111 protein-coding genes, 4 tRNA genes and 1 pseudogene (2 of these 116 cut by a window edge) are annotated in these 113532 nt (G+C 60.0%); 28 read left to right on the forward strand and 88 right to left on the reverse strand.

Features of this window, described 5'->3' with window-relative positions:
• The 6 genes from DJ564_RS23695 to DJ564_RS23720 form a co-directional block, all read right to left on the reverse strand.
• Positions 1 to 75, reverse strand: partial view of a PLP-dependent aminotransferase family protein gene (locus DJ564_RS23695; protein ID WP_109633782.1) — the 5' portion only. The gene continues 1365 nt to the left of window position 1, outside the view; only the first 75 of its 1440 coding nucleotides appear in the window; the start codon lies at positions 73 to 75; its stop codon lies beyond the left edge, outside the window.
• A gap of 201 nt (positions 76 to 276) precedes the next feature.
• A complete protein-coding gene (locus DJ564_RS23700; protein WP_109633784.1) occupies positions 277 to 1089 on the reverse strand; it encodes an OmpA family protein in 813 nt (270 codons plus the stop codon).
• Positions 1086 to 1442 (reverse strand): DUF4398 domain-containing protein, encoded by a 357-nt coding sequence (locus DJ564_RS23705; protein WP_109633786.1) that lies wholly within the window; start codon positions 1440 to 1442, stop codon positions 1086 to 1088. The genes DJ564_RS23700 and DJ564_RS23705 overlap by 4 nt, the downstream gene beginning before the upstream one ends.
• 9 nt (positions 1443 to 1451) lie before the next feature.
• The gene (locus DJ564_RS23710; RefSeq protein ID WP_109633788.1) at positions 1452 to 2291 is read right to left on the reverse strand and encodes an ABC transporter substrate-binding protein; all 840 of its coding nucleotides are present in this window, start codon (positions 2289 to 2291) and stop codon (positions 1452 to 1454) included.
• A gap of 80 nt (positions 2292 to 2371) precedes the next feature.
• Entirely contained in the window at positions 2372 to 3301 is a 930-nt protein-coding gene (locus tag DJ564_RS23715) for an electron transfer flavoprotein subunit alpha/FixB family protein (RefSeq protein WP_109633789.1), read from the reverse strand.
• A complete protein-coding gene (locus DJ564_RS23720) occupies positions 3302 to 4051 on the reverse strand; it encodes an electron transfer flavoprotein subunit beta/FixA family protein (RefSeq protein ID WP_007942046.1) in 750 nt (249 codons plus the stop codon).
• 548 nt (positions 4052 to 4599) lie between these two features.
• Between DJ564_RS23720 and DJ564_RS23725 the strand changes: the two genes are divergently transcribed.
• Positions 4600 to 6264 (forward strand): electron transfer flavoprotein-ubiquinone oxidoreductase, encoded by a 1665-nt coding sequence (locus DJ564_RS23725; RefSeq protein WP_109633791.1) that lies wholly within the window; start codon positions 4600 to 4602, stop codon positions 6262 to 6264.
• 96 nt (positions 6265 to 6360) lie between these two features.
• Here the strand turns inward: DJ564_RS23725 and DJ564_RS23730 are convergent, their stop codons facing one another.
• Complete coding sequence (locus DJ564_RS23730; RefSeq protein WP_109633793.1) at positions 6361 to 7251, reverse strand: AraC family transcriptional regulator; 891 nt, start codon at positions 7249 to 7251, stop codon at positions 6361 to 6363.
• Between the two features lie 190 nt (positions 7252 to 7441).
• Between DJ564_RS23730 and DJ564_RS23735 the strand changes: the two genes are divergently transcribed.
• Positions 7442 to 8494 carry an NAD(P)-dependent alcohol dehydrogenase gene (locus DJ564_RS23735; protein ID WP_109633794.1) on the forward strand — a complete coding sequence of 351 codons (1053 nt, stop codon included), beginning with the start codon at positions 7442 to 7444 and terminating at the stop codon, positions 8492 to 8494.
• Here DJ564_RS23735 and DJ564_RS23740 read toward each other — a convergent pair whose 3' ends face one another.
• From DJ564_RS23740 to DJ564_RS23760, 5 genes are all read right to left on the reverse strand, one after another.
• On the reverse strand, positions 8495 to 9298 hold the full coding sequence (locus DJ564_RS23740; RefSeq protein ID WP_109633796.1) for an IclR family transcriptional regulator: 804 nt from the start codon (positions 9296 to 9298) through the stop codon (positions 8495 to 8497).
• Between the two features lie 60 nt (positions 9299 to 9358).
• Positions 9359 to 10669, reverse strand: a complete 1311-nt coding sequence (locus DJ564_RS23745) for an MFS transporter (protein ID WP_010461785.1) — start codon at positions 10667 to 10669, stop codon at positions 9359 to 9361.
• Between the two features lie 196 nt (positions 10670 to 10865).
• Complete coding sequence (dgoD, locus tag DJ564_RS23750; protein ID WP_008152275.1) at positions 10866 to 12014, reverse strand: galactonate dehydratase; 1149 nt, start codon at positions 12012 to 12014, stop codon at positions 10866 to 10868.
• A 60-nt stretch (positions 12015 to 12074) separates the two neighbouring features.
• Positions 12075 to 12695 (reverse strand): 2-dehydro-3-deoxy-6-phosphogalactonate aldolase, encoded by a 621-nt coding sequence (locus DJ564_RS23755; protein ID WP_109633798.1) that lies wholly within the window; start codon positions 12693 to 12695, stop codon positions 12075 to 12077.
• Between the two features lie 19 nt (positions 12696 to 12714).
• Positions 12715 to 13707 (reverse strand): 2-dehydro-3-deoxygalactonokinase, encoded by a 993-nt coding sequence (locus DJ564_RS23760; RefSeq protein WP_109633799.1) that lies wholly within the window; start codon positions 13705 to 13707, stop codon positions 12715 to 12717.
• A 181-nt stretch (positions 13708 to 13888) separates the two neighbouring features.
• Here DJ564_RS23760 and DJ564_RS23765 point away from each other — a divergent pair, with 181 nt between their 5' ends.
• Positions 13889 to 14332 carry a hypothetical protein gene (locus DJ564_RS23765; protein WP_109633801.1) on the forward strand — a complete coding sequence of 148 codons (444 nt, stop codon included), beginning with the start codon at positions 13889 to 13891 and terminating at the stop codon, positions 14330 to 14332.
• Positions 14333 to 14383: 51 nt separating this feature from the next.
• Here the strand turns inward: DJ564_RS23765 and DJ564_RS23770 are convergent, their stop codons facing one another.
• From DJ564_RS23770 to DJ564_RS23785, 4 genes are all read right to left on the reverse strand, one after another.
• Complete coding sequence (locus DJ564_RS23770; RefSeq protein WP_109633802.1) at positions 14384 to 14881, reverse strand: hypothetical protein; 498 nt, start codon at positions 14879 to 14881, stop codon at positions 14384 to 14386.
• 6 nt (positions 14882 to 14887) lie between these two features.
• Positions 14888 to 15619: an alpha/beta hydrolase gene (locus DJ564_RS23775; protein WP_109633804.1), complete on the reverse strand. Its 732-nt coding sequence runs from the start codon at positions 15617 to 15619 to the stop codon at positions 14888 to 14890.
• 5 nt (positions 15620 to 15624) lie between these two features.
• Complete coding sequence (locus DJ564_RS23780) at positions 15625 to 16119, reverse strand: PAAR domain-containing protein (protein WP_109633806.1); 495 nt, start codon at positions 16117 to 16119, stop codon at positions 15625 to 15627.
• A gap of 230 nt (positions 16120 to 16349) precedes the next feature.
• Positions 16350 to 16832, reverse strand: coding sequence for a GNAT family N-acetyltransferase (locus DJ564_RS23785; protein ID WP_010461803.1), 483 nt, complete (start codon positions 16830 to 16832; stop codon positions 16350 to 16352).
• Positions 16833 to 17087: 255 nt separating this feature from the next.
• Between DJ564_RS23785 and DJ564_RS23790 the strand changes: the two genes are divergently transcribed.
• The 4 genes from DJ564_RS23790 to DJ564_RS23805 all read left to right on the forward strand — a co-directional run bounded on the left by DJ564_RS23790 (position 17088) and on the right by DJ564_RS23805 (position 19780).
• On the forward strand, positions 17088 to 17741 hold the full coding sequence (locus DJ564_RS23790; protein ID WP_109633808.1) for an HD domain-containing protein: 654 nt from the start codon (positions 17088 to 17090) through the stop codon (positions 17739 to 17741).
• Positions 17742 to 17853: 112 nt separating this feature from the next.
• Positions 17854 to 19059: an MFS transporter gene (locus DJ564_RS23795; protein ID WP_109633810.1), complete on the forward strand. Its 1206-nt coding sequence runs from the start codon at positions 17854 to 17856 to the stop codon at positions 19057 to 19059.
• Positions 19060 to 19143: 84 nt separating this feature from the next.
• A complete protein-coding gene (locus DJ564_RS23800) occupies positions 19144 to 19479 on the forward strand; it encodes a hypothetical protein (RefSeq protein WP_109633812.1) in 336 nt (111 codons plus the stop codon).
• Positions 19480 to 19525: 46 nt separating this feature from the next.
• Positions 19526 to 19780 (forward strand): hypothetical protein, encoded by a 255-nt coding sequence (locus DJ564_RS23805; RefSeq protein ID WP_109633813.1) that lies wholly within the window; start codon positions 19526 to 19528, stop codon positions 19778 to 19780.
• A 173-nt stretch (positions 19781 to 19953) separates the two neighbouring features.
• Here the strand turns inward: DJ564_RS23805 and DJ564_RS23810 are convergent, their stop codons facing one another.
• From DJ564_RS23810 to DJ564_RS23940, 27 genes are all read right to left on the reverse strand, one after another.
• On the reverse strand, positions 19954 to 20883 hold the full coding sequence (locus DJ564_RS23810; protein WP_109633815.1) for a PfkB family carbohydrate kinase: 930 nt from the start codon (positions 20881 to 20883) through the stop codon (positions 19954 to 19956).
• Entirely contained in the window at positions 20876 to 22342 is a 1467-nt protein-coding gene (locus DJ564_RS23815) for a cytosine permease (protein ID WP_109633816.1), read from the reverse strand. Before DJ564_RS23815 ends, DJ564_RS23810 begins: the two co-directional genes overlap by 8 nt.
• Positions 22343 to 22556: 214 nt before the next feature.
• Positions 22557 to 23555 (reverse strand): ADP-ribosylglycohydrolase family protein, encoded by a 999-nt coding sequence (locus DJ564_RS23820; protein ID WP_109633818.1) that lies wholly within the window; start codon positions 23553 to 23555, stop codon positions 22557 to 22559.
• Entirely contained in the window at positions 23552 to 24265 is a 714-nt protein-coding gene (locus DJ564_RS23825; RefSeq protein ID WP_109633820.1) for a GntR family transcriptional regulator, read from the reverse strand. Before DJ564_RS23825 ends, DJ564_RS23820 begins: the two co-directional genes overlap by 4 nt.
• A gap of 195 nt (positions 24266 to 24460) precedes the next feature.
• Positions 24461 to 25429 (reverse strand): L-arabinose ABC transporter permease AraH, encoded by a 969-nt coding sequence (araH, locus tag DJ564_RS23830; RefSeq protein WP_109633821.1) that lies wholly within the window; start codon positions 25427 to 25429, stop codon positions 24461 to 24463.
• Between the two features lie 9 nt (positions 25430 to 25438).
• Positions 25439 to 26983: an L-arabinose ABC transporter ATP-binding protein AraG gene (gene araG, locus DJ564_RS23835; RefSeq protein WP_109633823.1), complete on the reverse strand. Its 1545-nt coding sequence runs from the start codon at positions 26981 to 26983 to the stop codon at positions 25439 to 25441.
• A 66-nt stretch (positions 26984 to 27049) separates the two neighbouring features.
• Complete coding sequence (locus tag DJ564_RS23840) at positions 27050 to 28054, reverse strand: substrate-binding domain-containing protein (protein ID WP_109633825.1); 1005 nt, start codon at positions 28052 to 28054, stop codon at positions 27050 to 27052.
• Positions 28055 to 28167: 113 nt separating this feature from the next.
• Positions 28168 to 28986, reverse strand: coding sequence for an SDR family oxidoreductase (locus tag DJ564_RS23845; RefSeq protein WP_109633826.1), 819 nt, complete (start codon positions 28984 to 28986; stop codon positions 28168 to 28170).
• Between the two features lie 195 nt (positions 28987 to 29181).
• Positions 29182 to 30057, reverse strand: coding sequence for an SMP-30/gluconolactonase/LRE family protein (locus tag DJ564_RS23850; RefSeq protein WP_109633828.1), 876 nt, complete (start codon positions 30055 to 30057; stop codon positions 29182 to 29184).
• A 125-nt stretch (positions 30058 to 30182) separates the two neighbouring features.
• Complete coding sequence (locus tag DJ564_RS23855; RefSeq protein WP_109633830.1) at positions 30183 to 30899, reverse strand: FadR/GntR family transcriptional regulator; 717 nt, start codon at positions 30897 to 30899, stop codon at positions 30183 to 30185.
• Between the two features lie 116 nt (positions 30900 to 31015).
• The gene (locus tag DJ564_RS23860; protein WP_109633832.1) at positions 31016 to 31576 is read right to left on the reverse strand and encodes a DUF1285 domain-containing protein; all 561 of its coding nucleotides are present in this window, start codon (positions 31574 to 31576) and stop codon (positions 31016 to 31018) included.
• Between the two features lie 15 nt (positions 31577 to 31591).
• Positions 31592 to 32197 carry a DUF4823 domain-containing protein gene (locus DJ564_RS23865; RefSeq protein ID WP_109633834.1) on the reverse strand — a complete coding sequence of 202 codons (606 nt, stop codon included), beginning with the start codon at positions 32195 to 32197 and terminating at the stop codon, positions 31592 to 31594.
• A 229-nt stretch (positions 32198 to 32426) separates the two neighbouring features.
• The gene (locus DJ564_RS23870; protein ID WP_109633835.1) at positions 32427 to 33395 is read right to left on the reverse strand and encodes a GTP 3',8-cyclase MoaA; all 969 of its coding nucleotides are present in this window, start codon (positions 33393 to 33395) and stop codon (positions 32427 to 32429) included.
• A 138-nt stretch (positions 33396 to 33533) separates the two neighbouring features.
• On the reverse strand, positions 33534 to 34172 hold the full coding sequence (locus DJ564_RS23875; protein ID WP_008152317.1) for a TetR/AcrR family transcriptional regulator: 639 nt from the start codon (positions 34170 to 34172) through the stop codon (positions 33534 to 33536).
• Between the two features lie 342 nt (positions 34173 to 34514).
• Positions 34515 to 35300 (reverse strand): TatD family hydrolase, encoded by a 786-nt coding sequence (locus DJ564_RS23880; RefSeq protein ID WP_109633837.1) that lies wholly within the window; start codon positions 35298 to 35300, stop codon positions 34515 to 34517.
• Positions 35301 to 35314: 14 nt separating this feature from the next.
• A complete protein-coding gene (locus tag DJ564_RS23885; protein WP_109633839.1) occupies positions 35315 to 35671 on the reverse strand; it encodes a PilZ domain-containing protein in 357 nt (118 codons plus the stop codon).
• A gap of 42 nt (positions 35672 to 35713) precedes the next feature.
• A complete protein-coding gene (locus tag DJ564_RS23890; RefSeq protein ID WP_109633841.1) occupies positions 35714 to 36700 on the reverse strand; it encodes a DNA polymerase III subunit delta' in 987 nt (328 codons plus the stop codon).
• Positions 36693 to 37325: a dTMP kinase gene (gene tmk / locus DJ564_RS23895; RefSeq protein ID WP_008152325.1), complete on the reverse strand. Its 633-nt coding sequence runs from the start codon at positions 37323 to 37325 to the stop codon at positions 36693 to 36695. Before tmk ends, DJ564_RS23890 begins: the two co-directional genes overlap by 8 nt.
• Positions 37326 to 37344: 19 nt before the next feature.
• Entirely contained in the window at positions 37345 to 38568 is a 1224-nt protein-coding gene (gene mltG, locus DJ564_RS23900; protein WP_109633842.1) for an endolytic transglycosylase MltG, read from the reverse strand.
• A gap of 3 nt (positions 38569 to 38571) precedes the next feature.
• Positions 38572 to 39387: an aminodeoxychorismate lyase gene (gene pabC / locus DJ564_RS23905; protein ID WP_109633844.1), complete on the reverse strand. Its 816-nt coding sequence runs from the start codon at positions 39385 to 39387 to the stop codon at positions 38572 to 38574.
• Entirely contained in the window at positions 39387 to 40631 is a 1245-nt protein-coding gene (gene fabF / locus DJ564_RS23910; protein WP_109633845.1) for a beta-ketoacyl-ACP synthase II, read from the reverse strand. Before fabF ends, pabC begins: the two co-directional genes overlap by 1 nt.
• A 108-nt stretch (positions 40632 to 40739) precedes the next feature.
• Positions 40740 to 40976 carry an acyl carrier protein gene (gene acpP, locus DJ564_RS23915; RefSeq protein ID WP_003175607.1) on the reverse strand — a complete coding sequence of 79 codons (237 nt, stop codon included), beginning with the start codon at positions 40974 to 40976 and terminating at the stop codon, positions 40740 to 40742.
• A 191-nt stretch (positions 40977 to 41167) separates the two neighbouring features.
• Positions 41168 to 41911, reverse strand: coding sequence for a 3-oxoacyl-ACP reductase FabG (gene fabG, locus DJ564_RS23920; protein WP_109633847.1), 744 nt, complete (start codon positions 41909 to 41911; stop codon positions 41168 to 41170).
• 16 nt (positions 41912 to 41927) lie between these two features.
• On the reverse strand, positions 41928 to 42866 hold the full coding sequence (gene fabD, locus DJ564_RS23925; protein WP_109633849.1) for an ACP S-malonyltransferase: 939 nt from the start codon (positions 42864 to 42866) through the stop codon (positions 41928 to 41930).
• Between the two features lie 126 nt (positions 42867 to 42992).
• On the reverse strand, positions 42993 to 44003 hold the full coding sequence (plsX, locus tag DJ564_RS23930) for a phosphate acyltransferase PlsX (RefSeq protein ID WP_109633850.1): 1011 nt from the start codon (positions 44001 to 44003) through the stop codon (positions 42993 to 42995).
• Positions 44004 to 44006: 3 nt separating this feature from the next.
• Positions 44007 to 44189, reverse strand: a complete 183-nt coding sequence (gene rpmF / locus DJ564_RS23935; RefSeq protein ID WP_003179396.1) for a 50S ribosomal protein L32 — start codon at positions 44187 to 44189, stop codon at positions 44007 to 44009.
• A 13-nt stretch (positions 44190 to 44202) separates the two neighbouring features.
• Positions 44203 to 44730, reverse strand: a complete 528-nt coding sequence (locus tag DJ564_RS23940) for a YceD family protein (protein ID WP_004371317.1) — start codon at positions 44728 to 44730, stop codon at positions 44203 to 44205.
• 105 nt (positions 44731 to 44835) lie between these two features.
• On the opposite strand from DJ564_RS23940, the gene DJ564_RS23945 reads away from it, so the two are divergent.
• A complete protein-coding gene (locus tag DJ564_RS23945; RefSeq protein WP_109633852.1) occupies positions 44836 to 45414 on the forward strand; it encodes a nucleoside triphosphate pyrophosphatase in 579 nt (192 codons plus the stop codon).
• A 47-nt stretch (positions 45415 to 45461) separates the two neighbouring features.
• On the opposite strand, the gene DJ564_RS23950 is transcribed toward DJ564_RS23945, so the two are convergent.
• The 3 genes from DJ564_RS23950 to rluC are packed head-to-tail and all read right to left on the reverse strand — an operon-like array spanning position 45462 to position 48087.
• Entirely contained in the window at positions 45462 to 46451 is a 990-nt protein-coding gene (locus DJ564_RS23950; RefSeq protein WP_109633854.1) for a S49 family peptidase, read from the reverse strand.
• Positions 46452 to 46475: 24 nt separating this feature from the next.
• Entirely contained in the window at positions 46476 to 47138 is a 663-nt protein-coding gene (locus DJ564_RS23955) for an HAD-IA family hydrolase (protein WP_109633855.1), read from the reverse strand.
• A complete protein-coding gene (rluC, locus tag DJ564_RS23960; RefSeq protein WP_109633857.1) occupies positions 47125 to 48087 on the reverse strand; it encodes a 23S rRNA pseudouridine(955/2504/2580) synthase RluC in 963 nt (320 codons plus the stop codon). Before rluC ends, DJ564_RS23955 begins: the two co-directional genes overlap by 14 nt.
• Positions 48088 to 48787: 700 nt before the next feature.
• On the opposite strand from rluC, the gene rne reads away from it, so the two are divergent.
• Positions 48788 to 51988: a ribonuclease E gene (gene rne, locus DJ564_RS23965; RefSeq protein WP_109633859.1), complete on the forward strand. Its 3201-nt coding sequence runs from the start codon at positions 48788 to 48790 to the stop codon at positions 51986 to 51988.
• A gap of 112 nt (positions 51989 to 52100) precedes the next feature.
• Positions 52101 to 53326 (forward strand): IS3 family transposase gene (locus DJ564_RS23970; RefSeq protein WP_371921989.1). Its coding sequence is split into 2 segments (ribosomal slippage): positions 52101 to 52452 and positions 52452 to 53326, totalling 1227 coding nucleotides; the frame shifts between segments, so codons are not numbered across the junction.
• A gap of 155 nt (positions 53327 to 53481) precedes the next feature.
• Here the strand turns inward: DJ564_RS23970 and DJ564_RS23975 are convergent.
• The 12 genes from DJ564_RS23975 to DJ564_RS24030 all read right to left on the reverse strand — a co-directional run bounded on the left by DJ564_RS23975 (position 53482) and on the right by DJ564_RS24030 (position 64945).
• Positions 53482 to 54072 (reverse strand): NTP transferase domain-containing protein, encoded by a 591-nt coding sequence (locus tag DJ564_RS23975; RefSeq protein WP_109633860.1) that lies wholly within the window; start codon positions 54070 to 54072, stop codon positions 53482 to 53484.
• The gene (locus DJ564_RS23980) at positions 54069 to 55052 is read right to left on the reverse strand and encodes an XdhC family protein (RefSeq protein ID WP_109633862.1); all 984 of its coding nucleotides are present in this window, start codon (positions 55050 to 55052) and stop codon (positions 54069 to 54071) included. Before DJ564_RS23980 ends, DJ564_RS23975 begins: the two co-directional genes overlap by 4 nt.
• Positions 55052 to 57373 carry a xanthine dehydrogenase family protein molybdopterin-binding subunit gene (locus DJ564_RS23985; RefSeq protein WP_109633864.1) on the reverse strand — a complete coding sequence of 774 codons (2322 nt, stop codon included), beginning with the start codon at positions 57371 to 57373 and terminating at the stop codon, positions 55052 to 55054. The genes DJ564_RS23980 and DJ564_RS23985 overlap by 1 nt, the downstream gene beginning before the upstream one ends.
• Positions 57370 to 57840, reverse strand: coding sequence for a (2Fe-2S)-binding protein (locus tag DJ564_RS23990; protein WP_109633866.1), 471 nt, complete (start codon positions 57838 to 57840; stop codon positions 57370 to 57372). Before DJ564_RS23990 ends, DJ564_RS23985 begins: the two co-directional genes overlap by 4 nt.
• A gap of 246 nt (positions 57841 to 58086) precedes the next feature.
• A complete protein-coding gene (murB, locus tag DJ564_RS23995) occupies positions 58087 to 59106 on the reverse strand; it encodes a UDP-N-acetylmuramate dehydrogenase (protein ID WP_109633867.1) in 1020 nt (339 codons plus the stop codon).
• Entirely contained in the window at positions 59103 to 59567 is a 465-nt protein-coding gene (locus DJ564_RS24000) for a low molecular weight protein-tyrosine-phosphatase (protein ID WP_109633869.1), read from the reverse strand. The genes murB and DJ564_RS24000 overlap by 4 nt, the downstream gene beginning before the upstream one ends.
• A complete protein-coding gene (gene kdsB / locus DJ564_RS24005) occupies positions 59567 to 60331 on the reverse strand; it encodes a 3-deoxy-manno-octulosonate cytidylyltransferase (protein ID WP_109633870.1) in 765 nt (254 codons plus the stop codon). Before kdsB ends, DJ564_RS24000 begins: the two co-directional genes overlap by 1 nt.
• Positions 60328 to 60513, reverse strand: a complete 186-nt coding sequence (locus DJ564_RS24010) for a Trm112 family protein (RefSeq protein ID WP_010461887.1) — start codon at positions 60511 to 60513, stop codon at positions 60328 to 60330. Before DJ564_RS24010 ends, kdsB begins: the two co-directional genes overlap by 4 nt.
• 25 nt (positions 60514 to 60538) lie before the next feature.
• Positions 60539 to 61549: a tetraacyldisaccharide 4'-kinase gene (gene lpxK, locus DJ564_RS24015; RefSeq protein WP_109633872.1), complete on the reverse strand. Its 1011-nt coding sequence runs from the start codon at positions 61547 to 61549 to the stop codon at positions 60539 to 60541.
• A complete protein-coding gene (locus tag DJ564_RS24020; RefSeq protein ID WP_109633873.1) occupies positions 61549 to 61980 on the reverse strand; it encodes a biopolymer transporter ExbD in 432 nt (143 codons plus the stop codon). Before DJ564_RS24020 ends, lpxK begins: the two co-directional genes overlap by 1 nt.
• Positions 61977 to 62612, reverse strand: a complete 636-nt coding sequence (locus tag DJ564_RS24025) for a MotA/TolQ/ExbB proton channel family protein (protein WP_162556235.1) — start codon at positions 62610 to 62612, stop codon at positions 61977 to 61979. The genes DJ564_RS24020 and DJ564_RS24025 overlap by 4 nt, the downstream gene beginning before the upstream one ends.
• Before the next feature lie 98 nt (positions 62613 to 62710).
• A complete protein-coding gene (locus tag DJ564_RS24030; RefSeq protein ID WP_109633875.1) occupies positions 62711 to 64945 on the reverse strand; it encodes a DNA internalization-related competence protein ComEC/Rec2 in 2235 nt (744 codons plus the stop codon).
• A gap of 135 nt (positions 64946 to 65080) precedes the next feature.
• Between DJ564_RS24030 and DJ564_RS24035 the strand changes: the two genes are divergently transcribed.
• Positions 65081 to 65599: a DUF2062 domain-containing protein gene (locus tag DJ564_RS24035; RefSeq protein ID WP_109633877.1), complete on the forward strand. Its 519-nt coding sequence runs from the start codon at positions 65081 to 65083 to the stop codon at positions 65597 to 65599.
• Between the two features lie 71 nt (positions 65600 to 65670).
• On the opposite strand, the gene DJ564_RS24040 is transcribed toward DJ564_RS24035, so the two are convergent.
• The 4 genes from DJ564_RS24040 to DJ564_RS24055 all read right to left on the reverse strand — a co-directional run bounded on the left by DJ564_RS24040 (position 65671) and on the right by DJ564_RS24055 (position 68839).
• On the reverse strand, positions 65671 to 66450 hold the full coding sequence (locus DJ564_RS24040) for an ABC transporter permease (RefSeq protein ID WP_010461900.1): 780 nt from the start codon (positions 66448 to 66450) through the stop codon (positions 65671 to 65673).
• Positions 66447 to 67379 (reverse strand): ABC transporter ATP-binding protein, encoded by a 933-nt coding sequence (locus DJ564_RS24045; protein WP_109633878.1) that lies wholly within the window; start codon positions 67377 to 67379, stop codon positions 66447 to 66449. Before DJ564_RS24045 ends, DJ564_RS24040 begins: the two co-directional genes overlap by 4 nt.
• A gap of 133 nt (positions 67380 to 67512) precedes the next feature.
• A complete protein-coding gene (locus tag DJ564_RS24050) occupies positions 67513 to 68136 on the reverse strand; it encodes a glutathione S-transferase family protein (RefSeq protein WP_109633880.1) in 624 nt (207 codons plus the stop codon).
• 43 nt (positions 68137 to 68179) lie between these two features.
• The gene (locus tag DJ564_RS24055) at positions 68180 to 68839 is read right to left on the reverse strand and encodes a transglutaminase family protein (protein ID WP_109633882.1); all 660 of its coding nucleotides are present in this window, start codon (positions 68837 to 68839) and stop codon (positions 68180 to 68182) included.
• Between the two features lie 248 nt (positions 68840 to 69087).
• Here DJ564_RS24055 and DJ564_RS24060 point away from each other — a divergent pair, with 248 nt between their 5' ends.
• Both DJ564_RS24060 and DJ564_RS24065 read left to right on the forward strand, forming a co-directional pair.
• On the forward strand, positions 69088 to 71535 hold the full coding sequence (locus tag DJ564_RS24060) for an acyl-CoA dehydrogenase (RefSeq protein ID WP_109633884.1): 2448 nt from the start codon (positions 69088 to 69090) through the stop codon (positions 71533 to 71535).
• Between the two features lie 65 nt (positions 71536 to 71600).
• Positions 71601 to 72008, forward strand: coding sequence for a PA2817 family protein (locus DJ564_RS24065; protein ID WP_010461909.1), 408 nt, complete (start codon positions 71601 to 71603; stop codon positions 72006 to 72008).
• A 190-nt stretch (positions 72009 to 72198) separates the two neighbouring features.
• On the opposite strand, the gene DJ564_RS24070 is transcribed toward DJ564_RS24065, so the two are convergent.
• The gene (locus DJ564_RS24070) at positions 72199 to 73188 is read right to left on the reverse strand and encodes a LysR family transcriptional regulator (RefSeq protein WP_094471193.1); all 990 of its coding nucleotides are present in this window, start codon (positions 73186 to 73188) and stop codon (positions 72199 to 72201) included.
• A gap of 90 nt (positions 73189 to 73278) precedes the next feature.
• Between DJ564_RS24070 and DJ564_RS24075 the strand changes: the two genes are divergently transcribed.
• From DJ564_RS24075 to DJ564_RS24090, 4 genes are all read left to right on the forward strand, one after another.
• Positions 73279 to 73905: a hypothetical protein gene (locus DJ564_RS24075; RefSeq protein ID WP_109633886.1), complete on the forward strand. Its 627-nt coding sequence runs from the start codon at positions 73279 to 73281 to the stop codon at positions 73903 to 73905.
• Positions 73906 to 73997: 92 nt separating this feature from the next.
• Entirely contained in the window at positions 73998 to 74768 is a 771-nt protein-coding gene (locus tag DJ564_RS24080) for a 2OG-Fe(II) oxygenase (protein ID WP_109633888.1), read from the forward strand.
• 1 nt (position 74769) lies between these two features.
• Positions 74770 to 75408: a LysE family translocator gene (locus DJ564_RS24085; protein ID WP_109633890.1), complete on the forward strand. Its 639-nt coding sequence runs from the start codon at positions 74770 to 74772 to the stop codon at positions 75406 to 75408.
• 196 nt (positions 75409 to 75604) lie between these two features.
• Positions 75605 to 77344, forward strand: a complete 1740-nt coding sequence (locus DJ564_RS24090) for a dipeptidase (protein ID WP_109633892.1) — start codon at positions 75605 to 75607, stop codon at positions 77342 to 77344.
• A gap of 147 nt (positions 77345 to 77491) precedes the next feature.
• Here the strand turns inward: DJ564_RS24090 and DJ564_RS24095 are convergent.
• The 4 genes from DJ564_RS24095 to DJ564_RS24110 form a co-directional block, all read right to left on the reverse strand.
• A tRNA-Gly gene (locus DJ564_RS24095) sits at positions 77492 to 77567 on the reverse strand.
• A 3-nt stretch (positions 77568 to 77570) separates the two neighbouring features.
• A tRNA-Glu gene (locus tag DJ564_RS24100) sits at positions 77571 to 77646 on the reverse strand.
• A 105-nt stretch (positions 77647 to 77751) separates the two neighbouring features.
• A tRNA-Gly gene (locus tag DJ564_RS24105) sits at positions 77752 to 77827 on the reverse strand.
• A gap of 2 nt (positions 77828 to 77829) precedes the next feature.
• Positions 77830 to 77905 (reverse strand) — tRNA-Glu (locus tag DJ564_RS24110).
• A 378-nt stretch (positions 77906 to 78283) separates the two neighbouring features.
• Between DJ564_RS24110 and DJ564_RS24115 the strand changes: the two genes are divergently transcribed.
• Positions 78284 to 79054, forward strand: a complete 771-nt coding sequence (locus DJ564_RS24115) for a hypothetical protein (RefSeq protein ID WP_109633894.1) — start codon at positions 78284 to 78286, stop codon at positions 79052 to 79054.
• A gap of 632 nt (positions 79055 to 79686) precedes the next feature.
• Here the strand turns inward: DJ564_RS24115 and DJ564_RS32925 are convergent.
• The 4 genes and pseudogenes from DJ564_RS32925 to DJ564_RS24135 all read right to left on the reverse strand — a co-directional run bounded on the left by DJ564_RS32925 (position 79687) and on the right by DJ564_RS24135 (position 84096).
• Complete coding sequence (locus DJ564_RS32925) at positions 79687 to 80568, reverse strand: methyl-accepting chemotaxis protein (protein WP_371922089.1); 882 nt, start codon at positions 80566 to 80568, stop codon at positions 79687 to 79689.
• Positions 80548 to 81651: pseudogene (locus DJ564_RS32930) on the reverse strand (HAMP domain-containing protein); the annotation flags it as partial. The pseudogene DJ564_RS32930 and the gene DJ564_RS32925, both read right to left, overlap by 21 nt.
• 108 nt (positions 81652 to 81759) lie before the next feature.
• Positions 81760 to 83151, reverse strand: a complete 1392-nt coding sequence (locus DJ564_RS24130; RefSeq protein ID WP_109633897.1) for a PLP-dependent aminotransferase family protein — start codon at positions 83149 to 83151, stop codon at positions 81760 to 81762.
• A 183-nt stretch (positions 83152 to 83334) separates the two neighbouring features.
• Positions 83335 to 84096, reverse strand: a complete 762-nt coding sequence (locus DJ564_RS24135; RefSeq protein WP_109633899.1) for an SDR family oxidoreductase — start codon at positions 84094 to 84096, stop codon at positions 83335 to 83337.
• Positions 84097 to 84331: 235 nt separating this feature from the next.
• Here DJ564_RS24135 and DJ564_RS24140 point away from each other — a divergent pair, with 235 nt between their 5' ends.
• Positions 84332 to 85336 (forward strand): NADP-dependent oxidoreductase, encoded by a 1005-nt coding sequence (locus DJ564_RS24140; protein ID WP_109633901.1) that lies wholly within the window; start codon positions 84332 to 84334, stop codon positions 85334 to 85336.
• Positions 85337 to 85472: 136 nt separating this feature from the next.
• Here the strand turns inward: DJ564_RS24140 and pyrF are convergent, their stop codons facing one another.
• Positions 85473 to 86171, reverse strand: coding sequence for an orotidine-5'-phosphate decarboxylase (gene pyrF, locus DJ564_RS24145; RefSeq protein ID WP_027924005.1), 699 nt, complete (start codon positions 86169 to 86171; stop codon positions 85473 to 85475).
• A 293-nt stretch (positions 86172 to 86464) separates the two neighbouring features.
• Here pyrF and DJ564_RS24150 point away from each other — a divergent pair, with 293 nt between their 5' ends.
• The 3 genes from DJ564_RS24150 (at position 86465) to xopAW (ending at position 89142) form a co-directional block, all read left to right on the forward strand.
• Entirely contained in the window at positions 86465 to 87223 is a 759-nt protein-coding gene (locus DJ564_RS24150) for a response regulator (RefSeq protein ID WP_077749216.1), read from the forward strand.
• Positions 87223 to 88272 (forward strand): HAMP domain-containing sensor histidine kinase, encoded by a 1050-nt coding sequence (locus DJ564_RS24155; RefSeq protein WP_109633903.1) that lies wholly within the window; start codon positions 87223 to 87225, stop codon positions 88270 to 88272. Before DJ564_RS24150 ends, DJ564_RS24155 begins: the two co-directional genes overlap by 1 nt.
• Positions 88273 to 88512: 240 nt before the next feature.
• Complete coding sequence (gene xopAW / locus DJ564_RS24165; RefSeq protein WP_109633905.1) at positions 88513 to 89142, forward strand: EF-hand domain-containing protein; 630 nt, start codon at positions 88513 to 88515, stop codon at positions 89140 to 89142.
• A gap of 125 nt (positions 89143 to 89267) precedes the next feature.
• Here xopAW and DJ564_RS24170 read toward each other — a convergent pair whose 3' ends face one another.
• From DJ564_RS24170 to DJ564_RS24220, 10 genes are all read right to left on the reverse strand, one after another.
• Positions 89268 to 90323 carry an AI-2E family transporter gene (locus tag DJ564_RS24170; protein WP_109633906.1) on the reverse strand — a complete coding sequence of 352 codons (1056 nt, stop codon included), beginning with the start codon at positions 90321 to 90323 and terminating at the stop codon, positions 89268 to 89270.
• 68 nt (positions 90324 to 90391) lie between these two features.
• Positions 90392 to 91198: a DUF4892 domain-containing protein gene (locus DJ564_RS24175; RefSeq protein ID WP_109633908.1), complete on the reverse strand. Its 807-nt coding sequence runs from the start codon at positions 91196 to 91198 to the stop codon at positions 90392 to 90394.
• An 8-nt stretch (positions 91199 to 91206) separates the two neighbouring features.
• Positions 91207 to 91866, reverse strand: a complete 660-nt coding sequence (locus DJ564_RS24180) for a glutathione S-transferase family protein (protein ID WP_109633910.1) — start codon at positions 91864 to 91866, stop codon at positions 91207 to 91209.
• Between the two features lie 50 nt (positions 91867 to 91916).
• Positions 91917 to 92771 carry an alpha/beta hydrolase gene (locus DJ564_RS24185; RefSeq protein ID WP_010457064.1) on the reverse strand — a complete coding sequence of 285 codons (855 nt, stop codon included), beginning with the start codon at positions 92769 to 92771 and terminating at the stop codon, positions 91917 to 91919.
• Positions 92768 to 93574, reverse strand: coding sequence for an alpha/beta fold hydrolase (locus DJ564_RS24190; protein WP_162556236.1), 807 nt, complete (start codon positions 93572 to 93574; stop codon positions 92768 to 92770). Before DJ564_RS24190 ends, DJ564_RS24185 begins: the two co-directional genes overlap by 4 nt.
• Positions 93575 to 93881: 307 nt before the next feature.
• The gene (locus DJ564_RS24195) at positions 93882 to 94325 is read right to left on the reverse strand and encodes a hotdog fold thioesterase (protein WP_109633914.1); all 444 of its coding nucleotides are present in this window, start codon (positions 94323 to 94325) and stop codon (positions 93882 to 93884) included.
• 32 nt (positions 94326 to 94357) lie between these two features.
• The gene (locus DJ564_RS24200; RefSeq protein ID WP_109633916.1) at positions 94358 to 96025 is read right to left on the reverse strand and encodes an AMP-binding protein; all 1668 of its coding nucleotides are present in this window, start codon (positions 96023 to 96025) and stop codon (positions 94358 to 94360) included.
• Positions 96026 to 96274: 249 nt separating this feature from the next.
• Complete coding sequence (gene sixA / locus DJ564_RS24210; protein WP_109633918.1) at positions 96275 to 96727, reverse strand: phosphohistidine phosphatase SixA; 453 nt, start codon at positions 96725 to 96727, stop codon at positions 96275 to 96277.
• The gene (locus DJ564_RS24215) at positions 96724 to 97068 is read right to left on the reverse strand and encodes a DUF4389 domain-containing protein (RefSeq protein WP_109633920.1); all 345 of its coding nucleotides are present in this window, start codon (positions 97066 to 97068) and stop codon (positions 96724 to 96726) included. Before DJ564_RS24215 ends, sixA begins: the two co-directional genes overlap by 4 nt.
• A 23-nt stretch (positions 97069 to 97091) precedes the next feature.
• A complete protein-coding gene (locus tag DJ564_RS24220) occupies positions 97092 to 98117 on the reverse strand; it encodes an NAD(P)H-dependent glycerol-3-phosphate dehydrogenase (RefSeq protein WP_109633922.1) in 1026 nt (341 codons plus the stop codon).
• A 196-nt stretch (positions 98118 to 98313) separates the two neighbouring features.
• On the opposite strand from DJ564_RS24220, the gene DJ564_RS24225 reads away from it, so the two are divergent.
• The 6 genes from DJ564_RS24225 (at position 98314) to DJ564_RS24250 (ending at position 105854) form a co-directional block, all read left to right on the forward strand.
• Complete coding sequence (locus DJ564_RS24225) at positions 98314 to 100437, forward strand: TonB-dependent siderophore receptor (protein WP_109633924.1); 2124 nt, start codon at positions 98314 to 98316, stop codon at positions 100435 to 100437.
• Positions 100438 to 101370, forward strand: a complete 933-nt coding sequence (locus tag DJ564_RS24230; RefSeq protein WP_109633926.1) for an ABC transporter substrate-binding protein — start codon at positions 100438 to 100440, stop codon at positions 101368 to 101370.
• Positions 101367 to 103268 carry an ATP-binding protein gene (locus DJ564_RS24235; protein ID WP_109633927.1) on the forward strand — a complete coding sequence of 634 codons (1902 nt, stop codon included), beginning with the start codon at positions 101367 to 101369 and terminating at the stop codon, positions 103266 to 103268. The genes DJ564_RS24230 and DJ564_RS24235 overlap by 4 nt, the downstream gene beginning before the upstream one ends.
• Before the next feature lie 248 nt (positions 103269 to 103516).
• Positions 103517 to 104032: a 3-hydroxyacyl-[acyl-carrier-protein] dehydratase FabA gene (gene fabA, locus DJ564_RS24240; RefSeq protein WP_008148022.1), complete on the forward strand. Its 516-nt coding sequence runs from the start codon at positions 103517 to 103519 to the stop codon at positions 104030 to 104032.
• Positions 104033 to 104043: 11 nt separating this feature from the next.
• Positions 104044 to 105264, forward strand: coding sequence for a beta-ketoacyl-ACP synthase I (gene fabB, locus DJ564_RS24245; protein WP_109633929.1), 1221 nt, complete (start codon positions 104044 to 104046; stop codon positions 105262 to 105264).
• 401 nt (positions 105265 to 105665) lie between these two features.
• Positions 105666 to 105854 (forward strand): hypothetical protein, encoded by a 189-nt coding sequence (locus tag DJ564_RS24250; protein WP_010457086.1) that lies wholly within the window; start codon positions 105666 to 105668, stop codon positions 105852 to 105854.
• 70 nt (positions 105855 to 105924) lie between these two features.
• On the opposite strand, the gene DJ564_RS24255 is transcribed toward DJ564_RS24250, so the two are convergent.
• The 6 genes from DJ564_RS24255 to DJ564_RS24280 form a co-directional block, all read right to left on the reverse strand.
• The gene (locus DJ564_RS24255; RefSeq protein ID WP_109633931.1) at positions 105925 to 106467 is read right to left on the reverse strand and encodes a DUF2058 domain-containing protein; all 543 of its coding nucleotides are present in this window, start codon (positions 106465 to 106467) and stop codon (positions 105925 to 105927) included.
• A gap of 28 nt (positions 106468 to 106495) precedes the next feature.
• Positions 106496 to 107329, reverse strand: a complete 834-nt coding sequence (gene mazG, locus DJ564_RS24260) for a nucleoside triphosphate pyrophosphohydrolase (protein ID WP_109636177.1) — start codon at positions 107327 to 107329, stop codon at positions 106496 to 106498.
• A 121-nt stretch (positions 107330 to 107450) separates the two neighbouring features.
• On the reverse strand, positions 107451 to 109694 hold the full coding sequence (relA, locus tag DJ564_RS24265; RefSeq protein WP_109633933.1) for a GTP diphosphokinase: 2244 nt from the start codon (positions 109692 to 109694) through the stop codon (positions 107451 to 107453).
• Between the two features lie 121 nt (positions 109695 to 109815).
• The gene (rlmD, locus tag DJ564_RS24270; protein ID WP_109633934.1) at positions 109816 to 111168 is read right to left on the reverse strand and encodes a 23S rRNA (uracil(1939)-C(5))-methyltransferase RlmD; all 1353 of its coding nucleotides are present in this window, start codon (positions 111166 to 111168) and stop codon (positions 109816 to 109818) included.
• On the reverse strand, positions 111168 to 112070 hold the full coding sequence (cysM, locus tag DJ564_RS24275; RefSeq protein WP_109633936.1) for a cysteine synthase CysM: 903 nt from the start codon (positions 112068 to 112070) through the stop codon (positions 111168 to 111170). Before cysM ends, rlmD begins: the two co-directional genes overlap by 1 nt.
• A 218-nt stretch (positions 112071 to 112288) precedes the next feature.
• A protein-coding gene (locus DJ564_RS24280) for a sensor histidine kinase (RefSeq protein ID WP_109633938.1) crosses the window boundary here: on the reverse strand, positions 112289 to 113532 show its 3' portion. The gene runs 196 nt beyond the window's last position; only the last 1244 of its 1440 coding nucleotides appear in the window; its start codon lies off the right edge, out of view; its stop codon occupies positions 112289 to 112291.

Consider the following 113532-nt stretch of genomic DNA (forward strand, 5'->3'; position numbering starts at 1 on the left):
CGGTTGATAGACACCACGGCGGATGTCTTCGGCCAGTTGCTGAGCAATACGTTGGTAGAGCAAAAGATTGGTCATGACGCAGCACTCGATTTCACGGGCATTTTATTCTTGTGTGAAACAATACCGGAACAGTTTAGAAGTGTACTGGGACAGTTGCCACAATAGTCGACCGTACAGTGCAGTGTCAGCAAAAACTGTACTGTTTTGAGAGGCATTTGGCAGGCGCAAAAAAACCCGGCGCTGTCGGGCAGGCCGGGTTTTCCAGAAACGCAGCCCTTAGCGGGCGGCGCCGAGCTGGCCTTTTTCGTCGGAGAACACAATTTCCACCCGACGGTTCTGCGCGCGACCACGCTCGGAAGCGTTCACGTCCACCGGGTACTCATCGCCGTAGCCTTCGACCTTGATGCGTTTATCGTCGATACCCAGGTCCATCAGCACGTCCGCCACCGATTGCGCACGGTCACGGGACAGCTTGAGGTTGTCCTGTTTGCCGCCGGTGCTGTCGGTGTAGCCCTCGATGCGGACCACACGCTTGGGATTGAGCTGCAAGAATTGCACGATCTTCAGCACCACTCGGTTCGCCGAATTCTTCAGCTCCGCCTCGCCGGTGTCGAACAGCACATCGCCCAGGGTCATCACCAGACCACGGTCGGTCTGCGTGGTGGCCAGGGCAACGATCTGTTCTTCGAGCCATTTGCCCTGCTGCTGCACACTGAGCAACTTGGACTCTCGCAGGGCCAGTTGCAGGCGCTGACGTTCCAGTTCGAGCTTCGCCGCGCGCTCTTCGTTGAGCACCTGATTGGTGTGCTCACGGGCGATTTCGCTGTAGCGCTGGCTCAGGTAGGCGTAATGCACCACGTCCGAGCCGCTCCCCCAATAGCTGGAAAGACGATCGGCGCGGGCCAGGGATTCACCGGCACGGATCACGTCCTTGGGCGCGATTCGCAGCACGTTGGAGTCTTCCTTGACCTTCTGGAAGTCACTTCCGGCCTGCTGCAATGCGCTCTCGCTGTGTTGGCCGGCGCAACCGTAAAGGCTCGCGCAAACGGCCAGGATCAAACCGCCGAGTGCTTTGGACTTGAGGCTCATTGGGCATCTCCCAGTTGCTTGCGCAGGCGAGTGATGCGGGTATTGAGCACGTTCAGTTGCTCCTCGCTCTTGAGAGTCAGCACCTTGGCTTCGGCCAGGCGCGCGTCCAGTTCGGCCTGTTCGGCCCGCATGCGCGCATGCCTGTAGGACTGATCTGTCATGTCGCCTTGGGCACGGGAAAACTTGTCTTCGGCCAGTTTGAGCTCTGGCACGTCGTCGACAGTGGCCCCCACGGCTTTGGCTTGTACGAGCGCCTGTTCGGTCAGGCGTATTTGTTCATTCGGCGCCGGATCGGCTGCACAACCCGCCAGAGCCAGAACGGCCAGGGCAGCGAAAAGAGGTCGAATACTCACTAAAAATCCCTACTGTTTTGGGGTACTGACGGGTTGTTGCGGTGGTTGCTGTTGCTGCTGCGCTTTCCAGCGTTCGATATTGCGTTGCAGCACGGCCTCCGTCAGTCCGGACGCGGGCAATTCTGTCATCTTTTTGGCCAGCTGTCCGCGCAACCACGGATCGTTGCAGGCGGAGTTATGGGAAACCGCGAGGAACAGGCCGGGTTTGTCGATCGGGTTCGGGCGAGCGACCAGGTCGTTGGCCATGCTCAGGGTTTGCGCGGCGGCCATGCCCGAGTAGCGTCCGGCGAGAACAAATTCCACCTCGCCCAACAGCAATTTCTGAAAGGCCTGGGTCAGGTTCGGAGTACGCACGAGGGTCAATTGCTGCTCGGCGAAAGTGTCGAATGCCTGGGTCATTCGGGACTTTTCCGACACGGCACCTGGATGACCGTGAAGATCTTGCGCCTGGTCGTAGACCAATGCCGAGTCTTTGCGGGTCCAGACCAGGTAATCGTTTTCCAGAAGCGGCGGGTGGATGAAATCCAGGCTTTCCAACTCGCCGACCGTCAACGGCGCGTCGGCCAGCATGTCCATGCGCCCGCTGCGCACTTCGTCCAGCGCCTGGGCACGTTTGCCGGCGTAAAGCAGTTCGACCTTGATACCCAGCTCCCCCGCCACGTGCTGCAATAAATCAGCACCGGCGCCGATCAAGTGCTTGGGGTTTTGTGGGTCTTGCCACAGGTACGGTGGCGCGTCCGGGCTGCCGGTCACCACCAGGCGCTCGCACTTGCCTGCGGCCACGGCCAGCGCCGGTAACAGCGCCACCCCCAGCAGTAATGACCAGCCACATACGCGACGCAGATCCATGGCAACACTCTCCCACTCAAATCCGGAACAAAAAAAAGCCCGACCAAAAGGCCGGGCTCTTTATAAGTCAAGCGACTGGATTAGACCAGCTTCTCGAACTCGGGGATGGCTTCGAACAGGTCTGCCACCAGGCCGTAATCGGCCACCTGGAAGATCGGCGCTTCTTCGTCCTTGTTGATCGCAACGATCACTTTGGAGTCTTTCATGCCGGCCAGGTGCTGGATCGCGCCGGAGATACCGACGGCGATGTACAGCTGTGGAGCAACGATCTTGCCGGTCTGACCGACCTGCATGTCGTTGGGTACAAAACCTGCGTCGACCGCGGCGCGGGAAGCACCAACGGCAGCGCCCAGCTTGTCGGCCAAGGCGTACAGGTGTTTGAAGTTGTCACCGTTCTGCATGCCGCGGCCGCCGGAAACGACGATCTTGGCAGCGGTCAGTTCCGGACGATCGGACTTGGCCAGTTCTTCACCAACAAAGCTCGAAGTGCCAGCGTCGTGAGCAGCAGCCACCGCTTCAACAGCAGCGGAACCACCTTCAGCGGCAACCGGGTCGAAACCGGTAGCACGTACGGTGATCACTTTGACCGCAGCGTTCGATTGAACGGTTGCGATCGCGTTACCGGCGTAGATCGGGCGCTTGAAGGTGTCAGCGCTTTCGACCGAGATGATCTCGGAGATCTGGTCAACGTCCAGCGACGCGGCAACGCGCGGCAGGATGTTTTTGCCGTTGGAAGTGGCGGCAGCCAGGATGTGGCTGTAACCCTTGCCCAACTCTGCAACCAGCGGTGCAACGTTTTCCGGCAACTGATGCGCGTAAGCGGCATTGTCAGCGATCAGGACTTTGCTCACGCCAGCGATTTTCGCAGCAGCTTCAGCCACGGCACCAACGCCCTGGCCAGCTACCAGAACGTGGATGTCACCGCCGATTTTGGCAGCAGCAGCCACGGTGTTCAGTGTGGCCGGGGCCACTACTTTGTTGTCGTGTTCAGCAATAACCAAGATAGTCATTTAGATTACCTTCGCTTCGTTTTTCAGTTTCTCGACCAGTTCAGCCACCGACTTGACCTTGATACCCGCGCTGCGTGCAGCAGGCGCTTCGACTTTCACGGTCTTGTTGGTGGAGGCGGTGGAAACGCCCAAAGCGTCCGGAGTCAGCACTTCGAGAGGCTTCTTCTTGGCTTTCATGATGTTCGGCAGGGACGCGTAGCGCGGCTCGTTCAAACGCAGGTCGGTGGTGACGATGGCCGGCAGTTTCAGGGAAACCGTCTGCGCGCCGCCGTCGATTTCGCGGGTCACGGCAACGCTGTCGCCGGACACTTCGACTTTCGAAGCGAACGTGCCCTGACCGTAGCCGCTCAATGCAGCGAGCATCTGGCCAGTCTGGTTGTTGTCGCTGTCGATGGCTTGTTTGCCGAGGATCACCAGCTGAGGCTGTTCCTTGTCGACAACGGCTTTCAACAGCTTGGCAACGGCCAGGGAAGTCAGATCTTCGGCGGATTCGACGAGGATAGCGCGGTCAGCACCCAGAGCCAGCGCGGTGCGCAGTTGCTCTTGAGCGGTGGACGGGCCGATGGAGACGACGACGATTTCAGTCGCAACACCTTTCTCTTTCAGGCGTACGGCTTCTTCCACTGCGATTTCGCAGAACGGGTTCATCGACATCTTGACGTTGGCGAGGTCGACGCCGGAATTGTCCGCCTTGACGCGAACCTTGACGTTGTAATCCACAACGCGTTTGACAGCTACAAGAACCTTCATGGATTCCTCGTTACTCTCCGGTGAAAAGAAAGTCGCCTAGGCGAACCTGGCGGTTTGATGCTCATCGGCGCAAGGGCACCTCTAAAAACGCTGGCAGGTGTATCGGGTGAACCTTGCTCACGAGGCGGATGACCGTTCGTCAGTGGTGACCGACGAGTCATTCATTATCGCGGCGTGTAAACTGCGCGCCAAACCTGCGCAGCCAATCACCTTGTACTGCCATCGCCCTGTCTTTAGAGGTGCTCTTGATACCAACAGTCAGCCTACGGCGAGCGCAAAACCGACCGTATCTTGACCGGAACGCCTATTCCGGTCAATACGGCAAAATAGCCGTTCATAAGCCGCGTGACTTTGATTTCTCTGGCTTTGAGCCAATTCAAACAAACGTTTGTATTGGACGCTAGGAGTGGTGTAGATATAATGCGCCACCCAGAGAGAAAGGTGGTCAATCGATTGTCCTGTTCCGCGCGTTGCGCAGGAATTCATGGATGCGACACCAAACCTCCAATTAGAAAAAAAACTGTTGAGCCTTGAGTAGGAGATAGCCTGTGGAACGCGAATACATGGAATTCGACGTGGTCATCGTCGGTGCCGGCCCCGCGGGTCTTTCCGCCGCCTGCCGCTTGAAGCAGAAGGCTGCTGAAGCCGGCAAGGAAATCAGCGTCTGCGTGGTCGAAAAAGGCTCCGAGGTCGGTGCACATATCCTGTCCGGTGCGATCTTTGAACCCCGCGCCCTGAACGAATTGTTCCCGGACTGGAAAGAACTCGGCGCGCCGCTGAATACGCCAGTGACCCGCGACGACATCTTCGTTTTGAAAAACGCCGACAGCGCGCAAAAAATCCCTGACTTCTTTGTGCCCAAGACCATGCACAACGATGGCAACTACATCATCTCCCTGGGCAACCTGTGCCGCTGGCTGGCTCAGCAGGCCGAAAACCTCGGCGTAGAAATCTACCCGGGCTTCGCCGCTCAGGAGGCGCTGTTCGACGAGAACGGCGTGGTTCGCGGGATCATCACTGGCGACCTGGGTGTTGACCGCGAAGGCAATCCGAAAGAAGGCCTGTACACCCCGGGCATGGAACTGCGCGGCAAGTACACGCTGTTCGCCGAAGGTTGCCGCGGCCACATCGGCAAGCAGTTGATCAAGCGCTTCAACCTCGACAGCGAAGCCGACGCCCAGCACTACGGCATCGGTCTGAAAGAAATCTGGGAAGTCGATCCGGCCAAGCACCAGCCAGGCCTGGTGGTCCACACCGCCGGTTGGCCGATGGACATCATGGGCACCGAGAACACCGGTGGCTCGTTCCTCTATCACCTGGAAAACAATCAGGTGGTCGTCGGTCTGATCGTCGATCTTTCCTACAGCAACACCTACCTGTCGCCGTTCGACGAGTTCCAGCGCCTCAAGCATCACCCGGTGCTCAAGCAGTACCTAGAAGGCGGCAAGCGCATCAGCTACGGCGCACGTGCGATCTGCAAAGGCGGCCTGAACTCGCTGCCGAAAATGGTGTTCAAGGGCGGCGCGCTGATCGGTTGCGACCTCGGCACCCTGAACTTCGCCAAGATCAAGGGCAGCCACACCGCGATGAAGTCCGGCATGCTTGCCGCTGAATCCGTGGCCGAGGCGCTGTTCGCCGAGAAGGACGGCACCGAAGAGCTGACCACTTACGTAGAAGCGTTCAAGAAGAGCTGGCTCTACGACGAACTGTTCGCCAGCCGTAACTTCGGCCCGGCGATCCACAAGTTCGGCGCCATCGTCGGCGGTGGTTTCAACTGGCTCGACCAGAACATCTTCGGCGGCAAACTGCCGTTCACCTTGCACGACAACAAGCCGGACTACGCCTGCCTCAAGCTCGCGGCCGACTGCAAGAAGATCGACTACCCGAAACCGGACGGCAAGATCAGCTTCGACAAACTCAGCTCGGTGTTTATCTCCGGTACCAACCACGAAGAAGAACAGCCGTGCCACCTGAAGCTGACCGACCCGAGCATTCCGATCGCCAAGAACTTGCCGCTGTACGATGAACCTGCCCAGCGTTACTGCCCGGCCGGCGTCTACGAAGTGGTGACCAAGGAAGACGGCGAGAAGCGCTTCCAGATCAACGCCCAGAACTGCGTTCACTGCAAGACCTGCGACATCAAGGACCCTGCACAGAACATCACGTGGGTGGCACCGGAAGGTGCCGGCGGCCCGACTTACCCGAATATGTAAGCCGTACGCCTGAACATCAAGGCTCCCGGAATGGGGGCCTTTTTGTTGCCCGCAATTCAAGCCCCAACCCAAAACCAATGTGGGATTGTCGGTGAATCAGGCCGCGCGCTCGTCTCCTGGATTTCGCTCAAAGTAGCGCTTGTACTCACGACTGAACTGCGACGTGCTCTGATACCCGACCCGATGCGCCACCTGCGCCACACCCAACCCCTCGGCGAGCAACAACTGCTGCGCCTTGAGCAAGCGCAAACGCTTCAAATACTGCACCGGCGACAACAACGTGCTGCGCTTGAAATGCTCATGGAACGTTGACGCACTCATGTTTGCGCAACTGGCCAGGGTTTCCACATTCAACGGCTCGGTGAAATGCCCGTGCAGATGGTTGAGCGAAGCGGCAATCCGCGCGAATTGCCCCTGCTGCTCCACCAGCGCCCGCAACACATCGGCTTGAGGACCGCGCAACGCGACGAACAACAATTCCCGCAATCGCGCCTGCCCCATGATCTGGCATTCCAGCGGATCGTGCAGGCAACGCAACAGTCGCTCCACGCAACCACGCATCGCATCGTCAAGCACCGCCGAAGTCATGGATTCCAGTGTTTGCGCAGGCACCGTTCGCCCCGGCACCAATCCCATGGCCAACACCAACTCACCGAGCAACACCCGGTCAATGGCAATGGAAACCCCGAGCATCGGCCCGTCCGGCGCTGAAAACGTTTCGCACTCAAACGGCACCGGCAATGCCTGAATCAGATAATGCCCGGCGCCGTACTCCAGCGTACGCGGGCCCAGATACGCCAGTTTGCTGCCTTGGGCGATGATCACCAGGCTCGGCTCATAGATCTGCGGACCACGAGCCACATCACAACTGGCACGCAAAACCTGCACACCCGGCAACGCCGTAGCGGCGAAACCATCGCGAGTGGTCAGAGGCTCAATCAGCGAAACCAGCGTGGCATTGGCGTCGAGATGACGGGTTAACAACATGGGCGCTCTTCACAAAAAAGTCGGGAAAAAAGGGATGAAAGCATCATCGCAGGTCTGATCGCCCATTTGATCAAACGAACGCTGATGCCGGAGGAATAGGCATGACACCCGGAGGAATCGCCATGGCCGGTGGCAGGCACGGCGCCCAAAATGCGCCTCCTCACCTGTCACTGCTATTGCGAGGTTCATCATGTACACCGCCATCGGATACGCCGCCCAGTCGGCCACCACTCCCCTCGCCCCCGTGAAATTCGAACGCCGCAACCCAAGGGCCGACGACGTGGCGATCGATATTCTCTACTGCGGCGTCTGCCATTCCGACATCCACCAGGCACGCAACGAGTGGGGCATTGCCGTTTACCCGCTGATGCCCGGCCACGAGATCGTAGGCAAAGTGACCGCCGTCGGTGCGAATGTCACCCAGCACAAAATCGGCGATCTGGTTGGCGTCGGTTGCATGGTCGACTCCTGCCGCAGCTGTGAAGCCTGCCAGTCCAACCTCGAGCAGTATTGCCTCGAAGGTCCGACCATGACCTACGCTACTCCGGACCGGGTCGATGGCAGCAACACCATGGGCGGCTACTCCGACAGCATCGTGGTCAGCGAGCACTTCGTTGTGCGCATCCCGGAAAAACTCGACCCGGCCAGCGCTGCGCCAATACTTTGCGCGGGCATCACCACCTACTCGCCGCTCAAGCACTACGGCGTGAAGGCCGGCGACAAGGTCGGGATTCTGGGCATGGGCGGCCTCGGCCACATGGGCATCAAGTTCGCCAAGGCGATGGGCGCGGAAGTGACGCTGTTCACCCGCTCGGCGAGCAAGGCTGAAGAAGGACGTCGTCAAGGCGCGGACCACGTGATCGTGTCCACCGATGCCGAACAGATGAAGGCCGCGGCGGGTCATTTCGACTTCCTGCTGGACACCATTCCGGTGCAGCACGACCTCAATCCCTACCTCGATACCTTGCGTTTCGACGGTGTGCACATTCTGGTAGGGCTGATCGAACCGGTCGACCCACCGATCCACGCCGGCAAACTGGTGATGAGCCGTCGCGTACTGGCCGGCTCGCTGATTGGCGGCATTGCCGAAACCCAGGAAGTCCTGGATTTCTGTGCCGAACACAACATCACCTGCGACATCGAAATGCTCGACATCCGCCAGATCAACGAGGCTTACGCTCGCATGATCGCTGGTGACGTGAAGTACCGTTTTGTCATCGACATGGCGACGCTGAAGGTCTAATCAGACCTTCGCGCCAAGCTCCGCAGACAGCCGGGCTGTGACCCCTTTGATCAGGGGAATCAGCTCGGCCATTTTTTCCAGCGGCATGTACGGCACGGTGCTGGCGATGCTGATGCCGGCGACGATGCGCTTGCTGGCATCGCGGATCGGCGCCGCGACACAGCGGATCGACGGTTCGTTATCTTCCAGATCGAAGGCGTAACCGCCGGCCACGTACTCGATCATGCGCTGCTGAAATTGCTCCCAGGACTGCTCCGGGTGCAGCGGCCAGAACTGATTTTTCCCACCTGCCGGCAGGCTGACTTCGTACAGCCTCTGCCATTCTTCCTGTGTGTCATCGAGCATCAGCGCCTTGCCGATCCCGGTGCGCGCCAACGGCATGCGATGGCCGACCCGCGAACGCATTTCCGGGCCATTGCGCCCCGGATTCTTGTGCAGGTACAGCACTTCGTCGCCCTCACGAATTGCCAGGTGAATGGTGTCGCCGGTCAGCGCCGACAACTCATCCAGATAGGGTCCGGCCAGGGTCACCAACGGCAACTCTTCACGCGCCTGAAAACCCAGCTCGATCAGCTTCGGCCCCAGCAGATAACCGACTTGCGGAACGACGCGCAGGTAACGCTCGTCCACCAGGCAACTGGCCAGACGATGGGTGGTGCTGCGCGTCGTGCCGATCAGCCGGGCGATTTCCTTGAGATCGCGGGCGCCACTGGCCACGGCCTGAACCACACCCAGGCCACGAAGCAGTGTCTGGGTGCCGGTTGGCGCGGCGTCCTTGGCGATTTTTGGGGCATCTTCCTGCATATCCAGCCTTTACCGTTGAGCGAGTGAACGGGCGGCATTATGGTCGCCCGATGGCTGCGACTACAACTTGATACGCTCGACCTTGCCGACCAGCAAGATGTAGGAAAGCGCGCCAATCAATGCCAGAACCGAAATGTAGGTGATCGCGGGGGCAAACGAATCACCAGTCGCCAGGAAACCGATGACGATCGGCGTGGTAATCGCCGACAGGTTGCCAATGAAGTTGAACACCCCGCCGGTCAACCCGAGCAACCGCGCCGGAGCCAGCGTCGACACCAGCGACCAGGTGATCGAAGCCAGCCCGTTACCGAAGAACGCCAACGCGAGGAAGGCAATCACCAACGGCGTCGATTCAACAAAGTTGGCGCCGATGATCGAGGTGGAAATCAGCAAGCCACCAATGATCGGCAATTTGCGCGCGAAGCCCACGGTGTAGCCGCGACGGATCAGGAAATCGGAGAAGAACCCGGAACACAGCACGCCGATGAAGGCCGCAAGAAATGGCAGCGACGCCAACAGGCCGGACTTGATGAAGTCCATGCCGCGGTATTTCACCAGGTAGGTCGGGAACCATGTCAGGAAAAACCACAGCGTCGAGTTGAGGCAGAACTGCCCGAGGTAGATGCCCCACAATTTGCGTTTGGTCAGCACGATGCCGAGGTCGGTCCAGCTGAATTTGGCCTTGACCTTGGCTTGCTCGGCCTGGATATCCACCAGCCCGCCGCCTTCGCGAATGAGCTCGATTTCGGCGTCGTTGGCGCCTTTGAAATCCCGAGGCTCGCGATACACCGCATACCAGATCACCGCCCAGAGAATGCCCACCGCACCGGTGCTGACAAACACCATGTGCCAGCCAAACTCATGCTGCAGCCAGGCGAGTACCGGCGTCAGGAATGCCAGCCCCACGAACTGCCCGGAAGTGTAGAAACCGATCGCTGTGGCGCGTTCGCGTTCCGGGAACCAGGTGGTGACCACCCGGCTGTTGATCGGATACGCCGGCGCTTCCAGGGCACCGACCGCCATGCGCAAGACGAACAGCGCGATGAAGCTGGCCGCGAAACCGAGCATCACCGTGGCGATCGACCACAGCAGCAAGGCGACGCTGTAGAGGATGCGTGGCGGCACGCGATCGACCAGCCAGCCGCCGGGGATTTGCATCGCGGCGTAGGTCCAGCCGAACGCCGAGAAAATCAGCCCGACGTGGATCGGGTCGATACCCAGTTCGCTGGTCAGCGCGGGGGCGGCGATGGACAGGTTGCTGCGGTCGAGGTAGTTGATAACCACCGTGATGAACAGCAGCACCATGATGAAAAAACGCTTGCGGCTGGGCGCCACCAACGACGCCTGCCCGGTAAGGGTTTGCGGTTGCATGGGGAATGCCTCTTCTTATGTTTATTGAGGTCGATGTGAAACTGGATTGATGCAGATCTCCCTGTCCATGGAGATCAAACTGTGGGAGCCAGCCTGCTGGCGATAGCGGTGTGTCCGTCACCCTAAATGCCGGGTGTGCCGGCCAAATCGCCAGCAGGCTGGCTCCCACAGGGATTAGCGGTGGGTCAGGGAAAACTCACCACTCGGCAAAACTGCCATCGGCATGGCGCCAGATCGGGTTACGCCAGCGGTGGCCGACGGCGGCGCGTTCGATCACGTATTCCTCGTTAATCTCAATGCCCAGGCCCGGGCCATTCGGGATTTTCACGAAGCCTTTGTCGTAGTCGAACACTCGCGGATCTTTCACGTAATCGAGCAGGTCGTTGCTCTCGTTGTAGTGGATGCCCAGGCTCTGCTCCTGAATGAACGCGTTGTAACAAACCGCGTCCAGTTGCAGGCACGCCGCCAGTGCAATCGGGCCCAACGGGCAATGCAGCGCCAGCGCCACGTCGTAGGCTTCGGCCATGTTGGCAATCTTGCGGGTTTCGGTGATGCCGCCGGCGTGGGACGCGTCCGGCTGGATGATGTCGACGTAACCTTCGCTGAGCACGCGCTTGAAATCCCAGCGCGAGAACAAGCGCTCGCCGAGGGCAATCGGGGTGCTGGTCAGCGGCGCCAGTTCCTTCAATGCTTCATAGTTTTCGCTGAGCACTGGCTCTTCGATGAACATCAGTTTGTACGGATCAAGTTCCTTCATCAGCACCTTGGCCATCGGCTTGTGCACCCGGCCATGGAAGTCCACACCGATGCCGACGTTCGGGCCTACCGCATCACGTACGGCGGCAACGTTGGCCAGGGCCAGGTCGACTTTCTCGAAGGAATCGAGGAACTGCAGCTCTTCGGTGCCGTTCATTTTCACCGCGGTGAAACCACGCTCGACCGCTTCTTTCGCCGCGCGAGCGGTGTCCGCCGGGCGGTCGCCACCGATCCACGAGTAGACGCGAATCTTGTCGCGCACCTGGCCGCCCAGCAGGTCGCTGACCGACACGCCCAGGGCCTTGCCCTTGATGTCCCACAACGCCTGGTCGATACCGGCCAGCGCACTCATGTGGATCGCGCCGCCCCGGTAGAAGCCGCCACGGTAAAGCACCGTCCAGATGTCTTCAATGTTGCGTGGGTCTTTACCGATCAGGTAATCGGACAGTTCTTCAACGGCTGCGGCGACCGTGTGCGCGCGGCCTTCGACCACGGGCTCGCCCCAACCGGTGACGCCCTCGTCGGTTTCGACCTTGAGGAAGCACCAGCGCGGCGGAACGATGAAGGTGGTGAGTTTGGTGATTTTCATCTCTGCTCTCTTTTGTAAATGCAGCTCTTATAGATGCAGCGCGCTCGGCGCCAGAAAGTCTTAACGCAGAGCGTTCCATGCAGCGACATAGGCCTTGGCGTTTACCGCCACGTCCTCAGGCGTCATGCCCGGTTTGAACAACCCGGAACCCAGTCCGAATCCCTTGACGCCGGCGTCGATAAACACCTGCATGTTGTCCGGCGTGATCCCGCCGACCGGCGCCAGAATCGTTTCCGCAGGCAGTACCGCGAGCCAGGCTTTGACGACTGCCGGCCCCATCTGCTCGGCCGGGAACATTTTCAGCACATCCGCCCCTTCGGCCAGTGCGGCAAAGGCTTCAGTCGGCGTCGCAACACCCGGCGACAGAAACAGCCCCGCCGCTTTTGCTGCGCGCAGCACCTTGGGATCGCTGTGCGGCATGACGATCACCTGGCCGCCCGCCGCTTTCACTTGTTCGACCTGCTCCGGTGTCAGCACCGTGCCCGCACCAATCAGGCAATCGGCGGGCAAGGTACTGCGCAGGATGCGAATGCTTTCGTACGGCTCGGGGGAATTGAGCGGCACTTCGATGACGCGAAATCCGGCGGCGTAAAGGACTTCGCCGATGGCGGCCGCTTCTTGCGGGCGCAGGCCACGCAGGATCGCGATCAGACCGTTTTGCGCCAGTGCTTGCTTGAGCATGTCAGACCTCCAGTCAGGTTTAACGGGGTGGGTGTGCAGCAATCAGTCCGGCGGCGACCGCCAACTGCCACAACCCGCGTTCGGTGGCTTGTTCGGCCAGCGCCACGCGGGCAAAACCGCAGGCGTCGAGGGCCCGGCTGTAGCGAGCACAGAGTTGGGAATTACCAATGAGAATGATCGACGGCAGATGAACGCTGTTGCGTCGGCGCCGCTGAACGTTGGCCAGCGCTGACAGCTCATGGCCGATCAGCAGGCCCGACAAATAGTCCGGTTGCGCGGTCGCGCTAAGTTCACCGGTCAACCCGAGGCTGCGGGCACTGAACATGGTCGACAGCGGCCCGATCTCGCCCTCCGCCGACAGCGCCACTTGCACACCGCGATCAAACGCCTGGCCATCGAAGGACGCGCCCTTTTGCTGGGTGCGCCCCAGAATGCTGTGTTCGCTGAGCACGGCAAAGATCTCGCCGGTCATGAAGGTGTCGAAATGCACGATGCAACCGCCGGCCACTTCCACCCATTTCGAATGACTGCCCGGCAGGCCGATCAACAGATCACGGCCCTGCTCGATCGGCAGATTCTGCAGGACACCGAGCACTTGGGTTTCTTCGCCGCGCATCACGTTCGGCAAACGCGAACGCTGAATCACGCCCGGCACGATGTGCACATCGACACCGCGAAGACTGCGAATGGTTTGTAGGGAAGTTCCGAGATTGGCGACGTTTGCCGGCGTGTCGCAGTAGGCCGCTTCGCGCCAGCCCTGTGCGCTGCCGACCATGCCACAGGCAATCACCGGCAGATCCGGCTGCGCGTCGAGCCAGTCACCGCACGCCTCGTCGAAGGCCAGTTCAAAACCGTCGGCGCATTCCTGGTCGTTGATGATTCGCGGCGTCCGGGGCAACTGCATGATCCCGGATGACAGCGAACGCTGTTCCAGCACCTGGCCACCCGCGGCGAGTTTGTAAGCACGTAATGAGGTCGTCCCCCAATCGAGCGCGATCAATTGCGCCAGCATCGCTTCACCTGTTTTGTTTATTGGCAGTGAGTGAGCTGGACTATAAACCCGGAGGCGGAGAGATCTCAATATATAAATAACACTCCCATATTATGGGATTTACAAGTGTGACAAGATTTTCTCCGCCAACGCCTTAAAATGCCCGGCCATCGGAACGGCACCCAGCCCTCAAGGAAGAAAAATGAAGATTGCTTTAAAGGCGCTGCTGTTCTGCAGTGCTCTCTGGTCCACCGCAGCATTCAGCGCATCGAAAGAATTGAAGGTGGGCGATATCTGGGCCTACAAAACCCGGCCGGGCGAGGATGGATCGACACTGACGATCCTGAAAATCGAGAATTATCCAAAGCTGGGTAAGGTTGTTCACATCAGGGTGGATGGCTTTCGGATGATCAATCCGGTGACAGGTAGCGAGTTCAATGAAATGCCACACCTACCCTTCCAGGCAAAAGCCTTGGAACGCAGCATCACCCATCGCATGGGGGAAACCGCAGATATTCCGGAATTCAGTCAAGGTTATGCGACATGGAAAGCGGCCCTTGATGAGGGTAAGGCCGGGGCTTTCAAGATTACCGTTCGACAAGTCCTCGGAGGATTGATCAATAGTTATTGGGAAGCCAGTGACTGAGTCATTGAGAAACTGTTTTCCCGGCAAACAAACTCGAATCACATGGTTTGTTTACTGGTGAGAAATAGCCTTCAACAGCTCTGCGGTTGGCACATGCATGACTTTAGAGAAGTACGTATTGTACGTAGTGGTATGAACTCGATACACACACGAAATAAAGTCACGTTTCTTCAATAGCGGAATAAGCGCCGCTCCTTCCAAATAATCTTCTCCTCCTTTTCCGCTTTCCGACTCACTAAAAATAACATTCGCTCGATAGAGCAACGGTGCCGGCTCATTCACTTTTTCTACCAAGCCAAAACCGGAACGCTTTATATGGTGTGCCTCGGTAAAATCCAAATCATCTTCTAAAGAACAGACCAACCCCTCACCTATTCGCGACTTAAACAACCCAAGAAGTTCCACATCGGAAGTGAAAAAAACCTGGTAAATCCCAGTATTCCGAAGTTCGCTTACACTGGAATACTCAAGGGTTGCGATAGGTCTTCCGTGATTGAGAGAACACGATGCACTCATCAAGATCATTAAAAACAAAAAAAACTTATGCATCCAGAATCACTCCCTGAAGTAGTTCAAAATCGACTCGTTGAATATTTGTCGGGCAGACTTGCCTCCAGGTAATGTCTGCACAAACATTCTGTCTGCATCGGCATGATTGATATCTACCCTCCCCATGACATTGGGTCCCTGTATTATTTCCCACTGCTCACCAAAGTCCGCGACCAGATCCGATACATTCCAGTCTAGCGCTGCCGCCCGAATATTAACCCAGTAGTCAGCCTTGGGAGTGGGCTCTCGCCTATAGATACTTGAGATGCCGTAGACGATTTTCCCTTCACCTACCGGGTCCAGTGTAATCAGCATTTTTACTTTGAAGCCTTTGTCTGTCAGCACGCTGGAAAGGTGGGCACCATTCCACCCACCGAGACTATGACCAATGATGTAAATCGCGGTAGAGCAATTAGGTATTCGACTCAGCACATTGCGTTCAAGATCATCATTACTAATAAAGGAATTATAACTTAGCGCCCACGAAGGACAGCGCTTCAAAATTTCCAGTTGCTTTGCATCGTCAACAGCAATCCTACGCACGTAATCGATATTATTATTAGGCCCTGTGCCGTAGTAACTTTCCTGATCGCCTGCACCACCAATAAAAAATACAACCACGTCTCGTAAGGTGACAGGAACTTGCTTAACAGCCTGATCCGTTTTACAGGTCAATGTATGCGTTTTTACTTCTCTTTTTGGTAACTCTTGTTTCACCGCTGCTGCTTCACCAGCCATGCCAATCACTCCACAAACAGTTTAATGGTCTCGGCCAAATGAGAACTAACGGTGTGAGTAAACCCGGACGCATCCGTCACACCATGCTCTTCGCTTCCGTCACCACGCTGAATGGTGTAGGGGTGATAAGGCATTGGCTCACCGGTCGCATCATTCACCACTTGTAGTCTGTCGGTGAAATGCACCGGCATGGGTAGCAACCCACTAAACGATGCTCCGCCTCCGCTTTGCCCAATGATAACGGTCCCGGAACCGCCGATGACTACGTTGCCATGCCCGCCCGTGCTGTCGAGGGTTGCAGCATTGAGTCCATTGATGAAAACCGTACCCGAAACTGCGCCGGTAATTGGGCTGCCACACGCAGATTTGTCTGTCATGCGAGCAGCGGCCAGGCCATCGAAAAAAACATCGGGCGATCCGGAAACAATTGGATTGGTGCCATGTCCGGGCAATGGGCACGAAGTAGGATCGGTAACGCGCGCAGCAGGTTTTCCACTCAAGTCAAAGCTCCTTGCTTTTTGAGTTTTAAAGCGATGGTGGCAAACATCCAGGGCACAAAACAGATGCACCAACAGCGTTCAACCAAACCGGATAGTAGATGGCGGTGACGAATGTCGAAATGAAAATGCCATCGGCATTGCAGGTGTCATCCGTGAGCGCGCAAAGGCGCACAGGATGACGGACTAGACCCGTGGCGACAACTGGATTCAGCGCAAGAAAACAACGTTTATCAACTCCCCTCGGCAAACTCGCGCAACACCTTCCCATCCATCCGATACCGAACCCACTCTTCCTGTGGCTGCGCCCCCAGCGACTTGTAAAATTCGATCGCCGGTTTGTTCCAGTCCAGCACGCTCCACTCGAAGCGTCCGCAGTCATTGGCGCAGGCGATTTTGGCGAGGTGGCGCAGCAAGGTTTTACCGGCGCCGCCACCGCGCTGTTGGGGGGTGATGTAGAGGTCTTCGAGGTACAGGCAGTTGCTGCCGAGCCAGGTGGAATAGCTGAAGAAGAACACCGCGAAGCCGATCGGCAAGCCGTCGCGCAGGCAGATCAGGCCGTGGGCGGTGGCGCCTTCACTGAACAGGCTGCGTTCGATGTCGGCAACGCTGGCGATGACTTCGTGGCGGGCACGTTCGTAGTCGGCCAGTTCAGTGATGAACCCGAGGATTTGCGGTGCATCGCTGGGGGTCGCCGGGCGGATCTCGATCGTCATGGACGTGCCTTTGTCGAAAGTTGAAAACGCCATACTAAGTCGGCGCTCGTTACATGGGAAATCTTACGGAGGGTAGCTTTTGTGGCGAGGGGGCTTGCCCCCGTTGGGTTGCGCAACCGCCCCAGTACGGTCATCGTAATCTTCCAGGCAGGCAGCGTTGAGGATATCAGGACTGCTGCGCAGTCCAACGGGGGCAAGCCCCCTCGCCACAAAAGCTCCCTCGCCACATATTCGCGCTCACTTAACAGGATGTTTATGACCACTGATGCTTTTACACCGCTGCAAACGCTCGCCACTGAGCTGCTACCCCACGCGTTGGAACCCTCGGAAGATGGCGCTCACGATCTGTCCCATCTGCAACGGGTGTGGCTCAACGTGCGCACGCTTCAGGCTGAAGAAGGTGGCGATCTTGAAGTGATGCTGGCGGCGGTGCTTTTGCATGATTGCGTGGCGGTTGAGAAGAATTCGCCGTTGCGTTCGCAGGCTTCACGCCTGGCAGTAGAAAAGGCGTCTGCCGTGTTGGCCGACATGGGTTGGCAAAGCGCAAAAATCAGTGCGGTCTCCCACGCCATTGAAGCCCACAGCTTCTCCGCCAACATCACCCCGACCTCGCTCGAAGCGAAGATCATGCAGGACGCCGACCGCCTCGACTCCCTCGGCATGCTCGGCGTCGCGCGCACGTTTTACATTGCAGGGCGCATGGGCAGCGCGTTGTACGACCCGCAAGACCCGGAAGCGAGGGCGCGGGACTACGATGACAAACGCTTTTGCCTTGATCACTTTCAGACCAAGCTGCTGCACCTGGCGGACGGTTTCCAGACGATGACCGGCCAGCGACTGGCGCGCATCAGGCATGAGCGCTTGAAAGGTTTCATGGAACTGTTCAAGGAAGAAATCGGCATACCCTGAGCGCATTACTCCGGCCGGCGCTAACCCTGGCATCGATAACCTCGGACCTAACAATGTCGATGTGCGTGGTAGATAGAGGGATAGCGCCTTTATCGGGTCAAGGAACCGCTTCATGTCTACCGCACCGCCCCATGTCTCAAGCAGGTTGTTCGGCCTGTTTTGCCTCGCCAGTTATTTGCTGTCGTTGTCCTACGGTTCGACGTTTCTGTTGTCGCTGTTGATCGGCTCCCGTGGCGGTAACGAACACGATGCCGGCAGTGTGATTTCGGCAGCGATGCTCAGTACGTTTGCGGCGGTGATTGTCTCCGGGCACCTGTCTGATCTGCTCGGCGCGGCGCGTTCGATTGCGCTGTTTGGCGTGCTGCTGGTGGCAGCCAGCCTGGGCTTCGCGGTGACGCCGGGTTTCGGCAATCTGTTGTTGTTTTTCGGACTGCTGCTGGGGCTGGGTTGGGGCGTGTTCTACACCTTGGGGCCGATTATTGTCGCGAGTCTGGTAACGCCCGCCCAACGCGCAAAATACTTCGCCCTGCTGTCCGGCAGCATGATGACCGGGATCGGCAGCGGTCCGCTGTTGGGCCGCGCGGCCAGTGCGCTGGGCTATCCGGTGACCGCCGCGTTTTACCTCGCGGCGCTGGCCAGTCTGATCGGCGTGGTGCTGTTTTGGCGGCTTGATGCTCAGTTGAAAAAAGCGCCCTCACCTGCCACCTCCGTCGCGCGCATTTCCTGGCGAGCAACTGTTCAGGTGCTGTCGTCCAAAGCAGTGTTCCCGATCATCATGGTCGGCCTCGGCGGGTGCGTATTCGGTGGCCTGTCGAGCTTTCAAACCAGCTACGCAGCGTCTCGCTCCCTGGATTACTCACTGTTCTTTTTCGGCTTCATGGGCGCGGCAATCAGCAGCCGAATGTTGATTGCCGCTTTTGTGGTCAAGCGCGATCCGTTCCGCGCGTCCTGCCTGCTGTCGGGGCTGATGATGGGCTCGATTGTGTTGTTCGGTTTTGTGGTCGACAGCGGATTCAGCTACGTGCTGGCGGCGATGATGCTCGGGGTCGGTTATGGGCTGACGTATTCGGTGATCAATGGCCTGGCGGCGAACGAAGCGCCGCACGGCACCACGTCGCAATCGTTGCTGCTGTTCAGCCTGTCGTACTTCATCGGCGTGTTCGGTTTTCCGTTGCTGGCCGGAAAGATCATCGTCGAGCACGGAATGACGACACTTCTGCTCACAGTTCTCGCCGTAGGGCTGCTGAACTGGCTGATCACCGTGGGCCGCTTGATCTGGCGCCGGGTCGTCAGCGCCAGATCGCTTCAGCAGGCCTGAACCGTTCGTCGTTCATCAGGCACCAATCCAAATCGGGGGCGGACCAACATCAGGTAAGGACTCTAATTGAATGGAGACGACACCATGATCACGTCCCGCTTGACTGCCCTCGCACTTGCCACGCTGTTGTCCTCTGCCGCGTTCGCGGCGACCCCCGCCCCCGGGACCGGCCCGACTAACCCGGTCGAAAGTCCAAAGTCCCCGACCACTCAAGGCTCGCCCGGCATGAACACCAATGGCTCGGGCGTCGACAGCGTGCCTGCGTCCACGGGCACCGACCCACGGATTCAAGGCAACGATGCGGGCCGTCAAGGGGGAATGAACCAGCCGGACACCCAGACACCCGATAACGCCGGCACCGGCATCGGCTCGAAAACCACCACCGGTGGCTCGGGTTCCGAAGGCGGTGCCAGCCAATAGTTCGCCCATGCGAGTTGCACCTATCCACATCCATGAAGAGGTAACCATGAACGTCGATAAAAACCTTGAGAAAGAAGTCCTGACCCGTCTGCTGCACGCCCATCCAGGTGGCTTGGGCAAGGAGGTCCTGGACAATTACCGGGGGGAGAAAGTCGTGGCCAGCGCCCTCGCCACGCTGCAGGATCGCGGGCTGATCCAGCACGGGCATGTGACCTGCAACGACGCCGGCGAGCACTCGCTGCAACTGCCGATCAAACTCAGCGCCGCTGGGGTTGAGGCGGCGCGAAAGCTGGACGTTTAACACGATGAATCAGGTCGCAGTCGTGCGCGGCTGCGACCGCTTGAGGAAGGCTGGTTAAGGCTGACTCATGTATTGAATTTAATGACTCCATCGCGAGCAGGCTCGCTCCCACATTGGATTTGTGTCGTTCACAGATCCAGTGTGGGAGCGAGCCTGCTCGCGATGGCGGTAGATCAGGCGCCAAAAGTCTTGCGGATCAACTCATCCACTTCGGCAGTACCCGGCGAAGTCGCCGGCCCCCACCGAGTGACCGCCAGCGCCGCAGCCGCATTCGCCCGCCACGCCGCTTCACCCGCCGACAACCCTTGCACCAACCCGGCCAGAAACACCCCGGCATGGGCATCCCCGGCACCATTACTGTCCACCGCCTCAACCTTGAAACCGGGCACATGCTGACGTTCGCCGTTCTGAAAGATCCAGCACCCTTGCGGCCCATCGCGGACCACCATCAACACCTTGGACGGCAGATGATCAGTCAGCCTGTCCAGCGCCTCGGCAATGTCCGACGCCCCGGTAAACCGCAACGCCTCGACACTGTTGCTGGTCCACACATCAATGCGCGGCAACAACATCTGCATCAACGGTGCATCCGGCGAATCCACCAATGGGCCCGGGTCGAACACCACGTTGACCGCGTTCGGCAAACCCGACACCCAGTCCACCAGCGCCTGTGCCTTGCCGGCATGCAGCAAGCTGTAGCCGCTGACATAAACGTAGTCGCCCGCCTCGACCGGCACGTCCGCCAGGTCCTCGGCGGTCAATTCGCCCTCGGCGCCGATGTAGGAAATGAAACTGCGCTCGGCCGACGCATCGGTCACCGCAACGCACAGCCCCGTGTCCCGTTCGGCCTTGTGTGCCATGCCAACCTGAATGCCTTCAGCCTTCATCGCCTCACGGGCCAGATCGCCGAAACGACCGGTGCCATGACGACCGAGGTAGACCACCGGCAAACCGTTCCGCTGGGCGGCGGCCATCACGTTAAACCCGCCACCGGCTTCGAAACTGGCGGACTGCGCCAGCACGTCACCGCCCGGTTGAGGCAGTTTGTCCACGGCCATGACCAGGTCGATGATGACCTGGCCGGTGTGCAATAACCTAGGCATGAGCGTTCTCGGCCAGCGCAGCGCGACGATCCCTCGCCCCACCGAGCACAAAATAAATCCCGCCGGCCACCAGGAACGTGACGATCCAGCCGAGGCCGTTATGGCCCAGCCACGAGTCAGACAGGAAACCGCGGAACCAGACGTTCTGTTCGGTGGTGCCAATGGTGGTGAAGCTGAAACCCAGCACGATCGCCAGCGCCCACGCACCAAACGCGCGCCACTCGATGCCGCCGTTGTACCAGTAGGCGCTGCTCCGGCTGACGTCCAGCAGGTCTTGGGGGCTGTAGTAATGACGGTGGATCAGGTCAACGACGAAGATCCCGACCCACGCCGTAATCGGCACCGCCAGCAGCGAAATGAAGGTAATGAACGGGCCGTAGAAACTGTCGGCGATCAGCATGAAGTAGATCGAACCGGCGAAGATCGCGACGATGTCGACCACCACGGCGTACACGCGTTTGACCTTGAGGCCGAGGGTCAGCGTGGTCAGACCGGCGGAATACACCGACAGGTTGTTCGACAGCAGCAACCCACCGAACGCGGTGATCAGGTACGGCACAGCCATCCAGGTTGGCAACATGTCGCGGATAGCGATGATCGGGTCAGTGGCCGACGCCAGATCGTTGTTGCCCACCGACAGCAGGCCACCGAGGGTGATCAGCAGCACCAGCGGAATCCCCGCACCGAACGCCGCCGACGCCACCAGGCGCACGGCTTTGACGCTGCGGTGCTGGTAGCGAGACATGTCGGCGCCGGCGTTGGCCCAGCCGATCCCGGTGCCTGCAGCCATGGTGCCGACGCCGATGATCATCGCGCTCAATGGCGCAGGCGTGGCGTTGAATACCGCGCTCCAGTCAATGGTGGCGCAAAGGAAGCCGCCGACCAGAATGTTCAGCGCACCGAACACGTAAGTCGCCCACTTCTGGATGACCAGCAAGGTGGCATGACCGAGGCCGGAGACCGACAAGGTCAGAAGCACGAAAATCGCGATGAAGATCAGGGTCAGTACCGGCGCGCTTTTGGCTTCCACCGGCGAACCGAACAGGATCGAGCACAACGACAGCAACACGAAGGCCGCGGTGGTGGTGTTGACGGTTTCCCAGCCCAGCCGCGACATCAGCGAGACCAGAGTCGGGCCGATGTTGCCGCGCACGCCGAAGATCGCGCGCGACAATGTCAGGCTCGGTGCGCGACCACGACGACCGGCGATGGAGATGATCCCGACCACGGCGAAAGAACCCGCAGCGCCGAGGATCGCGACGATGATCGCCTGCCAGATCGCCAACCCGCGAAACGCCACCAGCGTGGCGCCCAGCGGCAGCCCGAGGATGGAAATGTTGGCCGCGAACCAGACCCAGAACAGTTGCAGCGGATGACCGTTGCACTCGGCTTCCGGCACCGGTTCGATGCCGCGGGTTTCCAGTTGCCCGGCGCTTTGCCCGGCGTTCGATGAACTCATGAAAAATGCTCCTGTTGCCTTTTTTGTGGTTGTGGGCAATGACGGAAGACGAAAACAACAGCCCGGCTGTCCTGGCCAAGTCCGTGCGATCCATTGCGGGGTTATCAATTCAAATACGCGGCGCGCCTATCGCGAGCAGGCTCGCTCCCACAGGTACCGTTGGGTTTGCACTATCCCTGTGGGAGCGGGCTTGCTCGCGAAGAGGCCAGTCCAGTCAGCGCAAGGCTAAAAGCCCTTTTACCAAAGGCTCCAGCTCCAGATCATTAACGGTTTTGACCTGTTCGATCATCGCCACCGGCCAACTCCCAAGCCCCAGACAGGCTCCAAGCATCGCGCCGAGAATAGCTGCGATGGTGTCGGTGTCACCGCCCAGGCTCGCGGCCATGCACAGCGCTTCGAACGCGTTCATTTCACCGACGGCGACTTGTTGTGCCAGGGCAAACGACACGATCACCGACTCCTGCGACGCCACCGACGTGCCAATCACGTCGTACAGCAAATCCGCCAGCAACGCTTTGTCACTGTCGACGCTGATGGTCCGCGCCCAACTGATGCGCGAGGCAATCCGTCCGCCCGCGACCCAGTGGCCGTGGCTTTCAGCTTGCTGGGCGATTTGCTGGCCGAAGTTCAAGGCCTCGCCCAGGTCCATGCCGTTGATGCCGGCCGAAACCACCGCCGCCACCGCTGCCGCGCTGGAGATGCCCAGCGTGGTGTTGTGAGTAACCTGGCAGGCTTGTACCACGGCCCTGATGAAACGCTCAGGGTTGGCGACATCCGCTGCGAGGCCCACGGGCGTGATGCGCATCGCCGCGCCATTGGTGGTGCCGTAGCGCCCTGCTTCTTCCGGCGAGTGGCCGGCGAGGATCATCTCGATCGCGCGTTTGGTCGAAGGCCCGAGCAAGTCTTGGGAGCCCTTGGCCTGCATCCCGGCTTCCCATTCGATCAGCCGTTGAGCAAGCACGGCCGGTTCGATCCAGCCCTCACCGTCCACCAACAACTGACCGACGAGAATCGCCTGTTCGGTGTCGTCGGTGATCGAGCCCTTGGGCATGTTGGCGGCGATCGGTTGATCGGGGCCGGCGTCTTGCAGATCGGTGATATGGCCGAAGCGCGCCTTGATTTCCGCGCGGCTCAAGGACTGCGTCGGCATACCGAGCGCATCGCCCAAGGCCAGTCCGTAGAACGCGCCGAGCGCACGGTCGAACGCGGTCATTTTGATTCTCCAAACTGCAGGTGCAGGCGAAAGTGCACCGGGTCGAGCAAGCTTTCGACCTGTTCCATGAAACGGTTTTGCCGGTCGTAGGTGGTGCGCAAGGCTTTGAGGAAAACCGTGCCGACTGGGCGCCCGAGCAACTCGGCGTCTTCGGCGCTCAAGGGTTCTGCGCCGATCCATTGATCACCGCGTTCGCCGATATAGCCGTAGGCGGCCAGGGTGATGGTCAGGGAATGGTCGATCAGGCCGACACGCGGCAGGCTTTCCAGGCCTCCGGTGGCGGGCATCAATGAGCGTTCGAGGGAAACCAGCTTGCCGTCGTTGGAACGGCGACGCCGGTCAAGGGTGATGAACTGGTCGGTGCCGAAACGTGACATCAGGTCCGGCCGCGTGACGGCCTCCAGACGCAGCACTTCGGTATTGATCAGCGCCCCGCTGTCGGCCAGCGCCTGCGCCCAGCCGCTGCGTTGGTCGAGCACCACACCGTCAAAAGTGACGATGGAGCCCACGCCGCTTTGGGTCGCGATGTAGTTGCGTCGTTTCAACTCGGCAAGGGCCTCGCGCAGCGTGCCGCGGCTGACTTTGAATTCTTGAGCCAACTGATGCTCGCCCGGCAACAGAAAGCCGTCCTCCATGAGGCCGCTTTCGATGCGCCGGATGAGTTCGTCGACCACCCGTTGTTTCTTGTCAAATCGTACCTGTCTAATCATGTACAAAGTGATAACCGAAACGGGCTGGGGTGGGCAAGGATTATTTAAAGGAGGTGACAGGAGGAGTAACCACTGTGGCGAGGGAGCTTGCTCCCGCTCGAGTGCGCAGCACTCGCAAAATCCTGGATCAAAACAGAGATTTTGGGGCCGCTACGCAGCCCAGCGGGAGCAAGCTCCCTCGCCACAAAAGCGGGGTTAGCGTTGTTTGAGGCGGTCGATGACGACGGCCAACAGCAAGATCGAACCGCGAATCACATACTGATAAAACGTATCGATGTTCTTCAGGTTCATCGCATTCTCGATAATTGCCAGAATCAACACCCCGGCGATCACATGCCGGATCATGCCGATCCCGCCGCTCAGCGACACCCCGCCCAGCACGCAAGCCGAAATCACCGTCAGCTCGAAACCCTGGCCAATCATCGGCTGCCCGGAGGTCATGCGCGACGCCAGAATCACCCCGGCCAACGCACCGATCACACCGTGCACGGCAAAGATGAGGATCTTGGTCCGGTCAACGTTGACCCCGGCCAGCAACGCCGCTTCCTGGTTGCCGCCAATGGCCATGGTGTTGCGCCCGTAGGTGGTGTAATTCAACAACCAGCCGAAAAACAGGAAGCAGACGATGGTGATCAGGATCGGCACCGGCACGCCAAACAACTGGCCGTTACCGAAGACGAAGAACGACTCCTGCGACACGCCGACCGCTTTGCCATTGGCAAAAATGTAAGCCAGGCCACGAACGATCTGCATGGTCGCCAGCGTGGTGATCAACGCGTTGACCCGCAGCTTGGCGATCACGATGCCGTTGATCAGCCCGACGATCAGCCCCATCACCAGCGCCGCACTCACGCCGAGAAACACGCTGTCGGTGTCGCGCATCACCACCGCCGCGACCACGCCGGCACAGGCAATCACCGAGCCCACCGACAAGTCGAAATGCCCGGACGCCAGGCAATACAGCATGGTGCAGGCGGCAATCCCGGTCGTCGAAATCGCCAGGCCCAGACCGCGCATGTTCAGCGGCGAGAGGAAGTTGTCGATCAGCAGCGTGCACAGCACGAAGATCCCGGCCGCCGCCATCAGCATGACCCAGTCATCGAGAAAGCGCCGCAAGTCGAGGGGTTTGCGCTGGGTCGGCAGAGCGTTGTTTTGGATTGTCATAGTCACCTCTCAGTTCGCCACGCCGTCAGCGCGTTGGCGCGGCAAAGCCAGTTGCAGCAGGTTGGATTCATTGGCCTCTGCGCGAGACAACTCGCCGCGCATCGCGCCTTCGCAGAGCACCAGGATGCGGTCGGAAATGCCCATCACTTCCATCAGGTCGCTGGACACCACGATCACCGCAATGCCGCTGGCGGCCAGGTTGTGGATGATCTGGTAAATCTCGGCCTTCGCCCCGATGTCGATGCCGCGAGTAGGCTCGTCCAGCAGCAGGACTTTCATCGGCATCGACAGCCAGCGACCGAGAATGGCCTTCTGCTGATTGCCGCCGGACAGGTACATGATTTTCTGCTCGGCACTGGGCGTCTTCACTTTCAGCGCCTTGATCTGCTTGTCGGCGTTGCCCTTTTCCCACAGACCGCGCAACAGGCAACCGAACGTGGAATGGGCGCCGCGGGCGCTGATGTTGATGTTCTCGGCGACACTGGCGAGCGGCAGGATGCCCTCTTTCTTGCGGTCCTCGGGGCACAGCAGAATGCCGGCCGCGATCGCGTCGCGAGGGGAACGCAATTTCACCTCATGACCGCGAAGCTCCAGGCGTCCGGCGGTGTTGCGCGTCAGCCCGCTGAGCATCCGGAACAGCTCGGTACGACCGGCGCCGACCAGGCCGAACAGCCCGAGGATCTCGCCTTTGTGCACCTCGAAACTCACCGGCTCACGCAAGCCAGGCCCGAGCAAACCGTCAACCTTGAGCGCGACGGCACCACGCTGGCGACTGCGGTAATCGTAAATGTCCTGAATGTCGCGCCCGACCATGCACGTCACCAGTTGGTCGTGGGTCAGTTCACTCATGTCCTCGAAGGTGCGCACGTAGCGACCGTCCTTGAACACCGTCACCGCGTTGCAGATGCGGAACACTTCTTCCATGCGATGGGACACGTAAAGCACCACTTTCCCTTCGTCGCGCAGGCGCCCGATGATCGCCATCAATCGATCGATCTCCCGCGCCGACAGGCTGCTGGTCGGTTCGTCAAACGCGATCACATGCGCACCACGGGACAACGCCTTGGCGATTTCCACCAGTTGCCGCTGCCCGAGGGACAGGCGCCCGACTTTCTCCTGCGGATCGATTTCGTCGGCCAGGCCTTTGAGGCAGGCCAGCGCTTGTTGCCGCAGCGCACCTCGATTGATCAAACCGAAACTGGCCGGCAGATGACCGAGGAACAGGTTCTCCGCGACGGTCATTTCCGGCACCAAGTGCAGCTCCTGGTGGATCACCGCGACGCGGCTGGCGATGCTGTCGGCGGTGGACTTGAAGACCATCGTCTGTTCGCCGATCTGCAGGTCGCCGCTGCTCGGCGTGTAGGCACCGCCGAGGATTTTCAGCAGGGTCGATTTGCCGGCGCCGTTCTCGCCCATCAAGGCGTGAACCTGCCCCGGATGAGCGACGAAGCTGATGCCATCCAGCGCCTTCACCCCGGGAAAGGTCTTGCCGATCCCGTTGAAGCGCAGGCTACCGCCGACGCTGTGCTCATGTGTCTGTACTTGCGCGTGCATAAAACCACCTCATCACACAGATCAGGCGGCCCCGTCGCCAGGGCCGCCGATGAAATCAACCAGCCCTCAGTTCCACAGGCCGATCTTTTCCAGTTCCTGCTTGAAGTTCTCGCGAGTGATCAGCGTCACGTCGTCCATCGCGGTGTACTTCGGTGGTTCTTTGCCGGTGGTGACCCACTCGAACATCATGCTGGCGGTGTTGTAGCCTTCGATGTGCGGGCTTGGCAGCATCGAACCGAAGAAACCGCTGTTGGCTTTCTTCAGTTCGCCGATCGCGTCGGTGCCGTTGATGCCGATGCCGATCACGTTGGCCGCGGCAAAACCGGCGCTTTCGGTGGCGCGCACGCCGCCCAGCACGGTGTTGTCATTCATACCGCCGATGATCAGGTTCTTCGCCGCGCCCGGCAGTTTCACCAGGGCCGAGTTGGTGGCGTCCATGCTGCCCGGCACGTCGAGGGTTTTCAGGGCCGAGAACAGGATGTGGTCTTTCGGCATCCCGGCGTCTTCGAGGGCTTTGACTGAGCCGTCGGTGCGCTTCTTGCCAGTGTCGAGTTCATTGAAGGTGTTGATCACCGCGTAGGTGTCTTTCCAGTCCCAGCCGCGTTTTTTCGCTTCGGTGGCCATTGCCGCGCCCTGCTTTTGCCCGACTTCGAACGCCGCCATGCCGAGGTACGGAACGTCTTCCATGAACTTGCCATTGGCATCGACGAAGCGGTCATCGACGGCGATGACTTTCAAGCCATTGAGCTTGGCCTTGGCCATGATGGCCGGGCCGAGGGAGACATCCGGCGGGCAGATCACGAAGCCCTTGGCGCCGTTGGCAGCGAGGCTGTCGATGGCCGAGAGGGTTTTCTCGCCGTCAGGCACGGCGATCTTGATCACGGTGAAGCCCTTCTCTTTCCCGGCCTTTTCGGCGAATGCCCATTCGGTCTGGAACCAGGGCTCTTCCGCCTGCTTGACCAAGAAGCCGATTTTCACTTCCTCGGCCGCCAGCAGCGTACTGCTCAGGCTGACCGCAGTGACCGCCAGAGCGGCACAGCACAGGGAACGGATCCCACGACGACGATTCATAAGCTGACTCCTTGTTATTTTTTTTGAGCGTTATTTGAAAACGGTGCAGCAAATAGTCATATCGTATGATGATTGGCTTTCAGACGGAGTTCCGCGCCTGAAAGCCGTTTTGCTTAGTCGTGATACATGACCGAGCGACCACCATCGATGGTGATGCATGAGGCATTGATGAACGGCGCTTCATCACTGGCCAGGAAAACGGCAGTCATCGCCACTTCCATCGGTTGCCCGATACGCCGTGGTGGGTGCAGGTCGTAGGCCCGTTGACGTTCGGCCTGGGGGTCGGCAAAACCGTTCCAGTAATCGACGTTCAGTTGGGTTTCGATGTAGCCCGGCGCGATTGCATTCACGCGAATGCCCTTTGGCGCGTATTCAATGCCCAGCGCGCGGGTCAGTCCGAGCAAGCCGTGCTTGGCCACCGGGTACGGGAAGCAGCCCGGAATAATGTGAGTGGAATGGGTCGAGGCGATGTTGATGATGCTGCCGATGCCCTGCTCGATCATTTGCGGCAGCACCGCTTTGCAGCCGTACCACGCGCCGTCGAGGTCGATGGCGAAGCAGCGATGCCAGTCTTCTTCGGTCATTTCCAGTGGATCCCGGAACACGTTGATCCCGGCGCAGTTGACCAATACGTCGATCCGGCCGTGAAGCTCGACTGCCAACCTGGCCATCGCGTGCAGATCTTGTTGCCGGGAGACGTCGGCCTTGATCGCGCAGACATCGAAGCCTTTATCCCGCCAGTGCGCCGCGACTTTCTCGACTTTCTCGGCCTGGACATCACTGATAATCAGCTTGGCGTGTTGCGACGCAAAGGTGGCGACGATCGCCTCGCCAATGCCCTGCGCAGCGCCGGTCAGCAACACCACCTTGTTTTTCAGGCGCTCGCCCTTGGGCGGTTCGGGCACGGGTGGCAAGGAAAGAGGTTCAGCCATGGATCAACCCCCCTTTTGCAGGCACGACAAAAACCGGGCATCTGTCGATGTCCGGTCAAAATTCTTTTGGGAAAATCGCTGCATCACTTCACCTGTTTTGTTTTTTTAAGTGTGAGTGCGTGTAACTGATGGCCGACTATAAACCCGACCACCAAATAATCTCAATATATAATTTTACATCCCATATTTTGGGATTTATCCAGCAAAGCGATTGCAGGGTTTACCGGGCACATCGACGCGAATCGACAGCAGCGCGCCGTCCAGCGGATGGTTGAGCGGGCTCGCGGCGCTGGTGATGCAAAGGGTTTTCATGTCTTCGCCGCCAAACACGCAACTGGTCGGACGGCTGACCGGCAGTTCGATCACGCGGTCGACATGACCATCCGGGGTTAGCCTGATCAGGCAGCTGCCGTCCCATCGGGCGTTCCAGATGAAGCCCTCGGCATCCATCGCCGAGCCATCCGGGCCACCTCGCTCATGGGGACCGAACCAGACGTATGCGGTGTCCAGATTGCCGTCGGTGTGAACGAAATAGCGGTACAAGGTTTGGTCCATGCTGTCGGCGAAAAACAGCGTGGTCTCGTCTTCGCTCCACAGTAACGTGTTAGGAATGCCCAGCCCGCGAAGCAGCGGCGTGACACGGGCGTCGCGGTCGATGCGAAACAGGCCGCCGGATCGACGCACGATGGGCAAGTCTTCGCCGTTTTCTCCGATGTTGTTTTGCATGGTGCCGAGCCAGAGCCGGCCCTGTGCATCGCAGCGGGCTTCGTTGGCGCGGTTGCCGGGTTGCGGATCGGCGACGCAGAGCAAGGTCAGGCGCGGTTCGAGTCCTGGCGATTCAAGGTCCAGGCGATAGACGCCGCTACTCAACGTCACCAGCGCATCGCCGCTCTCGCAGGGGATGAACGCGGAGACGTGTTCCGGCATTTCCCAGATCTGCACGTTGGCGCCGATCAGCCGCAGAGCTTGCTTGCCGGCGATGTCCACCCAGTACAGCGCTTGGGTCGGCGCGTCCCAGAACGGACCTTCACCGAGTTGCGCACGGTGCCCGGTAACCGCATTCCACGTCATGAAACCTCCTGCTTATTGCTTTATGTGGGAGTGAGCCTGCTTGCGATAACGGTGTGTCAGGCACCTTGTCGCTGAATGCTAAACCGCTTTCGCGAGCAAGCCCGCTCCCACAGGATTCTTTATTGTCAGCTGGCTTTTTTGTCGGCCATGACTTGCGGATAGAAGCGTTTGATCGCCAGGTCCGCGTTATCGATCAGGGTCATGCAGGCCCAGACACCCCGCGCGGCATCCCGGGCGGCGATGGCATCGGCCATGTCTTTGTGAATCGGCAGCGTGCGGCGCAGTTCGTCCGGGTCGGCGGCAGACACTTCAAAAGAAACAGCCAACAGCGCACCGAGGGCCGGGACCATTTGTTCGATGAACTGGTTGTGGCTGGCGGCGAGTATGCACTCGTGAAAGATCTGGTCGGCGTGGTTGTAATCGATGCCGCTGTCCACCGCCCTCTCCAGCGCGTTGTAAGCCTGCAATATTGCCTGAACCTGTTCGACCGTCGCGCGCTCGCACGCCCAGCGCACGGCCATCGGTTCGATGGTGCGACGCAGATCGAGCAAGTCGTCGACGAAGTTTTCCGGCAAGCCGCTGCGTGACAGCCAACCCACGACTTGCGGATCAAAAAGATTCCAGCGCCGCACCGGCAACACCCGCGTGCCGACCTTCGGCCCGACTTCGAGCATGCCTTTGGCGACCAAGGTCTTGATGGCTTCGCGAATGACCGTGCGACTGACACCGAGTTGCTCACCCAGGTCGGCTTCGACCTTGATGGTTTCGCCGGGCCTGACCTGGCCTGCAGCTATCCAGCAACCCAGCCAATCGACGGTCGACGCATGAAAACTGCTGGACATGGGCACCTCGATGCAGGAACGGCACAAAGCCGTTCGCGATGGATGCCCACGCTAATCATCATACGATTGGGTGTCAAATTGATTTTTGAATGTCTGCGCGCAAAAACCAATGTGTGTTACGGCTCGAGGCCGATGGGGAAGAACTCGCCGTCGCTCCACACGCCCAGCCAGCGTTGCCCGTCGATCTCACGGGTCACGGCCAGTTCCACCAACTGGTAGAAGACGTTGCGGTGGATCAGCGCTTCGAGGTTGGTGCGCACATGCACGTAAGGCGCAGGCTCTTGCGTGACCGGATCGATGACTACGCGAATCGGGTGTTCAGTGCCGGCGTCCGCGGTCTCGTCGACGTTGGTGGTGAAGCGCAAGACCTGAGCTTCGCCCTCGCCCTCCACGTCCACGGCAATCGCCACAAACGGCGCATCATCGACCTTGATGCCCACTTTCTCGACAGGAGTAATCAGGAAATAATCATCGCCATCGCGGCGAATGATGGTGGAGAACAGCTTGACCATCGGCTTGCGTCCGATTGGCGTCCCCAGATAAAACCAGGTGCCGTCACGGGCGATGCGCATGTCGATGTCGCCACAGAAGTCAGGGTTCCACAGGTGGACCGGCGGCAAGCCTTTGGTTTTGGGGATTTGCCCCAACAAGTCGTTGGCTTTTTGCGGGCCACTCATGGCGTTCTCCTTGGATTACTGGTCGCTGAGCCCGATCAGGCTGCGCGCGTATTGCTCCAGCGGCGGGCCAATCAGGTCTTGTGGCTTGTTGTCGTGGAACGTCAGTAAACCGCCACGACTCTTGATACGTGCAGTATCAATCAAATACTGGGTGCTGGTCTCGATCAACATGATCTGAATCACGCCGCTGTCGATGCCGAGGCGATCGACGTATTCCTGATCGAGCCATTCGTCCGAGTTACCGATACGGTCATCTGCCTTGGCGAATCGCGTGTAAAGCAGGTAATGGGCACCGGCAGCGCGGGCTTCACCCATGGCTTGGTCGAGGCCCTCGGGGGTGCGGGCGCGGCGGACCATCGGGAAATATTCGATAAAGCCATTGAAGGCTTCTTCAGCGACCACGTTCGGTCGCGGATAGGCACTGCCCGGCGGCGCGAAGGCACCTTGGGCGATGTAGATGAACGAGTCCGGCTGGATGCGCAGGTTATTCGCCCGACGACTGTCGCTGTGATCCAGCAGCCCTGCATCGCTCATGTGGTAGCGAGCTCCTTCAGCCATATCGCTGACATTCATGCAGCCACCAAGCGCCAAAACGGCCAGCAGCAAAACCAGGCTACGCATCCTACCCTCCAGAGGCCGGTGACGGAAAACCGGCGAATGGCCATGGGATGCAGCTTCCGCGCCAGCTCGGCCTTCCAGACCTTTCAGATGGATTATGCGGACTTGTGGCGAGGGAGCTTGCTCCCGTCCGGCTGCGCAGCAGTCGCAATTACTCAGGACTGCGGTGCCTTTGATAATTCGGGGCCGCTTCGCACCCCAGCGGGAGCAAGCTCCCTCGCCACAGGCCCGATCAGCCGCCAATAATCTTCATGACAGTCGCACCACCGGAGAACGCCACTTCCTGCTTGTCGCCCAAGGCTTTCACCAAGAGTCGCTGCAACGCCGGCAATGCCTGATGGCGCGGTTTGTCCAACAGATCGCCGACATAGTGGCGATTGCTCGATGATAAACAGCCATGCAACCAGCCGGTGGATGACAGGCGCAGACGCGAGCAGGTCCGGCAGAAGGGAACGCTTTCATTGGCAATCACACCAAAATGCCCCATCCCCGGGATTGCGTAGCGCACAGCTGTGGCGTCTACGGGCGCATCAGCTTGCAGGTATTCGTAGCGCTCGCCGATCAGACTCAACAACTGCTGAAGACTGACGAACTGCTGCAGGAAGGCGTTGTTGTCACTGGCCAGGTGGCCCATGCGCATCAGCTCGATGAAACGCAGCTCATAGCCACGCTCAAGGCAGTAATCGAGCAACGGCATCACCTGGTCAAGGTTCTGCCCGCGCAGAGGCACCATGTTGACCTTGATTTTCAGGCCGGCAGCCTTGGCCTGGTCCATACCGTCGAGCACGGTCGCCAGATCGCCGCCACGGGCAATGCTGCGGAACGCGCCGGCGTCCAGGGTATCGAGGGAAACGTTGATGCGACGGATGCCGGCGTCCACCAGCAACGGCAGCTTTTTCGCCAGCAGCTGGCCATTGGTGGTCAGGCTGATGTCTTCCAGGCCCATCTTGCCGACGGCGGTCATGAAGGCTTCGAGTTTAGGACTGACCAGCGGCTCACCACCGGTGATGCGCAAGCGCTCGATGCCCGCCGCTTCGATCAGATACGCCACGCCGCGCGCCATGGCCTCGGCCGACAATTCATCCTGCGCAGCCACCAGCCGCTTGCCGTTGGGCACGCAATAGGTACACGCGTAATTGCAGGCTGAAGTCAGACTGATCCGCAAATTGCGAAAACGCCTGCCTTGACGATCAACGATCATGGAGCACTCCGGCGAAAGGAATTCGAACCCGTAAAACTTGACTCACAAATCAAGTTTTAGCAAGTCCCATGCCTGAGTATATTCCTGAGGTACTGCGCCATATAGCGAAATCATGGCGCAATAAGGCAACTGAATGGTTCAGCTGCTCGGGGTGTCGGTATCGCGCTTGCGCTTGTTGCCCATGCGCACGCCGATATCCATCAGGAACTGGAAGAAACCTTCCTGATCTTCCAGCACATTGCTCCAGAACGGCGAGTGATACAGCGCCACGGCACCATGCACCAGCGCCCAGGACGCGCAGTAATGGAAGTAAGGCGGTACGTCTTCGAGCTTGCCTTCGCTGATCCGGCCTTTGATCAGCAGGGTCAGGCGTTCGAAATTGGAGGCGCGGATCTTGTGCAGTTCCTCGACCATTTCCGGCACCTGATTGCCTTTGACCACCTTCTCTTCCAGGCGATCGAACAACCGATAGCGCTGCGGATCGCGCATGCGGAATTCGAAGTAGGCCCGGGACAGCGCTTCCTTGTCCTTGTCCACATCCGCAGAATGCAACAGCTCGTTCAGATCACGCTCGTAGTCGAGCATCAGGCGCAGATAGATCTCCGCCTTGGATTTGAAATGCTTGTAGATCGTGCCTTTGCCGATACCGACGGCATCAGCAATCATCTCGACGGTGACACTGTCTTCACCTTGGTCGAGGAACAGCTTGAGCGCGGTATCGAGAATTTCTTGCTCGCGGCGACGAAACTCACGGACCTTACGAGGTTCTTTATGCATAAGAAAAGGTCTGTTGGGGTCAAAATTCGAAGCCGCGTATTATGCCTAACTTACGCAAAAATGCACGGATCATCCGACCATATCTGTGTTTCTTGATGATTTCACACAGGGCCGCCCTTTGATGAGAACTCTTCCGAAGCGCCCGTATTCCAAAATTGTTTAAAAACCGGGGCCGGTAAACTGGACTCGGCGCAATACTGATCAATACTTGAACTGTCGGCGGGACATCTCCCCCAAGTGTCGCGTCGATATAGGTACCAACGGACCGCGTGCCTTTGTTTTACTCCTAATGGTCTTAACCCGGATTCACCCCCCAGAACCCGGGTTTTTTTTGCCTGCGATTCAGCCTTTCACATGCGCCAGCGGGAACAGCCGCTTGAAGTTTTCAGTGGTCTGCTCGGCAAATCGCTCATAGGACTCACCCCGCAACATTGCCAGAAATTCCGCAACCTCGCGTACGTACTGCGGCAGGTTGGGTTTGCCGCGATAAGGGATCGGCGCGAGATACGGCGAGTCGGTTTCCACCAGCAATCGATCAGCCGGCACTTTGCTGGCCACGTCACGCAACGCATCGGCATTGCGAAAAGTGACAATACCGGACAGGGAAATGTAATAGCCCATGTCCAGTGCAGCCTTGGCCATGTCCCAGTCTTCCGTGAAGCAATGCAGCACGCCCGCTTGAGGCAACGCCGCCTCGCGCAGCAAGCTCAACGTATCGGCGCGGGCGCCTCGGGTGTGGATGATCACCGGCTTGCCCGTTTGTTGAGCAGCCTGCAGGTGCAAGCGAAACGATTCCTGCTGCAACTCGGCCGCTTCCGGCTCGTAGTGATAATCCAGGCCGGTCTCACCAATCGCCACCACACGGGGATGATTGAGCTCACGCAACAACCAATCCAGCGCCGGCGCGGCTCCCGGTTGCACATCCAGCGGATGCACGCCCACGGAACAGTCGACGTCGTCGTAACGTTCAGCCAGGGCTTTGACGTCCGCGGCATTCTCGACGCTGACGCCGATACACAAAAAGTGTCCTACCCCGCGCTGCCGGGCCGCATCAAGCGCGGCATCCAGAGAGCCGTCGTGGGCGGCGAGGTCAAGACGATCGAGGTGACAATGGGAATCTACGAGCATAAAAGGGCTGCAACTTACATCGTATGAGTGGGACGGTCGGACTTCAGGGTTCCGGCCAGATGGGTTTCGATTCGACTGCGCGCCGTGTTGTCGCCGTCGTTGAATTGTACGCCGACCCCCGCGGCCCGGTTGCCCTGGGCGCCTTTGGGGGAAATCCAGGCAACCTTGCCGGCGACCGGAATCTTCTCGGCCTCATCCATCAGGTTAAGCAGCATGAACACCTCGTCGCCCAACTTGTAGCTTTTGTTGGTCGGGATAAACAGGCCACCGTTCTTGATGAATGGCATGTAGGCCGCGTAAAGCACGGACTTGTCCTTGATGGTCAGGGACAAAATGCCGTTGCGCGGTCCCGGATTGATGGCTTCATTCATGCTGACCTCCATTGCTGATGATCAGAGTCTAGGCGCAGTCGATCACTTCTGGGTAGGCAAGGATGCCCATTGCACCAGCAACGCTTCGAGCAACAGCGCCGGATTGAGGTTGGCTTTGCTCATGACCTTCTGACGCTGGGCGAGGATCCAGTCCTGGATATTCAAGACTTTATCCTGAGCGGTTTTCTGCGCCAGGTATTGAATGACCTTGCGCATGTCCGTCAACCCCAGGCCTTCTTCGTCCTGGGTCAATTGATAGCGCAGGATCAGACTCGACCAGTCGCAGAACCAGTCGAACAGCAACAACTGCGGGACGGTTTTCCATTCTTCGGCCAGTTGCGTCGGCGATTGCTGTTGCTTAAGCAACTTTTTCACACCTTCGACCACCAGCGCTCGCTGCTCGCGCACGCCCTGGGTCTGCAACTTGACCGCGGCCAACGGAGAGCCGGCGGCCAGGGTCAGCAGTTCGACACGCTCTTCTTCCGAGCTGTCCGGCAGGGCCTTGGCCAGCCAGGCCAGACTCATCGCCTCGCTCGGCAACGGGCAAGCCTGCTGCACGCAGCGGCTCTTGATGGTCGGCAGCAGACGACTGGTCTGGTGACTGACCAATAGCAACACGGTGTCGCCGGAGGGTTCTTCAAGACTTTTGAGCAAGGCGTTCGCGGCGTTGACGTTCATCGCCTCGACCGGCTCGATCAACACCACTTTGCGCCCGCCCATCTGCGCGGTCTGCACCACAAAGCTGACCAGATCACGCACCTGATCGACCTTGATCGCCTTGTCGGCCTCTTCGGGTTCCAGAATGTAATTGTCGGGGTGGCTGCCGGCCTTGAGCAGCAGGCAGGATTTGCATTCACCGCAGGCATCCTGCGCGGTCGGACGCTGGCACAGCAGGCTGGCCATCAACCGTTCGGCCAGCGCACGCTTGCCGATCCCGGCCGGGCCATGCAACAGATAGGCGTGCGCATGTTGCTTGCGACCGGCCAACTGCTGCCAGAGGCTGTCCTGCCACGGATAGGCTTCAGCCACGGGTTAACTCCAGCAGACGTGGCAGCAAGGCGTCCAGCGACTGCTGGACCTGCGCCAGCGGCTGAGCGGCATCGACCAGGACATATCGCGCCGGATCAGCTTCAGCACGCTTGAGGAACGCACTGCGTACGGCATCGAAAAAGGTTCGGCCTTCGAGTTCGAAACGATCCAGTCGACCACGGGCGCTGGCACGGGCCAGACCCACTTCCACCGGCAGATCGAAGATCAGCGTCAGGTCCGGGCGCAAATCGCCCTGGACAAACGTTTCCAGAGTCGCGATGCGCTCCAGGGACAAACCACGACCGCCACCCTGATAGGCATAGGTCGAATCGGTAAAACGATCACACAAAACCACCGCACCACGGGCCAGCGCCGGGCGGATCACCTCGGCCAGGTGCTGGGCGCGCGCTGCGAACACCAGCAACAACTCGGTGTCGGGATTCATGACTTCATCAACCGGCGCCAGCAGCACTTCGCGAATCCGCTCGGCCAACGGCGTACCACCCGGCTCGCGGGTCAGCACTACCTCGATACCGGCGGCGCGCAGGCGCTCTGCCAGGTATTCGCGGTTGGTGCTCTTGCCGGCGCCTTCCGGGCCTTCCAGGGTAATAAACAAGCCAGTCACAGGCAGTCCTTAATCAGAGTCATTGCGGGCTTTGCGCAGCCGGTGCGTCCAGCTCGGGCACAGGTTCGGGTTCAGGCTCCGGAGCGGGTGCGGCAGCAGGCTCTTGCGGCGCTACGGACGGTACAGCCTCGGGATCGGGGTTGGGCGAAGCGGCCGGAATCGGCGCCTCGGCGTCCGGCGCTTCACCATTCAGGGTTTCTGGCGCCGAGACAGGTGCCGGGCTGGAGCGATAATCGGCACGACGCTTGAGCTGGAACTCCCGCACCGCATTATTGTGGGCATCCAGATCATCGGAAAAAACGTGGCTGCCATCACCGCGAGCGACGAAGTAGAGGCTGTTGCCCGCCACCGGGTTCAACGCGGCATGAATCGCTTCGCGGCCGACCATGGCGATCGGGGTCGGCGGCAGGCCTGAAATCATGTAGGTGTTGTACGGCGTGGGTTCCTTGAGATGGGCACGGGTCAATTTGCCGCTGTAGCGATCACCGAGGCCATAGATCACCGTCGGATCGGTCTGCAGCATCATGCCCATCGCCATGCGCCGCACAAACACGCCGGCAATCTGCCCGCGCTCTTGGGGCACACCGGTTTCCTTTTCCACCAGCGAGGCCATGATCAGCGCCTGATAGGGTTCGGTATACGGCACATCAGCGGAGCGCTGCTCCCATTCCTTGGCCAGGACTTCATCGAGGCGGTCGTAGGCCTTTTTCAGCAGTTCGACATCGGTCATGCCGCGCACGAAGCGGTAGGTGTCGGGGAAGAACCGGCCCTCGGGAAAGATCCCGGTGTGGCCCAGCTTGGTCATCACTTCGCTATCGCTCAAGCCGTTCAGGGTCTGCTCGAGCTTCTCATCCTTGGCCAATGCCGCCCGGACCTGATGAAAATTCCAGCCTTCGACCAGGGTCAGGCTGTACTGAACGATATCCCCACGCTTCCACAGGTCGATCAGACCTTCGACAGTCATGCCGGGCTGCATGCGGTATTCGCCCTTGTGCAAAGGTTGTCCGGCCAGGTTGAAACGCCAATACACACGCAGCCAGAAAGCGTCCTTGATGACGCCGTCGGCTTCGAGTCGATAGAAAGTGCGGGTCGGTGTCGTGCCCTTGGGCACTTCCAGCAGTTCTTCCTGAGTGATGTTCAGCGGCTGATTCAGCGCCGTATGAATCTTCCAGGCGGAGGCGCCCAGACACAGCCCCGCCAGAACCAATCCGGTTTCCAGCAGTAGCAAGAATTTACGTCTCACGTATCAAGCATCCAGTAGCGCGCGGGCAATGGTTTGGAGTTTACGGGTGAGCGGCCCAACCGACCAGCTCAGCGCTGCATAGGCGCGCACCGGCCAAACGCCATACACGCTGTTGCAGACAAAGACTTCATCAGCCCATTGCAGCTGATCGAGGCTGATGTCGGTGATTTGCGTGGGGATCCCCAACGACTCGGCTTGAAACAATAATTCGGCACGCATCACACCGGCCACGCCGCAGCGCTTCAAATCAGCCGTGATCAACACGCCATCGCGGATCAGGAACAGGTTGCTGAACACGCCTTCGATCACCCGCCCCGTCCTGTCGAGCATCAAGCCCTCGGCGTGCTCGGCATCTTGCCATTCGCCGCGGGCAATGACTTGCTCCAGACGATTGAGGTGTTTGAGGCCGGCAAGCAGTGGCTGCCTGGACAGTCGTGTCGCACAAGGAAACAGGCGAACGCCCTGCTCGCCATGAACGGCAGGATAGGCAGCGGGAGGATTGCCTTGCAGAATACGCCGGGCCTGAGCCGAAGGATCGGGAGCGTAACCGCGCAGACTGTCGCCGCGGGTGAGGATGAGCTTGAGCACGCCCTCACCCAATTCGGTGGCATAGGCCAGCAGCTCACTGCGGATCAACTCGTGATCGGCAGTGATCGCCAGCCGTGAACAACCATCGGCCAGACGCGCCAGATGTCGGTCCAGCAGCAACGGCTGCCCGCCACGCACGGCAATGGTCTCGAACAGACCATCACCGTAAGCCAGGCCGCGATCTTTCAGCGACAACGCGTCAGCCGGCTGACCGTCGACCCAGCTGTCCATCAGTCAACGAACCGGCGGAACACCAGCGAGCCGTTGGTACCGCCAAACCCGAAGGAGTTGGACAGCACCACATCGATATCCATGTTGCGCGCGGTGTGCGGCACGAAATCGAGGTCGCAGCCTTCATCCGGCTCATCAAGGTTGATGGTCGGTGGCGCCACCTGGCTGTTGATCGCCAGCACGCTGAAGATTGCCTCGACTGCGCCTGCTGCCCCCAGCAAGTGACCGGTCATAGACTTGGTCGAACTGACGGCCAGTTTGTAGGCGTGATCGCCGAACACCGACTTGATCGCACAGGCTTCGGCGAGGTCGCCGGCTGAAGTCGAAGTGCCGTGGGCGTTGATGTACTGAACCTGGTCGCCATTGATTTTCGCGTCGCGCAAGGCATTGGTGATGCAACGGGCGGCACCGGCACCATCGGCGGGAGGCGAAGTCATGTGATAGGCATCGCCACTGGTGCCGAAACCGATCAGCTCGGCGTAGATGGTCGCGCCGCGTGCCTTGGCGTGTTCCAGTTCTTCGAGAACCAGGGCACCGGCACCGTCGGACAGGACGAAGCCATCACGGCCCTTGTCCCATGGACGGCTGGCGCGGGTCGGCTCGTCGTTGCGGGTCGACAGCGCACGGGAAGCACCGAAGCCCCCCATGCCCAGACCGCAAGCCGCCATCTCGGCGCCGCCGGCAATCATCACGTCGGCTTCGTCGTACATGATGTTGCGGGCCGCCATGCCAATGCAGTGCGTACCGGTGGTACAGGCGGTGGCGATGGCGTAGTTAGGTCCCTGTGCACCCAGGTGGATGGACAGAAAACCGGAAATCATATTGATGATCGAGCCAGGCACGAAAAACGGAGAAATCCGTCGTGGGCCGGAATCATGCAGGGTGCGGCTGGTTTCTTCGATATTGGTCAGACCGCCAATACCCGAGCCCATGGCCACGCCGATGCGCTCACGGTTGGCGTCGGTGACTTCCAAACCGGAGTTACGAACTGCCTGAAAACCTGCAGCCAGACCGTATTGAATGAACAGGTCGAGCTTGCGAGCTTCCTTGACCGACAGGTATTCCTCGACATTGAAGCCCTTTACCGAGCCGCCAAAACGGGTGGAATAGGCAGAAAGGTCGGTGTGTTCGATCAGACCAATGCCACTGCGGCCAGCCAGAATGCCCTGCCAACTGCTCGGCACATCCGTGCCCAGTGGCGACAACATACCCATACCGGTGACTACGACGCGTCTACGCGACACAGCACTCTCCTTTTTCAAATGACGACTTTGCATCAGGCCTAAAGAAAAAACCGCACGCCGTGATGGCAGTGCGGTTTTTCCATGACAGCAAGCAACGATTACAAACTATTACGCCTGGTGGCTAGTAACGTAGTCGATTGCAGCTTGTACAGTAGTGATCTTCTCAGCTTCTTCGTCAGGGATTTCGGTCTCGAATTCCTCTTCCAGAGCCATCACCAGCTCAACGGTGTCAAGGGAGTCGGCACCCAGGTCTTCAACGAAGGAAGCAGTGTTGACCACTTCTTCTTCTTTAACGCCCAGTTGCTCAGCAACGATTTTCTTGACGCGCTCTTCGATGGTGCTCATACCTTGTTTTCACTCCTAATGGACAAATTCAGGCAGCTGGCCAGTGGGTAAGTGTATAGAAAGGCTTTTCAGTTTTTCAACTGAAAGCTTCACTCCTCAAACCCTGGGGCCCTCTGCCTATAAATAGATTGCAGCTTTATAACGGATTTTAGACAGCTCGTATGACATTTTTTTGAAGCAATCCGTCACATTTAACTCATGTACATCCCGCCGTTCACCGGGATTGTAGCCCCAGTAACGTAAGCCGCACCGTCGGATGCAAGAAAAGCGACCACAGACGCGATCTCTTGTGCTTGTCCCAGACGGCCCAGCGGAATCTGCGTCTGCAAGGCTTCACGCTGTGCCTCGGGCAGTTCGCGGGTCATATCGGTGTCGATGAACCCAGGGGCCACCGAGTTTACCGTAATCGAACGCGAACCGACTTCACGCGCCAGTGCACGGCTGAAACCTTCCAGACCGGCCTTGGCGGCTGCGTAGTTTACTTGGCCTGCGTTGCCCATGGCACCCACAACAGAGCCAATACTGATAATTCGTCCCCAACGGGCTTTGGTCATACCACGCAAAACACCCTTGGACAGGCGGAACAGACTGTTCAGGTTGGTATCGACGACGTCATGCCATTCGTCATCTTTCATGCGCATCATCAGATTATCGCGGGTGATACCGGCATTGTTGACCAGGATCGCCGGCGCTCCGAACTGCGAAGTGATACTCGCCAACACCGCTGCGACGGACTCGTCGCTGGTGACATTGAGTTCCAGACCAGTGCCTTGAATACCATTTTCTTTCAGGGTAGCAGCGATGCGTTCGGCACCCGATGCAGAGGTCGCAGTGCCCACAACGATGGCGCCCTGACGACCCAGCTCCAGGGCGATGGCCTGGCCGATACCGCGGCTCGCACCGGTGACCAGTGCAACTTTACCTTGCAGACTCATGCAAGTTTCTCCTGATTCAGGCCAGCGCTGCACGGGCGGCAGCGAAAGCGTCTGGGGTATTGAGGTTGGATGTCGACACGCCTTCGGCGCAACGCTTGTTCAGGCCGGCCAGCACTTTGCCAGGACCGCATTCGACCAACTGGGTCGCACCCTTGGTGGCCAGCGCCTGGACCGATTCGACCCAGCGCACAGGTTTGTAGAGTTGTTCAAGCAGATCGCGCTTGAGGGTTTCCAGATCGGCCGGCACCGCAGCGCTGACGTTCTGTACAACCGGGATCTGTGGCGCTTGCCAGTCGATCGCAGCGATCGACTCGGCGAAACGCTCGGCCGCCGGGCGCATCAGCTCGCAGTGGGACGGCACGCTGACAGGCAGCGGCATGGCGCGTTTGGCACCACGGGCCTTGCAGCCTTCGATGGCGCGTTCGACCGCGGCCTTGGCACCGGCGATCACCACCTGGCCCGGGGAGTTGAAGTTGACCGCGCTGACCACTTCGCCTTGCGCCGCTTCGGCACAGGCTGCGAGCACGTCAGCATCGTCCAGACCGAGGATCGCGGCCATGCCGCCCTGCCCGGCCGGAACGGCTTCCTGCATCAACTGACCACGACGCTCAACCAGCCTGACGGCATCGCCCAGGCTCAGGCTGCCAGCAGCGACCAGCGCGCTGTACTCGCCCAGGCTGTGACCGGCAACGTAAGCCGGACGCGCACCGCCTTCCGCCAGCCACAAACGCCACAGGGCGATCGAGGCGGTCAGAATGGCCGGCTGGGTTTTATCGGTTTGATTGAGTTGCTCTTCCGGCCCTTGCTGGGTCAGTGCCCACAGGTCGTAACCCAGAGCATCGGAAGCTTCTTTGAATGTTTCGAGGACAACCGGATGTTGCGCGCCCAACTCGGCCAGCATGCCGAGGGACTGCGAACCCTGTCCTGGAAAGACGAATGCGAGGGAAGCAGACATGTAACAAGCCCCTAATGATCTTGTCGTCGGAGAATTTGACGTCCCGCTTGGGGGACGCAAGAAACTGACAGTTGGATGGCCAATTAAACTGAGCGGTCACATTTAAGCATTGTCCGACGAAAACGCCTAAAGCAACAAATCCTCCAGACGACCGTGAATGCGTTCCGGCAGGTTTTCCTGGATCTCGATCAGGGCACGTTGTATCGCACTCTGGAAACCCTGAACGCCAGCAGAACCGTGGCTTTTCACGACAATCCCCTGCAAACCCAGGAAGCTTGCGCCGTTATGTCGCGCCGGGGCCAGATCGGCTTGAAGACGCTTCATCAGCGGCAGCGCGAGCGCGCCGACCATTTTCGAAGCGAGGTTTTTCTTGAACAGGGCCTCGATGCGCCCGGCAATCATGGTCGCCAGGCCTTCGCTGGACTTGAGCAAGATATTGCCGACGAAGCCGTCACACACCACCACGTCCGCCTCGCCGCGGTACAGACCGTCACCCTCGACAAAGCCGATGTAGTTGATGCCGCGAGCGCCTTGCAACAAGGTCGCCGCCAGCTTGACCTGCTGATTGCCCTTGATGTCTTCGGTGCCGATGTTCAGCAAGGCCACCCGTGGACGGACGATGCCAAGGGTTTCTGCCGCCACCGAGCCCATTACCGCAAATTGCAACAAGTGCTCGGCACTGCAATCAACGTTGGCGCCAAGGTCGAGCAACTGGCAATAACCCTTCTGCGTTGGAATCGCCGCCACCATCGCCGGCCGATCGATGCCCGGCAACGTCTTGAGCACAAACCGCGACAACGCCATCAGCGCACCGGTATTACCGGCACTGACACACGCCTGAACCTTGCCGTCGCGCAACAGCTCGAGGGCCACGCGCATCGACGAGTCAGGTTTGCCACGCAGGGCCTGGGCAGGCTTTTCGTCCATGGTGATGACTTCGGACGCCGGAGCAATCGACAGGCGCGAGCGATCCACAGCCGATTGGCCAGAGAGCAATTCTTCAAGAAGGGAGGGTTGACCGACGAGGGTCAGGTGTAACGAGGGTGTAGCAGACAGACAAGCAAGGCTGGCCTGAACAATGCTGCGGGGACCGAAGTCCCCGCCCATTGCGTCAATCGCGATGACTTGAGCAGACAAGGATTACTCGTCAGCGCCCTTGTCGATCACTTTACGGCCACGGTATACGCCTTCTGGCGATACGTGGTGACGCAGGTGAACTTCACCGGTGGTTTTTTCTACAGACAGGGTGCTAGCCTCGAGAGCGTCGTGCGAACGGCGCATGTCACGGGCAGAGCGGGATTTTTTGTTCTGCTGAACAGCCATAATTGATTAACTCCTAAACGTTTGGGTCACGCTTTAACTGCGCCAATACACTGAACGGGTTGGACCGCGTTACCTCGTCCTCGCTCGGTTCGGGCTCATCGAGACCCGCCGGCTGCTGGCATTCTTCCGGATGATGAGCAGGCACAATGGGCAAGGCGAGCAGAAGCTCCTCCTCGATCAGTGACTGCAGATCCAATGGATCTTCGCCCAGTTCCAGCACGTCATAACCTTTCGGCAACGACTGGGTATTCGCACCCTCCTTCACCACAGCATAACTGCATTCGCTATGGATCGGCAGGGTGACCAGCTCAAGACAACGCTGGCAAACCATTTTGACTTCGGTGTCGATAAAGCTGTGGATTACCACAGACTTACGTTCATCTCGTTCAAAAACGAATTTAGCCTGCACCGTACCGACAGTGTCGGAAAGCGGGTCGCAGAGTCTCTCCAAATCGGCCAGCAGCAGTTCACCTTGAAGGGTGGTGCCACGGTCAGCCAATTTGCGCGGGTCAACGTGAGGTGGAATCGGGTCATTCAACATAGGCGCAGCATTATAGGGATGCACCCGGCCATGTCAAAGGAAATTCAGCCCTGTCCGTCACTTGGAAGCCCCGCTAGAATTCGCGCCTGCCTTTCGGAGATGCGCATGCTGCCTTTATTACTCGCTTCAAGCTCGGTTTATCGCCGGGAATTGCTGGCCCGCTTGCAGTTGCCATTCATCTGCAGCTCGCCGGACATTGATGAAAGCCATCGTCCGGGCGAATCGGCCGTCGAGCTGGTAAAGCGCCTCGCCAAAGAAAAAGCGCGGGCACTTGCCGGCAGCCATCCCGCCCACCTGATCATCGGCTCCGATCAGGTCGCAGTCCTCGGCGAGCGGATCATCGGCAAACCCCACACCTTCGAGAAGGCCCGCGAACAACTGCTGGCGTCGAGCGGTGCCAGCGTAACCTTCCTGACGGGCCTGGCGCTGCTTAACAGCCAGACCGGCGACTGCCAGGTCGACTGCGTGCCCTTCACCGTGCACATGCGCACCCTCGATCAGGCACGCATCGAACGTTACCTGCGCGCCGAACAGCCCTACGACTGCGCCGGCAGCTTCAAGGCCGAAGGCTTGGGGGTGAGCCTGTTCCAAAGCACCGAAGGCCCTGACGCCACCAGCCTGATCGGCCTGCCGCTGATTCGCCTGATCGACATGCTGCTGGTCGAAGGCGTGCAAATCCCCTGAACACAAAAAACCGGCCAATCGGGCCGGTTTTTTATGCAGCCAGAGAATCAGCGCATCGACGGACCGTGAAAGCCCATCCACATCGCCAGCTGCTCAGCCACGCTGGCACCGAGCTTTTTCGAGAAGCGATCGAACGGCGATTCCTGAACGGTGAAGTCCACCAGCTCTTTTTCGCCAATCACATCACGCGCCACCGAACTGGCATTCCCCAGGCCATCGATCAGACCCAGCGGCAAAGCCTGCTCACCGTTCCAGACCAATCCGGAGAACAGCTCTGGATGCTCCTTGTCCTTCAGACGGTCGCCACGGCCCTTTTTCACGCTGTTGATGAACTGCTGGTGCGTGGTATCCAGAACACCTTGCCAGAACTGAGTCTCCTCAGGCTTCTGCGGCTGGAACGGGTCGAGGAACGACTTGTGCTCGCCCGACGTATAGGTCCGACGCTCGACACCGAGCTTCTCCATGGTGCCGACAAAGCCATAACCGGCCGCCGTCACACCAATAGAGCCGACCAGGCTCGCCTTGTCGGCGTAAATCTGATCCGCCGCGCTGGCGATATAGTAAGCACCGGAAGCGCCCAGATCGGAAATAACCGCGTACACCTTGGTATCCGGATGCAAGCCGCGCAAACGGACGATCTCGTCGTACACGTAACCCGACTGCACCGGACTGCCGCCCGGGCTGTTGATGCGCAGGATCACGCCCTTGACCTTCTCGTCCTCGAAGGCGGCACGCAGGCTGCCGACGATGTTGTCGGCGCTGGCCGGCTCCTTGTCGGCGATCATGCCGGTCACGTCGATCAACGCCGTGTAGTGGGAACCGCGGGTAGCGCTTTTTTCCATGTCCATCAGCGGCGTGAACAGAATCAACGCGCCAAACAGGTAAACAAAGGTCAGCAGCTTGAAGAAAATCCCCCAGCGACGAGACCGGCGCTGCTCCTGGACACTGGCCAGCAGAGTCTTTTCCAGCAGCTTCCAGCTTTTTTCGTCACCGCTCTCTGCGCTCGACTTGGCGGGCGCTTTCCATTCGTCGGTCATGACATCTACCCCAGCAAAAACCTGTTAAGCCCGCTGACCCAGCCAGGCATGCAATTCTGAAAAACGATCGATGGACAGTCGCGGCTCAAACAGCTTCAGCGCGTCGATCGACTGCGCGCCGTAACTGACCGCCACCGAGTCCATACCAGCGTTACGCGCCATCTGCAGGTCGAAGGACGAGTCGCCAACCATCAGCGCCTGCTCCGGACGAACCTCGCAATGGGCAAGAATCTGCTCAAGCATCAGCGGATGGGGCTTGCTGGCGGTTTCGTCGGCGGCGCGGGTGATATCGAAATAATCCTCCCAGCCGTGTGCTTTCAACACCCGATCCAGCCCGCGACGGGCCTTGCCTGTGGCCACAGCCAGATGATAACCCTCGGCGCGAAACGCCTCCATCGACTCGAGCACACCCTCGAACAACGGCGAAGGCACGGCTTCCGCAGCGATGTAGTGATCTGCGTAATGCTGACGGAACGCCACCAACTCGGCATCACCAATGTCCGGGTATAACGTGCGAATAGCCTCAGGCAAACCCAGACCGATAATGCCTTTGACCGCAAAATCGTCACGCAACTGAAACCCGGATCGCTCGGAGGCGACATGCATCGCCTCGACAATCCGACCAATGGAATCAGCGAGCGTGCCGTCCCAATCGAAAATCAGCAGCTTGTAATCAGAGGGGTGCACTCAGGCGCTCCACGGTCTTGGCCCACATTTCGTCCACTGGCGCCTGCAGCTTCAGCTCACCACCATCCGGCAGCGGCACAGTCAGCAGGTAGGCGTGCAGGAACAGGCGCTTGCCGCCCAGGTCGCGGATTTCCTTGCTGAAGGCTTCATCGCCATACTTGGTGTCGCCAGCGATGCAATGCCCGGCGTGCAAGGTGTGGACACGGATCTGGTGGGTGCGGCCGGTAATCGGCCTGGCTTCAACCATGGTGGCAAAGTCGCCAAAACGACGCAGGACCTTGAACACGGTCACGGACTCCTTGCCCTCCTCCTCGTCGACCTCGACCATGCGCTCGCCGGAGCGCAGATTGCTCTTGCCGAGCGACGCCCGGACTTGCTTGATCGAGGCCGCCCAATTACCGCGAACAAGCGCCATGTAGCGCTTGTCGACGCCATCACCGCGCAATGCCGTGTGCAAGTGACGCAGCATGCTGCGCTTCTTGGCGATCATTAGCAGGCCGGAGGTGTCACGGTCGAGACGGTGAACCAGTTCGAGCTCCTTGCAATCGGGACGCAACTGACGAAAGGCTTCGATCACCCCGTAAGTCAAGCCGCTGCCGCCGTGAACCGCGATGCCGCAAGGCTTGTTGATCACGATCAACGCCTTGTCCTCGAAGACAATCGAGGCTTCGAGGCGCTGCAGCAGGCCCTGAGCCAGCGGCACAGGTTCGTCGCGCTCGGGCACGCGAACTGGCGGCACGCGCACGATATCGCCCGCCTGCAGCTTGTATTCGGGCTTGATCCGACCTTTGTTCACCCGCACTTCGCCCTTGCGCAAAATGCGGTAAATCAAGGTCTTGGGCACGCCTTTGAGCCGAGCGAGAAGGAAGTTATCAATACGTTGGCCGGCATATTCCGGCGAGACCTCCAGCAGTTGTACGGCTGGGGTCGAAGGGGCAGTAGTCGTCATGCCGCGGATGATAACAATTTTTTATGGAATTGAAGCACTTAATCATTGCTGCTATAGTCGCGAACGCCGCCAAAAGCGGCCTGGACAGCGGACTAACGGTCAAAAACCGGCCCTGACCAACGCAATTCACCAGGACGAGAGGCCGTCCTACGGGGCTTTCGCTACGTAACGGTGGAGTTTGCAGCTGTAACGAGCGCAGGTGACATGAGGCCTGAATCAAGCCGCGAAGCAGAGTTTTCACTCGCCTTGCGAGCCAATATTCACGGCCAGTTCACAAAGTGCAGTCAGCTATGGACGACCCCGAGCGAACACTTCGGAAACAACGCCTAAATTAGCCATGATGCGTGACCTCCCCCTTCGGAGCTCACGGTAAATGCCAACCCGCTGCGGATTCTGCGCGCGGCAGCACCCGAATTATCAGGGATACGTGTAGGGTGGAGATGCACAACCGCTGGACTGTGTAGCAATAGGCTTTATCAAGACGCTTCATCTCGTCCACAGCCGCTGGTTGATTCCTCCTCCTGACTGAGTGCTTAAGTAGCCACAGCAAGCAGGACGCGTACGTCGCGATAACGGCCCAATTGGCCGGACATCGCTGGACACGGGAATGGCCAACCACTCCCGACGCACCTGACACCGACCATGAGAAGTCGTGTGTGCCGAACGCCGTTTCCGGCAGCCCGGAAACCGACGGTACTACATGAAAAGAATGCTGATTAACGCAACTCAACCCGAAGAGTTGCGTGTTGCACTGGTAGATGGCCAACGCCTCTACGACCTGGACATCGAATCCGGTGCACGCGAGCAGAAAAAGGCCAACATCTATAAAGGCCGGATTACTCGCATCGAACCAAGCCTTGAGGCTGCCTTTGTCGATTTCGGCTCTGAGCGCCACGGCTTCCTGCCCCTCAAAGAAATCTCCCGCGAATACTTCAAGAAAGCCCCCGAAGGCCGGGTCAACATCAAGGACGTCCTGAGCGAAGGCCAGGAAGTCATCGTTCAGGTCGAAAAAGAAGAACGTGGCAACAAGGGCGCAGCCCTGACTACCTTCATCAGCCTGGCCGGTCGTTACCTGGTGCTGATGCCGAACAACCCGCGTGCCGGCGGCATCTCCCGTCGCATCGAAGGTGAAGAGCGCAACGAACTGCGTGAAGCCCTGAACGGTCTGGTTGCCCCGGCTGATATGGGTCTGATCGTTCGCACTGCCGGCCTGGGCCGCAGCAGCGAAGAAATGCAGTGGGACCTCGATTACCTGCTGCAACTCTGGACCGCCATCAAAGAAGCCTCGCTGGATCGCTCCGCGCCATTCCTGATCTACCAGGAAAGCAACGTGATCATCCGCGCCATCCGCGATTACCTGCGCCAGGACATCGGCGAAGTGTTGATCGACAGCGTTGAAGCCCAGGACGAAGCCCTGACCTTCATTCGCCAGGTAATGCCGCAGTACGCCAGCAAGATCAAGCTGTACGAAGACAGCGTTCCGCTGTTCAACCGTTTCCAGATCGAAAGCCAGATCGAGACCGCTTTCCAGCGCGTCGTCGAGCTGCCTTCCGGCGGTTCCATCGTTATCGATCCGACCGAAGCCCTGGTGTCTATCGACATCAACTCGGCGCGCGCCACCAAAGGCAGCGACATCGAAGAAACCGCCCTGCAGACCAACCTTGAAGCCGCCGAAGAAATCGCCCGTCAGTTGCGCTTGCGCGACATCGGCGGCCTGATCGTCATCGACTTCATCGACATGACCCCTGCCAAGAACCAGCGCGCCGTGGAAGAGAAAGTCCGCGAATGCCTGGAAGCCGACCGCGCTCGCGTGCAAGTCGGTCGCATCTCGCGCTTCGGCCTGCTGGAAATGTCCCGTCAGCGCCTGCGTCCATCCCTGGGCGAAAGCAGCGGCATCGTTTGCCCGCGTTGCAACGGCACCGGCATCATCCGTGACGTTGAATCGCTGTCCCTGGCGATCCTGCGCCTGATCGAAGAAGAAGCCCTGAAAGACCGTACCGCCGAAGTTCGTGCACAAGTGCCGATTCCGGTCGCTGCGTTCCTGCTCAACGAAAAACGCAACTCGATTACCAAGATCGAACTGCGCACCCGTGCCCGCATCGTCATTCTGCCGAACGATCACCTCGAAACGCCGCACTTCGAAGTTCAGCGTCTGCGCGATGACAGCCCGGAAGCCGCTGTCGGCCAGTCCAGCTACGAAATCGCTGCTGCCGCTGCCGAAGTCGAAGAAGTCCAGCCAGCCGCTGCGACCCGCACCCTGGTTCGCCAGGAAGCCGCGGTCAAGACCGCGCCGGCCCGCGCCAACGCTCCGGTTCCGACCGAAGTCGTCGCCGCTCCGGTTGCCGCGCCATCCGTTGCGCCCGAGCCAAGCCTGTTCAAAGGCCTGGTGAAATCGCTGGTCAGCCTGTTCGCAACCAAAGAAGAGCCTGCTGCCCCGGTTGTGGTTGAAAAACCAGCGACCACCGAGCGTCCGGCCCGCAACGAAGAGCGTCGCAACGGTCGTCAGCAGAGCCGCAACCGTAACGGTCGCCGCGACGAAGAGCGCAAGCCTCGTGAGGAACGTGCACCGCGTGAAGAACGCGCACCACGTGAGCCACGCGAAGAGCGTCAACCACGCGAAGCCCGCGAAGAAACTCCAGCAGTAGCCCGCGAAGAACGTGCTCCACGTGAAGAGCGCGCCCCACGCGCCCCTCGCGAAGAACGTGCACCGCGCGCGCCTCGCGAAGACCGCAAGCCACGTGGCGAGCGTGAAGAACGAGTGCGTGAACTGCGCGAACCTCTGGACGCTACCGCTCCGGCCGCTGCGGCGACCGCTGAAGAGCGTCCGGCTCGCCAGCCACGTGAAGAACGCGCTCCGCGCCCACCGCGTGAAGAACGTCAGCCACGTACCGAGCAAGCCGCTGCTGCCGTTGCCGAAGAAGAACTGGTGACCAATGAAGAGCAACTGCAGGAAGACGGTCAGGAAGGCGCCGAAGGCGATCGTCCACGCCGCCGCTCCCGTGGCCAGCGTCGTCGTAGCAACCGTCGCGAGCGTCAACGCGATGCCAACGGCAATGTGATCGAAGGTTCGGAAGAATCCGAATCCGCCGAAGGCAGCGAAGCGGGCGACAGCAACGAAGCGCCAAGCACCTCTGATCTGGCCGCCGGCCTGGCTGTTACCGCAGCCGTTGCCAGCACCGTGATCAGCGCGCCTGCTGAAGCACAAGCCAATGAGCAAGCCGAACGCGCAACGGCCGCCACCCTGGAATCGGCTCCGGTCGAAGCGCCAGTGGTCGAAGCGACGACTCCGGTCGAAGCCACTGCCGCTCCGGAAATCGAAGTGGCGCCGGTTCGTGAAGCGCAGCCTGAAGTTGAAGCTGCTGCTGAGCCAGTGGCTACCGCAGAGCCGGCCGTCGAAACAGTGACCGAAACCGTGACCGAAGCAGTCCGCGAAGTTCGTGAAGAACAAACCGCGTTCAACTGGGTTGCCGAGCCGGTAGCTGTTGAAGTACCTGCACCGGTGGCTGAAGCTGTGGTCTCCGAGCCAGTGGTTGTGGCTGCCGAGCCTGCTCCAGTTGTTGAAGCACCGGCGCCGGTTGTTGCCGAAGTGGCTGCACCGGTCGTTGAAGCGGCGCCTGTCAGCGCCCTGACCGAAAATGGCCGTGCGCCGAACGACCCGCGTGAAGTGCGTCGTCGCAAGCGTGAAGCCGAGCGTCTGCAGAAGGAAGCCGAACTGGCTGCCGCTGCTGCTCCGGTTGAAGCGTCTGTCGCTGCCGAGCCTGCACCGGTTGTGGCTGAAGTGATCGAAGCGGCACCTGCTGCCGAATCGGTCATCGAAGAAGCACCACGCTCCGTTCAGGAAGCGGTAGAGCAACACGAACAAGCCCTGGAAAAAGAACACGAGCCTAAACCACTCGTCTGATTCCATCGGCCACTAAAAAGCCCCGCCTGGTGATCCAGGCGGGGCTTTTTTTATGTTAGTGTCTCGTCCTGAATAAGGTTTACACCTTCTGACTTCTTATCAGGAAGGTGCAATGGATACGGGTCCAAAACGCAGTCAGCGAGATTACACGCTGACTTTTAAATTGTCGGTTGTCGATCAGGTCGAAAAAGGCGAGTTGAGTTATAAAGAAGCTCAACGGCGTTATGGGATTCAGGGTCGGTCGACGGTGTTGGTCTGGTTACGTAAACATGGTCGACAGGATTGGAGCCAAGGCGCATCCATTCGCTCCCAGAGGACTCGACCGATGGACGAGCCAACTTTGCCACCGACTCCCGAGCAGAGAATCAAAGAGCTTGAGGAACAGTTGGCCCTGGCAAATCAGAAAGCCAAATTCTTCGAAGACGTGGTTGATGTTCTGAAGAACGACTACGGCGTATCTGTCGTAAAAAAGCGGCCCGGCAAGTCGTTGCGCAAACCCAAACCCTGAGTGTCAGCAGGGCTTGCCAGTTTATGGGGATCAGTCGCCAAGCCTATTACAAGCGAGATCGCGTTTGTCGGGCTCGAGTCGAGCAAGATCAGAAACTCATCACGTTTGTGCAATCAATCCGGGTGCGCCAGCCCTGCATTGGCGCCCGCAAACTGCACTCATTGATGCACGCGGAGCGCGAGAAACAGGAGCTACATGTAGGCCGGGATCGCTTGTTTGAGGTTCTAAGAGAGCACCGCCAGTTGGTTCGTAGAAAACGGGCTTATCACAAGACGACTGACAGCCATCATCACTTTCACTGCCATCCCAATTTACTAAAGCCAGGCCCGCAGCAAGTCGTCGCTACCGGCCCGGAACAGGTCTGGGTAGCCGATATCACTTATCTCTCCACCAAGCGTGATGATCCGGTCTACCTGAGCCTGGTCACGGATGCGTTCTCGAGAAAAATTGTCGGTTACCACGTGCACGGTAGCCTGCATGCCGACTCGGTGGCTCAAGCCTTGCGCATGGCGTTGAAGACGCGTCGAACCCGCCAGAAACTGGTTCATCACTCGGATCGAGGGGTGCAGTACTGCTCAGCGTTGTATCAAAAGCTCCATGCCAGGCATGGCATCACGTGCTCGATGACCGATGGCTACGACTGCTACCAAAACGCCATGGCAGAGCGGGTCAACGGCATCTTGAAAACAGAACTCTTGCTCCATCGACCGACAGACTTGGCGCAAGCGGAGCAGATGGTGCGGGAGGCGATCTTGATCTACAACCAAGAGCGCCCGCACCTGTCCTTAAAATACAAAACGCCCGATGCGGTGCATCGGGCGTTAGGGTGAAATAGGTGTAAACCTATTTCAGGACTAGACATAGTTTCACCGCGATCAATGTGGGGGCGGGCTTGCTCGCGAAAGAGGTTTAAATTCAACATTGATGCAAGCTGACACAACGCATTCGCGAGCAAGCCCGCTCCCACAGGGGATTCGTGCAAAGGCTACTGGAAGATCAATTTTTCTGGCACATCCACATCCCACAACACCCCGGGATCATCCACCGCCACTTTAACCACCCGGCCCTGCGCAAACAGCGGCTTGGCCCCATGATCACCCGATAACGCCATCAACCCCGGCCCAAAACTGCGACCGAATCCGACGGGATGCCCGTACTCTCCCGCATGCACCGGCACACTGACGCAATCCTCGGCAATCCCCGCCACCACCCGATCAACACTCGACGGCAAGATAAACGGCATATCTCCCAGCACTATCAACCAACCATCAAGCTGCGGACACGCCGCCACCCCGGCCGCAATGCTGTCGCCCATCCCGGTCGACTCGATCTCCACAATCTCAAAACCATACGCCTGAGCCATGCGCATCACTTGCGGGCGATCTCCAGCAGTCACCAGCACGCGCTTCCCAAGACTGGGCGGCACATTCACCAGCACCTGTTCGATCACCGAACGAACAGCGCCATCGCGACCGGTACAGTCCGCCAGCAACTTGTCCTTGTCATCCCCCGCCACCTGCCTGAAACGGCTGCCCTGCCCCGCCGCCAGCACGATGACGCCGATGGACTCGCTCATACCACCTCCCGCAACGGCTTCTTCTGCTTGAGTTCGACGCCGTTCTTGATTGCCACAATCTCGGCCAGCAGCGACAAGGCGATTTCCGCCGGACTGTGGCTGCCGATGTGCAAACCGATCGGGCCGTGCAGCCGCTCGATGGCCTGTGGTGACAAGCCTAGCTGAGCCAGGTTTTCCCGACGCTTCAGGCTGTTGACTCGTGAGCCCAGCGCACCAACATAAAACGCCTTGGAGTCGAGGGCGGTCAGCAGCGCCATGTCATCCAGGCGCGGATCGTGGGTCAGGGCGACAATCGCCGTGCGCTCGTCGGTCTGGATGGTCAGTACTGCTTCATCCGGCATGCCCGAGACGAAACGCCCGTGCTGCTCTTCCCAACCGTAGACAAATTCACTGCGCGGATCGCAGATCAGCACCTCGAAATCCAGCAGCCGCGCCATCTCGGCAACATACCGGGACAACTGCCCCGCACCGATCAGCAACAGCCGCCAACGTGGACCGTAGATGGCGCGCAACGTATTGCCATCAAAACTCAATACATCGGTTTTGTTCGCCGCCTGCAAAACCACTTCACCGGTCGCGATATCCAGCGAGCGAGCGACGATCTCATGGTCCTCGCAGCGTGCCAGCAGCTCGGCGACCCAACCTGGATCGCCGACCCGCTCTTCGGTCAGGCGCAACGTGCCGCCGCACGGCAAACCAAACCGTGCGGCTTCCTCACGGGTGACGCCGTAGGTGATCAACTGCACTGGCGGCCCGTCAGGTGGAATCCGCCCATCGTGCAACCGGGCAATCAAATCATCCTCGACACACCCACCGGACACCGAGCCGATCACCACGCCATCTTCTCGCAACGCCAGCATCGCGCCCGGCGCCCGGGGCGCAGTGCCCCAGGTCTGGACCACGCTGTACAACACCACCCGCTGACCGGCGCGGCGCCATTCCAGCACGCTGCGCAGGACGTTCAGATCTGCGCTGTCCATCAGGCCTGCGCCTTTTGCCAACCCTGCAACTGATAGCGAACCGGCAAGCTACGGATACGCTGGCCAGTGGCGGCGAAGATCGCGTTGCACAGCGCTGGCGCAATTGGCGGTACGCCTGGCTCACCGACACCGCCCAACGGCACAACGCCCGGTGGTGTGACCAGATGCACCGCCACTTCCTTCGGCGCAAGCGACATGCGCGCCACTTCGTACATGTGGAAGTTGTCCTGCTGCACCTTACCGTCCTTGAAGCTGATTTCACCCACCACCGCATTGCCCAGGCCCATGACGCAGGCGCCTTCGAACTGGGCACGGATCCGCTCGGGGTTGATCTGCGGACCGCAATCCACGGCAATGTCGGCCTTGTGCACGATCAACGTGCCGTCGTCTTTGACTTCGACCTCGATCACCGCCGCCACGTAGGTGACGAAGCTGTAATGCACCGCCAGGCCCAGGCCTCGGCCCTTGGGCAACTCACGGCCCCAACCGGCAGCCTTGGCGGCAGTTTCCAGCACGGTGCGCATCCGCCCGGTGTCGATCGGATAACGCTCGGGGGATTCGCCGTAGTTCCACTCTTCACTCAAGGTGCGCGGATCGATCTGACGGTCCGGACCGAGCAATTTGATCTGGTACTTCAGTGGATCCTGCTTGGCCTTGTGCGCCAGTTCATCGACAAAGCTCTGGATCGCAAACCCATGAGGAATGTTCGACACCGAGCGATACCAGCCGACCCGCGTATGAATCGCCGCTTCCGGGTTTTCCAGGCGCACGTTGGGGATCGCGTAGGCCATGTTGGTGAAGCCCATGCCCAACTCGAACGCCGCCTCGTGGTTCATGCCCGGGGCGAACAGCGCGGTGATGCTAGGGGCGACGGTGCGGTGCAACCAGCCAGATGGGAGGCCGTCCTTGTCCAGGCTGGCCTTCAGGTACTCGGCCGACACGGTGTGGAAGTAGGAACAGTGGATGTCGTCTTCACGGGTCCATTGCACCCGCACCGCTTTGCCGGGGAATTCCTTGGCGAGGATCGCCGCTTCGATGATGAAGTCCGGCTTGGACTTGCGACCGAAACCGCCGCCCAGCAAGGTGACATTGAACGTGACCTTATCGAACGCAATACCGAGGCGTTCGCCAATCCGTTCGCGGGTGACTTGTGGCGCCTGACTCGGTGCCCAGGCCTCGCACACACCGTCCTTGAAGCGGGCGATGGCGACCATCGGCTCCATCGGCGCCTGCGTCAGGTGCGGCAGGTAATACGAGGCTTCGAGGGTGCTGTTGGCGCCTTTCATGGCGTCGTCGATGTTGCCGGTATTGCGCACCACTTTGCCGGGTTTGAGGGACGCGGCTTCCAGTTCTTTGCGGTAGGCGATCGAGTCGTAACTGGCATTGGGGCCATCATCCCACTCGATTTTCAGCGCTTCACGACCCTTGATCGCGGCCCAGGTATTGCTGGCCACCACGGCCACGCCACCCAATGGCTGGAACTCGGACGGCAGCGGACGGCCTTCGATCTGAATGACCTTGATCACGCCTGGGACTTTCAGCGCGGCGCTGGAGTCGACGGATTTGACCGTGCCGCCATAAACCGCCGGACGCGCAATCACGGCGTAGAGCATGCCGTCGAAATGCACATCGGCCCCGTAAATGGCGCGGCCGTTGACGATGTCGGCACCGTCGATCGCCTTCGTGCCTTCCTTGCCGATGTAGCGAAACTCCGACGGCTGCTTGAGCCGCAGGCTGTCACGGGCCGGCACTGCCAGCGCACCCGCAGCGGCGGCCAGGGCGCCATAGCCCAGTTCGCGACCGGTCGGTTGGTGCACCACTTTATGCAACTGCGCATGGCACTCGCTGACTGGCACCTTCCACTGTTCAGCCGCCGCTTGTTCAAGCATGGTTCGCGCAGCCGCACCGCAACGACGCATCGGCTCGTACCAGTGACGCATGCTGCGCGAACCGTCGGTGTCCTGATTGCCGAAGCGGACTTCGTCGCCGGGCGCCTGTTGCACTTTCATCATGGCCCAGTCGGCGTCCAGTTCATCGGCCACCACCATGGTCAGGCTGGTGCGTACGCCCTGGCCCATTTCCGAACGGTTGCAGACCACCGTTACCATGCCGTCAGCGGCGATGCTGATGTAAACCTTCGGATCATCAATCCAGCCATTGGGCATGCCGTCGGCGCCGAACTTTTTCTCTTTTTCTTCGGCGAAAGCGTCTTGCCAGCCCCAGCTCGCCACTAAAACTAACGCACTGGTCGCACCGACCCCTTTCAGGAAGCCGCGGCGGCTGAGGTTGCTCAGCGCAAAGTCATTCGGTAACCGGCTCATGCCTTGGCCTCCTTCAGGTGAGTGGATGCCTGGTGGATGGCGGTCTTGATGCGGTTATAGGTGCCGCAACGGCAAATATTGCCGACCATCGCCTCTTCGATCTGGGCGTCGCTGGGATTCGGGTTGGTCTTGAGCAGCGCGGTCGCCGACATGATCTGCCCGCCCTGGCAGAAACCGCATTGCGCCACGGCGGCGTCGAGCCAGGCTTGTTGCACGACTTGCCCGACCGGATCGGCGTGCAGGTTGTCGATAGTGGTGACGTTCTGGCCGACCACCGAGCCGATCGGCGTGATGCAACTGCGCGCCGGAGCGCCTTCGATATGAATGGTGCAGGCGCCACACAGGCCCATGCCGCAGCCGAATTTGGTGCCGTTGTAACCGGCCACGTCACGGATTGCCCAGAGCAGCGGCATATCCTCGGTGACATCGAGTTGATGGTCTTGACCATTGAGCTTCAGGGTAATCATGGGCACGCCCGCATATTTCTGGAGGTTATGGGGTCGAGCAATCTGCCGCGCGGGGTTCGCGGTTGGCTTCACGCAGATCGGCTCAGGCTAATGAGGCTCTCTTACACGGACGGAAACGTCTGCATCGGGCCTTTGGTGGAGCAAATGCTTGCATCGTTAGGTGGCTAAGTTAACCCAGCATTAACAAAAAAGCCCTGCACAGTTGAAGATGTGCAGGGCTTTGAGATCGGCCAATAAAGCGTAGCTTCAATACCGATTCGGCTCCATTTCCAGGTCTACTTTGAAACGTTCGGAAATGTCTTTCTGGATGTGCTGCGCCAGGTTCAGCAATTGCAGGCCGGTGGCACTGCCGTAGTTGACCAGTACCAGCGCCTGCAACTTATGCACGCCGGCATCGCCGTCACGAAAGCCTTTCCAGCCGGCCCGCTCGATCAACCAGCCCGCCGCCAGTTTCATCTGCCCATCGGGTTGCGCGTAGGCCACCAGGTCCGGGTATTGGCTTTTCAGCTGTGCGACCAGCGCGGCCGGCACCAGAGGGTTCTTGAAGAAGCTGCCGGCATTGCCGAGTACCGCCGGGTCCGGGAGCTTTTCGTTGCGAATGCCGCAAATCGCCTGGCTGACATCGGTGGCGGTCGGGTGATCGATACCTTGCTCGGTCAGGCGCTGGCGAACCGGGCCGTATTCCAGGTGCAGGTGTGCGGCGCGGTCCAGAGTGAAACGCACGCGCAGGATCAACCAGCGCCCCGGTTCCTGTTTGAACAGGCTGTCACGGTAGGCGAAGTTGCATTCTTCCAGGGTGAAATCCCGCAGCTCGCCGGTCTGGCGATCCAGCGCGGTCAGGCCGGCGAACACGTCCTTGATCTCGACGCCATAGGCGCCGATGTTCTGCATCGGTGCCGCGCCCACGGTGCCGGGAATCAGGCTGAGGTTCTCCAGCCCCGACAACCCCTGCGCCAGGGTGTGCTGCACGAAAGGATGCCAAGGCTCGCCGGCCTCCGCTTCGATCACGACCTTGCTGCCGTCATCGCTCAGGATCCGAATCCCGCGAGTGGCCATGCGCAGCACCAGCGCCTGGATATCAGCCGTCAGCAGCAAGTTGCTGCCGCCACCGATCACCAGCAATGGCACGTCATGGGCCGACGCATATGCCAGGGCTTCTCGCACATCGGCGTCGCTGTGGGCCTCGGCAAACAACCGGGCCTGAACGTCGACACCAAAGCTATTGAACGGCTTGAGCGAAACCCGGGGTTGAACCTGCAAACTCATAACCGTCCCTTCAATTCGATCACCAGCCGATCGCTGGCGCGCTCGATCAAGTCCAGTACTTGCTCGAAACCCTGGTCGCCGTCGTAATACGGGTCCGGCACTTCATCGACGTCCGACTCGTAGCGACGCAGGAACAAGTCCAGCTCGGCCTTGCCCTTGGCCGGTTGCAGAGCCTTGAGGTTGCGCAGGTTGCTGTTGTCCATCGCCAGAATCAGGTCGTAAGTGGCGAAATCGGCGCGGGTCACTTGCTGGGCGCGCTGGGCGGACAGGTCATATCCACGCAGCTTCGCGGCGGCCTGACTGCGTTTGTCCGGGGCCTTGCCGACATGCCAGTCGCCGGTCCCGGCGGAGGCGACCTCGATGTGATCGGCCAGCCCCGCTTCGCGCAATTTATGCCGCAGCACGCCTTCGGCCGTCGGAGAACGGCAGATGTTGCCCAGGCAGACGAACAGAACGCGCATCAGGCCTCCAGCAGGCGACGAACGCGCTCAAGGTCTTCGACGGTGTCGACACCGGTGGGCGGTGCGATCAGTGCGTCGGCGACGTGAATCCGCACGCCATGCCACAAAGCACGCAGCTGCTCCAGGGATTCGGTATTTTCCAGCCAGCACGGGCCCCAGCTGACGAAGTCATGAAGGAAACCGGCGCGGTAGGCATAAATGCCAATGTGGCGGCGGTACGGCACGCCTTCCGGCATTTGCTCGCGGCTTTTGGCAAACGCGTCCCGGGCCCACGGCAAGGTAGCGCGACTGAAGGTCAGCGCCAGGCCATTGAGGTCGCTGACGACCTTGACCACGTTGGGGTTGAACAGGGTTTCGACGTCTTCGATCGGCTCGGCCAGGGTGGCCATGCGCGCTTCGGTGTGGGCGGCCAGGTTGGCCGCGACCTGATCGATCACGCTCGGCGGGATCAGCGGTTCGTCGCCCTGGACGTTGACCACGATGGCATCGGCGGCCAGGCCCAGTTTTGCGGCGACTTCCGCCAGCCGATCGGTGCCGGAATTGTGATCTTCGCGAGTCAGCACCACTTCGGCGCCAAACGAATTGCACGCCTCAACGATGCGCGCATCATCAGTGGCGACCACGACACGCTCGGCACTGCTTTTGCTCGCCTGTTCCCAGACGTGCTGGATCATCGGCTTGCCGGCGATCAGCAGCAGCGGTTTGCCTGGCAGACGGGTGGAGGCATAACGCGATGGAATGACAACAGTAAAGGCTGTGGTCATTTATCCAGACGCTCGTCGGTGGTCAGGGTGCGGGCTTCGGTTTCGAGCATCACCGGGATGCCGTCGCGAATCGGGTAAGCCAGGCCGGCGCCCTTGCTGATCAGCTCGGTCTTGTCGGCGCTGAGCTTGAGCGGGCCTTTGGTGACCGGGCAAGCGAGGATATCGAGCAATTTGGTGTCCATGAGCATTCCCTGGATTAGAACGGAGTTAAGGCAAAAGACGAGCCGGCAACAGGCGCATCAGCTGCGTATCGAACCAGGCCACGAAGGCCGGCGATGGCGCAGCATCGACCGCCAGGTACCACCAATCGGCGGCGGCGAAGGCACGGCACTTCACCGCGTCCTTTTCAGTCATTACCAACGGCAATGACGGAGTGAAATTCAAGGCCTGCACGCTGTATTCGGCGTGGTCGGCAAACGCATGCGGCACTGGCTGCCAGTGTAGCGTTTCAAGGGTCGTGAAGAAACGCTGCGGATTGCCGATCCCGGCCACGGCGTGCACCGCTTGGCCTGCGGGGAAGTGGTCGAGGGGACGACGTTCATCGCTTTGCAGGTTGATCAGTTCGGTGGGTTGCAACTGGAAGGCAAAACCGTCTTCACGATCATCGACCGCGCCGTTGTACAGCACCGCGTCGACGCTTTGCAGGCGTTCGATCGGTTCACGCAAGGGGCCGGCCGGCAGGCAACGCTTGTTGCCCAGGCCTCGAGCGGCGTCGATCAACACCAGTTCCAGGTCGCGGGCCAGTCGGTAATGCTGCATGCCGTCATCGGACAGAATCAGGTCAAGTGGCTCGCTCGCCAGCAGCGCTTTGACGGCGCTGCTGCGATCCGGGTCAATCATCAACGGCACGCCGGTGCGCTGGACGATCAATAGCGGTTCGTCGCCGGCAATGTCAGCGCTCTGATCGGGCTCGACGCGCCACGGCAACTGCGGCGGTTTGGCGCCGTAACCCCGGCTGACCACGCCGACCCGCAAGCCGCTGCGCTGGCAGTGCTGGATCATCCACAGGATCAGCGGTGTCTTGCCGGTGCCGCCGACGGTGATGTTGCCGACCACGATCAGCGGCACAGGTGGCTGGTAGATCTCGCCCTCGCCCGCCAGAAAGCGCTTGCGCTTGTTCATGACCACGCGTCGATACAGCCACTCCAGTGGCTGCAACAGCTTCAGGGCCGGATGACCTTGGTACCACGCGGCGAGCAAGCGATCAGACATGGCCATCAGGGCGCGGGCGGTGCCGCTTCGACCGTGGTCATGCGCAAGTGGCTGAAACCCAGCTTGCCAGCGGCGTCCATGGCGGTGATGACCGACTGATGCTGGGTCTTGCCATCAGCGCTGATAGACAGCGGCAAATTGGTGTCGCCATTGGATTCTTTCTGCAACGCGTCCATCAACGTGGCCAGGTCGTTCTTCGGCAATACCTGATTGTTCACCGAGAACGCGCCTTCGGCACTGATGGCCACGTCCAGGTGTTTGACCTGCTGGTCTTCTGCGGGAGAACCGCTGACCGCTTCTGGCAGATCGACGCGCAACTGGGTTTCACGGGTAAACGTAGTGGTGACCACGAAAAACAGCAGCAGGATAAACACCACGTCGATCAGCGACGCGAGGTTGATGTCTACCGTTTCCCGCGGTTTGCGGCGGAATTTCACGCTTTGCCCTCGGCCAGGTCCACATCACGGTCGCCCTGCACCACTTCGACCAGTTTGATCGCTTCCTGCTCCATGCCCACCACCAGCTCATCGATCCGGCGTTGCAGGAATCGGTGAAAAAACACTGCCGGGATACCGACCATCAGGCCGGCGGCCGTGGTGATCAGCGCCTTGGAGATACCGCCCGCCAACACCGCGGCATTGGTGCCCATGCCCGTGCCCATGAACGCGCTGAAAATATCGATCATGCCCAGCACCGTACCCAGCAAGCCCAACAACGGGGCCATCGCGGCGATGGTGCCCAGCGCATTGATGTAGCGCTCGAGTTCATGAATCACCCGCGCGGCGGCTTCTTCGATGCACTCTTTCATGATCTCGCGACCATGCTTGGAGTTGGCAAGGCCCGCCGCCAGGATTTCGCCCAACGGTGAGTTGGCGCGCAGCTCCTTGAGTTTTTCTTTATTGAGCTGCTTGTCCTTGATCCACACCCAGACCTGCCCGAGCAAATGCTCCGGGGTCACACGGCTGGCTCGCAGGGTCCAGAGACGCTCGGCGACAATCGCCATGGCCGCGATGGAACTCAAAATGATCGGCAGCATCATCCAGCCGCCGGATTTGACCAATTCCCACACAGTGACAGTCCCCTCGAAAAAGTGCGCCACTCTAACATAGGGGCCGGATGCACCGAAGACTGTGATGTCGCATCCGGTCGGGCTTTCATAACTTGCGGTTATGGGCCGGACAGTGGCGGATTACGCCAGAAATGCCGTTCCAGACGCATCGTCCATGGCGGCTTGAACCGTCCCAGTTGCAGACGAATGGCGCCATGCGCGGCGCTGTCGTAGATCGCCATCCCGCGCTTTTGATAACGCGCCATGACCGTGGGATGCGGGTGACCAAAGGAATTGCCCTGGCCGCGGGAAATCAGCACAGCCCTGGGTTGCAACGCGGTGAGCAGCGCCATCGAAGAGGAACTGCGGCTGCCGTGGTGCGGCGATTGCAGCCAATCGGTCGGCACGGCGAGCGGACTGTCGAGCAACGCCCGTTCGGCAGCGGTGTCGATGTCGCCGGTCAACAGCAATCGCTCGCCATTGGCTTCGATCTGCAAAACACAGGATTTTTGATTGCTGTCGTGGGCGGATGTCCATTGCCAGAGCTCGAAGTTCACACCGTCCCAGCGCCATTGCCGGCCGCTTTCACAGCCCTCGGCGTGCAATTCGGCTGGCAGCGCTTCGGGATCGCCGCTCAGGACCCGCGCCACCGGCAATCCATTGGCGACCGCGCGTGCACCGCCGGCATGATCGGCGTCGGCGTGACTGATGAGCATCAGGTCGATCCCGGATACGCCCAGTTTGCGCAATGTCGGTAGGACCACCCGGTCGCCGAGGTCAAAATCTCCGAAACGCGGCCCAGTGTCATACAACACCGTGTGATGACGGGTTCGCACCAGGATGGCCAGGCCCTGGCCGACGTCCAGCTGCCAGACGTCGACGACGCCATCGGGAAGCATCGGGCGAGGTGGAAAAACCAGCAACAGCAGCAGCGGCCAGCCCAACGGGCGCAACGGCACACCGGCCGGCAGTAATAGTAGAAAGGCGCCCAGCATGCCGAGCGCCCAAATCCACAGCGGCACCGCGACCGGCACCCAGGCAGGCAGTCGTCCGGCCATCAATGCCAACCCCTTGAACAACAGATCGACCAGACCGCCCGCCAACCACAGCAATCCCTCGCCCACATAAGGGATGGGCAATAGCAACGTCCCGAGCAAGGCTGGCGGCAATACCACCAGACTGACCCACGGCACTGCCAGCAGATTGGCCACCGGCCCACTGACGCTGATCGGCAACCCAAGGATAAACAGCAACGGGCACAGTCCGATCGCAATCAGCCATTGCGCCCGGGTCCAGGTTTGCCACCAGCGCCAGGGGCCCAGCCGCCCACCAAAGGTGAAGATCAACACCGCCACCGCCGCGAAGGACAACCAGAACCCCGGCTGCAGGCTCGCCAGCGGGTCGAGCACTAAAACGCCGTTGAGCGCCAGCAACAGCGGCCACCAGGCGCCGAGGTGACGAAACCGCAGCCGCCACAACAGCACCAGACCGATCATCACGCAGGCCCGGCGCACCGGCACCTCGAAACCGGCCAGCAACCCGTAACCCAGCGCGGCAGCAAACGCCAGTCCGCAGGCCCATGGCAACCAGGGCAAACGGCTCGGCCACAGACCATAGCGGGCCAGCCCGGCGATCAGCAGATACACCAGCCCCGCCAGCAGCCCGATGTGCTGCCCGGAAATCACCAATAGATGCACGGTGCCGGTGTCTTGCAGCACCTGCCAATCCTCTCGGCTCAGCCCGCCGCCGTCGCCCAACACCAACGCCGTCAGTGCCCCGGTCCGGCCTTGAGCATCGACGGCTTGCAAGCGTTGGCGAATGCTGTCGCGCCAGGCCCATTGGGCGGAGGCAAGCCGCTGGCCATCCTTGACCGTCCCGGTAGCGCCGATGCGTTGCGCCAACAGCCAGGCGTCGTAGTCGAAGGCATGCGGGTTGAGCAGCCCGGCAGGACGCTTCAATTTGACCGCCAGTCGCCAGCGTTCGCCGCTGTTGACGAGCGGTCCGTCATACCAGGCAAGACGCAGATGCCGGGGCAGCCGCGTGCTTCGGGACTGACTGTCGGTCAGCTCGAAGCGCACCACACCTTCGGCATTCTGCGGCAGGCCCGTCACCCGACCTTCGACCCAACGAGTCTCTCCGTCGAGCTTCAGCGGCAGGCGATCATCCAGCGCCCACTGCGCACTCGCACACGCCCAACTGAAGCCGAACAGGAAGAACGCCAACGGGTAAGTCCGAAACGGCAGCAGCATCAAACCCACAACCGGCAGCAACATCCATAACCAGACCGGCGGTAAAACGGGTAAAAACCGCAGGGCCAGCAGACCCAACGCCAGCGCCATCATCCCTGTGCGCATACGCCCGTCCTTGAGAGTCCCACCCTAGGCATAGCTGCCCGAACGCACATGCACGGTTATTAATTGTCACAAAGTCTGAATGGGCGGTTCATGGAATCCAGACATACTTGCCGCCTTAACCGACCGAGAAGCCTTATGCCCCGGCGCTTATTCAAACGTTACATGCCAGACCCGACCAGCATCAGGGAACACAAATCCTTACGCTTTCTCGGCACCCTGCTGCATGACCCGAACCTCTGGCACCTCAACCGTCATTCCGTCGCACGGGCCATGGCGGTGGGTCTGTTCGCGGCTTTCCTGCCCATTCCGTTGCAAATGCTGGTCGCGGCCATTCTTGCGATTGTGGTGCGGGGCAACATGCCCATTGCCGTCAGCCTGGTCTGGCTGACCAACCCGATTACCATGCCGGCAGTGTTCTTTTGCACCTATCAGACGGGGGCGTGGTTGATGGACGTGCCGGCCAGGCATTTGCCGGACGAACTGACCTGGGAATGGATCAGCGGCGAGCTGTCTACTCTGTGGCAGCCATTTCTGTTGGGATCGGTGGTGACGGGTCTGGTGCTGGGCGCCCTCGCCTATTGCCTGGTGATGATGTATTGGCGCTGGTGGGTCAGTCGGCAGTGGAAACGGCGTAAGCAACGCCGGATGCAGTAGATGCAAAACGGCCTCCATTTTTGGAGGCCGTTTTTTTGTGGTGTCTGGGCTGATGCCTTCGCGGTCTTACTTTATGTACGCATCCCGCGCCCACTGACCAGCAGCCGCGCACAGCCGATGTACAACACCACGGTCGCCACCAGCATGAAGGTAATCGCCACGCTGATCCTGATGTCCGAAACGCCAAGAATGCCGTAGCGGAAGGCGTTGACCATGTGCAGCACCGGGTTCGCCAGGGACACGGTCTGCCAGAACGGCGGCAGCAAGCTGATCGAGTAGAACACCCCCCCCAGGTACGTCAGCGGTGTTAGCACGAAAGTCGGGATGATCGAGATGTCATCGAAGTTGCGTGCAAACACGGCGTTGATGAAGCCCAGCAGCGAGAAGATCGTCGCCGTCAGCACCACCACCAGAATGGTCACGCCCAGGTGATGCACCTGCAACTCGGTGAAGAACAGTGACAGCAGGGTCACGATGAGCCCGACCATCAAGCCGCGCAGCACGCCGCCCAAGGTGTAACCGATCAAAATCGTATGGGGTGACACCGGCGACACCATCAATTCCTCGATGGAACGCTGGAACTTGCTGCCGAAGAAACTCGACACCACGTTGCCGTAGGAGTTGGTGATCACCGACATCATGATCAGGCCCGGCACGATGTATTCCATATAGGTGAAGCCACCCATGTCACCGATCTGCCGGCCGATCAGGTTACCGAAGATCACGAAGTACAGGACCATGGTGATTGCCGGCGGCAGCAGGGTCTGCGGCCAGATCCGGGTAAAGCGCTTCACCTCGCGGTAAACGATAGTGTTGAGGGCAACGAGGTTGGGTTGCAGCTCGGAACTCATACCGCCACCTTCGACAGATTTTTCTCCACCAGGGACACGAACAACTCCTCAAGGCGATTGGTTTTGTTACGCAGGCTCAGCACTTCGATGTTCTGCTGCGCCAACTGGGTGAACAGCGCGGTGATGCCCATGGCCTTGTCGACCTGAACTTCGAGGGTATGGCTGTCGAGCAGCTTGGTCGGGTAACCGAGCAACTGCGGCGCAACGCTCAGCGTGTTCTTGAGGTCGAGCAGGAAGGTTTCCACATGCAGCTGGCCGAGCAGCTGTTTCATGCTGGTGTTCTCGACAATGGTGCCGTGGTCGATGATCCCGATGTTGCGGCACAACTGCTCAGCCTCTTCCAGGTAGTGGGTGGTGAGGATGATGGTGATGCCTTTCTGGTTCAGCTCGGTGAGGAAGGTCCACATCGAGCGACGCAGTTCGATGTCCACGCCCGCGGTCGGTTCGTCGAGGATCAGCAGGCGCGGCTCGTGAACCAGTGCGCGGGCGATCATCAAGCGCCGCTTCATGCCGCCGGACAGCGAACGCGACGGCACATCGCGCTTGTCCCACAGCCCGAGCTGGGTCAGATACTGTTCGGCGCGCTCCTTGGCGATCTTCGGCGGGATGCCGTAGTAACCGGCCTGGGTCACGACGATGTCGAAGGTTTTTTCGAACTGGTTGAAGTTGAATTCCTGGGGCACCACGCCGATGGAGCGCTTGAGCTGCGCAGGATTCTTGTCCAGGTCGTGACCGAAGATATTCACGGTGCCGCTGGTCTTGTTCACCAGGGTCGAGAGAATGCCGATGGTCGTGGATTTGCCGGCACCGTTAGGGCCGAGCAAGGCGAAAAAGTCACCTTCGGCGACGTCCAGATCGATACCACTCAAGGCCTGGAAACCGTTGCCGTAGGTTTTGGTTAACTGCCGGATGGACAGAGCGGAACTCATATCGGATTTACGCACCAAGAAGGGAAGAAAGGGATAACTATGGGCGGGCGGCGAGCAATACAACCGCGGCGCACGAGCGCAATGGTGCTTGTCGCCGCCACACAAGTACAGTCAAGTGTGTCGATAGTGAGTATTAAGTCAACGCGGTCATAACGGCTTTTTTATACGCCGGACGCTGTTTCAGTCGTGCGTACCAGGCTTCAAGATGAGGGTGCGGCGCACGCTCGATCGGCATCTCGAACCAGGCATAAATGAAACTGCCAAGAGGGATGTCGCCCATGCCGATCTGGTCGCCGGAAAGGTACGGCTTGGCCGCCAACGCCTGGTCGGCCGTCGCCAGCAGGTCATCGCATTCCTTGATCGCTGCGTTGATGGCGGGCCAGTCCTGCTTGTCTTCGGGCGTGCGCAACACGCCCCAGAACACGGTGCGGAACGGGCCGGCAAAACTTGAGGTGGTCCAGTCCATCCACTTGTCAGCAGCAGCGCGGGCTTTCAAATCCACCGGATACCAGGCCGTGCCATCGGCGTGGCTGGCCATCAGGTAACGCACGATCGCGTTCGATTCCCAGAGCACGAAGCCGTCGTCTTCGATCACCGGCACGCGGCCGTTTGGATTCATCGCCCGGTACTGCGGCGTATCGACCACACCAAAGGCGCCGCCCGCATCGATGGCTTCATAGGCCAGGCCCAGTTCCTCGGCGGCCCACAATGGCTTTCTGACATTCGACGAATTTTTCCGACCCCAGATCTTCAGCATGACCGCCTCTTTATGGATGAATGCGCAGGCAGCATACGCCGGATCAGGCGCGGCTCAAATCGCTCTGCATATCACCCAGCAACGCTGGCAGTGTGTCGCTGAAGAGATGTGGATAGCACTTTTCCAGGTGCTCGAAAAAGAACGTTTCAGGCACGTCGGCGAACTGGCCGTGGTCGACCAGGTACTCCATCAGCTGCTCGCCGTCACGGTTGAAGGGATGAAAAACACTGTCGTTGACGCCGTCGAACTCCAGCGGCGCCACATTGAACAATTCACAGAGTTTCTGGTTGAAGGCCGGCGTCGCCTTGACCCAGCGACCGTTCAGATACAGCTCCGTATAGCCGTGCATGGCGAACACGTCGCTCCTGAGCAATTCGAGCAACCGCGGGGTCGACAGATGGTTGCGCACGTCCGCCAGACCGATGCGAGCCGGGATCCCGCAATGTCGCGCGGCACCGGCCAGAAGCGTGGCCTTGGGCACGCAATAACTCTCCCCGGCCGCCAATGCATAGCTGCCGCGCAACGTATCCGGGTCGCGACTGAAGGTGTAGGGGTTGTAGCGCACGGCTTCGCGCACCGCGTAATAGAGGTTGATCGCCTGCTCAAGCGGATCGCGACTGGCGCCCCGATGTTTTTCGGCGAACTCCACCACGCAGGGATGGTCACTATCGATGAAGCGGCCGGGACTCAGATACTCGTGCATGAGAACAATCTCCTGGGGAAGCCACGAGTCTAGCGACACCCTCAGCACAGAGATAACGACGTTTCGGCCAAACATGGGCGCATAGCCGCGTAGGAACCGAACGATTTCCCGGGCGTGGTGCCAACCCAACCTACAAAACTCATCGGTGGTTTCCCACGAATTCAATCACCTCGCTCCGACCACCCTGTTTTGCGGATGCCGTCTAAGCTCTGAAGGTTGGTTTTGCCTTGGTTCACGGAGGATTAAATATGCTGCTGTTGTGGATACTGGTTCTGGTTATCGGGATAGCTTATCTAGCCCACCGTCGCGTCGCCCCCCTGCCTGCCCTGTGCATCGTCGCCGTCTATGTTGTCGCGATGGGTGCCTTCAGCCGCGCGCCCGGCTGGCTGCTGCTGGTGCTCTGGGTGTTGATCGCAGCCGTCGCGGCGCCGTTGTTGCTGCCCGATCTGCGTCGCAAATACTTCAGCGCGCCGCTGTTCAGCTGGTTCCAGAAAACCCTGCCGCCGATGTCGCAAACCGAACGCGATGCGATCGACGCCGGGACCGTATGGTGGGACGGCGAACTGTTCAGCGGCCGCCCGGACTGGAACAAGCTGCTTTCCTACCCGAAAGTGCAGCTGAGTGAAGAGGAACAGGCCTTTATCGACGGTCCGACCGAAGAACTCTGCGCCATGGTCACCGACTGGCAGATCGGGCAAGACATGGACCTGCCGCCCGAAGCCTGGACCCACATCAAGGAAAACGGCTTCTTTGCGCTGATCATTCCCAAGGAGTTCGGCGGCAAGGGCTTCTCGGCCTATGCCCACTCCCAGGTGGCGATGAAACTGGCGACCCGCAGTGGCGACCTCGCCTCCACCGTGATGGTCCCCAACTCGCTTGGCCCCGCCGAACTGCTGCTGCATTACGGCACCGACGAACAACGTAACCATTACCTGCCACGGCTGGCCCGTGGTGACGACATCCCGTGCTTCGCACTGACCGGTCCGCTGGCGGGCTCCGATGCCGGCGCCATGCCTGACACCGGGGTGATCTGCAAAGGTGAATGGGAAGGCAAGGAAACCCTCGGTCTGCGTCTGAACTGGGAAAAGCGTTACATCACGCTGGGCCCGGTGGCCACCCTCCTCGGCCTGGCCTTCAAGGCCTATGACCCGGACCATTTGCTCGGTGACAAGGAAGACCTGGGCATCAGCCTGGCGCTGATCCCGACCGACACCGCCGGTGTTGAAATCGGCCGCCGTCACCTGCCGCTGGGTGCCGCCTTCATGAATGGTCCGAACTCCGGCAAGGACGTCTTCGTGCCGCTGGACTTCCTCATCGGAGGCCAGGAAATGCTCGGCAAGGGCTGGATGATGCTGATGAACTGCCTGTCGGTCGGGCGTTCGATTTCCCTGCCGGCGGTCGGCACCGGCGCGGCCAAGTTCACCAGTCTGGTGACCGGTCAGTACGCGCAGGTGCGTGAACAATTCAACGTGCCACTGTCGGCGTTCGAAGGTATCCAGGAAGCCATGGCGCGCATCGGCGGCAATGCCTGGATGATGGACGCCGCCCGGATGCTCACCGCCAACGCGGTGGACCTGGGCGAGAAACCGTCGGTGCTGTCGGCGATTCTCAAGTACCACCTCACCGAACGCGGCCGCGAGTGCATCAGCCACGCCATGGATGTTCACGGCGGCAAGGCGATCATCATGGGGCCGAACAATTACCTCGGTCGCAGCTGGAATGGCGCTCCCATCTTCATCACCGTGGAAGGCGCGAACATTCTTTCGCGCAACCTGATGATCTTCGGTCAGGGCGCCATTCGCTGCCATCCGTTCGTGCTCAAGGAAATGGCCCTCGCCGGCCGTGAAGACAAGGATCAGGCACTCACCGAGTTCGATGGGCTGTTGCTCAAGCACATCGGTTTCGCTGTGAGCAACGCGGCCAGCACGCTGGTGCTGAACCTCGGCTTCGGGCATTTCGAACACGCGCCCGGGAACAAGCTAAGTCAGGGTTACTTCCGCGCGCTTAATCGTCAGGCCGCTGCGTTCGCCATGCTCGCCGACCTCAGCATGATGCTGCTGGGCGGTGAACTGAAACGTCGCGAACGTCTGTCGGCGCGTCTTGGGGATGTGCTCAGCAACATGTACCTCGCTTCCGCCGCGCTCAAGCGTTATCACGATCTCGATTCGCCGGAACACATGGCGCCACTATTTACCTGGGCCATGGAAGAGAGCCTTGGCCAGTCGGAACGTGCGCTGGATGAATTGCTGAGCAACTTCCCGAACAAGGTGCTGGGTTGCCTGTTGCGGGTGATCGTGTTCCCGTTCGGCCGTCGTCACAAAGGCCCATCGGACAAACTCGGTGCCGAAGTCGCCGCAGTGATTGGCCGTGCCAAAGGCGATCCGACGCTCGAAGAACTGCTCGGCGGTTGCTACCGTCCGCAATCGGCGGACGACGCGGTCGGTGCCCTGCAACATGCCTGCAACCTTTTGAACGCGGCGCAGCCGTTGCAGAAAAAACTGCACGTGGCGCTCAAAAGTGGTCAGGTCAAACCGACGGCCGGCGAACACGTCATCGATGCCGCGATGGAGGCCGGCGTGTTGCAAGCAGTGGAAGCGCAGACCCTGCGTGAAGCCGAAACGGCGCGGCGCAAGGTGATCGATGTCGATGATTTCGACAAAGACGAACTCGCGCTGGCCGACGGAAAGGTCCGCTGATCCTGTAAAAAGGGGCGTGGGGGCTTTATACTCCCGCGCCCGTTTTGCTCTTGAGGACTTATCTCGTGTCCAACGTCGTTGCCGATCATCTTGTCTTGCTCGACCACCTGCGCAGCATCCTGGTCGCCGTAGGTGAGGCCGAACAGGTTCCCGAAGAAAGCCATGCCTTGTTCCTGGAGCGCTTCGACGAACTGCGTGCATTGCTGCCGGTCGACCCGATCGAAAGCCAATACCTGGGCCAGGACATTCTCTGTCAGGTCATCACTCGCTACCCGCAAATTGCCCACCTGGTCCCGCGCGACCTGCTGTGGTACTTCGCCGGCGACTGCCTGCATTACATGCCCGATGATGAAATCGACTTGTACCAGGCACTGGAAGAGCGTCGTTTCGAAGCTGAACAGAACGATGAACCGTTCGACTGGAACCAGGAAAAACAGCTGCTGGCGATGTCGAACGACGAGCCGAAGCACTGATTCTCGGGCGGAAATGCTAAAGGCCCGCATGGTTATCCATGCGGGCCTTTTTTATGTCATTTCCGAGTGGTGCGGTGTTCGAGCAGCCGCCATCGCGAGCAATCCGCTCCCACAGGTTTTTGTGGTGAAACTGCAATCCCAGGCATCACAAAAATCACTGTGGGAGCGGGCTTGCCCGCGAAGGCGTCCGTCAAAGCAACCCATCACTCTCAGGCAACTCATACTCCGCCGCGACCTTCCCCGCCTTCCCCGGCTTGCTCAGGGTCGGCTCCTTCTCCAGACACTCCACCAGATAATCAATAAACACCCGCAACTTCGGCGGCAAATAACGCGTCGGCGAATGCAGCAACCAGGCGCCGCCATGGTAGGACGCAAGGAACGTCCAGTCCGGCAACACCTGCACGATCAACCCCTGCTCCAGCGCATAACGCGCGGTGAAGTACGGCAGGCTGCCAATCCCGATGTGCTGCAACACCGCGCCCAGTCGCACGCCCGTGTGATTCGCCGCATACCGGCCGCGGACACCGACCGTCACAGCCTTGCTGCCTTTCTTGAATTTCCAGCGCGCGTCGCTCGGGGTTTCACCCAAGTAGATGCAACTGTGGTTGAGCAAGTCATGGGGGTGCGTCGGCGTGCCATGTTCGGCCAGGTACTGCGGCGTAGCGCAGAGCAAATGGTCAATGGTCAGCAACTGCCGCCCGACCAGTCCAGCGGGTGGTCGATCGGTAATACGGATCGCCAGATCAACGTTGTCGTCGATCAGATCCACCTGCCGATCCTCCAGCAACAACTCCACATCCACTTTGGGGTAACGGCGCAGAAATTCCGGCATATGCGGGTGAATCACAAATCGACCGACCGCCTTGGGCACGCTGACCCGCACCAATCCTTCCGCTTCATGGGTGAACTGCCCGCTGATTTCCATCACGGACTTGGCCGCGCTGACCATCTCCTGGCAACGCTTGAACACCTCTTCGCCACCGTCGCTCAAGCGCAGTTTGCGCGTGGTTCGCTGCAGCAATCGCGTGGCCAGCGCCTTTTCCAGACGGGAGATGCTGCGACTCACCGCCGAAGGTGAAGACCCTAGCTGACGAGCCGCCTCGGAAAAGCTGCCGGTCTCGACAACCTTGACGAAAATCGCCATTTCACCGAGCAGAGGCAGTGGAAGATTTATGCTCACAGCGCAACAGTCCTTTGATGTTTGAACGGATTATCACGCAATTCCACGCTTCATATAATAAAAAAAGAAACTTTAATGAGGACATGGAATATGACGCTTCGCCTCTTTTTCCATAGTGATGACCTCAAGGCCAATGTGGAAGTCCTGGATTGCACGCCCCAGGAGAACGAGTTTGCCGTGGTGCTGCGCGCCACGCTGTTTCACCCCCAGGGTGGCGGTCAGCCTTGCGATACCGGCTGGATCGGCGAAAGCCAGGTCCTGCGCGTGATGCAGGACCCGGACCGGATCATTCATTTTGTCGACCAACCGGTGAAGCTTGGCATGACCCAGATTCGGGTTGACGAGCCACGTCGCCAGTTCAATTCGCGCATGCATTCGGCCGGGCACCTGATCGGCCATTTTGTCCAGGCGCTGGGTTGGATGCCGATCAAGGCCCATCACTGGCCGGGCGAAGGACGCGTGCAATTCAAACCGGCAGAGTCGGCAAAAGAGGTGGACGCCGAGATGATTCAGCAGGCCATCGAGCAATGGATTGCCCAGGATCTGCCGCGCCTGACGTCGATGCGCGAAGGCGCCCGGGAAATTGGTTTCGGTGAGCTGCCCGCCTACGGCTGCGGCGGCACCCATGTACGTAGCCTGAAGGATTTGGCCACGGTCACGATCGCTTCCCTTTCACTGAAAAAGGGAACGCTGTCAGTCCACTACAGCGTGGATTGAGCATTTGGGCGATGGCGTCCTCGTCATCGCCTGACGCCCGGGGGAGCCTGCATTCGCGGGTTCTGTTGACTATCTATAGATGGACCTAAGACATGATGCTTGACGTCGAGCGTCTCGATGAGACGTGCATAAAAAAACTGGCCAACGAAGAAGTCCTCGCCATCCGCGTCAAAGGCCTGTTGCCCCAGCCGCTGGCGATTCAGATTGGCGACAAGATCCTCGCTCCGGGCTTCGAAGGCTATATCAATGCGCCGAGTATCGGTCGCATCGGCATGGCGTTTTATGAGGCGGAAAACCAGCCGTTGCTGATCGAAGATTATTTCGAGCATGCCTCGCGCAACATCACGGAATTGCGTAATCGCTGCGCACCCTACTCGTCCCCGGTCGACACCTTGCGCTGCATGCTCGATGAGTCCTGGCCGGCGGGCGCGCATCTGGAAAATCTCTACGGTCGCAAGATGTATGTCGGGCTGTCCCGCGTGGTGAAACCGGGTGTGTGCTTCCTCGCCCATCACGACATTTTCGCCAAGGACGCCCCGGACAGTTACCAGGCCAGAAGTCTGGAAGCGCAGTTCGCCTGCAACGTTTACCTGAACATGCCGAGCGAGGGCGGCGCGCTGCAGATGTGGGACCACGACATTTCTCCGGATCAATTCGACGAAATGCGTGGCGACAGTTATGGCATCGACCCGGCCCTGCTGGGCACTCCGACCCTGGAGATTCGTCCTGAGCCGGGGGATTTCATCATGTTCAATTCGCGCTGCATGCACTCGGTGACGCCGGGCGTGGCAGATCCGCGATTGAGCCTTTCGTTCTTTGTCGGCTATCGCGGCAATGCTTCACCCCTTACTTTTTGGAGTTGAAATGCTTTCGAATTACCTGGGCGAGTTCCTGGCGCTGGCGACCATTCACTTTCTGGCTGTAGTCGCACCCGGACCGGACTTCGCGGTCACCATTCGTCAGAGCGTGCGTTTCGGCCGATTGGTCGGGATCTGCACGGCACTGGGCATTGGTGCGGGGATTTCCGTGCACGTGCTTTACACCCTGCTCGGGGTCGGCGCATTGATGCACACGACGCCCTGGTTGTTGACGGTGGCCAAGGTGGTGGGCGGCGCTTACATTTTGTACCTCGGTGTCAGCCTGCTGCGCAGTAAACCCAAGTCCGTGCTTGAGGGTGACAAAGTCAGCGATGAGCCGGTCGTCGAGCAAACGTTGCTCAAGGCATTCACCACCGGTTTTCTGACCAACGCGACCAACCCCAAGGCGACGCTGTTTTTCCTGGCGATTTTCACCACGATCATCAGCGCCACCACACCGCTGAAGGTCCAGGCGCTGTACGGGGTGTGGATGTGTTTTGTGAACGCGCTGTGGTTCGTGATCGTCGCGCTGTTCTTTTCCAGCGCCCGGGTGCGATTGCTGTTCATGCGCATGGGGCATTGGTTCGAACGCACCATGGGGGTGATTCTGATCCTGTTCGCCGGACGCTTGATTCTCTCGATGTAAAACCATCTGAAATACAAAAGGCCCGCTCAGTCCGACTGACGGGCCTTTTTCGTTTCTGCGCCGCTTTTGCATTTCTGTGCGACAGATCCCACTTCAGGACTCCCGTAACACTCCGTTACAGTGTTAGGTTGGAAACGTTTCTGTCTCATCGATCAGAAACTTCTCACCAACTGCCTGCAAAGGAATGCCCACAGCAATGAATTTCTCACTCAAGCACCTGGCTGCGTCAACCCTGATTCTGGCCAGCCTTTCGTCGTTCACCCTGACAGCGCAAGCCAACATCACCCCGAAACAGAGCGCGGCGATCCTCAAGACCTTCAGCGATGCATCGGTCAAGGATTTCAGGCAATTCCTGGGAGGCCTGGCCAAGAGCGACCTCGGCAAAACTGACAATCTCGGCCCGGCCATCAGCGCCTTCCTCGGCAACAAGACCCTTTCTGCAGAGCAGCAAAACGAAATCCATCGCCTGCTTGGCCTCTATGCGCGGGTGAAATACGGCAGCGCTGCCACCGAGACCCTGCGCGAACTGGTGGCCATCCCGACTTTCCGCGTCGATGGCGTTGACCAGCATGACAATCCCGAATTCATCAAGATCGCCGAGAAGATCAAGGGCCTGGCCCAGGCGTTCAACCTGAACTTCCGCAACATCGACAACCGCGTTTATGAAATCTCCCTTGAAGGCAGCAGCGATGAGGTCGTGGGCATTCACGCGCATGCCGACGTCGTGCCCGTGACGCCGGAGAACTGGGTCCTGAAAGACGGCACCAAACTCGATCCGTTCAAAGTCACCCTGATCGGTGACCGCATGTATGGCCGGGGTACCGAGGATGACAAGAACGGCATCGTTGTCGCGCTGTATGCGATGAAGATCATCAAGGAAGAGAAGCTGCCGCTGGCGCGCAATTTCAAGCTGCTGGTCGACACCACCGAAGAAACCACCGGCGACGCCATCCCTTACTACTTCGAACACAACCCGACACCCAACTACAACCTGGCGCTGGATGGCGGCTACCCGGTGGTGATCGCCGAGAAAGGCTACGGCACCGTGATGGCGAACTTTGCCAAGCGTAAGGCCGAGGGCACGGGCGCTGAAATCATCTCGATGACCGGCGGCATGGCCACCAACCAGATTCCGTCGACATCGGTCGCCACCCTTTTGACAGAGAAACCTGCTGAATTGGCCGCCAACCTGCAGAAGGCCGGCGCCGATTACGCCAAACGCAATGGCGGCAACTTCGACGTCACCGCCAAGGTCGATGGCAAAGACGTCAAACTGACGGTCACCGGCGTTTCTGCACACTCCTCCGAGCCCGAGTCCGGCGTCAATCCGGTGGCCAGGATGCTGGAGTTCATCAACAGCCAGGACGGCAAGGTCGCGCTCAAGCATAACCACATCACCGACGCCGCCCGTTATGCCTCGGATAACTGGGGCCTGGATTACCAGGGTGGGAAATTGGGGGTTGGCTTTTCCGACGCCTTCATGGGACCGCTGACCGCTTCCCTGACCTATGTCGCCATGGATGACAAAACCTTCAAGCTCGCGGTCAACCTGCGGGTGCCAAAGGGCAAGTCCCCGAAAACCCTCAAGAGCGAAATTGCCGACAAGCTTGGCGCCTGGAGCAAGAAGACCGACGTTGCGGTGGCCTTCGACTACTCGATCGCCGAACCGATGTACCGCAATCCTGAAGGTGAATGGGTCAAGGCCTTGCTCGCCGTAGCCAGCGAAAACCTGGGCATGGAACACAAGTACGGCACCTCCGCCGGTGCCACCTCGGTCCACGAACTGCCCAATGGCGTGCAATTCGGCCTGGCTCGACCTGAGGTCAAGTACACCGGCCACACCGACAACGAGTTCAAGACGGTCGACCAGTTCCTGCTGGACCTGCAGATCGTGACGGAAATGATGGGGCGCATCGGGCAGTTGCCGAAGCTCTGATCGCTTGTCGGACCCGCTGTTATGGCGGGTCCGACGTGTTGATCGTGTTGATTCCAGCATCCATAAAAAAGGACCTTGAGGTCCTTTTTTATGGATCACGCACAAACAAAAACGCCGCTCATTGCTGAGCGGCGTTTTCGTTAAATATGGAGCGGGAAACGAGACTCGAACTCGCGACCCCGACCTTGGCAAGGTCGTGCTCTACCAACTGAGCTATTCCCGCAAATGGCGTCCCCTAGGGGACTCGAACCCCTGTTACCGCCGTGAAAGGGCGGTGTCCTAGGCCACTAGACGAAGGGGACACGCTAACTGAAACACATGGTGTGTATTTCAGTGCCCAAATCCGCATCCGAAGATGTCGGCTCTGGCTTCACTCAGCTTTGCCCGAAAGCAACGCTGCTTAAAATTGGAGCGGGAAACGAGACTCGAACTCGCGACCCCGACCTTGGCAAGGTCGTGCTCTACCAACTGAGCTATTCCCGCATTGGCGTCCCCTAGGGGACTCGAACCCCTGTTACCGCCGTGAAAGGGCGGTGTCCTAGGCCACTAGACGAAGGGGACACACGTACAACATTCACTTCCTACCGCGTTTCGCTGTGTGCTTTACGCTGTAAGTGGCGCGCATTCTATGGATGGATTGAGGGGTCGTCAACCCCCAGATATAAATTTATTTAAATCAATGACTTCGCCCCGCTTTCAGCCGGGATTCCGGGTTTTCCTTCTCCTGACCTTTAGCGACTATATTCTGGCAACCACCAAGACGTTATAGTCCGCCGCCGAAGATGATGGCAATGTGATCCACCTTTGCCAGCATTTATATAAGTCGAACCACGGCCGATATAAAGACAGCCACAACCGATTCAACTCGTCGAGCGGCCCTATGCGCCCAAATGCCAAGCCACTACACTCGATCGCGAACCCTATAAAGAGGTCTTACCGGTGACACCACTCATGATCACCCTGCTAGTCGTAGCCGGGATCGCACTATTGATCGCCATTGGCTACATGAACCATGTGGTGGAAAACAACAAGCTGGAAAAGGCCCGTACCAAGGTTGAACTCAACGACCGCCTGCGTCGCTGCGGCGAAATCACCGAGACCTTTCCCGGCCAGCTGATGACACCGGCGCTCAAACTGCTGTTGACCCGTCTGGAACTCAACGTCTGCCAGCGTCTGCTCAACCTCGATAAAACCAGCGCCAACCTCAGGGCGCGGATTACCGAACTGGAAGCCCTGGCCGCGCAAGGCGAATCGATCCCGGTCAACAACCCGCCGGCACCGATCCAGACCGAAGCCAAGGCCAAGGACGTGCGTTTCCTGCTCGAAGCCCTGCACGGCCAAATCACCCGCGCCGCGCAGGACGGTTTTCTGCCAACCAACGAAGCCAAGCGCTGGATCCGCGAAGTGCGCCACATTCTGGTGCTGCTGCACATCGAGTTCTTCAACAACCTCGGCCAGCACTGCCTGCAACAAAACCAGCCAGGCCAGGCCCGCCTCGCCTTCGAACGCGGCGTGCAATACTTGCGTAAACAGCAGGAACCCCAGATCTACGCCGAACAGCTCGAATACCTGGAAAAACTCCTGGCTCGCGCCAACGCCATGGTGATGGACAACATCGCCGCCGTTGAAAGCGAGACCAACCAGTTGAACGCCGGCCTCAAAGAAGTCGAGGCGGATGCGGACTGGAAGAAGAAAGTGATCTACGACTGATCAGACGAAGTAAAAAGAAGCCACCGCGAGGTGGTTTTTTTTTGCGGTGGGTGTGGTGGGTGAGTAATGCCGGAAGATTGGTTGGCTGTCAGGTCGCGATCGCTGGCAGGCCAGCTCCCACAGGGATTTGGTGTGCATCGGCTAGATGCCTGGTCGGCTGTCAGGCCGCCATCGCTGGCAAGCCAGCTCCCACAGGAATCGGCGTGTACCGCTCGCTTCTCACCACTCATTAGGCCGAGCGTTAGCTCGCCTGCTTTTGATCTTGATCTGCCCGCCCCTTTCGGGAGGCTGAGTGGAGGTGTTCATCCGGGGAGTGGCGCGCAGCGCCGTTCGACGCAGTCGAACACGCTGCATGTAGGTCGTCGCGAAGCAGACCGGAGGGCAGTGTCCCCGGATGGATACCGGAGCGAAGGTACGCCGAGCCCAGGCGAGGGGCCGGACGCTTGGGGCGAGCCTTTTTGGGTACTTTTTTGGCGTTTGAAAAAAGTGCCTCGCCGTAAGGGCGAAACCGCCAGCCGCCGTTACCGCAGGAATGGATATGTACACCAGCAAGAGACTGGTCGGCTATCAGGCCGCCATCGCGAGCAGGCTCACTCCCACATTAGATCTGTGCACATTCGCCGGGAGACAGATCAGAGCCGAAAGTGCCCAACCATCCCCTTCAACTCAACCCCCAACTGCGCCAGCTCAATACTCGACGCCGCATTCCCCTGCATCGCCAACGAAGACTGATCCGCACTCGCGCGGATACTCGTCACACTGCGATTAATCTCCTCAGCCACCGAACTCTGCTCCTCGGCAGCCGCCGCAATCTGCTGGTTCATCTGCTGAATCAACGACACCGCCGCCGCAATGCTCCCCAACGCACTCTCGGTTTGCAACGCGTCACTCACCGCCAGCTTCACCAACTCACCACTGTTCTGAATCTGCTGCACCGATGACTGCGCCGCCGAACGCAAGGCGCTCACCAGACGCTCAATTTCCTCGGTCGATTGCTGAGTGCGCTTGGCCAACGCCCGAACCTCATCCGCCACGACCGCGAACCCCCTGCCCTGCTCGCCGGCCCGGGCAGCCTCGATCGCCGCATTGAGCGCCAACAGATTGGTTTGCTCGGCGACGCTCTTGATCACACTGAGCACCGTGCCGATGTTCTGGATTTCCGCACTCAAGCTTTCGATGCTCGAACTGGCTGACGTCGCCGAGTCCGCCAACTGCTCGATCCGCGCCATGCTCTGACGCACCACCTGCTGGCCACTTTCAACCTTACCGTCCGCGGTTTGCGCAGCCTGAGCGGCTTCCTCCGCGTTACGCGCCACGTCATGCACCGTCGCCGTCATCTGATTCATCGCCGTGGCGACCTGCTCGGTTTCTTCCTTCTGGCTACTGACCTCCAGATTGGTCTGTTCGGTCACCGCCGACAGCGATTGCGCCGAACTCGCCAACTGCTCGATACCGGCCTGCAAACCGCTGACGATGGTGCTCAGCCCCGCCCCCATCTGTTGCATGGCCTGCATCAACTGGCCGATTTCGTCTCGGCGCGTCACTTCGACCGTCGCACTCAAATCACCTGCGGCAATCTGCTGCGCAACACGAATCACACTGCGCAGCGGCGCCACGATCAACCGGGTAATCACCCATGCCGCAATCAACCCGACCAGCAACGCCAGGGCCGAGGAGCCGATGATCAGCAGCGAGTTCTTTTTCAGTTCGGCCTGCATCGACTGGTCTTCGGCGACATACGCCTGATCGACCCGCTCCACCACCTGTGCAGCTCGCTGGTGCAGTTGCTCGTAGACGGTTTTTTCCTCGGCCAACAGGCCGGTGTACTCAGTCAGTTTCTCGCTGAAACTGTTGATGTGGCCCGCCACTTCATTGAGGACGGTCTGATAGCCCTCATCCTTGACCGTGGTTTTCAACTGCTCGGCCTGAACCTGCGCCTGATCGGCCTGCTCGATCTTGCCCTGGCCGGCGCTGTCGTCGCCCTTGCGGCTCTGGTCCAGACGCACACGCGCTTCGTTCATGGCCTGCAGCATCAACCGCGACACCTGGCTGACCTGATTGGCCTGCTCGATGAACTGCCCACCGTCCTTGCCTTCGGACTCCTTCAAGGTATAGGCGCCGTCATCGGCAAGCCCGGCTTGCAGGACATCCAGGTTATTGGCCACGCTGGACACCGACCAACTGGCCATTTCCAGGGCCAGGTCCTTGGCCTGACTCAGCGAGACGAATTCGTCGAAGGCCTTGCGATAGGCCATCAGGGACTGCTCGACGTCATTCATCACCGGTACATTGGCCGCTGAAGCAGCCTTGAGCTGCGTCGCCAAAGCGATCAGGCCATCAACGCCCTGGCGCAGGGCATCGGCGGTTTTCGGATTGCCGTGCAAGGCGTAATCCTGCTCAAGCAGTCGCACCTTGAGCAAACCGCTGTTGAGCGACGACATCTGCTTGAGCCCGTCGAAGCGATGACTGATGGTTTGCAGGGACCAAACGCCAATGGCTGCCACCAGAGCCGTCAGCAGCAGCACCAATACAAACCCGACACCCATTTTTTTTGCCATACCGAGGTTGGCAAAACGTCCTTGCACGGCCGAAATCATTGCACTTAGTCCCCTGACATAGTCTGTTGACGCAGATTCGCAATGGGCATACGCCAGCACAAGTCTCTGGCGTCGGAATAATGGCAAAAAGCTACGCCCACGTCGTTTTCAGAACGTTTTAGGTCGATTCGCAGCGGTTGCCTGAAAAAATGCCCGGGCTCGGGGATCGCAGGCATAAGCCACGTTGATGCGCTGCCAGTCATTGGCCTGGCCGTCAGGACTGAAGGCCGTGGCAGAAGACAGCAGCACACCGAAGCGCCTGGCCTGTTTGCGCACCTGAGCGTAGTCGGACATGCGCGATCGCGCCCAGATGAACAGTCCACCGGCTGGCTTGCCGAAAACCTCCCAATCGGCGTCTTCGAGCACTTGCAAGGCCGCCTCTCGGTCCGTATTCAAACGCTGGCGCTGACGCTGGACCAGTTTGCGATAAGCACCGCTGGCCAACAGACAAGCCAGCACCGACTCGCAGAACCTTGAGGCGCCCATGCTGCTGATCATCTTGACCTCGGCCAGTCGCGAAACAACCTCCTCACTGGCCACGACAAAGCCGACCCGCAATGAACTGCTGAGGGTTTTCGAGTAGCTGCCAATGTAGATCACGTTGTCATCGATACCCAACGCAGCGAGGCGAGTCCCGGGGCCGCCGTGCAAATCCGCATAGACGTCATCCTCAATCACCAGCACGCCATGGGTTTTGGTCAGATGCAAAACCTGCTGCGCCACCGCGGGCGTCAGGCAGCTGCCCGTCGGGTTGTGGTAGAGGCTGTTGATGAATAGCGCGCGGGGCCTGTGCTTCACCAGCAACGCTTCAAGCCGTGCCGTGTCAGGCCCGCGCGGGGTGCGCGGCACCTCGATCATGGTCACGCCGTGCAGCCTGAGCAGGTCGAACAGCAACGGATACCCCGGACTTTCCACCACCGCGCAATCACCCGGCTTGAGCAAGGTGCGCACGATCAGGTCGAGCCCCTGACTGGCACCTGCTGTGGTCAGAATACGGTTTTCGTCCACGTCGACACTGAGCTGTCCAAGGCGTTTGAGGATTTGCAGACGCAAGGCAGGCAGGCCCCGTGATGGGCTGTAGTTGAACAACCCGGCCATGTCGGTACGGCTGACCTGACGAATCGCGTAGCTCAGGTCGTCCGTTTCGCGCCAGCTTTCGGGCAACCCGCCACAACCCAGTCTGAGTTCTCTCGAGAGACCGCCCTGTTTCACGTCCGCCCCTTCGAACCAGAAACAATCCTGTTGCCCCTGAACGGCCAGCGCCGGCGTGGCGACGATGAATCCGGCGCCATGACGCGAGGCCAGTACACCTTGAGTCACCAGCCGCTCACAGGCTTCGACGACGCAGGACTGACTAAGCAGATTGACCCGCGCGATGTGCCGCGAAGAAGGTAAACGCGTCCCTGGCAGCACCTCGCTCTGACGGAGCCAGACGGCCAACGCATCGACGATTTGCTGTACGACCGGCACCAATGCCTGTCGATCGATTCTCAATTCCATGAGCAAGCAAACTCCTGTCCATTTGCGGGAAACAGTTAATCACAGGTCTGCTTGATCGGATGTGCGACAACGCCGCCAAAACCCTCGGTTCTAACCATTTGAAACACAATGTTCATCCCTTTCTCGGAACCATGAAAAAGCCCGCACGAATGCGGGCTTTTTCCTACGCTACAACCTTGTTTATCAGAACGCCGTAACACCACCGTCCACGGCCAGGGAGTGACCTGTGGTAAACGCCGCGCCATCGCTGCACAGATACAGCACCGCGCTGGCGATTTCATCGACCTTGCCGATGCGGCCGACCGGGTGCATGGCGTTGGCGAACTCGCCCTTCTTCGGGTCCGCTTCATAGGCACGACGGAACATGTCGGTGTCGATCACCGCCGGGCAGACCGCGTTCACACGAATCTTCTTCTTGGCGTATTCGATGGCCGCCGACTTGGTCAGGCCGATCACCGCATGTTTCGACGCCGCGTATATGCTCATCTTCGGCGCCGCACCGAGGCCCGCCACCGACGCGGTGTTGACGATCGCACCGCCGCCCTGGGCCAGCAACAACGGCAACTGGTACTTCATGCACAACCAGACGCCTTTGACGTTGACGCCCATGATCGCGTCGAACTCATCGATCGTGCCTTCTGCCAGTTTGCCTTTTTCGATCTCGATGCCGGCGTTGTTGAAGGCATAGTCGAGACGACCGTAGGTATTCACCACTTCGTCCATCAGATTTTTTACATCGCTTTCCAGCGTGACGTTGCAGCGCACGAAGGTCGCTTCGCCACCTGCTGTACGAATCAGCGCCACGGTGCCTTCGCCCCCGGCCGTGTCCATGTCGGCCACCACCACTTTCAACCCTTCAGCGGCGAATGCCTGGGCGGTCGCGCGGCCGATACCGTTGGCAGCGCCGGTCACCACAGCGACCTGGCCGGAAAACGTCATGCTCATTGTTATGCCCTCAAAGAGAAGAATGCGGGGGATCGCGTGTTTCCAGTCTAGCCACGGGGTGTATGACACGGCAGCACTATCAGAAGCCCGGTTGTTTGCCCATGAGTTGCAGTGATAGAGCGGCGGCACTGACTATCACTGCACTGGATCGATGTGCATTCGCCGCATCAGCCAAACTTGCGGCATCGATCATGAAGGGCTATCAACAAAGCTTCATTCATCTTGAGTGCCTGTCATGACTTCCCAGACCAATCGCCAGTTCCTGCTTGCCAAACGTCCGGTGGGCGCGGCTACCCGCGAGACCTTTACCTATCAAGAAGTGCCAGTCGGCGAACCGGCTGCGGGTCAGATCCTGGTCAAAAACGAATACCTGTCCCTGGACCCGGCCATGCGTGGCTGGATGAACGAGGGCAAGTCCTACATTCCTCCGGTCGGTATCGGCGAAGTCATGCGCGCATTGGGTGTAGGCAAAGTCGTTGCCTCGAACAATCCCGGCTTCGCGGTCGGGGACTACGTCAACGGTGCACTGGGCGTGCAGGATTATTTCCTCGGCGAGCCACGAGGTTTCTACAAGGTCGATCCGACACTGGCACCGCTGCCGCGTTACCTGTCCGCACTGGGCATGACCGGGATGACCGCCTACTTCGCGCTGCTCGATGTCGGCGCACCGAAAGAAGGTGACACTGTGGTGCTGTCCGGCGCCGCCGGTGCAGTGGGAAGCATTGCCGGGCAGATCGCCAAGATAAAAGGCTGCCGTGTGATCGGCATCGCGGGCGGCGCGGACAAGTGCAAGTTCCTGATCGATGAACTGGGGTTTGACGGCGTCATCGACTACAAGAACGAAGACGTGCATGCGGGCCTGAAGCGTGAATGCCCGAAAGGCGTCGACGTGTATTTCGATAACGTCGGCGGCGATATTCTCGACGCGGTGCTGGGTCGCCTGGCCATGAAAGCGCGCGTGGTGATTTGTGGCGCGATCAGCCAGTACAACAACAAGGAAGCGGTCAAGGGCCCGGCCAACTACCTGTCGTTGCTGGTCAACCGCGCGCGGATGGAAGGTTTCGTGGTGATGGACTACGCCGCGCAGTTCGCCGCCGCCGGACAGGAAATGGCAGGTTGGATGGCCAAGGGGCAGCTCAAGAGCAAGGAAGATATTGTTGAAGGGCTGGAGACGTTCCCGGAGACGCTGATGAAGTTGTTCAGCGGCGAGAATTTCGGGAAGTTGGTTCTGAAGGTTTAACCCGATATTTCAACGCACCACAAACCAATGTGGGAGCGGGCTTGCTCGCGAAGAGGAGTGTCAGTCGACATTAATATTGACTGATACACCGCCTTCGTGAGCAAGCCCGCTCCCACATTTGATCTTCAGCGTTTGGTCAGGCGAGTTCGGCGACTACGGCAGCCAACGCCTTGGCCGGATCCGCCGCCTGGCTGATCGGACGACCAATCACCAGGTAATCGGAACCGGCATCCAGCGCCTGACGCGGCGTCAGGATACGGCGCTGATCGTCCTGGGCGCTGCCCGCCGGGCGAATCCCCGGGGTCACCAGTTGCAGCGACGGGTGCGCCGATTTCAGGGCCTGGGCTTCCAGGGCCGAGCACACCAGACCGTCCATCCCGGCTTTTTCCGCCAGTGCGGCCAGGCGCAGCACCTGCTCCTGTGGCTCGATGTCCAGGCCGATACCCGCCAGATCTTCACGCTCCATGCTGGTCAGCACGGTCACGCCGATCAACAGCGGTTTAGGGCCGGTACGCTGATCGAGCACTTCACGGCAGGCGGCCATCATGCGCAGACCGCCGGAGCAGTGCACATTGACCATCCACACGCCCATCTCCGCCGCCGCTTTAACCGCCATGGCGGTGGTGTTCGGGATGTCGTGGAACTTGAGGTCCAGGAACACTTCGAAACCCTTGTCACGCAGGGTGCCGACGATTTCCGAGGCGCAGCTGGTGAACAGTTCCTTGCCTACTTTGACCCGACACAGCTTCGGGTCCAACTGGTCGGCCAGCTTCAGTGCGGCGTCACGGGTAGGGAAATCCAGGGCGACGATGATAGGAGTCTGGCAGACGGACATGTGCGGGCTCTCAGGCAGGACGAAATCGGCGCGCATTGTAGCGGAACCAGCGCCACTGCGGGACCCGATGATCGGTAAATCGTCCCGAAGACTCAAGCAAGCCTAGCCCCTGCAGCGATTGTGTCGAGTTCGATACACACACGACACGCCCACAACATCCTTGCTCGCTACCCTCGGCAGCCGCAACACGTCCTTACAGCACTTCCCGCCTCCGGGCCGGACGCCTATGCTGGAACCACAACCTCGCAGCCCATCTTTGTGGTTGGCAGCCTACCTGGCAGATGAACACACGCATGCACAGCACTCCAGCACCTCTGAATGACGATCAAAAAGCGCCCGCTGACGACAAACGCTGGAGCATTCGCGCCCTGATCGTTGACGATGACGTCCCGATCCGCGAACTGATGATCGACTACCTGGCCCGGTTCAATATTCACGCCAGCGGCGTCACCGACGGCGCCGCCATGCGCCTGGCACTGCAAGCGGAGCATTTCGACGTGGTGGTGCTCGACCTGATGCTGCCCGGTGAAGACGGGTTGTCGCTGTGCCGCTGGCTGCGCGCCGAGTCTGACATTCCGATCCTGATGCTCACCGCGCGCTGCGAACCCACTGACCGCATTATCGGCCTGGAACTGGGCGCCGATGACTACATGGCCAAGCCCTTCGAACCGCGAGAACTGGTCGCGCGGATTCAGACCATTCTGCGTAGAGTGCGCGACGACCGTACTGAACAGCGTGCGAATATTCGCTTCGACAACTGGCGCCTGAACAGCGTGCTGCGTCAGCTGATTGCCGCTGATGGCCTGGTGGTGCCGTTGTCGAACGCTGAATTCCGCCTGCTCTGGGTGTTCATCGAACGTCCGCGTCGGGTGCTCAGCCGCGAACAACTGCTGGATGCCGCCCGTGGTCGTTCGATTGAAGCGTTTGATCGCAGCATCGACTTGCTGGTCTCGCGCCTGCGCCAGAAGCTCGGCGATGACCCAAAAGCCCCGCAGCTGATCAAGACCGTTCGCGGTGAGGGTTATCTGTTCGACGCGAGGGACATCGGCTGATGCGGGCGCGCTTCGATACGCTGTTCGGCCGCCTGTTTGGCGTGCTGTTGCTGGCGATCATCCTGGCGCACCTGTTGGCGTTTGCCTGGTTTCACCATTACGGCCCTCCGCCGCCTCCGCCGCCACCGGCGTTTTCCCAAGGCATCGACGGTCAGCGTCCGCCGATGGACCCGCGCTTCGAAAACCGACCGCCACGGCCCTGGTTCGGCGGACCGTTGGTGCCGCTGACGTTCCAGTTTGTCTCGCTGATCATTGCCGCCTGGTACGGTGCCAAACTGCTGAGTCGACCGATCCAGCGCTTGAGCGACGCCGCTGAGCGCTTGAGCGAAAACCTCGACAGCCCGCCGCTGGATGAATCCGGCCCACGGGAAGCTCGGCAAGCGGCCTACACCTTCAATCTGATGCAGAAACGCATTATCGAGCAGGTGCAGCAGCGCTCGCGGATGCTCGGCGCAGTGTCCCACGACCTGCGCACGCCGCTCTCACGTCTCAAGTTGCGTCTGGAACAGATCGACGACGACAAGCTGCAGGGCCAGATGCGCCAGGATCTGGACGACATGATCAGCATGCTCGACGCCACCCTCACCTATTTGCACGAACAGCGCACCAGCGAAGCCGAACAATGGATGGACGTGCAGGCGCTGGTGGAATCGTTGAGCGAAAACGCCCAGGATCAGGGTGCCGATGTCCAGACCAGCGGCCACTGCGCACCGTTGCAAGTGCAGCCGATGGCCTTGCGCTCATGCATCAATAATCTGCTGGACAATGCCCTGCGCTATGCCGGGCATGCGCGGATTACTCTGGAAGACAACCGCGAGCAACTGGTGATCCGCGTCATCGACCACGGCCCCGGTATTGCGGCGGATAAGCGTGAAGCGGTGTTCGAGCCGTTCTTTCGGCTGGAAGGTTCGCGCAATCGCAACTCGGGCGGCGTCGGCCTGGGCATGACCATTGCCCGCGAAGCGGCGGACCGGCTGGGTGGTCAGTTGAGCCTGGAAGAAACACCCGGCGACGGTCTCACCGCCGTCATCCACCTACCCCGCACCTGAGCCCCCCCCAAAATCCCTTGTGGGAGCGAGCCTGCTCGCGATAGCGGTGTATCAGTCGCCATTGATGTTGACTGACACACCGCTATCGCGAGCAGGCTCGCTCCCACAGGGTTTGCGGCGCTTTTGATTCCTGCGCATGTGTACCACTCGGTACAAACCCCACACACCCACGACACCTTGCCCCTTGACGCTGCATAAGCCGGTGCACCCGCCGGCTTTCCATCCCAGGGAGTGAGCCCAATGATTGGTAGCGTCAGCAATTACACGAGCTTTACCAGCACCAGCAGCACCTCAACCAACAGCGCCCGCAGCCAGCAATTCCAGAAAGAACTGTTCGCCAAGCTCGACAGCAACAGCGACGGCGCGGTGGATCAGGACGAGCTCAAAAGCGCTCTGTCGCAGAAAACCGATGAGGGTCTTCTGGTCAGCCTGAGCAAAAACTTTGGCGACCTTGACAGCGACGACAGCGGCAGCCTGAGCAGCGAGGAAATGGCGGCAATGGCACCACCGCCACCGCCGCCACAGCAGGTGTCCAGCGAAGAATTGTTCAGCCAGTTGGATGCGGACAGCGACGGCAGCGTGACCGCCACCGAATTGAGCAGCGCGTTGCAGGCCAGCAACAACACCTCATCAACCAGCACCGACACCAGCGCCGCATTGCTCAAGGTGCTGGACAGTGACAGCAGTGGCGCGGTCAGCAGCGATGAACTGCAAGCGGCGTTGCAAGCGGGTCGCGAGAAAACCAGCGACAGCTCCACCACGCAGTTCAACGTCAATGAAGCGCTGAACAAAATGATCGCCAACCTGAGCAAGCAGTATTCGCTTGATAACGTGGCGAGCGTGGGCAAGTACCTGAACGTATCGACCTGAGTCAAAAGCTTCGCGGGCAAGCCCGCTCCCACAGGATTCAGTGGTGTTCACGCTTTCGTGTGTTACATCCAGATCCCTGTGGGAGCGAGCTTGCTCGCGAAGAGGCCATCAGCCACGACATACGATTAAGGCTGGCGATCCTCTACCCGCGCATGACTCTTGCTCCAGTCCGTCAACAGACTGTACGCAACCGCCAGCAACGTCGGCCCGATAAACAAGCCGATAAACCCAAACGCAATCAAACCGCCAAACACGCCCAGCAACACGATCACCAACGGCAAATTCCCGCCCCGGCTGATCAGATATGGCTTCAGCACGTTGTCGACGCCGCTGATGATAAACGTGCCCCAGCACCCGAGGAACACCGCCATCCCGTACTCGCCGTTCCAGGCCAGCCACGCCGTGGCCGGAATCCACACTAACGGTGGCCCCATCGGAATCAGGCTGAGCATGAAAGTCACGATGCCTAACACCAGCGCTCCGGGCACGCCGGCAATCAGGAACCCGATCAACGCCAGGACTGCCTGCGCCGCCGCCGTGCCGATCACCCCGTTCACCACCCGCTGCACGGTGCCCGCCACCAGATCAATGTAATAGCCGGCGCGATCGCCAATCAGCCGCTGCAGCAAGCCATGGACAAACGCCGCCAACCGCGGCCCGTCGCGGTAGAAAAAGAACACGAACACAATGCTCAACGTCAGCTCGAGAATCCCGCCGCCAATCTGTGCACTGCGCGCCAGCAGCCAGTTGCCGACCTGGCCCAGATAAGGTTTGACCGCGACCATCATCGCCGCGCCTTGCTGATCGATGCTGTTCCAGATCACCACCAACCGCTCGCCCACCAAAGGCACACCCCCCAGCCAGGTCGGTGCCTCCGGCAAACCGTCCATCTGCACATCCTTGATCAGCGCCGTGGCGTCACGCACGTGGTCCGCAAGGTTGAACCCGAGCCAGACCAGTGGCACCGCCACCAGCAACATCCAGCCGAGTGTCAGCACCAGCGCGGCCAGGGATTCCCGGCCATTGAGCCAGCGGGTCAGCAACCGCATCAGCGGCCAACTGGCGAACGCCAGCACCGCGCCCCAGAACAAGGCCGACCAGAACGGCGCCATCACCCAGAGGCTCGCGCCAAACAGCACCAGGAGCAGAATCTGCACCAACAGCCGATCGTTATTGAGCATGTAGGTTCTCGAAAAAATCAGTCCACAAAGAACAGGCGAACGCGCCAACCGCGTTCGCCTGATGAAGCTTATCGCAACAGTTCGATGTGCAGGCCAGGGCTTTCGACGCTGCCGGCTTCCATTCGCGCAGCGCGCACGCCCTGCCCGATCAGCGCCTGGCGCCAGGCTTCGGCATTCGGCCCGGAAACACTGACCCGCAACGTGGTATCCAGGTTCAACCCGCGGGAAAGCAACCGCAGCCAGGTGGCATCAGGATCGGCGCTCAATGTGGGGAAATCGAGTACACCGGTACTTTTCAGCTCTCGCAGCAAGGTCGCCGACGTCGGCAGCAAATCGCCCAGCGGCGCCGCGGCGTCGAATTGTTCGACGTGCAGGTAAGCTTTGCGATTGCCGCGAGTGATGCTGTAAAGCGCGACGAGCGTGTTGTCCTGTGGCGCCGCCAGTCGCAGCAGCAAATACGCCTGTTGATCATCGGCGCCATAGAGCTTGGCGTTGGTGAACACTTCGTTGGCCCACAGGCTGCTTTCGCCGCAATCGCGCGCCTGGCACCAGAACAGCAACTCGGCGCCCTGCTTCTGCAAGGCTTCACGCGCCGCAGTGAAGGCATCGTTGGAGGAGTGTTCCGGCGGCAACTCGTAGGTTACCGAGGTGGTTTGCCCGCGCGCGCTGACCTGCCCATCGAAGCGCAACTGGCCACTGATTTTACGGATCGAACCCAGCGGATAAATCCGCTCGAGTTCCACCGCCGGGCGATAGTCGACGATCTGCGCATCGGCCATGCGCGGCACGATCGGCAAGTCCTGACTGCCCGGGACATCGGCGGCAAATAACATGGGGCTGAAACAACACAGCGCCAGCACACTGAATGAACGCATGGATAGACTCATCGGATCAGCATGGCCTGGGCACCTTTGACGACACTGGCATCATCGATGCGCTCGGGCACCAGCAAACCGCGCTGGACCGCCGGACGCGCTTCCATGGTCGCCATCCAGCGTTGCAAGGCCGGCAAACCGTCCACCTCGACACCGGACCACTCATGGCCCCGCACCCAAGGATAGGTGGCGATGTCGGCAATGCTGTACTCACCCGCCAAGAACTCCACGGCTTGCAGGCGCGTATCGAGCACCTCATAGAGGCGGCGGGTTTCATGTTGATAGCGGTCGATGGCGCCCTGGAGCTTTTCCGGAAAGTAGCGGAAAAACACGTTGGCCTGGCCCTGCATCGGGCCGATCCCACCCATCTGGAACATCAGCCATTGCAGGACGACCGAGCGCCCCTTCGGGTCCTTGGGCAGCAGTTTGCCGCTCAGCTCAGCGAGGTAAATCAGGATAGCGCCGGATTCGAACACGGCAAAATCGCCGTTGGCGCGGTCGACAATCGCCGGAATCCGGCCATTGGGATTGATCTTGAGGAAGTCCGGTGACTTCTGTTCCTTTTTGTCGAAACTCAAGGCGTGCACCGTGTAGGGCAGGCCGAGTTCCTCGAGCACGATAGAGACCTTGTGGCCATTCGGGGTCGCAGCGGTGTAGAGATCTATCATGGTTGTCTCCCATTTCAACCCGCCCAGCCTCGACAGTTGCCCGGCGCAAGTCAAGGAACGGCGAAGAACCTATTGAAACAGTCTGCGACAAGGTCGGCGCCGGGTTCGTCATTCAGGTGCAAATGATGGCCGCCGGGCAGCTGTTCACGGCTAAAGGGTAGACGCTCCAGCAACTCGGGATGTTTGGCGAGCATGCCGTCCGCTGCAACCACCAACAACGCAGGACAACTGACCCGCTGGACGAAGGCCATCGCCTGTTCGGTGGTAAGACGCAGCGGCGACGGCAGCGTGAGACGGTTGTCGGTGCGCCAGGTGTAACCGCCCGGCACCGGCATCAAACCCCGTTGGGCCAACAGCTCGGCCGCTTCGCGACTGACCGCCACCAAACCTTTCATGCGAGCCTCGATGGCACGGTCCAGGGTGTTGTAGACCGGTTTGCGTTTTTCCCGCAAATCCAGCTGCGCTTGCAGGGCCATGCCCATGCGTTCGGCGGCATTTTCGCCTTTGTCCGTAGGAGGAATGATGCCGTCGATCAACGCCAGATGCGTGACGCGTTCCGGCATCGACCCGGCGATGATCAACGAAGCGATCGCGCCCATGGAGTGCCCCATCAGTGCAAAACGCTTCAGGCCCAACTGTTCGGCCACTTGCAGCACGTCGTGGGCGTAATCCCACATCGCGTAACCGGCACCGGTCGGGCGATGCCCGGAGTGACCGTGACCGGCCATGTCCAGCGCGATGATGCGCAGGCCTTTGAGCTTCGGTGCCAACCGGGCAAAGCTGTTGGCGTTGTCCAGCCAGCCGTGCAAGGCGATCACCGGCAGGCCGTCTTCGGGGCCGAACAAATGCGCGGCCAGTTCGATGTGCGGCAGGCTCAGGCGAACTTCTTCGACGACGTGGCTCATGCGCAATCCTGCTGGCGACGACCTTCCCAGCGGCTAAACAGGTTTTTCAGCAGCGCGGCGGTGTCTTGCGGACGTTCGAGGGGAAACATGTGGCCGCCGGGCATGGTCAGGGACTCACCCAACGGCATGCGCCCGACGGAGCTTGCGTGATGACGCATCACCACCCGGCTCTTGTGCCCACGCACCACCGCCAGCGGCACTTTCAACTGCCGTGCCTGGCCTGGACTGGTGTGCGGGACGCCACGGTAGATGCTGATTTCCGTGGCCGGGTCGAAACGCAGGCGCAGCTTGTCGCCGACTTTTTGCAAACCGTGTTGCAGGTATGCGTCGAAGCATTCCGGATCGAAGCTGCGGAACAGGGTTTTACCCGCGAAATACAGTCGCGCCGCTTCCAGATCGGCGAACTCTTCCCGGCGTCCCAGCGTGCGACCGGCCGGGGTCAGACGGTCGATGAAACCGAAGCGCTTGGCAGCACGGATCACCCATTGATCGGCACGGGTCAACACCGGCGAATCGAGCATCACCACACCGCGATACAGTTCAGGGCAACGCAACGCCGCGTGCAGGTGCAACACACCGCCGAAGGAGTGACCGACGCCCCAGACCGGTTCCGGTTGCTGTTTGAGGTGATGGATCAGTTCGTCCACCAGGTTGCGCCAATTGTCGTCCGCCGGGAAACGCGGATCGTGGGCGTGCTGTTCCAGATGCGTCACCTGATACTCGGGCGCCAGCGCCGCGAACAACTTGCCGTAGGTGCCCGACGGAAATCCATTGGCGTGGGCGAAAAATATCTGTTGCGACATACCGGCAAATCCATGAGCGAGAACAGGGGTTGATTGTCCGTAAGACGCGAGCCTGCGGCAATGACTGTAAGTGCCAGGAATGATGACAGTCCGGTCAAGGGAATGGCGTGTCAGATGAATCCCCCCTCACCCCAGCCCTCTCCCCACGGGGGAGAGGGGGAAAGGGAGCAGATCTGCGTTGGCTTCCAGACCTGAGTTCGACTCAATATTTCAGGTCGATGTAGCTCCAGAAACAACTCGGTCAGTCCCCTCGCCCCTTGGGGAGAGGGTTAGGGTGAGGGGGGGAATGAATTGAAGAAACACACTCTCAGCGAGCCGGTGGATTCTCGCCCAATGGCACAACCGCCATGGTCAACCGCGACACGCAACTGGCCTTGCCCTCATCGCTGGTCAAGCGAATGTCCCAGACATGGGTCGTGCGCCCAATGTGAATCGGCTTGGCCACCGCCGTCACTCGCCCGCTGCGCAGACCTCGCAAGTGGTTGGCGTTGATTTCCAGACCCACGCAATAGAACTTGCTCGCATCGATGCACAGGTAACTGGCCATGGAACCGACCGTTTCAGCCAGCACCACCGAGGCGCCGCCGTGCAGTAAACCGTATGGCTGATGCGTGCGGTGGTCGATGACCATGCTCGCGGTCAGGGATTCCTCATCAAAGGCTTCGAAGCGAATATCCAGCACTTCGCCGATGGTGTTTTTCTGGATTGCGTTCAACTGCTCGACGTTGGGAGTGGTACGCCACAAACTCATCGTTGCTTTCCTTTGTTGGTTTTATTCGTCGCTCAATCCTGCCACAGCACCGCCTCGCTGCGCTCGCTCCATTCTTCGAAGCGAGCGCCGTACGCCGCTTCGATCACGTTGCGCTTGATCTTCAGGGTCGGCGTCAGGAAGCCGTTTTCCACCGCCCAACTGTCCTTGACCACCACCAACCGACGCAAGCGCTCGTGTTTGTCGAGCCCGCCATTGACCTCCTCCAGCAGTTTTTCCAGGCTTGAATGCAGCCCCGCCCGCGCCGTTCCGCTGGCATCCTGCTGACCGACAGCGGACAGCACGCACAACCCCAGCGGCGCACTCAAACCATCGCCGACCACGCACACCTGTTCGATCCGCGAATGCACCGCCAGCCGGTTTTCGATCGGCGCCGGGGCGACGTATTTGCCTTTGCTGGTCTTGAAGATTTCTTTCAGCCGCCCGGTCAGGCGCAGGTAGCCTTCGGTATCTTGCTCGCCCTTGTCACCGGTGCGCAGGAAGCCGTCCTCGGTGATGGTTTCTGCGGTTTTCTCAGGGTCCTTGAAATAACCAAGCATGGTCGCGCCGCTGCGCACCATGACTTCGCCGGAGTCGGCGATCCGCACTTCAACTTCCGGGCAAGGCTTGCCGATCCAGCCGGGTTTATCGTCCCCGGGGCGGCCGATGTGGGAGTAACCGCAGCTCTCGGTCATGCCGTAGACCTCCAGCACGTCCAGCCCCAATTTGCGATACCACAGCAACAAGGTCTGCGGCACGGGTGCGGCGCCGGACAACGCCACGCGCAACGCATCCAGCCCCAACCCGGCGAGCACTTTGTGCCCGACCCGCTTGCCGATGAAGGGCAGCCCGAGCAGGAAGTCGAGGCGTTTTGCCGGGATCTTGCTGTACACGCCCATCTGGAACTTGGTCCAGATCCGCGGCACGCCAAACAACGCGGTCGGCCGCGCGCGCTGCAAATCGGTGAGGAAGGTGTCGAGGCTCTCGGCAAAGAACACGGTTTGCCCGGTGTAGATCGACGCCAACTCGACAAACATCCGCTCGGCAACGTGGCACAGCGGCAGGTAGGACAGCAATCGGTCCGACTCATTGAGGCCAAACAGTTGAGTGCCGCGCGTGGTGGCGAACCCAAGATTGCCGAAGCTGTGCATCACGCCTTTGGGCAGCCCGGTGGTGCCGGAGGTGTAAATGATGGTCGCCAACTGATCGGCGGCGGGTTTGGGGTCATCCTGGATCGGGGAACTGCGCTGCAGGTCGGCCCAGCTGAAATCAAAGGTGCCAGGGGGATGCAGTGGCAGGCTGATGGTCGGCAGGTCGGCGCTGACCCCGCGGGACATGCCCGGCCAGTCATCGAGTTTACCGATGAACGCCAGCGCCGCTTCTGAGTGTTGAAGCACTTGCGCCACGGATTCGGCCGTGAGGTTCGGGTACAGCGGCACTGAAACGTGGCCGGCCATCCAGATTGCCAGGTCGGCGATGATCCAGTGGGCACAGTTTTTCGAGATCAGGGCGATGTGGCTGCCTTGGGGCAGTTCGCGGGCCCGCAGCCAGTGCGCGGCGCAGCGAGCCTGATGGCCGACGTCGGCCCAGGTCAGGGTCTCGACTTGTCCGCCGCCGGTAGGCTGGACCAGATACCGCTGGCGGGGATGACGGGCTTCACGCTCGTAAAAGACGTCCAGCGGCAAACGAAAAGCAGCAGACATGCGACTCGCTCCTTTATTTTTGGTCTGGAGCAAGCGTAGTCAACCAAGCGGTTGCTTGGTTGACTATTTCACACAAAAAAACAGGGGCGCAGCAGAACCTGTGGGAGCGGGCTTGCTCGCGAAAGCGGTGTGTCAGGCAACATTGATAGCGACTGACACTCCCTCTTCGCGAGCAAGCCCGCTCCCACACTTGATCAGTGTCGCTCACATGTTTCGGGCACCCACCATCCCCCCTCGGAAACACCAGGGTTACGGGTGTTTGATGCCTTTGAGTTTCATCGCACCGGCCAGCGGCAAGTCACCTTCGAGTTCTGCAAGGCCGGCCGTTTTCACCGCTTCCGGATCTTGCACATGCCCGTTCTGCAGGTAACCCAGCAAATTGCCCACCAGCGGGTTATGACTGACCAGCAGCGCGTGATCGACAGACACCAACTGCTCGGCCACCGCTTGCGGACGATTGTCGGGGGTCAACCATTCAACGGTGCGGATCTCTGGCTGGAAGCCCAGCGCTTCGCGTACCAGCTGCGCGGTCTCCTGCGCTCGCAGGAAAGGACTGGCATAAATCGCGGTAATCGGCTGGCCGATCAACTCGGCGGCGGTGCGCAGCACTTCTTCACGACCGTGGGCGGTCAATGCCCGCTCGGAATCAGGACGACTGCCGTGTGGCTCGGCTTCACCATGACGCAATACCCAGAGTTTCATAGTTTCGGCTCCTCATCTCGGGCCGGATGTGGCGCTGGCGGCACGGCGTGCGGCGCTTCGCCTTCCGGAGTACGCGGCGTCGGCCAGTCGGCGAACGGCCAGGGTTTCTGGTCGCTGTGGAAGGTGCCGAAACGACCGATCTGCGCCAGGAACTGGCTCAGGCTGTCGCCGAAGTTCATCAGGCTGGCGCTCGGGGCGCCATAAATCAAACGATAGATCAGTTGCACCAGCACCACCGCGCCGAGGATGAACTGCGCCACTTGCCAGACCAGCAAGAAGACGATCATCCATAACACCCGCAGCAGAATGGACTCGTAGGTGGGCTCTTTCGGATCGTTCATGTGCATCTCCCTGGAAAGCGTGATCAGTTGAAACCGCTGGTGGAAATGAAGTCGACATCGGTTTTGGGTTCGCCGCGCATCAACAGTTCAATCACTTGATTGAGCGTGCGCCCTTCGAACAGGATCGCGTGCAACCCGGCGACCAGCGGCATGTAGACGCCCACTTCCTGAGCCTTGGCCTTGAGCACCTTGAGCGTGTTCACGCCTTCGGCGACTTCGCCCAGGCGGGTGACCGCATCTTCAAGGCTCAACCCCTGGCCGAGGGCAAACCCGACCTGGTAGTTGCGGCTTTTCGGCGACGAGCACGTGACGATCAAGTCGCCCACGCCGGCCAGCCCCAGGAACGTCATCGGGTTGGCGCCCTGATTCACCGCGAAGCGGGTCATTTCCGCCAACGCGCGAGTGATCAGCATGCTCTTGGTGTTTTCGCCCATGCCCAGCGCCACCGCCATGCCGGCGATGATCGCGTACACATTTTTCAGTGCCCCGCCCAACTCCACGCCAAAACGGTCGGCGCTGGCGTAAACGCGGAAGGTGCGACCATGCAGCGCTTCCTGGACTCGTTGGCAGAGTTCTTCGTCTTCGCTGGCGACCACCGTGGCGGTCAGCGCGTGTTCGGCGATTTCACGGGCCAGGTTCGGCCCGGACAGCACGCCGATGCGCGCTTGCGGGGCGATTTCCTCGAGGATCTCGCTCATCAGCTTGAAGGTGTGGGCTTCGATGCCTTTGGTCAGGCTGACCAGCAATTTGCCGTTCAAACGGTCGGCGTGCGGGACCAGTACCGAGCGCAGCGCGCTGGACGGCAGCGCGACAAAGCACAGGTCGCAGGCGTCCAGGGTCGCTTGCAAGTCGGTCACCGGTTCGACTGCCGGAAGAATCTTGATGCCTTTGAGGTAACGCGGGTTCTCGCGATTGACCCGAATGGACTCGGCCTGTTCGGGATCACGCATCCACTGCCGGACCTGATGCCCGTTCTCGGCCAACAGATTAGCCACGGCGGTACCAAAACTTCCGCCCCCCAGGACCGCAATTGGGCGCTGTTCAGTCATATGCAATCCGTTAATCCATACCAGTGGCGATGTCGGCATTATACGGAGCGTCCCAGTGGCGGCCAGCCCCCGCATCAATTACCGATACTTGTAGGAAGAAGACCAATAAATCCTAGGAAAATGCCGGCATCGTGAATGGAAAAGTCGACCAGCTCGGTTAACATGCGCGCCAACTCATCGTTATCAAGGACGTTTCGTGTCGTTTGGCTCCCCTTCACCCCGCTCGCCGCTGGTTCTGGCACTGATTTTCAGCTCGCCATTGCTGGCCGACGACTTGTTCCTCGACAACGAAACGCTGCCGCAAGTGCTCACGGCCACCCGCCTGAAGCAGTCGCCGGCCGCCGTCCCGGGGAGCATGACGGTGATCGACAGCGAGCTGATCAACGCCAGCGGCGCGCGGGACATCAGCGAATTGCTGCGGCTGGTGCCGGGCATGATGGTCGGCAATATCAGCGGCAATCAGGCGACGGTGAATTACCACGGCACCAACGCCACAGAAGCGCGGCGCATGCAGGTGCTGATCGACGGCCGTTCGGTATACCGCGCCGGCCTGGCCACGGTGGACTGGAGTGATATTCCGGTGGCCATGGAAGACATCGAGCGCATCGAGGTTTTCCGCGGCCCCAACACCGTCAGCTATGGCGCCAATGCGCTGATGGCGGTGGTCAACATCATCACCCGCAACCCGGCCGACAGCCACGGCACGCGGATGAAAGTCACTCGTGGCCAGCGCGGCATCAACGACTTTTATGCCAGCCAGGGCACGGGGTGGGACGGCGGCGACCTGCGCCTGTCGTTGTCCGGCCAGGAAGACGACGGCTTCGACACCGATCGCAACGGCGCCGATTATCGCGACAGCCGCCGTCTGAACCGCTTCAACCTGGCCGTCAGCCAGACGCTGAACGAAAACCAGAGCATCGACTGGCAGTTGAACGCCAAGGACGGGACCAACCAGCGGCCTTATACCTACCGCCCGGTATTCTCCGGGATTACCGCGGCCGGGAACAATTCCGACGTCGTCGCCAAGGACTACGCCGGTTCGTTGCGCTGGAACCTGGATATCAATCCCGATCACAGCCTTTATATCCAAGGTTCGGCCCAGCACTGGGACCGCCAGCAGACCTGGCGCGCCTGCGATGCCGAGGTTTCGTTCAGCCCGGAACTGACCGAACTCTGGCAGCTCAACCCGAACTACACCGAACGCCTGGCGCGCAACATGGAACGCTTTACCGGGCCCGGCGCACCGGCCGGCACGGCGGCGGAACAAGCGCTGGGCAATCAAGTGCTGGCGCAATGGCGCAACGGCGCCCGACAAACCCTCTGTGGCGACATCGACCAGAGCGCACGGGAGTCGCGCTACGACCTTGAACTGCAAGACACCCTCAGCCTGTCCGACAGTCTGCGACTGGTCAGTGGCATGAACTATCGTTACGACCGGGCAGATTCCGAAACCTACTTCAATGGCACGCTCGACGACACCACCTGGCGGGCATTCGGCCAACTCGAGTGGCGCGCCACCGAGCACTGGTTGCTGCAGGGTGGAGCCATGTTCGAAGACACGCAATTGACCGGCAGTTCGTTGACCCCGCGGGTGGCGGTCAATTACCTGATCAACCCGCGCCACGGCCTGCGCGCGGTGTACTCGGAAGCGATCCGTTCCCCGGACATGTTCGAGAACAACGTCAACTGGAGTTACCAGGTGACCAACCTGCGACCCAGTGCCTACGGCCAGACCAGCGCCCGTTATTTCGTCAAGACCCGCGGCCCCGGCGACCTCGAACAGGAACGCATGCGCTCGCGCGAGCTGGGCTACAACGGCTACTTCGCGGAGCTTGGGCTGACGGTCGATGTGAAGCTGTTCTACGACGAAATCAGCGGCATGATCAGCGAGCCGCTGCGCAACAATCAGTACATCGCCAGCAATTCCAACAGCTCGCGTTTCAAGGGCACGGAAACCCAGCTGGACTGGCGCCTGAGCAGCGCCGACCGGCTGCGCCTGACTTACGCCTACGTCGATGCCGAGGCGAGCAATCCGCAAGATGAGCAACTGACGGCGCGCAACAGCGGTTCCGCCGGCTGGCTGCGCAATTGGGGTCACGGCTGGAACAGCGCCCTCTTCTATTACGGGGACGACGCCCTCAACGGCTACCGCTTCGAACGCGTCGATACGCGCATCGCCAAACGCATCGGCCTGGGCAAGGCCAGCCTGGAACTGGCCGGTGTGCTCCAGCAGCGCCTCGACCATCAACCCACCACCTTCGTCGACAACAACTACGACGAGCGTCGGGTGCTCTACTTCAGCGCGGAGCTGACGTTTTAAATGCTGCATCGCCGGTCGCGGAAGTCGCCAAGCCTTGGCCGCCTGCTGGCAGGGTTGTGCCTGACGTTTGCCGGCCTGTTCGGCAGCCTGTCGGCACAAGCCGTCGACATTCTGCTGACCGGCACCGAAGACAGTCCCGGCGTGCAATCCTTTGTGCAGGCGCTGAGCGGCATGCGCCCTGCCGACAGCGTGCGTTTCCAGGCACTGGACAGCTTGCCGACGCCGGGCAAACTATCCGCCGATACCCGTTTGATCCTGCTCGATCTGCCGAGCCTCGACTGGCGCCTGCAGGAGACTCAAGGTCCGCCGACGTTGGTGCTGCGCATCAGTCGCCTGCAAGCCCACCAACGTTTCGGCGCTGACTTTCCAACGAACCTCAGCCTGCTCTGGAGCGATCCACCGCTGGATCGGCAATTGCGCCTGATCCGGCTCATCCTGCCCGAGGCCCGACGCATCGGCGTGCTGTACGACAGTCACAGCGAATTCCTGCTCACGGAATTGCGTCTGTCGGCACAAGCGTTGGGCCTTGAAGTGATCGCCGAGCGATGGGACAACACCAACGACAGCCGCCCCTTACAGGATTTGCTGAAGAACTGCGATGTGCTGCTGGGCCTCGACGACTCCGATTTGTACAACCCCAAAACCGCAAAAAACCTGCTGTTGAGCAGCTACTCGCGACAACTTGCGCTGGTCGGCCCCAACGCCGCGTTCGTCAAGGCCGGCAGCCTGGCCAGCACCTACAGCGATCAGAACGATTGGCTGGAAGTGCTCGACGCATTGCTCAATCGCCCGCCCACAGCCTGGCCGCGTGCGTTGTATCCGCAACACTTCAAAGTGTTAAGTAATCCGCAGGTGGCTCGTTCATTGGGTATTGAACAGGTGACTGAAGCGTTTGTCGCAGCACAGTTGACCGAAGGAGAACGCCGCCCATGACCTTCCGTCGCGGATGGGACATCAATACCCGCACGCAGATCATCAGCCTCGGCCCCGCCCTGTTGCTGACCTTGCTGCTGATCAGTTTCTTCACCTTCGTGCGGATCCAGGACTTGCGTCAGGAGCTCAACCACACCGGCCAGCTGATCGCCAACCAACTGGCGCCCGCGACGGAATACGGGGTGATCTCGGGCAACAACGAGGTGCTCGAAAGCTTGCTCAAGGCCACGCTGGCCACGCCAAACGTGCGCTTTCTCGAAGTCCAGGACAGCGCCAACCGGATTCTGGTGTACGTCGAGCAACCGTCGGAAACCCACGCTCGCTCGCATCAGGTCGAAGTGTTCCAGGCACCGGTGCGGCTGCAACGGATCGCCCTGAACAATGATTTTTTCCAGGGCAGCAAAGCCGATAACACGGCGCCGCCCGAAGACTATCTGGGCCGGGTGATCGTCGGTTTGTCCAATGACGCCTTCAGCCAGCGCCAGCAGGAAATCCTGTTCAAGGCCGGGATCCTCGCCTTGTTCGCCCTGCTGTTCACCTTTCTGGTGGCCCGTCGCCTGGCCGGCAGCCTGTCGCAGCCGATCCGCGACATCGGCCACGCCGTGAAGGCGATTCAGGACGGCGACTACAAAACGCCGCTGCCTATCGTCGACGACACCGAATTGGGCGCGTTGTCGCAGCACATCAACAACCTCGCCCAAGGCCTTGAGCAGGCCAGCCGTGAGCAGCATCAGGCCATGGCGCAATTGATCCAGACCCGCGAAGAAGCGGAAAAGGCCAACAACGCCAAATCCGACTTCCTGGCGATGATGAGCCATGAACTGCGCACGCCGATGAATGGCGTGCTGGGCATGCTGCAACTGCTGGAAACCACCGATATGACCGAGGAGCAGATCGAGTATGCGGCGCTGGCTTCGGAGTCCACCGAACACCTGCTCAAAGTCATCAACGACATTCTCGACTTCTCGCGCATCGAGCGTTCGGAACTGGAGCTTGAACACATTCCGTTCAATCTCGCAGACTTGATCAGCAGCTGCGCCCAGTCGTTCCAGCACAGCGCGGCGCAACGCCGGCTCGATCTGGCCTTGGCGATTCCCGAGGACATGCGCGCGTTGCAGGTTCAGGGCGACCCGACGCGGATCCGGCAAATTCTGGTCAACCTGGTGGGCAACGCGCTGAAGTTCACCGAGCAAGGCCGCGTCAGCATCGAGCCACAATGGCAGTCACTGGATCACGAACTGCTGTGGTTCACCTGCACCGTGCGCGACAGCGGGATTGGCATCTCGGCCGAAAGCCTGGAATTGATGTTCAATGCGTTCCAGCAAGCCGACAGTTCTATTTCAAGGCGTTACGGCGGCACCGGGCTGGGATTGCCGATTGCCCGCACACTGGCCGAACGCATGGGCGGCACCTTGCGCGCGCAGAGTGAAGAAGGCCGCGGCTCGGTGTTCACACTGGAAATCCCGCTGGCCCTGTATAAGCAGTCGCTGCCGGAATTGAAGCCACGGACCCAGGCTGGCGACGGCCATGGCGAAGGGCGCAATGTGCTGCTGGTGGAGGACAACCCGGTCAACCAGACGGTCATCGAAGCAATGTTGCGCAGCCTGGGCTTTACTGTCAGCGTCGCGACCGATGGCGCACAGGCGGTACGAAGTGCCGAGAGCCTGATTTTCGAAGCGATTCTGATGGATTGCCGACTGCCGATCATCGACGGCTACGAAGCCACCCGCCAGATCCGCCGGTTGCCCGGTTGTGCAGACTTGCCGATCATCGCCCTGACTGCCAATGCCTTGCAGGGTGATCGTGAGGCATGTTTATCCGCCGGAATGAACGATTACTTGGCCAAGCCGTTCAAACGCACTGATCTGCAGCAAATTCTGCAGCGCTGGGTGCAGTAGTGCAGGCCTTTCGACCATCTGCGACTGGCGTGAAAGGCGAAAGTGCGGCAGTCTTAGGCACCCGAACAGGCCCGAAAAGGGGCTTGAATAATAATTTCAGTGCACAAGTGTACATTCATGTCCTTGGTGCTGTGACTTTCACCACAACGCAATAGTCTATGAGTAGGCTGCTGATTCGAGGCATGAACGCCTCGGTCGGCCGGGAAGATTTGCCCCACCCTGCCGCATGGGACTATTGAGGAGCTCGCATGACCCAACAAAACGCCTTTACTCGGGAAGACCTGCTGCGCTGCAGTCGCGGTGAGCTGTTCGGCCCAGGTAACGCACAACTGCCCGCCCCGAACATGCTGATGGTGGATCGCATCACCCATATCAGTGCCGAGGGTGGCAAGTACGGCAAAGGTGAATTGGTCGCCGAGCTGGATATCACTCCTGACCTGTGGTTTTTCGCCTGCCACTTCGAAGGTGATCCGGTGATGCCAGGCTGCCTGGGCCTCGACGCCATGTGGCAACTGGTCGGTTTCTTCCTCGGCTGGCAAGGTCTGCCGGGCCGCGGCCGTGCGCTGGGTTCGGGCGAAGTGAAATTCTTTGGCCAGGTCCTGCCGACCGCCAAGAAAGTCACCTATAACATTCAGATCAAGCGCGTGCTCAAGGGCAAGCTGAACCTGGCCATCGCCGATGGTTCGGTCAGTGTCGACGGCCGCGAGATCTACACCGCCGAAGGCCTTCGGGTCGGCGTTTTTACCTCCACTGACAACTTCTAAGGGTTATCCGCATGCGCCGCGTCGTTATCACTGGTCTGGGCATCGTATCTTGCCTGGGCAATGACAAAGAGACCGTCTCCGCTAACCTGCGTGCAAGCCGCCCTGGCATCCGGTTCAACCCGGAATATGCCGAAATGGGTCTGCGTAGCCAGGTTTCCGGCTCCATTGACCTTCCCCTCGAAGAGCTGATCGATCGCAAGATCTATCGCTTCGTCGGCCACGCGGCGGCGTACGCCTACCTGGCCATGAAAGATGCCATCGCAGACTCCGGCCTGACCGATGAGCAAGTCTCCAACCCGCGTACCGGCCTGATCGCCGGTTCCGGTGGTGCCTCCACGCTGAACCAGATGGAAGCGCTGGACATCCTGCGCGAGAAAGGCGTGAAGCGCGTTGGCCCATACCGTGTAACGCGGACCATGAGCAGCACCGTTTCCGCTTGCCTGGCCACGCCGTTCAAGATCAAGGGCCTGAACTACTCCATCGCGTCTGCCTGCGCCACCAGTGCTCACTGCATCGGTAACGCCATGGAACAGATCCAGATGGGCAAGCAGGACGTCGTGTTCGCCGGCGGTGGTGAAGAAGAGCATTGGAGCCAGTCGTTCCTGTTCGACGCCATGGGCGCACTGTCCAGCCAGTACAACGAAACCCCGGAAAAAGCTTCCCGTGCCTACGACGCCAAGCGTGACGGTTTCGTCATCGCCGGCGGTGGCGGCATGGTCGTGGTCGAAGAGCTGGAACATGCTCTGGCCCGCGGCGCGAAGATTTACGCGGAAATCGTTGGCTACGGCGCGACCTCCGACGGCTACGACATGGTCGCTCCAAGCGGCGAAGGCGCTATCCGCTGCATGCAGATGGCCATGTCCACCGTTGATACTCCGATCGACTACCTGAACACCCACGGCACTTCGACTCCGGTCGGCGACGTCGCGGAAATGAAAGGTGTGCGTGAAGTGTTCGGCGACAAAGCCCCGGCCATCAGCTCCACCAAGAGCCTGTCGGGTCACTCCCTGGGCGCCGCCGGCGTTCACGAAGCGATCTACTGCATGCTGATGATGGAAGGCAACTTCATGGCGGGCTCCGCCAACATCGACGAACTGGACCCGGAAGTGGCCGACATGCCGATCCTGACCAAGACTCGCGAAGACGCCACCATCAACACCGTGATGAGCAACAGCTTCGGCTTCGGTGGCACCAACGCCACCCTGGTACTGAAGCGCTGGGCCGGCAAGTAATTCCCCGCCGTCTCGCAGCACACAAAAACGCCCCGACTGGTTCGGGGCGTTTTTTTGTGCCTGAAAAAATGTGGAACGCCGCGATTCCTGTGGGAGTGAGCCTGCTCGCGATAGCGGACTTCCAGGCAATAGATGTATCGGCTGAAACACCGTCATCGCCAGCAGGCTAGCTCCCACAGGGTCGGCGTTAAACCTGCATTTTCCTGGTCGCGAACATGAAGCTTTTGTCATGAAACTCAACGCCCTGCGGCCGAATGCCGCGTGTTTGGCGGGCTGCAGGACTTTTGTCGATTTCGCAAAAATTCGTCACCGAACTCAGTCGTTTACTTAGCAGGCTAACCAAACATATAACAGAGTCCTGCACACGCCTTGCTGCAGATAACAGAGATTGGAGCTAGCAGATGACTGTAAAAGTAACTGAACGCGACGATTCACATAAATCCCATGAAGGCATCGCCGCCGGTATCCGGATCTGGGATGTACATCAACAAGACATGCTGGTGGGGATGTTTCATTCCGAAACCGACGCCCACAGCTACAAGGCCGAACTAGAAAAACAGGAGCAGCAACGAGCGCTCCGATCCGCATAAGCAACTACAGCATTGAAAACGACAAACCCCGCCATGAGCGGGGTTTGTCGTTGTTGCAGCCGTTAAAGGCTTACCACATCAGATCGTCAGGGATCTGATAGGCCGCGTACGGATCGTCCTCGGCAGCGACTTCTTCCTTCTTGACGTTCATCTGCACGATGCGTTGTGGATCGCGTTCCTGGATCTTCAGGGCGGCCTCACGGGGGATCACTTCGTAACCGCCAGCGTGGTGCACGATCGCCAGGAAGCCATTGCTCAACTGGTTACGCATCAGCGTGTTGACGGAGATGCGCTTGACCTTCTTGTCGTCAACGAAGTTGTAGTAGTCCTCGGTGGTCAGCTTCGGCAGGCGCGAGACTTCGATCAATTGCTTGATCTGCGCCGCACGTGCCTTGGCCTCGACTTTCTCCTGCTGCTGGCGGTTCAGCTCCTGATCGCGCTTGACCTTCTCGGCCATGGCTTCCTGAGCTGCACGTTGCTGCGAGTCATCGAGTTCAATCTGGCCTTTATGGGCCAGGCGTTGCTGCTTCTGCTTCTCTTTGCCGACCTGTTTGGCCTGCTTTTGGTTGACCAGCCCTGCTTTGAGCAACTGGTCGCGAAGGGAAATGCTCATGGTGCTTATTTCTCACTTAGGCCACTGCTCAACCGCAGCTGGGCAAATTCTTTTCCTGACGTTTGGCTTCGCCCCACAAGGCGTCCAACTCTTCGAGGGTGCAATCTTCCATGGGACGGTGGGTGTCGCGCAATGCCTGTTCGATAAAACGAAAGCGTCTTTCGAACTTGCTGTTGGCGCCACGCAATGCGGTTTCCGGATCGACTTTCAAATGACGCGCCAGATTGACCACGGAAAACAGCAGGTCACCGACTTCATCGGCAATTGCTGCCGAGTCGTTGTCGGCCATGGCTTCTAGCACTTCATCAAGTTCTTCGCGGACCTTGTCCAGCACCGGCAAGGCGTCCGGCCAGTCGAAACCGACCTGCCCTGCGCGCTTCTGCAACTTCGCTGAACGAGACAACGCCGGCAGCGCTGCGGGCACGTCATCAAGCAATGACAACTGTTCGGGTGCGGCTGATTTCTCGGCGCGCTCTTGCGCCTTGATTTCTTCCCAGCGTTGCTTGACCTGTTCTTCACTCAGACGCGGAACATCCAGCGGCGCGTACAGATCACCGGTGGGAAACACGTGAGGATGACGACGGATCAGCTTGCGGGTGATGCTGTCGATCACGCCGGCGAATTCAAAACGCCCTTCTTCCCGGGCCAGCTGGCTGTAATAAACCACCTGGAACAGCAAATCGCCCAGCTCACCCTGCAAGTGATCGAAGTCACCGCGCTCGATGGCGTCAGCGACTTCGTAGGCTTCCTCGAGGGTGTGCGGGACGATGGTCGCGTAGGTTTGCTTGATATCCCACGGACAGCCGAACTGCGGGTCGCGCAGACGGCTCATCAGGTGCAGCAAGTCTTCAAGGCTGTACATCATTCATGTCTCATCACAAAACCTGTGGGAGCTGGCCTGCCAGCGATGGCATCACCTCGACCCTAATGAAAGACCGAGGTGCCTGTATCGCTGGCAGGCCAGCTCCCACACGTGGGCATCTTCAAGGCGTCCGGTTACGCCGGGTTTCGATGATGTTCGGCAACTGGGAAATCCGCCCCAGCAACCGCCCCAGTGCATCCAGCCCCGGAATCTCGATGGTCAGGGACATCAACGCGGTGTTGTCCTCTTTGTTCGAGCGGGTGTTGACCGCCAGCACGTTGATCCGCTCGTTGAGCAGCACTTGCGAGACGTCACGCAGCAGACCGGAGCGGTCGTAGGCGCGGATGATGATGTCCACCGGATAGGTGAGCACCGGCACCGGGCCCCAGCTGACCTGGATGATCCGCTCCGGCTCGCGCCCGCCCAGTTGCAGCACCGAGGCGCAGTCCTGACGGTGAATGCTCACGCCGCGGCCCTGGGTGATGTAGCCGACGATGGCATCGCCCGGCAACGGCTGGCAGCAACCGGCCATTTGCGTCATGAGATTGCCGACGCCCTGGATCTGAATGTCGCCACGCTTGCCCGGTTTGTAGCCAGTGGCTTTGCGCGGAATCAATTCCAGCTGCTCGTTGCCGCGTTCCGGCTCGACCAGTTGCTGCGCCAGGTTCACCAGTTGCGCCAGGCGCAAATCACCGGCGCCCAACGCGGCGTACATGTCCTCGGCGGTCTTCATGTTGGCCTTGTCGGCCAGCTTGTCGAAGTCCACCGCCGGCAGACCGAGGCGACTCAACTCACGTTCGAGCAACGTTTTACCGGCCGCGACGTTCTGATCGCGCGCCTGCAGCTTGAACCAGTGAACGATCTTCGCCCGCGCCCGCGAGGTGGTGATGTAACCCAGGTTCGGGTTCAGCCAGTCGCGGCTCGGAGTACCGTGCTTGCTGGTGATGATCTCGACTTGCTCACCGGTTTGCAGGCTGTAGTTGAGCGGTACGATGCGTCCGTTGATCTTCGCGCCACGGCAGTTATGACCGATTTCGGTGTGCACGCGGTAGGCGAAGTCCAGCGGCGTCGCGCCCTTCGGCAAGTCGATGGCGTGACCGTCCGGGGTGAAGATGTAGACCCGATCCGGCTCGATATCGACCCGCAGTTGTTCGGCCAGACCGCCGATATCGCCCAGCTCTTCATGCCACTCGAGCACCTGACGCAACCAGGAGATTTTCTCTTCGTAGTGGTTGGAACCGGATTTGACGTCGGTGCCCTTGTACTTCCAGTGCGCGCACACGCCCAGTTCGGCTTCTTCGTGCATGGCGTGGGTGCGGATCTGCACTTCCAGCACCTTGCCCTCGGGGCCGATCACCGCGGTGTGCAGCGAACGGTAGCCGTTCTCTTTCGGGTTGGCGATGTAGTCGTCGAACTCTTTCGGGATATGCCGCCACAAGGTGTGGACGATGCCGAGCGCGGTGTAGCAATCGCGCATTTCCGGCACCAGCACGCGCACGGCGCGCACGTCGTAGATCTGGCTGAATTCCAGCCCCTTGCGCTGCATTTTGCGCCAGATCGAATAGATGTGTTTGGCCCGACCGCTGATGTCGGCGTCGACGCCGGTGGCCTGCAATTCGACTTTCAGCTGGTTCATCACATCGGCGATGAAGCGCTCGCGATCCAGCCGTCGCTCGTGGAGCAACTTGGCGATCTGCTTGTACTGATCGGGCTCGAGGTAACGGAAGGACAAGTCCTCCAGTTCCCACTTGATATGACCGATACCGAGACGGTGAGCCAGCGGCGCGTAGATGTCGAAGACTTCACGGGCAACGCGGTTGCGCTTCTCGTCGTCGGCGGTTTTCACCGCACGGATCGCGCAGGTGCGTTCGGCCAGTTTGATCAGCGCGACGCGAACGTCGTCGACCATGGCCACGAGCATTTTGCGCAGGTTCTCGACCTGCCCCTGAGTGCCCAGCACCAACGATTGACGGGGGCTCAGGCTGGCGCTGATCGCCGCCATGCGCAACACGCCGTCGATGAGTTTGGCGACCACCGGACCAAAGCGCTGGCTGACCGCCGGCAGTTCGATCTGGCCTTCGCGCACGCCGCGGTACAGGACCGCCGCGACCAACGAATCCTGATCCAGTTTGAGGTCGGCGAGAATCTCGGCGATCTCAAGGCCCGTGCGGAAACTCGAGGTCCCTTCGGACCATAGATTCTTCGCCGCATTGGCTTGTTGTTCAGACGCGCGAGCGAACTCGCACGCTTCCTTCAAGGCTTCGCGATCCAGTGCCAGATCGACACTGACCGCATGATCGAGCCAAGCCTCGAGATTGATACTGCCGTCGGTGTTGATCGGCTGGTGTGCTCTCACCTGTACCATCTTGCTTACCTTCCCTACGACGCAGATTCAATGCGTCAATTCGCTGACCTTCATTGCCCGATTGCCCTCACGGGGCTATGCGAGAGCAGCACGGGCGGCCAGTCGGACCAGACGAGCCGTCCTAGCTCGCTTCAAATAACGCCATGGCCTCGACATGTGCCGTCTGAGGAAACATATCGAGAATCCCGGCACGTTTTAACCGGTAGCCCTGCTTGATCAATTCGGCCGTATCGCGCGCCAGCGTTGCCGGGTTGCACGATACGTACACCAATCGTTTGGCGCCCAGGGACGCCAGCTTGCGCACGACCTCGAAAGCACCGTCACGCGGTGGGTCCAAGAGTACCGCACAAAAGCCTTCGCGCGCCCATTCGGCATCGGACAAAGGCTGGGATAAATCGGCCTGAAAAAACTTTGCGTTATGCAGATTATTGCTAGCCGCATTGTCGGCGGCCCGCTCGACCATCGCCTGCACGCCTTCCACCGCCACCACTTCGCGAACGGCTTTGGCCAGGGGCAAGGCAAAGTTACCCAACCCACAGAATAGATCGAGAACCCGCTCATCCGAGGTCGGCTTCAACCAGTCCAGCGCCTGGGCAATCATCGCTTCGTTGACCCCGGCATTGACCTGGATGAAATCCCCCGGCCGGTAGGCCAGGTTCAAATCCCACTGCTCCAGGCGATAACCCAGCGACTGATCGGCCTCGACCGGTTGCGGGTCGCCGTCTCCATGCAGCCACAACTGAGCGTCATGGAATGCGCAGAAATCCTTGAGGATTGTCAGGTCGGCTTCGGACAACGGCGCCATGTGCCGCAGCAAAACGGCCAGCGACGATCCGGCGAACAATTCCACATGCCCCAGCGCCTGAGGTTTGCTCAAGCGTCGAAGCATTTCCGGCAAGCGGGTCATGATCGGCTGCAACGGCTGGACCAGCACCGTGCATTCGTTGATGGCCACGATGTCCTGACTGCCTGCCGCGCGGAATCCGACTTCGAGTTTCTTCGCTTTCATGTCCCAACGCACCGCCACTCGGGCGCGACGGCGGTAACCGAATTCCGGACCGCTCAACGGCGCCGCCCACTCTTGGGGTTCGACACCGGCGACCTTGGACAGTTGCTCGGCGAGCATGCGCTGTTTGAGGGCGAGTTGTTCGGTGTGCGGCAGATGCTGCACGCTGCAACCGCCGCAGCGACCGGCATGCGGACACGGTGCCGGGCGACGCAATTCGCTGGCCTGGAACACCCGTTCGGTGCGCGCCTCGACCACTTTGCCGTGAGCGCCCAACACGCGCGCCTCGATTTCTTCACCGGCCAATGCGCCGATGACGAACCAGGTGCGACCTTCGAAAAACGCGATACCGCGACCGTCATTGGCCAGGCGCTCAATGTTCAAGCGCTGCTTTTTGCCGGTCGGAATTTGCGGGGCCTTGCTGCCACCGGTGGGTTGGAAGCGCAGGCCTCTCTCTTGCTTGGCCATCAGTTGGGCGCGTCGAAAATGCCGGTCGACAAGTAACGGTCGCCACGGTCGCAGATGATCGCGACGATCACCGCGTTTTCAACTTCCCGGGACAGGCGCAGCATCGCTGCCACGGCACCGCCCGAGGACACACCGCAGAAGATGCCTTCTTCGCGAGCCAGACGACGGGTCACGTCTTCGGCTTCGCTTTGCGCCATGTCGACGATCCGGTCCACGCGATCGGCCTGGTAGATCTTCGGCAGGTATTCCTGCGGCCAGCGACGGATGCCCGGAATCGCCGAACCTTCCATCGGTTGCAGGCCGATGATCTGCACGTTGTCGTTCTGCTCTTTCAAGTAGCGCGACACGCCCATGATGGTGCCGGTGGTGCCCATCGAACTGACGAAGTGAGTGATGGAGCCTTCGGTCTGGCGCCAGATTTCCGGACCGGTGGTGGTGTAGTGCGCCTCGGGGTTATCACCGTTGGCGAACTGATCCAGCACCTTGCCGCGGCCTTCGGCTTCCATTCGCTGAGCGAGGTCGCGCGCGCCTTCCATGCCTTCTTCCTGGGTCACCAGGATCAGCTCGGCGCCATAGGCCGTCATCGCGGCTTTACGTTCGGCGCTGGAGTTGTCCGGCATGATCAGGATCATCTTGTAACCCTTGATCGCGGCAGCCATGGCCAGCGCGATACCGGTGTTACCCGAGGTCGCTTCGATCAGCGTATCGCCGGCGTGGATCTGCCCGCGCAATTCAGCGCGGGTAATCATCGACAGCGCCGGTCGGTCCTTGACCGAACCCGCCGGGTTATTCCCTTCGAGCTTAAGCAAAAGGGTATTGCTGGTGGCGCCAGGCAGACGCTGCAAACGGACCAGCGGAGTGTTGCCGACGCAATCGGCGATGGTTGGGTACTGCAAGGTCATGGCGTATTCGCAATCCAGACTGCGGGGGCGCCTATCATACCGGCAAACGTTCGCAGGCCATATCACGCAAAGTGCGGTGCTTATGGCTTATGGGAATAAGCAACGATGATCAGGTTGCTCGGCTAGGGAATTGTCGCACCGGTGGTGCGACTTTTTCGGGATGGTGACCCGACCGGCCTAATCGCGGGCAAGCCCGCTCCCACAGGGTTCTGTATTGGTTAAACGGTTTGTGGCTTACACGCGGTCATTGTGGGAGCGGCGGTGCGACGATTCGACTTGCCCGCGAAGGCGTCATCACTGACGCCATCACTCTCAGCCACTAACCGAATATTTAGCCGCAGCCCACGCCCAGTGTTCTGCGCCCAAAGACTCCCGCCCTGACGCTTCACCGCATTCCTCGCGATGCTCAATCCCAACCCGAACCCGCCATCCCCCGGCCGTGAACCGTCGAGTCGAATGAACGGGCAGAAGATCCGCTCCAGATCCGCCTCAGCCACTCCTCCACCCTCATCCTCCAGCCACAAATGCCAGAAGTCGCCGTCACGTTGCCCGCCGAAACGCACGATGCCGCCACTGGGTGAATGACGAATGGCATTGCGCAGAATGTTTTCCAGCGCCTGGGCCAAGGTGTTGAGATTGCCCCGGACCCAGCACGATGAATCCACCGCACACTGCAACTGGCTCGCCGGCCAGGCGCTTTCATAGCAGGCGTTTTCCGTGAGCATTTCCCACAGCGCCTGGACCTGAATCGCTTCGTCGGGCAACGGCGCGCGCTCGGTGTCGAGCCAGGCCAATTGCAGCGTGTCTTCAACCAAACGCTGCATGCCATCGACTTCTCGCCCGATGCGCTCGCGCAATTGCGCCAGCCCTTGCTCGCTTTCGCTGGCGACCCGCAGACGGCTCAGCGGCGTTCGCAGTTCGTGGGACAAGTCGCGCAGCAATTGCTGTTGCAGGGCCACGGTGCTCTGCAGTCGCTCGGCCATGTGATCGAACGCCCGGCCCAGTTCACCGAGTTCATCTGTTCGATTGGTGGTGTGTCTCGACAGACGCACGTTCAACTGATCGGCGCGCCAGGCGTTGGCCTGTTCGCGTAAATGGTTCAGCGGCACGACCAGCAATCGATAAAGACCGACGCACAATAAAAGGGTGAACAGGCCGGGGATCACGCCGTTGGTGATCACGCGCCAGAACACCCGGTATTGGCCGGGCATGAAGCGCTGGGGCAGTTCGATGACCAGACTGCCGGCGGTCGGATCACCGGGAAACGGCACCCGCAGCCACGGCTGGCGTTTCTTGTGTATGGGCCAATCCAGGCCGCGCAGAAAGGTCAGGCGCTCGATCTCCTTGTCCGTCAGCGCCTGGCTGCTCAACGACTGTAAATCACCGCCAATGACACCGGCCCAGCCTGTTTCCCGCTGTCGCATGGTGTGCAGCCAGCCATCCACACCCGCGCGCTGGCCCC

The organism is Pseudomonas sp. 31-12 (assembly GCF_003151075.1).
GTDB lineage: Bacteria > Pseudomonadota > Gammaproteobacteria > Pseudomonadales > Pseudomonadaceae > Aquipseudomonas.

What these genes read in the sequence shown, in the direction of transcription:
- DJ564_RS23700 (WP_109633784.1), bottom strand. Translation starts at nt 1,089, where the DNA reads ATGAGCCTCAAGTCCAAAGCACTCGGCGGTTTGATCCTGGCCGTTTGC.
- DJ564_RS23710 (WP_109633788.1), bottom strand. Translation starts at nt 2,291, where the DNA reads ATGGATCTGCGTCGCGTATGTGGCTGGTCATTACTGCTGGGGGTGGCG.
- DJ564_RS23715 (WP_109633789.1), bottom strand. Translation starts at nt 3,301, where the DNA reads ATGACTATCTTGGTTATTGCTGAACACGACAACAAAGTAGTGGCCCCG.
- DJ564_RS23720 (WP_007942046.1), bottom strand. Translation starts at nt 4,051, where the DNA reads ATGAAGGTTCTTGTAGCTGTCAAACGCGTTGTGGATTACAACGTCAAG.
- DJ564_RS23730 (WP_109633793.1), bottom strand. Translation starts at nt 7,251, where the DNA reads ATGTTGTTAACCCGTCATCTCGACGCCAATGCCACGCTGGTTTCGCTG.
- DJ564_RS23735 (WP_109633794.1), top strand. Translation starts at nt 7,442, where the DNA reads ATGTACACCGCCATCGGATACGCCGCCCAGTCGGCCACCACTCCCCTC.
- DJ564_RS23740 (WP_109633796.1), bottom strand. Translation starts at nt 9,298, where the DNA reads ATGCAGGAAGATGCCCCAAAAATCGCCAAGGACGCCGCGCCAACCGGC.
- DJ564_RS23745 (WP_010461785.1), bottom strand. Translation starts at nt 10,669, where the DNA reads ATGCAACCGCAAACCCTTACCGGGCAGGCGTCGTTGGTGGCGCCCAGC.
- dgoD (WP_008152275.1), bottom strand. Translation starts at nt 12,014, where the DNA reads ATGAAAATCACCAAACTCACCACCTTCATCGTTCCGCCGCGCTGGTGC.
- DJ564_RS23755 (WP_109633798.1), bottom strand. Translation starts at nt 12,695, where the DNA reads ATGCTCAAGCAAGCACTGGCGCAAAACGGTCTGATCGCGATCCTGCGT.
- DJ564_RS23760 (WP_109633799.1), bottom strand. Translation starts at nt 13,707, where the DNA reads ATGCTGGCGCAATTGATCGCGCTCGATTGGGGGACGACCTCATTACGT.
- DJ564_RS23765 (WP_109633801.1), top strand. Translation starts at nt 13,889, where the DNA reads ATGAAGATTGCTTTAAAGGCGCTGCTGTTCTGCAGTGCTCTCTGGTCC.
- DJ564_RS23770 (WP_109633802.1), bottom strand. Translation starts at nt 14,881, where the DNA reads ATGCATAAGTTTTTTTTGTTTTTAATGATCTTGATGAGTGCATCGTGT.
- DJ564_RS23775 (WP_109633804.1), bottom strand. Translation starts at nt 15,619, where the DNA reads ATGGCTGGTGAAGCAGCAGCGGTGAAACAAGAGTTACCAAAAAGAGAA.
- DJ564_RS23785 (WP_010461803.1), bottom strand. Translation starts at nt 16,832, where the DNA reads ATGACGATCGAGATCCGCCCGGCGACCCCCAGCGATGCACCGCAAATC.
- DJ564_RS23790 (WP_109633808.1), top strand. Translation starts at nt 17,088, where the DNA reads ATGACCACTGATGCTTTTACACCGCTGCAAACGCTCGCCACTGAGCTG.
- DJ564_RS23795 (WP_109633810.1), top strand. Translation starts at nt 17,854, where the DNA reads ATGTCTACCGCACCGCCCCATGTCTCAAGCAGGTTGTTCGGCCTGTTT.
- DJ564_RS23800 (WP_109633812.1), top strand. Translation starts at nt 19,144, where the DNA reads ATGATCACGTCCCGCTTGACTGCCCTCGCACTTGCCACGCTGTTGTCC.
- DJ564_RS23805 (WP_109633813.1), top strand. Translation starts at nt 19,526, where the DNA reads ATGAACGTCGATAAAAACCTTGAGAAAGAAGTCCTGACCCGTCTGCTG.
- DJ564_RS23810 (WP_109633815.1), bottom strand. Translation starts at nt 20,883, where the DNA reads ATGCCTAGGTTATTGCACACCGGCCAGGTCATCATCGACCTGGTCATG.
- DJ564_RS23815 (WP_109633816.1), bottom strand. Translation starts at nt 22,342, where the DNA reads ATGAGTTCATCGAACGCCGGGCAAAGCGCCGGGCAACTGGAAACCCGC.
- DJ564_RS23820 (WP_109633818.1), bottom strand. Translation starts at nt 23,555, where the DNA reads ATGACCGCGTTCGACCGTGCGCTCGGCGCGTTCTACGGACTGGCCTTG.
- DJ564_RS23825 (WP_109633820.1), bottom strand. Translation starts at nt 24,265, where the DNA reads ATGATTAGACAGGTACGATTTGACAAGAAACAACGGGTGGTCGACGAA.
- araH (WP_109633821.1), bottom strand. Translation starts at nt 25,429, where the DNA reads ATGACAATCCAAAACAACGCTCTGCCGACCCAGCGCAAACCCCTCGAC.
- araG (WP_109633823.1), bottom strand. Translation starts at nt 26,983, where the DNA reads ATGCACGCGCAAGTACAGACACATGAGCACAGCGTCGGCGGTAGCCTG.
- DJ564_RS23840 (WP_109633825.1), bottom strand. Translation starts at nt 28,054, where the DNA reads ATGAATCGTCGTCGTGGGATCCGTTCCCTGTGCTGTGCCGCTCTGGCG.
- DJ564_RS23845 (WP_109633826.1), bottom strand. Translation starts at nt 28,986, where the DNA reads ATGGCTGAACCTCTTTCCTTGCCACCCGTGCCCGAACCGCCCAAGGGC.
- DJ564_RS23850 (WP_109633828.1), bottom strand. Translation starts at nt 30,057, where the DNA reads ATGACGTGGAATGCGGTTACCGGGCACCGTGCGCAACTCGGTGAAGGT.
- DJ564_RS23855 (WP_109633830.1), bottom strand. Translation starts at nt 30,899, where the DNA reads ATGTCCAGCAGTTTTCATGCGTCGACCGTCGATTGGCTGGGTTGCTGG.
- DJ564_RS23860 (WP_109633832.1), bottom strand. Translation starts at nt 31,576, where the DNA reads ATGAGTGGCCCGCAAAAAGCCAACGACTTGTTGGGGCAAATCCCCAAA.
- DJ564_RS23865 (WP_109633834.1), bottom strand. Translation starts at nt 32,197, where the DNA reads ATGCGTAGCCTGGTTTTGCTGCTGGCCGTTTTGGCGCTTGGTGGCTGC.
- DJ564_RS23870 (WP_109633835.1), bottom strand. Translation starts at nt 33,395, where the DNA reads ATGATCGTTGATCGTCAAGGCAGGCGTTTTCGCAATTTGCGGATCAGT.
- DJ564_RS23875 (WP_008152317.1), bottom strand. Translation starts at nt 34,172, where the DNA reads ATGCATAAAGAACCTCGTAAGGTCCGTGAGTTTCGTCGCCGCGAGCAA.
- DJ564_RS23880 (WP_109633837.1), bottom strand. Translation starts at nt 35,300, where the DNA reads ATGCTCGTAGATTCCCATTGTCACCTCGATCGTCTTGACCTCGCCGCC.
- DJ564_RS23885 (WP_109633839.1), bottom strand. Translation starts at nt 35,671, where the DNA reads ATGAATGAAGCCATCAATCCGGGACCGCGCAACGGCATTTTGTCCCTG.
- pabC (WP_109633844.1), bottom strand. Translation starts at nt 39,387, where the DNA reads ATGGACAGCTGGGTCGACGGTCAGCCGGCTGACGCGTTGTCGCTGAAA.
- acpP (WP_003175607.1), bottom strand. Translation starts at nt 40,976, where the DNA reads ATGAGCACCATCGAAGAGCGCGTCAAGAAAATCGTTGCTGAGCAACTG.
- fabG (WP_109633847.1), bottom strand. Translation starts at nt 41,911, where the DNA reads ATGAGTCTGCAAGGTAAAGTTGCACTGGTCACCGGTGCGAGCCGCGGT.
- fabD (WP_109633849.1), bottom strand. Translation starts at nt 42,866, where the DNA reads ATGTCTGCTTCCCTCGCATTCGTCTTTCCAGGACAGGGTTCGCAGTCC.
- rpmF (WP_003179396.1), bottom strand. Translation starts at nt 44,189, where the DNA reads ATGGCTGTTCAGCAGAACAAAAAATCCCGCTCTGCCCGTGACATGCGC.
- DJ564_RS23940 (WP_004371317.1), bottom strand. Translation starts at nt 44,730, where the DNA reads ATGTTGAATGACCCGATTCCACCTCACGTTGACCCGCGCAAATTGGCT.
- DJ564_RS23945 (WP_109633852.1), top strand. Translation starts at nt 44,836, where the DNA reads ATGCTGCCTTTATTACTCGCTTCAAGCTCGGTTTATCGCCGGGAATTG.
- DJ564_RS23950 (WP_109633854.1), bottom strand. Translation starts at nt 46,451, where the DNA reads ATGACCGACGAATGGAAAGCGCCCGCCAAGTCGAGCGCAGAGAGCGGT.
- rluC (WP_109633857.1), bottom strand. Translation starts at nt 48,087, where the DNA reads ATGACGACTACTGCCCCTTCGACCCCAGCCGTACAACTGCTGGAGGTC.
- rne (WP_109633859.1), top strand. Translation starts at nt 48,788, where the DNA reads ATGAAAAGAATGCTGATTAACGCAACTCAACCCGAAGAGTTGCGTGTT.
- DJ564_RS23975 (WP_109633860.1), bottom strand. Translation starts at nt 54,072, where the DNA reads ATGAGCGAGTCCATCGGCGTCATCGTGCTGGCGGCGGGGCAGGGCAGC.
- DJ564_RS23980 (WP_109633862.1), bottom strand. Translation starts at nt 55,052, where the DNA reads ATGGACAGCGCAGATCTGAACGTCCTGCGCAGCGTGCTGGAATGGCGC.
- DJ564_RS23985 (WP_109633864.1), bottom strand. Translation starts at nt 57,373, where the DNA reads ATGAGCCGGTTACCGAATGACTTTGCGCTGAGCAACCTCAGCCGCCGC.
- DJ564_RS23990 (WP_109633866.1), bottom strand. Translation starts at nt 57,840, where the DNA reads ATGATTACCCTGAAGCTCAATGGTCAAGACCATCAACTCGATGTCACC.
- murB (WP_109633867.1), bottom strand. Translation starts at nt 59,106, where the DNA reads ATGAGTTTGCAGGTTCAACCCCGGGTTTCGCTCAAGCCGTTCAATAGC.
- DJ564_RS24000 (WP_109633869.1), bottom strand. Translation starts at nt 59,567, where the DNA reads ATGCGCGTTCTGTTCGTCTGCCTGGGCAACATCTGCCGTTCTCCGACG.
- kdsB (WP_109633870.1), bottom strand. Translation starts at nt 60,331, where the DNA reads ATGACCACAGCCTTTACTGTTGTCATTCCATCGCGTTATGCCTCCACC.
- DJ564_RS24010 (WP_010461887.1), bottom strand. Translation starts at nt 60,513, where the DNA reads ATGGACACCAAATTGCTCGATATCCTCGCTTGCCCGGTCACCAAAGGC.
- lpxK (WP_109633872.1), bottom strand. Translation starts at nt 61,549, where the DNA reads ATGGCCATGTCTGATCGCTTGCTCGCCGCGTGGTACCAAGGTCATCCG.
- DJ564_RS24030 (WP_109633875.1), bottom strand. Translation starts at nt 64,945, where the DNA reads ATGCGCACAGGGATGATGGCGCTGGCGTTGGGTCTGCTGGCCCTGCGG.
- DJ564_RS24035 (WP_109633877.1), top strand. Translation starts at nt 65,081, where the DNA reads ATGCCCCGGCGCTTATTCAAACGTTACATGCCAGACCCGACCAGCATC.
- DJ564_RS24040 (WP_010461900.1), bottom strand. Translation starts at nt 66,450, where the DNA reads ATGAGTTCCGAGCTGCAACCCAACCTCGTTGCCCTCAACACTATCGTT.
- DJ564_RS24045 (WP_109633878.1), bottom strand. Translation starts at nt 67,379, where the DNA reads ATGAGTTCCGCTCTGTCCATCCGGCAGTTAACCAAAACCTACGGCAAC.
- DJ564_RS24050 (WP_109633880.1), bottom strand. Translation starts at nt 68,136, where the DNA reads ATGCTGAAGATCTGGGGTCGGAAAAATTCGTCGAATGTCAGAAAGCCA.
- DJ564_RS24055 (WP_109633882.1), bottom strand. Translation starts at nt 68,839, where the DNA reads ATGCACGAGTATCTGAGTCCCGGCCGCTTCATCGATAGTGACCATCCC.
- DJ564_RS24060 (WP_109633884.1), top strand. Translation starts at nt 69,088, where the DNA reads ATGCTGCTGTTGTGGATACTGGTTCTGGTTATCGGGATAGCTTATCTA.
- DJ564_RS24075 (WP_109633886.1), top strand. Translation starts at nt 73,279, where the DNA reads ATGACGCTTCGCCTCTTTTTCCATAGTGATGACCTCAAGGCCAATGTG.
- DJ564_RS24080 (WP_109633888.1), top strand. Translation starts at nt 73,998, where the DNA reads ATGATGCTTGACGTCGAGCGTCTCGATGAGACGTGCATAAAAAAACTG.
- DJ564_RS24085 (WP_109633890.1), top strand. Translation starts at nt 74,770, where the DNA reads ATGCTTTCGAATTACCTGGGCGAGTTCCTGGCGCTGGCGACCATTCAC.
- DJ564_RS24090 (WP_109633892.1), top strand. Translation starts at nt 75,605, where the DNA reads ATGAATTTCTCACTCAAGCACCTGGCTGCGTCAACCCTGATTCTGGCC.
- DJ564_RS32925 (WP_371922089.1), bottom strand. Translation starts at nt 80,568, where the DNA reads ATGCAGGCCATGCAACAGATGGGGGCGGGGCTGAGCACCATCGTCAGC.
- DJ564_RS24130 (WP_109633897.1), bottom strand. Translation starts at nt 83,151, where the DNA reads ATGGAATTGAGAATCGATCGACAGGCATTGGTGCCGGTCGTACAGCAA.
- DJ564_RS24135 (WP_109633899.1), bottom strand. Translation starts at nt 84,096, where the DNA reads ATGAGCATGACGTTTTCCGGCCAGGTCGCTGTGGTGACCGGCGCTGCC.
- DJ564_RS24140 (WP_109633901.1), top strand. Translation starts at nt 84,332, where the DNA reads ATGACTTCCCAGACCAATCGCCAGTTCCTGCTTGCCAAACGTCCGGTG.
- pyrF (WP_027924005.1), bottom strand. Translation starts at nt 86,171, where the DNA reads ATGTCCGTCTGCCAGACTCCTATCATCGTCGCCCTGGATTTCCCTACC.
- DJ564_RS24150 (WP_077749216.1), top strand. Translation starts at nt 86,465, where the DNA reads ATGCACAGCACTCCAGCACCTCTGAATGACGATCAAAAAGCGCCCGCT.
- DJ564_RS24155 (WP_109633903.1), top strand. Translation starts at nt 87,223, where the DNA reads ATGCGGGCGCGCTTCGATACGCTGTTCGGCCGCCTGTTTGGCGTGCTG.
- xopAW (WP_109633905.1), top strand. Translation starts at nt 88,513, where the DNA reads ATGATTGGTAGCGTCAGCAATTACACGAGCTTTACCAGCACCAGCAGC.
- DJ564_RS24170 (WP_109633906.1), bottom strand. Translation starts at nt 90,323, where the DNA reads ATGCTCAATAACGATCGGCTGTTGGTGCAGATTCTGCTCCTGGTGCTG.
- DJ564_RS24175 (WP_109633908.1), bottom strand. Translation starts at nt 91,198, where the DNA reads ATGCGTTCATTCAGTGTGCTGGCGCTGTGTTGTTTCAGCCCCATGTTA.
- DJ564_RS24180 (WP_109633910.1), bottom strand. Translation starts at nt 91,866, where the DNA reads ATGATAGATCTCTACACCGCTGCGACCCCGAATGGCCACAAGGTCTCT.
- DJ564_RS24185 (WP_010457064.1), bottom strand. Translation starts at nt 92,771, where the DNA reads ATGAGCCACGTCGTCGAAGAAGTTCGCCTGAGCCTGCCGCACATCGAA.
- DJ564_RS24190 (WP_162556236.1), bottom strand. Translation starts at nt 93,574, where the DNA reads ATGTCGCAACAGATATTTTTCGCCCACGCCAATGGATTTCCGTCGGGC.
- DJ564_RS24195 (WP_109633914.1), bottom strand. Translation starts at nt 94,325, where the DNA reads ATGAGTTTGTGGCGTACCACTCCCAACGTCGAGCAGTTGAACGCAATC.
- DJ564_RS24200 (WP_109633916.1), bottom strand. Translation starts at nt 96,025, where the DNA reads ATGTCTGCTGCTTTTCGTTTGCCGCTGGACGTCTTTTACGAGCGTGAA.
- sixA (WP_109633918.1), bottom strand. Translation starts at nt 96,727, where the DNA reads ATGAAACTCTGGGTATTGCGTCATGGTGAAGCCGAGCCACACGGCAGT.
- DJ564_RS24215 (WP_109633920.1), bottom strand. Translation starts at nt 97,068, where the DNA reads ATGAACGATCCGAAAGAGCCCACCTACGAGTCCATTCTGCTGCGGGTG.
- DJ564_RS24220 (WP_109633922.1), bottom strand. Translation starts at nt 98,117, where the DNA reads ATGACTGAACAGCGCCCAATTGCGGTCCTGGGGGGCGGAAGTTTTGGT.
- DJ564_RS24230 (WP_109633926.1), top strand. Translation starts at nt 100,438, where the DNA reads ATGCTGCATCGCCGGTCGCGGAAGTCGCCAAGCCTTGGCCGCCTGCTG.
- DJ564_RS24235 (WP_109633927.1), top strand. Translation starts at nt 101,367, where the DNA reads ATGACCTTCCGTCGCGGATGGGACATCAATACCCGCACGCAGATCATC.
- fabA (WP_008148022.1), top strand. Translation starts at nt 103,517, where the DNA reads ATGACCCAACAAAACGCCTTTACTCGGGAAGACCTGCTGCGCTGCAGT.
- fabB (WP_109633929.1), top strand. Translation starts at nt 104,044, where the DNA reads ATGCGCCGCGTCGTTATCACTGGTCTGGGCATCGTATCTTGCCTGGGC.
- DJ564_RS24250 (WP_010457086.1), top strand. Translation starts at nt 105,666, where the DNA reads ATGACTGTAAAAGTAACTGAACGCGACGATTCACATAAATCCCATGAA.
- DJ564_RS24255 (WP_109633931.1), bottom strand. Translation starts at nt 106,467, where the DNA reads ATGAGCATTTCCCTTCGCGACCAGTTGCTCAAAGCAGGGCTGGTCAAC.
- mazG (WP_109636177.1), bottom strand. Translation starts at nt 107,329, where the DNA reads ATGTACAGCCTTGAAGACTTGCTGCACCTGATGAGCCGTCTGCGCGAC.
- relA (WP_109633933.1), bottom strand. Translation starts at nt 109,694, where the DNA reads ATGGTACAGGTGAGAGCACACCAGCCGATCAACACCGACGGCAGTATC.
- rlmD (WP_109633934.1), bottom strand. Translation starts at nt 111,168, where the DNA reads ATGGCCAAGCAAGAGAGAGGCCTGCGCTTCCAACCCACCGGTGGCAGC.
- cysM (WP_109633936.1), bottom strand. Translation starts at nt 112,070, where the DNA reads ATGACCTTGCAGTACCCAACCATCGCCGATTGCGTCGGCAACACTCCG.